Source organism: Caballeronia jiangsuensis (assembly GCF_046030135.1).
Taxonomy (GTDB): domain Bacteria; phylum Pseudomonadota; class Gammaproteobacteria; order Burkholderiales; family Burkholderiaceae; genus Caballeronia; species Caballeronia jiangsuensis.
Genome location: NZ_JAQQDB010000027.1, coordinates 1 through 100,056, shown reverse-complemented (window position 1 = coordinate 100,056; position 100,056 = coordinate 1). Strand labels below are relative to the sequence as shown.

Here is a 100,056-nt window from a genome sequence, read left to right as displayed (position 1 = left end):
CAGCAAAGAAAGTGACCCCCGCCCCGGGGAGGGGCAGTGCTAATAGACCGACACGCAAACGGGATCCGGCGAAAACCCCGCCACACCCCTACCATCACCCCGTATTCCGCAACCCCGCCGCAATCCCGTTGATCGTCAAATGAATCCCGCGCCGCAAGCGCACGTTCTGATCTCCCGCGCGATGACGCTTCAACAGTTCGACCTGCAAATGGTTAAGCGGATCGAGATACGGAAAGCGGTTCTTGATCGACCGCGCGAGCAGCGGATTATCCGCAAGACGATCGCTCTTCCCCGTGATCTCGGCAAGCACGTCCGACGTGCGCTGATGCTCCGCGACGATCTTGTCGAACACCGTCTTGCGCAGCTTCCTGTCCGTGACGAGTTGCGCATAACGCGACGCAACCGCGAGATCGGTCTTCGCGAGCACCATGTCCATGTTCGACAGCAGGTTCTTGAAGAACGGCCACGTCTTGTGCATCTTGCGCAGCGTCGCGAGGCGCTTCGCGCGTTCATCGTCGGAGCCGGACTTGTCGAGATACGCCGTCACCGCGCTGCCGAAACCATACCAGCCCGTCAGCAACAAACGGCATTGCCCCCACGAGAAGCCCCACGGAATCGCGCGCAAATCCTCGATCTTGCGTTGCTTCGGGTCCTGCAGCTTGCGCGACGCCGGCCGGCTGCCGATATTCAGCTCCGCGATCTCCGAAATCGGCGTCGACAGGAAGAAATAGTCGGTGAAGCCGGGCGTCTCGTAGACGAGCGCACGGTACGCGGCCATCGCGGAATCGGAGAGCGTCTGCATCGTCGCTTCGAATTGCGGCAACTGCGCGGGCGCATTCTCGTGCGGCAGCAGCGATGCCTCGAGCGTCGCGGCGACCACCGTCTCCAGATTGCGCCGCCCGATCTCCGCATTCGCGAACTTGCTCGCGATCACTTCGCCTTGCTCGGTCAGACGGATTTGCCCGTCGACGGTGCCCGGCGGCTGCGACAGAATCGCCTGATAGGTCGGGCCGCCGCCGCGTCCGACCGTGCCGCCACGGCCGTGAAACAGTCGCAAGGTCGTGCCGCGTTCCTTGAAGAGCGTAACCAGCGCCAGTTCCGCGCGATACAGCTCCCAGTTCGACGTGAGAAAGCCGCCGTCCTTGTTGCTGTCCGAATAACCGAGCATCACTTCCTGCTCGTTGCCCTGATTTTCGATCAGCTTGTCGATGCCCGGCAGCGCGAAGAACTCGCCCATGATGACCGGCGCATTGCGCAAGTCGGCGATAGTTTCGAAGAGCGGAATCACCATCAGGCCGTCCCGCGGTGAATCGTCTTTAGCGCCCAGATAGCCTTGCAGCACGCCGGTTTCCTTCTGCAGCAGCATCACTTCCAGCAGGTCGCTGACGGTTTCCGTGTGCGAGATGATGTAGTTGCGCACCGCGCGCGCGCCGAATTTCTGACGCGTCTCGCGCGCGGCTTCGAGCACGCCGAGCTCGCTCTTCGCGAGATCGGAATACTGCGCGTACGGCAGACGCAGCGGACGCGGTTGCGCCAGTTCCTTCAGCAGCACGTCGCGCTTCTGCTCTTCGGACAGCGACGCGTAATCCGCGACGACGCCCGCACGCGCGAGCAACTCGGTCACGACTGCTTCGTGAATATCCGAGCTCTGCCGCAGGTCGATGCTCGCGAGATGGAAGCCGAACACTTCGGCGGCGCGCGCGAGCGGCGAAAGGCGCAAGGTCGACATCGACGCGCCATGATGCTCCGCGAGCGAATCGATCAGCACGTGCAGGTCGCGCACGAATTCGGACGCGTCGGCGTAGGGCTTCGCGCGAATCTGCGGCTGGCCGGCGCCCGCGCTTCGCACCGCGACGACGCCTTCGCCGAGGCGCACGCGAGCGCTCGCCGCAAGCCGCGTGTACATGCCGATGAGTGCGCGCCGATACGGCTCGTCCGTGCGATGCGGCGACTGATCCGGCGAGGCATCGGCGAGCGCCTTCAACGCATCGCTCGAACCGGCGAGCAGGTTCGACACGGACAATTCCGCGCCGAGCTTGTGCGTCTCTTCCAGATAGTGTTCGAAGATCACGATCGCCTGACGGGTGATCGCGGTTTCGAGCGTTTCGCCTGTGACGAACGGATTGCCGTCACGGTCGCCGCCGATCCAGCTTCCCATCTGGAAGAACGGCGGCAGGCGCACGGGCAGGCCGTGCTCGGCGAGCGCGCCTTCGATATCGGCATAGAGCGCGGGAATCTCCGCGAGGAAGGTCGCGCGATAGTAGGAGAGCGCGTTGTCGATTTCGTCGGTGACGGAGAGCCGTGTTTCGCGCAGCATGCGCGTCTGCCACAACGACGTCACCCGGGCGCGCAGCACGGCTTCGTTCTGGGCGCGTTCGCGGACGGTCAGTTCCTGATCGCGCTCGGCGAGCAGGCGCGCGATGTCATGTTGCGCATCGAGAATGCTCTTGCGCGAGACTTCGGTCGGGTGCGCGGTGAGGACGGGCACGATCAGCGCATCGCCGAAAAACTTGTCCAGCAGCTTGCGCGTCGCACTGATGTTCTTGTGCTCGCGCATCCGCTCGATGGCATAAGCGATCGTGCCGGGCTGCGAAACGGAGCCCGCGAGCGCGTGAATGCGGCGGCGGCGATTGTGATGCCGGTCTTCCGCGATATTCGCCAGATGCGAGAAATAGCTGAACGCACGCACGACGGACACCGTCTGCTCCGGCGACAGCGCACGCAGCTTCTTCTCCAGCGTCTGCGCGGCTTCGCTGTCGTCTTCGCGGCGGAACTTCACGGCCGTCTGACGAATGGCTTCCACCACGTCGAACACGGCGTCGCCTTCCTGCTCGCGCAGCACTTCGCCGAGCAGACGGCCGAGGAAGCGGATGTCCTCGAAGAGCGGGCGGTCCTTGTCGTCGCGCGTGCGGCTCGCGGGTTTCGCAGCGGCCGCGCCGTTGGCGCGCGGCGCTTTCGCTTTGGTCGCGACGCGTTTGGCCGCGGCCTTGATGCCCGGCCTCGGTTTCGGCGCGATCGCCGCTTTCGATGCCTTCGCCGCCGTGGCGGCCTTCGTGACGATGGGCGACGACGCCGGGCGCGGCGCGTCGGAGGAGGAAGACTTGGGCAATGCGGCGTTGCGGCGCGCCGGGCGAGCCGATCCAGAAGACGTCACGTTGGGTTCCTCTCAGAAGCTGCGAAGCCAGGGACCACATCGACGTGATGCAACCCGGACGGGCGCCGCATCGGGCAGGAAACCGCAGGCCGTGCGAACGGCCGTGCGTCAAACCGGCGACAGCATGCCGCGGCGTTTAGCGGGCCCCGAAGCGGTCATCGCGCGCGAAGCGGCCTGCGCCGTCGTTCACCCGGATACAAACGCGCCACGGACGCCCCGAAAGGCGCATCGGACAAGGCTCTCGCGCGCTGCCCATGTGTCAGTGGACCTTGGCGTGCGTGCTACCATTGTTCGCTAATGTCTATTCATCCATCCCGTCATTCGATCGAGCATCAATGAATTCCGAGACGCATTCAACGACACCGCCCGCGAGCATCACCATCGCTTCGCGGGAAAGCCGGCTTGCGATGTGGCAGGCCGAGCATGTGCGGTGTGCGCTGCACAAATTATATCCATCTTGTGACATAAAAATCCTCGGAATGACGACGCGTGGCGATCAGATTCTGGATCGCACATTGTCGAAGGTCGGCGGCAAGGGTCTCTTCGTGAAAGAGCTCGAAGCCGCGCTCGCCGAAGGCCGCGCCGATCTCGCCGTGCATTCGCTGAAAGACGTGCCGATGGAACTGCCCGAAGGCTTCGCGCTCGGCGCCATTCTGGAGCGTGAAGATCCGCGCGATGCCTTCGTGTCGCCGCATTACGAATCGCTGGAAGCGTTGCCTGCGGGAAGCATCGTCGGCACGTCGAGTCTGCGCCGCGAAGCGATGATCCGCGCGCGTTTTCCCGCGCTCGAAGTGCGTCCGCTGCGCGGCAATCTCGACACGCGTCTTGCCAAGCTTGATCGCGGCGAATACGCGGCAATCATCCTCGCGGCCGCCGGATTGAAGCGCCTCGGTCTCGAAGCGCGCATCCGTGCGCTGCTCGATCCGTCGGAGAGCCTGCCGGCGGCGGGGCAGGGCGCGCTCGGCATCGAGATGCGCGCGGATCGCGCCGATCTCGCCGCGTGGCTCGCGCCCTTGCACGACGAACACACCGCGCTCGCGGTCGAGGCGGAACGCGCGGTGTCGCGTGCGCTCGGCGGCAGTTGCGAAGTGCCGCTCGCGGCGCATGCCGTGTGGCGCGAAGGCGCGTTGCATCTGCGCGGCGCCGTGGCGATGCCCGACGGCAAGCGTGTGCTGCGCGCCGAAGAAACCGTGCGTTCGCCCGATCTCGCCGGCGCGCTCGCGCTCGGCAAGCGCGTGTCGTCGGATCTCGAAGCACAGGGCGCAATGGATATCGTCAACGCGCTCACCACGATGAGCCGCGCCGATGCCCCCAACGCCGCGCCCTCGGGGCCGAAGTCCTGATGGCGAGCGAGCGCCGCGCCACCGTCATCGTCACGCGTCCGGGCGGACAGTCGTCCGCGTTGCTCGCGCTCCTCGCGAGCGCCGGCTTCGACACGCTGGAATTCCCGCTGATCGATATCGCGCCCGTTGCCGACGATGCACCGCTGCGCGCCGCGCTCGACGAGCTCTTTCTGCCGCCCGACGCACCGGGGCGTTACGCGCTGGTGGTGTTCGTGTCGCCGAATGCGATCGATCATGCGTTCGGCCGGCTCGGCGCGCCGTGGCCCGCCGAACTGCCCGTCGCGGTCGTGGGTCCGGGATCGGTCGCGGCGCTCGCGCGGCAGGGCGTGCACGCGCCCGCGCATCGCGTGATCAGTCCATCGACGGAAGACGCCGATCCCCGCTTCGACTCGGAAGCGCTCTACACCGCGATCGAAGCGCATTTCGGCACGAACGGTCTCGAAGGCAAGCGCGTGCTGATCGTGCGCGGCGACGGCGGCCGCGAATGGCTCGCCGAACGGCTCGCCGAGGCGGGCGCGCGGGTCGAGAAAGCCGCCGCGTATCGACGTGTGCTGCCGGAGCCGTCGATGCAAAAGTGGGAGCGCATCCACGAACTGCTCGCGGGAAAGCCGCACGCGTGGCTGCTGACGAGTTCCGAAGGCGTGCGCAATCTCGACGAACTCGCGCACGAGCACCTCACCGCCGATGAAATCGTGCTGCTCAAACGCACGCCGGTCGTCTGTCCGCACCCGCGTATCGCCGAAGCCGCGCGGGGAGCGGGTTTTGATAGGATTACGGTGTCCGGCGCGGGCGACGAACGCATCGCACACTCGCTGGAAGCGCTGTTCCCGTCCGACACCGCCGCAGCAGCCGCGCAGGCGGAGCCACAACGCAACTCACGCGATCCGGAGGCCCACGCATACGCGAGCGCTGCAGCGAGCGCATCGAGCTCGAACCATTCCTCATCCGCGCCGACGGACGCCCATCCGGCCACCGCGCCGGCCCACCAAACGGCTCAATCACGCATGACTGATTCGAACGATTCCAAAAAAGCTTCACCTCAGCCGAACGTGACACCGCCCTTGCCGCCGAACACGCCTTTCACGCCTTTCGAGCAGCAGAAGCGCCGCGGCGGCGCGGGCATCGTGTTGTTGTGGTTCGTCATCGTCATTCTGGCGGTGGCGGCGGGCGCGGGCGCGTTCGTCCTGAACCGCAAGTTCGACCGCGCCGACGCGCAACTGTCGCAACGCCTCGCCCAGTCCGACGAGCAGAACGCCGATCTGCGCGCGAAAGCCGATCAGGCCGCGAGCGCGACCACCGCGCTCAATACGCAGATCATCCAGTTGCAAGGCAAGCTCACCGATGCCGAAACGCACAGTCAGGCGTTGCAGCAGCAATATCAGGATCTCGCGAGCAATCGCGACGACTGGACCATCGCCGAAGTCGAACAGATTCTGTCGAGCGCGAGCCAGCAACTGCAACTGACCGGCAACGTGCAGCTCGCGCTCTTCGCGCTGCAAAGCGCCGACACGCGCCTCGCCGCGAGCACCGGTCCGCAGGTCGTCGCGATCCGCAAGGCGATCGCGCAGGACATCGACAAGCTGAAGGCCACGCCCACCACCGATCTCACCGGTCTCGCGATCAAGCTCGATACCGCCATCGACCAGATCGACCAGTTGCCGCTGTCGGGCGAAGCGCCGATCGCCCGCGCCCGCGCGCAGACGGCCGAGCCGGCCAACAGTGCGTCGATCGCCGCGGCGACCGGCGAGCCGCGCTGGAAGGTGCTGTGGCATCAGATCACGAACGGCATCGGCCAGCAGTTGTCGAGCCTCGTGTCGGTGCGGCGCATCGATAACGCCGACGCGATGCTCACGTCGCCCGATCAGGGTTATTTCGTGCGCGAGAACGTGAAGCTGCGTTTGCTGTCCGCGCGTCTGTCGCTCCTGTCGCGCAGCGAGCCGACGCTCAAGTCCGATCTGCACGCCGCCGATGCCGCGCTCGCGCGCTACTTCGATGCATCGTCCAGGAAGGTGCAGGCCGTGCGCGATCTCGTGAAGCAGGTCGATCAGGCGTCGCTCGCCGTCGCCGTGCCGAACCTGAACGCCAGCCTCGCCGCGGTCCATCAGTTCAAGCGAGGCGGATGATGACGATTCGTGGACTGATCTGGCTCGCGCTGCTGTTCGCGGTAGCGGTGATCGTCGCGACGGTCGGGGGTTTCAACGGCGGGCAGATCCTGCTCGTGATTCCGCCGTATCGGGTCGACATGTCGCTAAACCTGTTCGCGGTGGCGCTCGTCGTGCTGTTCATCGTGCTCTACGCGGTCATCCGCGCGGTGCGCGGCGTGTGGAAGATGCCGTCGCGCGTCGCTGCGTATCGCACGCGCAGCAAGCTCGCGAAAGCGAATGCGTCGCTGCGCGATGCGGTCGGACACCTATACGCCGGGCGCTTCTCGAAGGCCGAGAAGGCCGCGCGCGATGCGCTTTCCGTCGACGCGAACAAGGGCGCGGCCGGGCTCATCGGCGCAAACGCGGCGCATCGTCTGCACGAATACGCGCGCCGCGACGAATGGCTCGCGCAGGTTTCCGGCACGGACTGGCAGGACGCGCGGCTGATGGCGACCGCCGACATGCGCGCCGACGGCCGCGACGCCGACGGCGCGCTCGTCGCGCTCACAGAAATGCAGGCGCAGGGCGGACGGCGCATCCACGCGCAGCAGATCGCGCTGCGCGCGCAGCAGCAGTTGAAGAACTGGGGCGAAGTGTTGAAGCTCGTGCGCATGCTGGAAAAACGCGAAGCGCTGCATCCGGCGGTCGCGGTGCGGCTGCGTCAGGTGGCGGCGGAGAACCTGCTGCGCGACCGGCGGCACAATCCCGACGCGCTGCTCGAACTGTGGCAGTCGCTTTCGGTGACCGAGCGCCAGTCGCCGCGTCTCGCCGATCTCGCTGCGGAGTTGCTGATCGCGCTCGATCGCCGCGCGGAGGCGAAGAAGATCGTCGAGGATGCGCTCGCGCACAACTGGGACGCGCGGCTCTTGCGGCGCTATCCGGATTGCATCGTCGGCGGCGACGCGTTCCCGCTGATCCAGCGCGCCGAAGCGTGGCAGAAGGAACGCACCGAAGACGCCGATCTGCTCTTCACGCTCGGGCGGCTGTGTCTGCATCAGCAGTTGTGGGGCAAGGCGCAGGCGTTCCTCGAATCGGCGCTGAAACTCGCCGACAACGAACCGCTCAAGATCCGCACGCATCGCGCGCTCGCGCGTCTGCACGAGCAACTCGGCGACACCGAAAAGGCCGCGGAGCATTATCGTGCGAGCGCGCTGGCGATGAACGTCGTCTGATCCGCGAATCGTCGAACGTCCGCAAAAGCCGCATGGGAGAAACTTTCATGCGGCTTTCTGTTTTTTGTCCACGGGAACGGCGTTTGACGTTGTCTGTACGTTAGCGCACAACGGCGACGCGCCCGACGTGGTCTAGTTTGCTTCCACCAATTCGAAGAACAGGGAGGCGAACGTGAAAGGAGGGTTACACAAGCTCGTCGGCCTGGCGCTCGTCGTTTTTCTGTCATGGCCCGATACATCGCATTACTTCGCGCAGGGGGTCATCACGAGCGCACCGTGGACCGGAACGTGGTCGGCCGCGCCTGACGTCACGGCGGATCCCGGCTTCAACAACCAGACGATTCGCCACGTCGTGCATACGAGCATCGGCGGCACGGCGGCGCGCCTGACGTTTTCCAATCTGTTCGGCTCGCAGCCGGTCACGCTCGGCGACGTGCATATCGCGCGACGGGCGGGCGGGGCGCGGACGATCGCCGGCACCGATCGCGCCGCGACCTTCAACGGCCAGCCCTATGTGACGATTCCGGCGGGCGGCACGGTGCAGACCGACGCCATCCCGTTTCAGGTGCCCGCACTCGCCGATATCGCCGTGAGCTTCCATATTCCGTCGCAGACGCAGCCGGGGGCGACCGGACATATCGAGGGCTTGCAGGACAACTGGATCGCACCAGGCGATGTCAGCGCGGACCCGGCGTTCGCGGGCGGCGTCGTGAACGCGACGGGCGAGCAGTCGTACTATTTCCTCACCAATGTCGATGTGATGAACGCCGCGGCGACGGGCGCGGTGGTCACGTTCGGCGCGTCGATCACGGACGGGGTTTCATCGACGCCCAACACGAACCGGCGCTGGCCGAACCGGCTCGCGGAGCGGCTGATCCGCTCGGGCATGACGGTGGGCGTGCTGAATCAGGGCATCAGCGGAAACGACTTCTTCACCGACGGTTCGGGCCAGGCCGGACTGAAGCGCTTTGCCCGCGACGTGCTCGGGCAGCCCAACGTGAAGTGGGTGATCGTCTCCGACGATGCGGTGAACAATCTCATCAGCGGCAATCCACCGAGCGCGCAGCAGCTCATCGGCGCGTATCAGCAACTCGTCCAGCAGACGAGCGCCGCGAAAGTGGGCCTGATCTGTTCGACGCTCACACCTTTTCAGGGCCTGGACGAGTGGACGCCCGAAATCGAGAACACGCGTCAGACGGTGAATGCCTATCTGCGCACCAAGGAAAGCGGCTGCGACGCCGTGCTCGATCAGGCCGCGGCGCTGGGCAATCCGTGGGGCTCGACCGATTCCACCGCGTACGCGCGCGCCTACAACAGCGGCGACGATCTGCATCCGGACGATGCCGGCATGTTGGCGATCGCCAATGCCGTCGATCTGTCCTGGTTCGCCGCGCTGCCGCCGGTCAACGCGCCGACGGCGTGCGGACGTATCGCGATGGGCGAGGGCTTTGGCGTCGGCGGAACGGTTGCGGCGTGCGGCGCAAATGTGCAAGCGAACTTGCAGGGCGACGGTTATCTCGTCGCCGTGAGGAATGGCCAGACGATCTGGTCATCGCGCGTGAGCGGCACGCCGGGCGTCGAAGTCCGCATGCTGGAGGACGGCAATCTGGTGATGTACGACAGCAACGGCGCGATGGTCTGGCAGACGCACACGTCGGGCAATCCGGGCGCCTATGCGACTATCCTGCCGAACGGATATCTCGTCATATTCTCGGCGCGCGGCACGGCGCTGTGGTCGAGCGAGGGATGAGAAAAGCGTGCGGGCCGCGCGCGATGTGCGGCCCGAAAAGCGATCAGTACGTGGGTACCGACGGATCGACCTGACGCGACCATGCGTCGATGCCGCCGTACAGGTTGAACGTCTTCGTGAAGCCGCGCGATTCCAGGAACATCGCGACCTGCGCGCTGCGCGCGCCGTGGTGGCAGATGCAGACGATCTGCGCTTCGTCGTCGAGCTCTTCGCTGCGCGCGGGAATGTCGCGCATCGGAATCGTCACGATGTTATCCATCTTCGCCGTCTGGATTTCCCACGGCTCGCGCACGTCGAGCAGAACGGGAGCGGGGCGCGAGGCATCCGCGAGCCACGCGGCGAGTTCGGGTGCGGTGAGGTTTTGCATGAAGATCCTGACAAGACGCGCGAGGCCGGGCACGACCGGCATCGCGCTTTCAGCTTAGAACTTGAACAGCGACGGATGCACCGCGTTCTTCAGCGGCGCGACGAGCGTTTCGAACACGTCCGACACGCGGAACTGCTTTTCGTCCACGCGCGTGATGATCTGCGCCTTCATGACCGGCGCCGCGCCGACGAACGCGGCAATGCGTCCGCCGATCTTCAGCTGTTCGAGAAATTCCTGCGGCATGACCGGCAGCCCGCCCGACACGCAGATCACGTCGTAAGGCGCGCCCTGATCCCAGCCGAGCGCGCCGTCGCCGGTGATCACGTCAACGTTCGTCACGCCATTCGCGGCGAGGTTCTGCTTCGCGAAACCGGCGAGTTCGGGCGAGATTTCGACCGTCGTCACGCTGCGGCCGCGATGCGCGAGCAGCGCCGCCATGTAGCCCGAGCCGCTGCCGATTTCCAGCACGGTCTCGCCCTTGTGAACCGCGAGCTCCTGCAGGATGCGCGCCTCGACCTTGGGCGAGAGCATGCGCTCGCCGCCGGGCAGCGGAATTTCGAGGTCCGCGAAAGCGATGTTGCGGTACGCGGCGGGAACGAAGTTCTCGCGCTTGACGATCGCGAGCAAGTTCAGCACGTCCTGGTCCAGCACTTCCCACGGACGAATCTGTTGCTCGATCATGTTGAAACGCGCTTGCTCGATGTTCATGTTCTATGTGCGTGATGGCGACCGGAGCGGGCTGCATCGCGGCCGGATGCGGGGCTAGAAAACTATGCGATTGTAGCAAATGGACGCGTTTTCCCGCCCGTTTCGCGCGCGTGCCGGCGACGGACCTAATGCGGCAGACGGATATCGAACTTAAAGGTGATGAGCCGTGCGATCAGGATGAACGCCGTCGAAATCAGCACGTTGTAGATCGTGTCGACGTCGAGCCGCTCCAGCCCGAGATAGATCCAGCAGCCGGCGAACGCGCACACCGCGTAGGGGCGCGAGTCGCGCAGGATCAGCGGAATTTCGTTGCAGAGCACGTCGCGCAGCACGCCGCCGAACACGCCGGTGATGACGCCCATCATCGTCGCGGTGAAGGCGGGCATCTGCGCATCGAGCGCGATCGAGGTGCCGGACACGCTGAAAAGGCCGAGCCCGATCGCGTCGGTGATGAGCAGCGCGCGCTGGTCGAAAAGTCGCGACGTGACGCGCAGGAAGATGGGCGCGAAAATCGCCATCGCGAAGATGAGGAGCACGTAATCCTGATGCTCGACCCAGTAGAACGGCCGGCGCGAGAGCAGCACGTCGCGCACCGTGCCGCCGCCGAACGCGGTGACGAGCGCGACGAGAAACGCGCCGACCGCATCGAGCCTGCGCTTGCGCGCTTCGATGAGCCCCGAGAAGGCGTACGCGAAAATCGCGAGCGCCTCCATGATGGTGATGGCGAGGGTGAGTCTAGGATGCACTGTCCGGCCCCGGATCGCGATTCCTGCCGAGACTCTTGTCCTGCGGATGGTTGTGATGGCGCGCCGCGCCGCCCGGCTGCAGCAGCACGAGCACCGCGCCCGCGCCGCCGTCGTGCGGGCGCGCCTGACAAAACGCGATCACTTCCGACTTCTGCACGAGCCACGCGCGCACCTTGCCCTTGAGCACAGGCTCCTTGCCGATGGAGCCGAGCCCCTTGCCGTGAATCACGCGCAGGCACCGCAGCCCGCGCTTCACCGATTCGCGGATGAACTCCGCGAGCGCCTCGCGCGCTTCTTCGCGGCGCATGCCGTGCAGATCGAGCTGCGCCTGCACGATCCACGCGCCGCGCCTGAGCTTCCTCACGACTTCCTGGCTGATGCCGGGCCGGTAGAAGGACAGCGTTTCGTCGATGTCGAGCAGGCTTTCGGGATCGTATTCGTCGGAGAGCGCTTCCTGCAGCACGGCCTCTTCATCGCGACGGCTTTGCAGCGGCACCGGCGGAGGCGGCACGCGCGTGACGGTCGTGCGCGGCGGCGTCCTGAGCGGTTCGACTTCGCCGATCGCGCGACGGAACTCGTCGGCATCGGCGACGACTTCGCGTTCGGCACGCGCCGCCGCGACGCGTTGCACTTCGCGCTTCTCGGCGTCGGCTTTCAGTGCGCGCTTGAGCGTCGAAAGGCCTGACAGCCCGTCGCGCTTCACGGCGGCGGCGACGTCGCGCGCATCGACTGGCCGGGCCGGCGCGGGCGTGGCCGGTCGCGCCGCTTCTCTGCGCCGGACTTTCGGTTCGTTCGGGTGAGGGAGATTCTTCGGCATCGTTCGGCCAGCGGAAATCGACAGGAATCAGGCTCGACGCGAGGCGCGCCTCGAATCGAAAACGGGCCGACGGCGTGAACCGTGGCCCGTTTTTATCGCGAGTCAGCGCTATCGGACGCGCCAGAAGCGGACGAACTCCATTCTAGCGGTTCGCCGCGCCCGGCCGTGCCCGGATGGACGCCCGATCAGCGATCCGCTTCGTGGCTCATCGAATGCGGCGTAGGCGTTTCGTCGATGGTCTCGAGATAGCGCTGCGCGTCGAGCGCGGCCATGCAGCCCGTGCCCGCGCTCGTGATCGCCTGGCGATACACGTGATCCTGCACGTCGCCCGCCGCGAACACGCCGGGGATGCTCGTCGCGGTGGCGTCGCCGGTGGTGCCGCCCTTCGTGATGATGTAGCCGTTCTTCATCTCCAACTGGTTGACGAAGAGATCGGTGTTCGGCTTGTGGCCGATCGCGACGAACACGCCCTGCAGCGCGATGTCCGTGGTCTTGCCCGACTGCGTATCCTTGATGCGCAGGCCGGTGACGCCGGAATTGTCGCCGGTGACTTCGTCGAGCACGTGATTCCACTTGATATCGACGATGCCTTCCTTTTCCTTCGCGAGCAGCCGGTCGATGAGGATAGGCTCGGCGCGGAACTTGTCCCGGCGATGCACGACCGTCACTTTCTTCGCGATGCCCGCGAGATAGATCGCTTCCTCGACGGCCGTATTGCCGCCGCCGATCACCGCGACTTCGCCGTTGCGATAGAAGAAGCCGTCGCAGGTCGCGCAGGCCGACACGCCCTTGCCCATGAACGCTTCTTCCGACGGCACGCCGAGATATTGCGCCGATGCGCCCGTCGCGATGACGAGCGAATCGCAGGTGTACTCGCCCGAATCGCCGATCAGCCGGAAGGGGCGCTCGTTGAGCTTCGCCGTGTGGATGTGATCGAACACGATCTCGGTGTTGAAGCGGCGAGCGTGCTCTTCGAAACGCTGCATCAGTTCCGGGCCCTGCACGCCCGACGGGTCCGCCGGCCAGTTCTCGACGTCCGTGGTGGTCATCAGCTGGCCGCCTTGCGCGAGGCCGGTGATGAGCAGCGGCGACAGGTTCGCGCGCGCGGCGTACACGGCGGCGGAGTAGCCGGCGGGGCCGGAACCGAGAATCAGCACTTTGGCGTGTTTGGGCGAAGACATGATGATGGTCCGTTATTGATGGTCGGCTCGGAAGTACGCGTGGCCTGCAATGCAGCGATATCGACGCCGCTCGTGGCCGGAGAATGCGCGCGACGCTCCCGATGATCCAAATTTAGGTGCAAAAAGGGGATTATAAAGGCCGCTGGAAAAGCCTTCCCGAGTGAACCTTTCAATCGGTTTGATAGCCGTGAACAGCGAGGACCGCCGCATGACTTGCTCGTGACGAGTGTTACAGGTTGCAAGAACGCGTCCGTTTTGCGCCTTTCACCGCAACGCAGCGTTTACAATAGGCCACCGTTCCATGCGGTCCTTGCGTAGAGGCGTGAGCCGCAAAAAAGCGACACAAAGCGACACCGAATCAATGGCCAAAGCTACCTATTCCGCGAGCCCGCAGGCGTTGCCGCACCGCATGTCGCGGCTCTTCACCGAAATTCGCTGGATTCTCCAGGTCGCGCTCGGACTGTTCCTCGTGATGGCGCTCCTTTCGTACAGCCGCAAGGATCCGAGCTGGACCCACGCGGTGAGCGTCGATCACATCGGGAACTGGGCGGGGCGCGTCGGCGCGTACACGTCCGATATCCTGCTGCTCGTCTTCGGGCTGTCTTCCTACTGGCTGGTCGTGCTGCTCGCGCGGCGCATCGTCGCGAATTACCGGCGTCTCATTCAGCACACCACGCAGCCGCCCGCCGTCGATGAAGACGCGCCGCGCGACCGCACCTGGCTCGCCGAAGCGTTCGCGTTCGTGCTCGTGCTGCTCGCGAGCGACGGGATCGAGGCGCTGCGCATGTGGTCGCTCAAGGTGCAGTTGCCGCGTGCGCCGGGCGGCGTCGTCGGCGATGTCGTCGCGCGGCATGTTTCGCATGCGCTCGGCTTCACGGGCGCGACCCTGTTCTTCTTGATCGCGCTCGCGATCGGCCTGTCGCTCTATTTCCGTTTCTCGTGGCTGTCCGTGTGCGAGAAGCTCGGCGACGGCATTCTCAACGCGATCACCGGCGCGCAACTGCGCCGCGAAGCGGGACGCGACCGCAAGCTCGGCGAAGCGGCCGCGGTCAAGCGCGAAGACAAGGTCGTGCGTTCGCGCGAGAAGAGCGAGGATCACGAACCGGTGATGATCGTGCCCGCGGCGCCCGCGCCCGCGCGCTCCGAACGCGCCGAGAAGGAAAAGCAGGTGCCGCTCTTCAAGGACCTGCCGGGCGATTCCACGTTGCCGCCGCTCGCCTTGCTCGATGCGCCGCCGAAGGTCCAGGAAACCATCGCCGCCGATACGCTCGAATACACGTCGCGGCTCATCGAAAAGAAGCTCAAGGACTTCGGCGTCGAGGTGAGCGTGATCGCCGCGTATCCGGGGCCGGTCGTCACGCGCTATGAAATCGAGCCGGCGACGGGCGTGAAGGGTAGCCAGATCGTCGGTCTCGGGAAGGATCTCGCGCGCTCGCTGTCGCTCGTGTCGATTCGCGTCGTCGAGACGATTCCGGGCAAGAACTACATGGCGCTCGAATTGCCGAACCAGCGCCGTCAGACGGTCAAGCTCTCCGAGATTCTCGGCTCCGAGGTCTATGCGAACGGCGCGTCGCCGCTGACGATGGGTCTCGGCAAGGACATCGGCGGCAATCCGGTCTGCGCGGATCTCGCGAAGATGCCGCACTTGCTGGTCGCGGGCACGACGGGCTCGGGCAAGTCGGTCGGCATCAACGCAATGATCCTTTCGCTGCTCTACAAGGCGAGCGCGGATCAGGTGCGGCTTATTCTCATCGACCCGAAGATGCTCGAAATGAGCGTCTACGAAGGCATTCCTCATTTGCTGTGTCCGGTGGTGACGGACATGCGGCAGGCCGGTCACGCGCTTAACTGGGCGGTCGCCGAGATGGAGCGCCGCTACAAGCTGATGAGCAAGATGGGCGTGCGCAATCTCGCGAGCTTCAACACGAAGATCGATGAAGCGAAGAAGCGCGACGAAAAGATTCCGAATCCGTTCAGCCTCACACCCGACGATCCCGAGCCGCTCACGCGCCTGCCGAACATCGTCGTCGTGATCGACGAGCTCGCCGACCTGATGATGGTCGTCGGCAAGAAGGTCGAAGAGCTGATCGCGCGGATCGCGCAGAAGGCGCGCGCGGCGGGCATCCATTTGATCCTCGCGACGCAGCGGCCTTCCGTCGACGTGATCACCGGCCTCATCAAGGCGAACGTGCCGACGCGTATGGCGTTCCAGGTGTCGTCGAAGATCGATTCGCGCACGATTCTCGACCAGCAGGGCGCCGAATCGCTGCTCGGCATGGGCGACATGCTCTATCTGCCGCCGGGCTCCGGGCTGCCCGTGCGCGTGCACGGCGCGTTCGTGTCGGACGAGGAAGTGCATCGCGTGGTCGACAAATTGAAGGAGCACGGCGAGCCGAACTATATCGAGGGCATTCTCGAAGGCGGCCTTGCCGGCGACGGCGACGAAGGCTCGGCGGGCGCGGGCGGAACCGGCGGCGCCGACGGCGAGTCCGATCCTTTATACGATCAGGCGGTCGAGGTCGTCATCAAGAACCGGCGCGCGTCGATCTCGCTCGTGCAGCGGCATTTGCGCATCGGCTACAACCGCGCGGCGCGTCTGCTCGAACAGATGGAAAACTCGGGACTCGTGTCGGCGATGTCGTCGAACGGCAACCGCGAAATCCTGACGCCGGCGCGCGACGCGGAGTGACGCGCGCGTCCAAATGGAGAACATAACGATGAAGCAATTTACGGGGAACCCGCTCACCAAGGCATTCGGTGCGGCGATCTTTTCGGCGACGATGCTGTTCGCATCGCACGCATTTGCGAGCGGCACGGAGCAATTGAAGGCATTCGTGTCGCAAGTCCACGCGGCGCGCGGCGACTTTACGCAGCAGGAAATCAAGGCGCCCGGCAAGACCAACAACGGCGCGACCTCGAACGCCATGCCGACCAAAGGCCAGACCTCCAGCGGCACCTTCATGTTCGCGCGGCCCGGCAAGTTCATCTGGTCGTATCAGAAGCCGTATGCGCAGATCCTGCAGGCCGACGGCGACAAGCTCTACGTCTACGACAAAGATTTGAACCAGGTCACGGTGCGCACGCTCGGCGGCGCGCTCGGCGCGAGCCCGGCGGCGATCCTCTTCGGCAGCAACGATCTTGAGAAGAACTTCAACCTGCGCGATGCGGGCGAGAAGGGCGGCATCGACTGGCTGGAACTCACGCCCAAGGCGAAGGACACGCAGTTCGAGACGGTCGGCATCGGCTTCAGGGACGGCAATCTGCAAGCGATGGAACTGCACGACGTGTTCGGCAACGTCACGTTGCTCACGTTCTCGAATATCCAGAAGAACCCGCCGATCAAGAGCGATACCTTCAAGTTCACCGTGCCGAAGGGCGCGGACGTGATCAACGGCTAATCCGAAAAGGGCGCGACGAAAGCGCCCTTTTTCATGCGATGGCCGCGTGCGCCGCGGCCATGTCATCGAGAAACGCCTCCACGATCTCCCGCTTCGCGCCGCGCGCGCCGCTCACGCGTTCCGCGCGCGTGACCATCTGAAACGCGACGCGATAGCGCATCGCCTGCGGATTCAGCGCCGCGAGCACGCCTTCCTTCACATAGGGCGCGGCGAAGTGCTCGGGCAGATAACCGAGATGCCGGCCCGAGAGCACGAGCATCGCGACGGCCTCCATGTTGTCCGCCACCGCGCCGATATTGCGCGGCGTGAGCTCGCCGGCCTCGGGCAGCGGATAGCTGCGCCACGCCCAGTCGTGCTCGAACGCCTGCGCGATGCCTACTTCGCCTGCCCGCGCGAACAATGGATGCTCGCGTCCACAGTACGCGAGCTGATCTTCCGCGAAGATTTCGGTGTATTCGAGCGACGGCACCCGATGCCAGAAGTAGCCGATCGCCATCTGGATGCGCCCTGACAGCAGCATCTCCTCCAGCTCGCCCGGCGAGCGCACCAGCACCGCGAAGCGCACGGATTCGTCGCGTTGCCGGAAACGCGCGATCGCCTGACTGACGCGCGCGTTCGCGCTGACGGGCGTATTGCCGATCATCCCGAGCGTGAGCGAGCCGACGAGCTTTTTGCCGACATTGCGCGCGGTCGAGTCGAATGTGTCGATGGCGGCGAGCAGCGTCCGGCACGCCTCGACGAACTGCTCGCCGCGCGAAGTCAGCGCGAAGCCGCCGCGCCCGCGTTCGCAGAGCCGGTAGCCGAGCCGCGTTTCGAGCGTCGCGAGTTGTGTGCTGATGGTCGATTGCCCGACGTTGAGCGTCGCCTGCGCGGACGAAACGCCGCCCGCGTCGGCGATGGCGAGGAATACGCGGATGAGGCGCAGATCGAGATCGGAAAGGTGAGTGAACATGGGGCGCCGCCGATACATCGAAAAATATCGATGTTAAGTTAATTTTATCGCCATTTTATTTTTATCCAGAACTCGCTATTAATTGTCAGATGTCAACGCGAACCCATCTGACGCCATGAATACATCCTCACTTTTCGCCCCCGCCGAACACTTCGATTCGCACTTCGTCGAACAGCGCGCCGAGCGCCCGCAGCCGTTGTCGGGCAACCAGATGCCGCGTTGCGGCGGCATCACGACGATGATGCGCCTGCCGCATGTCCAGTCGGCCGAAGGGCTCGACGCGTGTTTCGTCGGCGTGCCGTTCGATCTCGGCACGTCGAACCGCACGGGCGCGCGCTTCGGTCCGCGTCAGGTGCGCAGCGAATCCGTGCTGCTGCGTCCGTACAACATGGCGACGCGCGCCGCGCCTTTCGATTCGCTGCGCGTCGCGGATATCGGCGATGTCGCGATCAATCCGTACAACCTGCTCGATTCGATCGACCGCATCGAGCGCGCTTATCGCGAGATCCTGAAGCACGACTGCAAGCCGCTCACGCTCGGCGGCGATCACACCATCGCGCTGCCGATCCTGCGTGCGATCCACGCGAAGCACGGCAAGGTCGGGCTGATTCATATCGACGCCCACGCGGACGTCAACGACACGATGTTCGGCGAAAAGATCGCGCACGGCACGCCGTTTCGGCGCGCGGTGGAAGAGGGCCTGCTCGATTGCTCGCGCGTCGTGCAGATCGGCCTGCGCGGCACGGGTTACGAAGCCGGCGATTTCGACTGGTGCCGGGAGCAGGGTTTCCGCGTCGTGCAGACGGAAGAGTGCTGGAACAAATCGCTCGCGCCGCTGATGGACGAAGTGCGCGCGCAAATGGGCGACGGCCCCGTCTACATCACGTTCGATATCGACGGCATCGATCCCGCATTCGCGCCCGGCACCGGCACGCCGGAAATCGCCGGACTGACCGTGCCGCAGGCGCTCGAAATCGTGCGCGGCGCGCGTGGGCTGAATATCGTCGGCGCGGATCTGGTGGAAGTCGCGCCGCCCTATGACCCGTTCGGGACGACCGCGCTGCTGGGCGCGAACCTCGCGTTCGAACTGCTGTGCGTGCTGCCGGGCGTCGAGTACCGCGCGGCAAAGTAAGACTCGCATCAAGACCAAAGCAATAACGGAGACATCGTTTCATGACCGCAGTAAAAAACGCGTCACGCGCGCAACCGAAGCGCGCCGCGCTCGCCTCGTTCATCGGCACCACGATCGAGTGGTACGACTTCTATAGCTATGCAACCGCCGCGGCCATCGTGTTCGGCCCGCTGTTCTTTCCCGGCGAAAGCCGTTTGCTGAGCCTGCTCGCGTCGTTCGGCACGTTCGCGATCGGCTTCTTCGCGCGGCCGCTCGGCGGCGTGCTGTTCGGGCATATCGGCGATCGCGTCGGGCGCAAACGCTCGCTGATGCTCACGTTGATGTTGATGGCGGTATCGACGGTCGCGATCGGCTGTCTGCCGACGTTCGAGAAAGCAGGCGCGATCGCGCCCGTGCTGCTGATCGTGCTGCGCCTCCTGCAGGGCGTCGCGGTCGGCGGCGAGTGGGGCGGCGCGGTGCTGCTCGCGGGCGAGCACGCGCCCGAAGGCAAGCGCACGTTCTTCGCGTCGTTCGCGCAACTCGGCAGCGCGAGCGGCCTGATTCTCTCGATTCTCGCGTTCGGCGTCGCGAGCAAGCTGCCCAACGCGGACTTCATGTCGTGGGGCTGGCGCGTGCCGTTCCTCGCGAGCATCGTGTTGCTGATCGTGGGCTTCGTGATCCGCGCGGGCGTCGATGAATCGCCGGAATTCGAGGCGCTCAAGGAAGAGCGCGAACTCGCCGAGCATCCGCTGAAGGAGACGATGAAGCAATGGCGGCTCGTGCTCGTCGTGCTCGGCGCGAACGTCTACGGCATCGCGGGCGTGTATTTCAGCAACATCTTCATGATCACGTACGCGACGCAGTATCTGTCACTCGATCGTTCGATGGTGCTCGACGCGATGTTCTATGTCGCCGTGCTGCAGTTCTTCGTGCAACTGGGCGCGGCGTTCGTCGCGCAACGCTTCGGCACCGCGCGCGTGCTGACGATGGCGGCCGTCTGGGCGATCGTCGTGCCGTTCATCATGCTGCCGCTCGTGCGGATGGGCACGTTCGGTTCGGTGACGCTCGGCGTCGGACTCGCGACGATCGCCGAGTCGGGCTATTACGCGGTCATCGCGGGCTTCGTCACCGGCATGTTCGCGGCGCGCATCCGCTATACGGCGATCTCGCTCGCGTATCAGGTGTGCGGCGCGCTCGCGGGCGGCCTCACGCCGCTTTTCGCGACCGTGCTCGCCGAACGCTACTCGCCGAGCTGGGTGCCGATGGCGCTGTTCTATTCGAGCTTCGCGCTGCTTTCGCTCGTCTGCGTGCGATGGCTTGCGCGTCGCGAGGCGGCGGGCGATTTCGAGGAGCGCGGCGAGACGCGCGCTTTGGTGCCGCAGGGCTTGAGTTCTGCAAGCTGATGTGAAAAAGCCGCCAGAAATGGCGGCTTTTTCGTTGAGCGATCACGCGTAGGCGCGGCGCCGTCCCGACACGAGCAGCAGATAGCACACCGCGCCGAGCGCGAGCGCGGGCAGCGTCGCGCCGAGATTCGGCAGCCATTGATTGATCGCGTGATACGCCGCGATCCCGATGCCCCACGCGATGAACGCGCTCACATGCCAGCCGCCGGAAAAGCCGTAACGCCCGTCGATGGACCCGAGCGCGGCCGTGTCGATGCGGCGTTTGCGCACGATGAAGTGATCGGCCAGCACGACGCCAAAGAGCGGCGCGAACACCGAGCCGATCAGCAACAGGAAGTTTTGATACTTGCCCATCTCGACGACGAGCGCGACGAGCGTGCACAGCGCGCCGAACGCGCACGAGAGCATCGGCACGCCGGCGCGCGCCCAGAACGTGCCCGTCGATACGGCCGCGGAGTGGATATCGGCGAACGCGTTGTCGATTTCATCGATCAGAATGAGGAACAGCGCGATGCCGCCGCCGGCCTGCGCGAGCGCGGTCGTGAGAAGCGCATCGCCGCCGCCCGCCGCGAGTCCGTAGATCGCGCCGAGCGCATAGAACCACAGATTCGCGATGCCATAGCCGAGCAGCGTGCCGCGAAACGCGCCGCCCGCGCTCTTGCCGAAGCGCGTGTAATCGGCGATCAGCGGCAGCCACGACAGCGGCATTGCGACGACGAGGTCGATACCCGCGCCGAACGCCAGCTCGCCCGTGCCGGGACGCGCCAGCAACGCGGCGAGATCGTGCTTCGCGAGCAGATTCCACGTGAGCCAGCCTGCGCCGCCGAGCAGCAGCCAGATGCCCCAGGTGCGCAAGAAACGCCGCACGAAGGAGAGCGGGCCGCTGATCGCGAGCAGCGTCGCGAGCGCGCCGAAGATGAGCGTCCAGACGAGCGGCATCGAGAGGTGAAAGGATTGCTTCGCGAGCGCATCGGCGGAATCGCGCATCACGATGATCTCGAACGAGCCCCAGCCGACGAGCTGGATCGCGTTGAGCACCGCCGGCACGGATGCGCCGTGCACGCCGAGCGTCGGGCGCAGCGAGGACATCGCCGCGAGCCCCGTATCCGTGCCGACGACGCCCGCCAGCGCGAGCAGCACGACGCCGATCACCGTGCCGATGGCGATCGCCATCAGCGCGTGCGGCAACGACAATCCCGGCACGAGCAGCGCGCCCGCCTGCGCAACCAGGAGCCCGATGCCGAGCGAGAACCACAGCGCGAAGGCATCGCTCGTGCCGAAGGCGCGCCGCTCGGGCGGCACCGGCGTAAGCGGCGCGTAGGTCGAAGTCTCGCCGTGCGCCGCGGCGTTCGTGGTGTGCTCTTGCCCCATCGGATTGCGTCCTTGTCGTGTGAAAGCGTGGTTTCCGGGCGCGCGGCCTGTTTCGTGCGAGACCGCCGCTGTCAGGCTGTCATAATGACCCGATTCCGCGGCCGCGCCGCGCCTTCCTGAAGGGCGAGATTATCGCCGCGATCCACCCAACCGCGTCAACCCGCATCGCACAGCACATGTTCGAAGAAAACCGTGGCAACGTTCCGCTCGCGGAGCGCCTGCGCCCCCGCACCATCGACGACGTGATCGGCCAGAAACATCTGCTCGGTCCAAACAAGCCGTTGCGCGTCGCGTTCGAATCGGGCGAGGCGCATTCGATGATTCTCTGGGGTCCGCCCGGCGTCGGCAAGACCACGCTCGCGCGCCTCATGGCCGATGCGTTCCACGCGCAGTTCATCTCGCTCTCTGCGGTGCTTTCGGGCGTGAAGGACATCCGCGAGGCGGTGGAGACCGCGCAGATCCATCGCGCGAACGGGCATCAGACGCTCGTGTTCGTCGACGAAGTGCATCGCTTCAACAAGAGTCAGCAGGACGCGTTCTTGCCGCACGTGGAGTCGGGTTTGTTCGTGTTCGTCGGCGCGACGACGGAGAATCCGTCTTTCGAGGTGAACAGCGCGCTCCTGTCGCGAGCGGCGGTCTACGTGCTGAAAAGCCTCGACGCCGAGGAACTGAAGGAACTGCTCGAACGCGCGTCGAAGGAACTCGGCGGGCTGACGTTCACCGACGAAGCCCGCGACGCGCTGATCGGTTCCGCCGACGGCGATGGCCGCAAACTGCTGAACAACCTGGAGATCGTCGCGCGCGCGGCGGCGCAGCAAAAGCAGACCGATGTCGACGGTGCGCTCTTGGGCAGTGCGCTCGCCGAGAATCTGCGCCGCTTCGACAAGGGCGGCGACGCGTTTTACGACCAGATCAGCGCGCTGCACAAATCCGTGCGCGGCAGCAATCCGGACGCCGCGCTGTACTGGTTCTGCCGCATGCTCGACGGCGGCGCGGACCCGCGCTACATGGCGCGGCGCATCGTGCGCATGGCGTGGGAGGATATCGGGCTGGCCGATCCGCGCGCCGCGCGCATCACGCTCGATGCGGCCGAGACGTACGAGCGCCTCGGATCGCCGGAAGGCGAGCTCGCGCTCGCGCAGGCGCTCATCTATCTGGCGGTCGCGCCGAAATCGAACGCGGGTTACAACGCGTACAACGAGGCGCGGCGCTTCGTGGGCAAGGACCAGTCGCGCGGCGTGCCGGTGCATCTGCGCAACGCACCGACCAAGCTGATGAAGGAACTCGGCTACGGACACGAATACCGCTACGCGCACGACGAGCCCGACGCCTATGCGGCCGGCGAAACCTATCTGCCGGACGGCATGCGCGATCCGTACTGGTATCAGCCGACGCCGCGCGGACTCGAAGGCAAGATCGGCGAAAAGCTCGCGCGTCTCGCCGAACTCGACGAAGCCTGGCGGCGCGAACATCGCGACGACAAGAAGCGATGAAATCACGGCGTTCGTTTCGCGTGCGGGCGAACCGCGTTTCGCCGGGCGGATCGCCGATCGCACCGGCGCGCAATGACCGTGCGCTAAAATCGGTGTTTCCGATTACTTAACAAAGCTGCCCCCCGCCATGCTCGACATCCAAACCCTCCGCAAAGACCTGGACGGCGTCGCGAAGCGCCTCGCCGATCGAGGCTACACGCTCGACGTCGCCGCCTTCGCCGCGCTCGAAGCCGAGCGCCGCGAGATCCAGACCCGCACCGAAGAACTGCAGGCGCGCCGCAACAGCCTGTCGAAACAGATCGGCGCGATGAAGGGCCGCGGCGAGGACACGTCCGCGGTGATGGCGGAAGTGGGCGGCATCGGCGACACGATGAAGGAATCGGCGGCGAAGCTGGACGACGTGCAGAAGCGTCTGTCGGACCTGATGCTGACCGTGCCGAACCTGCCGCACGAGAGCGTGCCGGTCGGCAACGACGAGACGCAGAACGTCGAAGTGCGGCGCTGGGGCGCGCCGCGTTCGTTCGACTTCGAGGTCAAGGATCACGTCGATGTCGGCGCGCCGCTCGGCCTCGATTTCGAAACGGGCGCGAAGCTCTCGGGCGCGCGTTTCACGTTGCTGCGCGGGCCGATTGCGCGGCTGCATCGCGCACTCGCGCAGTTCATGATCGACACGCACACGGAGCAGCACGGCTATACGGAGGCGTACACGCCGTATATCGTGAATCCGGAGATTCTCTACGGCACGGGCCAGTTGCCCAAGTTCGCCGATGACATGTTCCGCGTCGAGAAGGGCGGCGACGAAAGCACGGTCACGCAGTACCTCATCTCTACGTCGGAGATCTCGCTGACGAACACGGTGCGCGACAGCATCCTCGAAGCCAGTGCGCTGCCGGTGAAGCTCACCGCGCATTCGCCGTGCTTCCGTTCGGAAGCGGGCTCGTACGGGCGCGATACGCGCGGCCTGATTCGCCAGCATCAGTTCGACAAGGTCGAGATGGTGCAGATCGTGTCGCCGGAGCATTCCTATGCCGCGCTCGACGAGATGGTCGGGCAGGCGGAGACGATTCTCCAGAAGCTGGAACTGCCGTATCGCGTGATTACGCTGTGCACGGGCGATATGGGTTTCTCGGCCGCGAAAACGTTCGATCTCGAAGTGTGGCTGCCAGCGCAGAACACGTATCGCGAGATTTCGAGCTGCTCGAATACGGAGGCGTTCCAGGCGCGCCGGATGCAGGCGCGTTTCCGCAATGCGCAGGGCAAGCCGGAGTTCGTGCACACGCTGAACGGCTCGGGGCTGGCGGTCGGGCGCACGCTCGTCGCGGTGCTGGAGAACTTCCAGAACGCGGACGGCTCGGTGACGATTCCGGCGGTACTGCGACCGTATATGCGCGGCGCCGAAAGAATCGAAGTTTCGGCAGCAGTGTGACGTTTATTTCCAAAAAGAGGCTTGGAAAGCGCGAAAGAGTTCGATATACTTTCGTTCTTCGTTGAGCAACGACCGGTTCACGAAGACCCGAAAGGGTAGACGGAGAGGTGGCAGAGTGGTCGAATGTACCTGACTCGAAATCAGGCGTACGGTTTTCCCGTACCGTGGGTTCGAATCCCACCCTCTCCGCCAAGACACTAAAAACCCCGCAAGTCGTGAGACTTGCGGGGTTTTGCTTTTGGGTCTTCGCATGAAGCTCCGCTTCGTCGAGCGGAGCGTTCCCTCAAGTCGTACAGCGCGCGATATCGAATCGCAGTTCCGGTTCCGGGACGCCGCCATCGTCGCTCGACGACTGCTGCACCTTCACGATCGATCCATAAGCCGAAGGCGTCAGCGTCACGAGCCACGCATTCGACCCGACCAGCAACTCCGTCGTCCCCTGATCGCGCCGCGTTTGCGCGGAGGGAATCATGCGTTGCAGACAACTCGAGATATCCGACGCAGCCCGCGCCGACGAAACGTGAATCACGGGCTTCGACGCGCGCAATTCGGGATCGCTCGTCGAACTACAGGCGGCGAGGGCGGCGACGCCCGACAGCACAGCGGAAATCAGCGTCAATCGATACACGTTCATAACACTCCGGCAGGTTCGAAATCGGGCCACTAAAACACAAACGCGCGGTCATCACAAGGGCGAAAAACGATCGCGCCGCATCGCGAAAAAGCGCGCCCGAAGCTTCGAAATGCAATGCCCGTGCGGCTTTCCAAGCGGCTGCCCTGCGCGGGAGTGCTATCATCGGGCCCATTGTCCTCGCGCGCCACCCGCCTCGAACACCGGCGAAAACGCGTGCGCGAGGCGGCACGAACCCATCGCATTGCTCAATGGCCATCACGCTCAAGACACCCGCCGACATCGAAAAGTTGCGCATCTCCGGCCGCATGGCCGCCGAAGTCCTCGCGATGATCGGTGAACACGTCCGCCCGGGCGTCACCACCGACGAACTCGACGCCATCTGCAATCGCTTCATCGTCGACGAACTGAAGGCCATTCCCGCCAACGTCGGCTACATGGGCTTTCCGAAGACGGTCTGCACCTCGGTGAATCACGTCGTGTGTCACGGCATTCCCGGGCCGAAAGAACTGAAGGACGGCGACATCATCAACATCGATGTCGCGATCATCAAGGACGGCTACTACGGCGACACGAGCCGTATGTACTACGCCGGCACGCCGAGCGCCGAAGCGCGCCGCCTCACCGAAACCACCTACGAGGCGATGGTTGCCGGCATGCGCGAAGTGCGTCCGGGCGCGACGCTCGGCGATATCGGCGCAGAGATCCAGGGCGTCGCGCATCGCGAAGGCTTCTCGGTGGTGCGCGAGTATTGCGGCCACGGCATCGGCCGCGTGTATCACGAGGATCCGCAAGTGCTGCACTACGGCCAGCGCGGCGCGGGCCTGCGTCTGAAGCCGGGTCTCGTCTTCACCATCGAGCCGATGATCAACGCGGGGCGCGCCGCCACGCAGCAATCGCGCGACGGCTGGACCGTCACGACGAAAGATCGCTCGCTGTCCGCGCAATGGGAGCACATGGTCGCCGTCACCGACGACGGCTTCGAAGTGCTGACGCCGTGGCCGGACGGCACGGGAAGCTATGCGGCGCCATGAGCGCGCGTTCGTCTTGTCGTGTGCGCTGTAAAGCACTTTCCCGGATTTAGGAATTGACGGGTACGCCCGTTCGGTTGAAGCTATGTTTATGGCCCGAGCGCCGGACCGGCCAACAGAGCCGCACGCGCATGAGCCCGAGAGCCAGAGAGAAATAGCCCGCATGAGTCCCTCATTGACCGTCAGCCGGATCGCCGCGCACCACGGACCGGTTCTGCGCGAGCTTCGCACGGCAGCGCTGCGCGAAGCGCCTTACGCATTCGGCGAAACGCTCGAAGATACGCTGCTCGTCGATCCTTCGTCGTTCGGCGACACCGCGGCGCTGCACGCGAGCTCGCCCCGGCTCGCGACGTTTCTGCTCTACACGGAAGGTCATCCCTGCGGTCTCGTGCATGCGTACATCGAAGAGGCGCCGAGCGCGCGCGCGTTCGTGAGCGCGTTGTGGGTCGCGCCGGCCGTGCGGCATCTGCGCGGCGGCGAGCTGCTCGTGAACGTCGCATCGCAATGGCTCGCGCAGCAGGGCGCAGCCGAAGTGCATGCGTGGATCTCGGAAGTGAACCGCACCGCTGTGCGCTTCTACGAGCACCTCGGTTTCGGCCCAACCGGCGATCGTCGCGCCATGCCGTCGCACGAAGAAGAAGCCGAGTCGCTCTTCGTGCGCCACATGCGCGCCGGACAGCTTATCTAACATACGTTAGTCTGGGCCGCGTCGCCCGCTTCTCGCGTGCCCGTCGTGGGCACGCGCGGCCCACATTTCGCGTATTCGATCGCCGAAATCCATCCTAAAAATTATGGCCGCGTGCGGCAACGCCTGTAAAATACGCAAAATTTTTGGCCGTTCCTATGTCGCTCAACAAAACGCCCTTCTTCGAACTGCGCAGCGGCTCCGTCGACACGCTTCTCTTCGTCGTCAAGACTCCCGACCTCGATGCCCTGCGTACCGAACTCACGCGGCGCTTCGAAGCAACTCCCGAATTCTTCGCAGGCGATGTCGTCGCTATCGACGTGCGCCGTCTCGCTGATTCCGCGAAGGGCGGCGAGGGCGAACGCGTGTCGCTCGCCGAGCTCGAAACCCTGCTGAAGAGCGTGCGCATGCGTCCGATCGGTGTGGTCGCGCTTCCCGCGCAGACATGGGCGATTCGATGGGCGAACGAAGGCGGCCTGCCGATTCTCGAAGCGCGCGACCGGCGCGGCGCGCCGAAGCCGTCCGTGGACGAAGCGAAGCCGAACACCGAAGCCGCGGCCGTGATCGAAGCGGCCGTCGCGAAGGAACCAGCGCCCGCGGCGCTGCCCGCGCTCGCGACCATCATCGACCGGCCGCTGCGCTCCGGCCAGCAGGTGTATGCGAAGGGCGATCTCATCGTGCTCGGGCTCGTGTCGTACGGGGCCGAGGTGATCGCGGAAGGCAATATCCATATCTATGCGCCGTTGCGGGGCCGCGCGCTCGCGGGCGTGCATGGCAATCTCGACGCGCGAATCTTCTGCACCTGTCTCGAGCCGGAACTCATTTCCATCGCGGGTATCTATCGGACGACCGAGAACCCGCTGCCGGCCGACGTGCTCAGCAAGCCGGTGCAGATCTGGCTGAACGAAGAAAAACTCATGATCGAACCGCTGCGGCTGACCTGACGGGTTGGATCGGCTCGCGCGCCCGATGCCCTGGCGCGCGCTCGAAAGCAACGCGAGCGGACCTATTGACGAACACAAGGTACTTGTATGGCAAAAATCATTGTGGTGACTTCGGGGAAGGGCGGCGTCGGCAAGACGACCACCAGCGCGAGCTTCGCATCGGCGCTCGCATTGCGCGGCCACAAGACGGCCGTGATCGACTTCGACGTCGGTCTGCGCAATCTCGACCTCATCATGGGTTGCGAACGCCGCGTGGTGTACGACCTGATCAACGTCATTCAGGGCGAAGCCAATCTGCATCAGGCGCTCATCAAGGACAAGAAGTGCGAGAACCTCTATATCCTGCCAGCCTCGCAGACGCGCGATAAAGACGCGCTCACGCTCGAAGGCGTCGAGAAGGTCATCAACGAGCTGATCAAGATGGATTTCGAGTACATCGTCTGCGATTCGCCGGCGGGCATCGAATCCGGCGCGCTGATGGCGATGCACTTCGCCGATGAAGCGCTCATCGTGACGAATCCGGAAGTGTCCTCCGTGCGCGACTCGGACCGCATTCTCGGCATCCTGTCGTCGAAGACCAAGCGCGCGATCGAAGGCAAGGACCCCGTGAAGGAGCATCTGCTCATTACGCGTTACAACCCGAAGCGTGTGAGCGAAGGCGAAATGCTGTCGCTCTCCGACATCCAGGAAATCCTGCGTATCGAACTGATCGGCGTGATTCCGGAGTCGGAAGCGGTGCTGCATGCATCGAACCAGGGCTTGCCGGCCGTGCATCTGGATGGCACGGATGTCGCCGAATCGTACAAGGACGTGGTGTCGCGCTTCCTCGGGGAAGAAACGGCGCTGCGCTTTACCGACTATCACAAGCCCGGTCTGCTGCAACGCATCTTCGGCACCAAGTAAGGGGACGCAATGTCGATTCTTTCGTTTTTGCTGGGCGAGAAAAGAAAGTCCGCTTCGGTCGCGAAGGAACGCTTGCAGTTGATCATTGCGCACGAGCGCGCGGGTGGCAAAGCCGCCGCCGATTACCTGCCGGCGTTGCAACGGGAACTCGTTGCCGTGATTTCGAAGTACGTGAAGATTTCCGATGACGATATTCGAGTGAGTCTCGAGCGTCAGGACGACCTCGAAGTGCTGGAAGTGAAGATCGAGATTCCGCAGGCGTAACGCGTTGCGCCTGTGTGTGCGGCGTCGCGTCGGCTCTGGCCGCGCGATCGCCGCGGGAAAAATGCGAAGCCAGGATCGAGCGGTCCTGGCTTTTGTTTTTGCGCGCTATCGTTTGCGCGTGCGGTTTCTCTCGTGTGTGCGCGCCTTTCATCAACATTCGGTTGCACATCGGGTGTCCTCGTAATACGCGGTTTGTCCTCCTTCTGATGTCCTCGCGCATTGAATGCGTATCCGCGCCACGCGGCATTCAATGTCTCGAACGAAGAAGAGGTACACCATGAAAACATCCCTCCGCACACTGCTCGCCCAAACCGCGCTGGTCGTCGCCGGCGCAATCACCGTGACGGCCGCGTCCGCCGCCGAATTCGTGATCGTCGCGCCGAGCGCGCCGCCCGCGCCGCGCTACGAGGCTGCGCCGCCCGCCCGCGCGGGTTATGTCTGGGATCGCGGTCACTGGAACTGGGAGCATGGCCGCTACGTGTGGGCCGGCGGTCATTGGGAAGCCGAGCGCGTGGGTCATCGATGGGTGCCGGGCGAGTGGGTCGGACACGGCGCGCAGTATCGCTGGGTGCCGGCGCACTGGGCGTGAAGCGGGAGCGCGCGATGAAACGACTCCTGCTCGTCCTCATGGCTGTCCTGCTCGCCGATGCGCTCGCCGGTTGCATCGTCGTGCCCGAGCACGCTTACACGTATCGGCCGGCGCACGTCTACGTGTATTGACGGCCTACTTCTGTGGCGCCTCGTCCTGCGTTCCGGCGGGCGCCTTTTCTCCGCCCTCGGGCACTTCCGGCGACGGCGCGAGCTTTTCCAGCGGCGTCATGTACCGCTCCGACAGTGCCTCGTAGAGCGGCGGCGCGAACAGGCGCGACACGCGGCTCGAGACCAGCGCCGTCGCCATCAGCGAGATCACGAGCGCGTGGCCGTCGATCATCTCCATCACGATGACGAACGCGGTGATCGGCGACTGCGTGACGGCCGCGAGATAGCCGACCATCCCGAGCGCGATCAGCATCGGCAGCGACATGCGCGGGAAGAGCGTGTGCAGCACGTTGCCGAAGCCCGCGCCGATCGACAGCGACGGCGCGAAAATGCCGCCCGGAATGCCCGGCAGATACGAGCCGATCATCGAGATCATCTTCAGGAGCGGATAGAACATCGACAGTTGCTCGCGCCCTTCGAGCAGGCCGCGCGCCTCGGCGTAACCGCTGCCGAAGGTCGTGCCGCCCGCCAGCAAGCCGACGATGGCGATGATGAAGCCGCACAGCGCCGCGAACACGACCGGCCGCGACGCATGAAGGTGTCGCAGCGACACGGGAATCCACTTGCTCGTGTTGAGCAGCAGCCAGCAGAAGACGCCGCCCGCGATGCCGGTGACGATGCCTGTCACGATGATCGCCACGAGGAAGAACCGCGGGAACAGCGCGCCGGCCTGAATCGTGCCGAAGTACGTGTAATTGCCGCTGAGCCCGAGCGCGATGACGCCCGCGATGATGATGCCCGTGATGAGCACGCCGCTCGCGCGCGCTTCGAAGCTGCGCGTGAGTTCCTCGATCGCGAACACGATGCCCGCGAGCGGTGTGTTGAACGCCGCCGACAGGCCGGCCGCCGCGCCCGCGAGCACGAGTTGCCGTTCGATCAGCGAATTGGAGCGCGGGTAGAAGCGCCGCATGTTGAACATCAGCGCCGCGCCGATCTGCACGGTGGGACCTTCGCGGCCGATCGTCAGTCCGCCGACGATCGCGACGAACGAGACGGCGATCTTCGCGACGAGAATGCGCAAGGTGAGCAGCCGCGCGCCCGCCGCCGCTGTCGGCCCATGCAGTACGGCGATGACCTGAGGAATGCCGCTGCCTTCGGAGCCGCGGAAGAAACGTCGCGTGACGAAGACGCAGAGCGCGGCGGCGGCCGGCGTGATCGCGAGCGGCAGCCAGGGGTGTTCGCTGCGGGCAGCGGAGAAGAGCGCGAAGCCCCAGTCGATCAGCCTCGCATAGTACACGGCGACGAGCCCGACGAGGATCGCACCGAGCCAGAAGATGCCGTAGCGTCGCCACAGGCCGCGTGTGCGTCGCGCGGTGATGGCCGAGAGGGAACGCAGCGCGCGGATCATGCGATGTCCGTCGGCAAAACGGCGCGTGTGAGGTGTCTGGCGGGGTCTGAAAAAAAGAACAGGCGCGAGGCTTTCGCCGGGCGCCCAAGAAACGCTCCCGCCATAAGCAGGAGCGGAGAGGAGAAGAGAGCTGTCAGTTCAGCCCGCAAAACGAGCCTCACGAACAGCATTACCTGCTCAGAGCAAGCGCGCGCGGGAAAGTTCAATCGATCTGAAATTTTTTTGTAGGTCCGGTGTGCGAAACCGGGCATATCGAATCAGGCGGAAAGCACTTCGAAAGCGAGCACCGCGACGATCGCGCCCACGTTCGCGATGACCGCTTCGAAAAGCACGCCTCGCCACGTCGAAGGACGGAATTTCACCGCAAGCAGCAGTGCCGTCAAAAGCGCGATGGCGATCATCGCGACGAGATGAGCACTCTGCAGATGAATGCGCATGGCGGCCTCCATTCTCGGGTTCGCGGCATTCGTTTCCGCGAACCGTTTCTTGTCGAACTTGTTTCGAGTATAGGCAGCGGCAGATTTACTGGAAAGCGGACAAAAAAGTCATTTTGCCGCCAGCTTGCCGACTGCCATCGAGTGTTAATTTAAATACTCGTTGATTCAGGGAATTTTCTTTTCAGGCTAGGTACAAACCCCGTATGTGCGCGAGGCCGTTGTGGCGGCGCGCCGAAACCGCAAGTCCGTGGAGCATTCGCCAGATGACTTCCCCGACGACACGTTCTCTCGAAGTCGATTTCTTTCGAGGAATCGTGCTGCTCATTATCGCGGTGGACCATATAACGGGAAGTGTGCTGTCCCGCTTTACGCTGCATCAATATGCTTTCTGCGATTCCGCAGAAGTATTCGTGTTTCTTGGCGGTTATGCGTCGGCGGCGGCTTATACGGCGCTTGCGACTCGCCGTAGTGATTCAGCCGCGCGCCGACGCTTTTTCAAACGCAGTTGGGAAATCTATCGCGCCTATTTGTTCACGGCGTTCCTGATGCTGGTCGGCGGCGCGCTTCTGATGGCGCTCAAGGTCGACACGCCGATGGTCCAGTACACCGAATGGCCAAACTTCCTCACGAGACCGTTCGGCCTGACCGTCGATATCGCGTTGCTGCGTCAGCAGCCGTATCTGTCCGCGGTGCTCCCGATGTACTCGGTGTTCGCGCTCGCCGTGCCGGTGATCGTTCCGCTTGCACAGAAGAAGCCGGTTATCGCGATGTTCGGCAGCCTGCTCGTGTGGCTCGCAGCCATGCCGCTCTTGCGCTTTCTGCCGGGCACCTACGGCGAAGCGTGGTCGTTCAACCCGTTCGCCTGGCAACTGATGTTCATGACCGGCATTCTTTCGCGCGTCCAGCCGATCAGCGACGAATTTCATGCCGGCCGCGCCGCGCGCTGGCTGACGGCGGGCGCGATCGCCATCGCGCTGACCTTCGCGTTCTACAAGCTCTTCCTCGAAACCCAGGCGCCGCCGGGATACATGAAGCAGAACCTCGCGACACTGCGCATCGTGAGTTTTGCGGCGATCGCGTGGATCGTCGCGCGCGGGGTGTATGCGGGATGGATCGGCAGGCTCGCGCGCAAGCTGCCCGGCATCGTGACGATCGGCCAGCAAGGGCTCGTGTGCTTCATCGCGGGAACATGCGTATCGCTCGTACTGGACTCTGCGCTTCGCGCGATGGGCGTGCTCGGGCTGGGCCGCTATCCGTCGCACTGGATTCTGGGACTCATCGCCGATGGCATCGCCATCGTCAGTCTGCTGACGCTCGCGCGCTTCTGGGCCGACCGCAAGGCGGCGAAAGCGGCGCGCGCGAAGGGCGTCGAGCGGCCGACGCCGCGCATTCCGGTCATCAAGGGCAGGCCGGTGCCTGCCCACGTGACGAACCAGCGCGACCGCTAGCTCATTCCAGCGTGATGCTGCGAGTCTCGCGCATGCAGAGCACCGCGATGAGGCTCACCGCCGCCGCCGCCGACACATAGCCGCCCACCCACGTCAACCCGCCGCGATTGGCGAGCAGTTGCGCGATGTAAGGCGCCACCGATGCACCCAGAATCCCGCCGAGGTTGTAAGCGACGCCCGCGCCCGTGTAGCGCACGTTGGTCGGGAACAGCTCGGGCAGGAGCGCGCCCATCGGCGCGAAGGTCACGCCCATCAAAAACAGTTCGATGGTGAGGAAGAGCGCGACATGGATCGTGTCGCCGCTGCCGAGGAGCGGGGCCATCGCGAAGCCGGACAGAATCGCCAGCAGGCAGCCGACGATCAGCACGGGCTTGCGGCCGAAGCGGTCACTCGCGATCGCGGATATCGGCGTGGCGATCGCCATGAACAGCACGGCGAAGCACAAAAGTCCCAGGAACGTCTCGCGCGCGAAATGCAGCTTGGCAACGCCGTAGGACAGCGAGAACACCGTCGAGATGTAGAAGAGCGTGTAGCAGACGACCATCGCGAACGCGCCGAGCAGCGTCGGCACGAGATGGCTGGAAAGCAGCGTCGCGACCGGCACCTTCACGCGCTCTTCGCGTTCGACGGCCGCGCGGAACGCCGGCGTCTCCGCGATCTTCAGGCGCACATAGAGGCCGAGCGCGACTAGCACGGCGCTCACGATGAATGGCACGCGCCAGCCCCAGCTGCGGAACTGCTCGTCGGAGAGCGACAGTGCGAGACCGAAGAAGAGGCCGTTCGACGCAAGGAAGCCGATCGACGGTCCGAGCTGCGGAAACATGCCGAAGAGACCGCGCTTGCCTTTGGGCGCGTATTCGGTCGCGAGGAGCGCGGCGCCGCCCCATTCGCCGCCGAGACCGATGCCCTGCCCGAAGCGCAGGACGCACAGAAGGATCGGCGCGAGGCTGCCGATCGAATCGTAGCCGGGCACGAAGCCGATGAGTGTCGTCGAGACGCCCATCACGAGCAGGGACGCGACGAGCGTCGATTTGCGGCCGATCCGGTCGCCGAAGTGACCGAAGATGAACGAGCCGATGGGCCGTGCAAAGAACGCGATGCCGAACGTGACGAATGCGGAGAGCGCCTGTGCGGCGGGCGAGTCGTGCGGAAAGAACACCGGTCCGATGACGAGCGCGGCTGCAGTCGCATAGACATAGAAGTCGTAGAACTCGATCGCGGTGCCGATGAAGCTCGCGAAAATGACGCGAGAAGCGCTTTGGGATCCGTCGCCGGGCTTGGCGGCGGAAAGCGAGGGTGAGGACATATCGTCTCCGTTGTCGTGTTGCCTTGGTGCGAAGCATTGTCGCGCGCATCGCCGGGCAAGAGCGATTGAAATGACGAGCGATATCGTCGCTCGACGCGCGTCAGCTTTCTGTAGGGATTGCAGTGCGATGGCTGTAAAGCCAGGGTTGACGGCGCGCGTGAGTAGCGCGCGGTGTCGCGGCGCAGCTTGACTGCGCTCAGGCGCTTCGCGTGACGCGCGGGTGGGCGCGAGGCGAAGGCCGCGCCGGAAGCGGGCCCGGCAGGGGTCAAAAAATTATAACGAGCGTGCGGGTCGGGCGCCAATCAATCGATGGTCGTCGCCTGCGGCGAGTGCGAGGTCTGCAACTGGAACTGGCCGTTGTCGTTGAACATCCAGCCTTCGAAAAGCTCCAGCTGACCTTTGCCGTTCAGAAGACGCGCGGGCGGGGCGGGCAGCGGCGATGCACGGCGCAGCGAGGCGAGCGCGGTGGCTTCGGCTTCGTCGTCGCCATTGGTGCGATACACCGACGAGTCGACGACCCGTCCGCCGCGATCCACCGTGAACGACACGAGCACAAAAGAGCGCAGCATGGCCTGCGGCGTGCCCTTCAGCACGAGCGAAGGATTACGCTCGAAAATACGCTGGGCGATGTGTGCCTTGTATTCGTCGAGCGTCGGACCGGACACGGCGGGCGCGGCCGCGCGCGTGGCCACGACGCTGGGTGGCGGTGTGATTGTGCAGGCGCTCATCGCGAGCGCGCCGATAAGCGCAACGGCGATAGAGCAGGAACGTGACGCGGACATCGCAGGCAATGGCGAGACTGGCGTTACTTCAATGGTAGTCGCTGCGAAGGCGGGCGGCGGAACGAATACGTGCGCTACCGCTCGCTCGGGCGCGGGACTTGCTGCTGATGCTTTCATTCGAAAGCACTCCAGGAGGGCGCCATGAATAGCGAAACGAATAGTCCGGACGACGGCAAGAGCACCGAGCACAGCGACAACGAGAAAAGCAAGTTGCCGGACCGCGATGACGAGAATCGCAAGCAAGGCCCGAACGACAGGCCGGGCAAGCAGTCGGGAGAGGGCGAGGCGCCGGTCGGCTGAGCCGTCGCGCCGTTCGGCGCGTGAGCGGGATCGGCGACGCGGTGCTACTGTTGTTGGGGGATGTCCCCGGTTTTCGGGAGAGAGCCATGTCACGCAAGAACCATCCTGCACCGTCGGGCGCGCCTGCACGGCAACAGCAACCGGCCGCGGCGGCGCATTCGAAGAGTGAATCGAAACGCGCCGCGCCTAAACCGGACGCGGCCAAGGCGGAGCCGGTTCCGCACGTTCGGCCGCCCGTCAGGTCCGACGACAACTGAGGCACGCCGGTTCTCTCGTCAGTCTGTGTATGGCTTGACGAGTTCGGCGCAGCGTATCGGCGCGGCGGCACGGACTGTTCCGGTCTCCGCCCCGCGCGTTTCCACGCAGCGATAGAGGCTGTTGGTTTTCTGAAGCACGTAGGTGTCTTCAGGCAGGCCGGAGCTGCGTGCGGCGACGCTCGTCACCGCAACAATCCCATAGCCGTTTTGAATCAGGTCGAAGAGCGTTGCTTCGGTCGCGCCCCATTGCGCGTTCGGCTGAGACTGGGCATGCGCCGGCAGGCTTACGGCGGCGACGCAGCCGAAGAGGATGGGCAGGATGCGGCCTGGCTTCATGGACGGTTCTCCGCGTTTTTGATCGATGAGGCGGTTAGATGGCGTTCGAGCCGTTGTGTTCACATCGATTTTGTTCGGAACGCGAGGTTTGTTTTGTGTTGGAAGGAAAAAGGAGCCTCGCTCGAGGCGAGGCCGAAGTCTTTCCATACCCATCGAAAGTCCTCCTTCGACCGAGATGGGGAAACTCGGAAAAGGAGGCATCGCGACGATACATGGCTCTTTGTGCACCGGGTAGGCGGATTGTCTTCGTTTCAGTCTGGCGCGTCGCTGGATTAGCAGGGTTTTCCGTTAATCATAAGGATATCGAATCGAACGACTGCGACGACGGGCTTCTTCCGTCATCGGGGCAACGCTATCGCGACAGGCTCGAAAATCGGCATCGGCGACTATCCGATAGCGGAAACTTTGTTCCGCAGAAACAACAAAAGCCCCGTAAGCTTTTAACTTACGAGGCTTTCTTCATTCTCTGGCGGAGGCGGTGAGATTCGAACTCACGGAAGGATCGCTCCTTCGCCGGTTTTCAAGACCGGTGCCTTAAACCGCTCGGCCACACCTCCAGCAAGGCGCGTATTGTAGCGCAAGTCATCGTCGCGGAGAAACGCTCATCCTTCGAGCGATTTCGTCGCCTTGAGCGCGGGAAAAAGCCGCATCCACAAAAGCGCGACGACGATCGTGCCGATTCCGCCGATCAGCACCGCCGGCACCGCGCCGAACAATCCCGCCGTCATCCCCGATTCGAACTCGCCGAGCTGATTCGACGTCCCGATGAACAGCGAATTGATCGCGCCGACGCGCCCGCGCATTTCATCGGGCGTCTGCAACTGCACGAGCGACAGGCGCACCACGACGCTGATCACATCCGACGCCCCCAGCGCCGCGAGCGCAACAAGCGACACATAGATATTGCGCGACAGCCCGAACACGATGGTCGCGATCCCGAACGCGATCACGCCGCCAAACAGCGCATTGCCCGCGCGCTGCCGCAACGGAAAATGCGCGAGCCAGATCGATCCGGCGAGCGCGCCGACAGCGGGCGCCGCGCGCAGAATCCCGAGTCCCCACGGTCCGGTGTGCAGGATGTCGCGCGCGTACACCGGTAGAAGCGCGGTCGCGCCGCCGAGCAGCACCGCGAAGAGATCGAGCGACAGCGCGCCGAGAATCACCGGCTTGCTGCGGATGAAACCGATGCCCGAAAAGAGCGCCTCGATGGACAACGGCGCGCGCATGCGCACCGCTTCGTCGATTTTGATCGCGGCCACCGCGCACGCCGCGACGAGAAACGCGACCGTCACCGCGCCGTACACCGTCAACGCGCCGAGCCCGTAGAGCACGCCGCCCATCGCGGGACCGAGGATTTGCGCGGTCTGGTTCGCGGAAGTCGACCACGCGCTCGCATGCTGCAACTGATTGCGCGCGACGAGATTCGGCAGAAGCGCGGCCATCGACGGCGATTCGAACGCGCGCGCCGCGCCGGTAATGGCGGCGATCGCGTAGATCGGCGCGACATCGTGCCAGCCGTGCCACGCGCCGAGACACAGCACGAGCGCGGCGACGCCTTCGATCGACTGACATACGAACGCGATCGTGCGCCTGTCGTAACGATCCGCGACGTGCCCGACGACAAGCGTCAGCACGAACATCGGCAGGAATTGCGCAAGGCCGACGAGACCGAGCGCGTAAGCGCTATGCGTGATCGAATAGACCTGCCATCCGATCGCGACCGACATCATCTGAAACGCCACCGACGACATCACCCGCGCGGTCCAGAAAAGCGCAAACGGGCGATGCCGCATCACCGAGTCCCGCGCCATCGTCGGCGCGCTCAATTTTGCGGATCCTTCAAGAACAGCGCCTGCAGATCGTTGAGAAAGCGCTGGCCGAACTCGGTCGGCGCAATGCGCTCGATATCGCGCGTGATGAGCCCGCGTTTCTCGGCTTCGACGAGCGCGGGCTCGATCGCGGACAGCGACAAGCCCGTGCGCTCGACGAACGAATGCACCGGAAAGCCTTCGACGAGACGCAGCGTGTTCAGCATGAATTCGAACGGCAGATCGCGCGGGCCGACATCGCGCTCTTCCTGTATCGCGGTCTCGGCGGGCGAGAGCGCCTGATCCATATACGTCGCCGGATGCTTGAAGCGCGCCTGCCGCAGGATCTTCGACGGAAACGACAGCTTCGTATGCGCGCCCGCGCCGATGCCGAGATAGTCGCCGAAGCGCCAGTAATTCAGATTGTGCCGGCTCTGCCGATGCGGTTTCGCATACGCCGACACTTCGTATCGCCCGTAGCCGGCTTCACGCGTGCGTTCGTGAATCCAGTCCTGCATGTCGGCGGAAGCGTCGTCGTCGGGCAGGGCGGGCGGGTATTTGGCGAAGAGCGTGTTCGGCTCCATCGTCAGGTGATACAGCGACAGATGCGGCGGCGCGAAGGAAATAGCCGTGTCGATGTCGTGCCGGCATTCGTCGAGCGATTGCTGCGGCAGCGCGAACATCAGATCGAGATTGAAATTGTCGAAGTGCTTCGCGGCGATCTCGACGGCTTTGCGCGCCTGCGTTGCGTCGTGGATGCGGCCGAGCGCCTTCAGATGCGCTTCGTTGAAGCTCTGGATTCCGATCGACAGGCGGTTCACGCCGCTCGCGCGAAACGATGCGAATTTCGCGGCTTCGAACGTGCCGGGATTGGCTTCGAGCGTGATCTCGGCGTCGGCGTCGATGGGCAGCAACGCGCGCGCATCGGAAAGAAGCCGGTCCAGACCTTTCGCCGACAACAGCGATGGCGTGCCGCCGCCGATGAAGATCGTATGCACCTGCCGTCCCCACACGAGCGGCAACGCGCTTTCGAGATCGGCACGCAAGGCGTCGAGATAGCGTTCCTCGGGGAACGTGTCGTCCTTCGATTCATGCGAATTGAAGTCGCAATAAGGACATTTGCGCACGCACCACGGGAAATGCACGTACAGCGAGAGCGGCGGCAACGATGTCAGCCGGATGCTTCCCGGCGACGTGAAAGCCTGCACCACGTTGATGGTCTTCGGTCCGGCGCTCACGCGAGTTCCTTCAATCGTTGCAGCAAGTCACGCAGCGCGAGCGCGCGATGGCTCAGCGCGTTCTTGCGCGCCGGATCGAGCTCGGCGGCGCTCGCGTTGAGCGTCGGCAGGAAGAAGTACGGATCGTAGCCGAAGCCGTTCGCGCCGCGCGGGACGTCGATCACTTCGCCATGCCAGCGTCCTTCCGCGATGAGCGGTTCGGGATCGTCCGCGTGACGCACGAGCACGAGCACGCAGAAGTAGTACGCGCGGCGATCGGTTGTACCGGCGAGATCGGCGACGAGGCGCGCGTTGTTCGCGGCATCGCTTTTCTCGCCGCCGTTCATCGACGCATAGCGCGCCGAATACACCCCCGGCGCGCCGTTCAGCGCGCGCACGCAGAGTCCGGAATCGTCGGCGAGCGCGGGCAGTCCGGTGAGCGTCGACGCATGCCGCGCCTTCGCCAGCGCATTCTCGACGAAGGTCGCGTGCGGCTCCGGCGCCTCGGGCACGCCGAGCTCGCCTTGCGCGATCAGTTCGATGCCCGCCGCATCCAGGAGCGATGCGAATTCGCGCAGCTTGCCCGCGTTGTTCGACGCGAGCACCACGCGGCCCAGACCCAATGCGTCAGACACCATGAATCCCCAATGCTTCCTTCTGCTTCAGGATCAGCGCCTTGATGCCGCTGTCGGCGAGCGCGATCAGCTCGTTCATCTCGTCACGCGTGAAGGGCGCGCCCTCCGCCGTGCCCTGCACTTCGACGAACCCGCCCGCGCCCGTCATCACGACGTTCATGTCGGTGTCGCATTGGGAGTCTTCGTCGTAGTCGAGGTCGAGCACGGGCGAGCCTTCGAAGATGCCGACCGAGATCGCCGCGACGAATTCCTTGACCGGCGTCTTCGCGATCTTGCCCGACGCGAGCAGTTTGCCGATCGCGTCGTGCGCGGCGACGAACGCGCCCGTGATGCTCGCCGTGCGCGTGCCGCCGTCGGCCTGGATCACGTCGCAATCGATATGCAGCGTGCGCGCGCCGAGCGCGTTCAGGTCGAACACCGAACGCAGCGCGCGGCCGATCAGCCGCTGGATTTCCTGGGTCCGGCCCGTCTGTTTGCCGCGTGCGGCTTCGCGGTCGCTGCGCGTATGCGTGGCGCGCGGCAGCATGCCGTATTCGGCGGTGAGCCAGCCTTGCTCGCGTCCGCGCAAGAACTCGGGCACGCGCTCGGCGACGCTCGCCGTGCAGATCACCTTGGTATCGCCGAATTCGACGAGCACCGAGCCTTCCGCGTGCTTCGTGTAATTGCGCGTGATGCGCACGTCGCGCAACTGGTTCGCGCGGCGGCCGCTCGGGCGCGGGGGAGAAGGCTTGAGCAGGGGAGAGTCGGTCATGGGTCGTGTTCGAGAGAAGGAGACGGGAAAACCCGGCGTAACCCGGCGATTTTATCGTCATTCACCGCCGGGCGTCGGTCGCGCACCCGCCGTCCGGGCGGGCTTCGCGCCAAAAATGGGATAATGCGGATTCCTCGCCCGGCAGCCAAACGCGTGCCAATCCCAAAGCACTTTCGAGAGCGCCGGGCGTATCGTTGAATCGGCCTTCGCAATGAAGGCGCACATCGCGAGACGTACCATGATCTACAGCATGACAGGCTATGCCAGCGCGACGCGCGAAGTCGTCGCGGATGGCGCGGGACCCAATGGCGCGGGCGGTTCGGGCGTCGGCGTATCGGTGGAATTGCGCACGGTGAATTCGCGCTTTCTCGACCTGAATTTCCGCATGCCCGAAGACGTGCGCGCGACCGAGCCGCAATTGCGCGAAATGCTGATGACGAAGCTCTCGCGCGGCAAGGTCGATATCCGCATCAACCTGAATCGCGTCGAGCAGACCGCGAACGCGGGCGCGCTCAATCGCGAGGCGCTCACGCAGCTCGCCACGCTCGAACGCGCCGTGCTCGATGTCTTCGACGGCGCCGAGCGCATGCGCACCGGCGAAATCCTGCGCTGGCCCGGCGTGCTCGCGGAAAGCGCGGTATCGCAGGAAACGCTGCGCGAAGCGGTGCTCGCGTGCGGCAAGCAGGCGATCGCCGATCTCATCGAAGTGCGTGCGCGTGAAGGCGCGGCGCTCGGCCGCGTGCTGATCGACAACGTGATGGAGATGGAAGCGATCGTCGCGCGCATCACGCCGCTCGTGCCGGAACTCATCGCGAAGCATCAGCAGAAGATCGTCGAGCGGCTTCAGGACGCGCTCGGCATCGCGACCACCGAAGGCGGCGCGACGGTCACGACGAGCGTGCCGCGCGAGGAAATCGCCGAACGCATCCGTCAGGAAGTGACGATGTACGGCATCCGTATCGACATCGCGGAAGAATTGCAGCGTCTCACCGCGCACCTCGCCGAGACGCGCCACGTGCTGCAAAAGGGCGGCAAGGTCGGCAAGCGGCTCGACTTCATGATGCAGGAGCTGAACCGCGAGGCGAACACGCTTGGCTCGAAGGCGGCCGCGAAGGAACTCGCGGATGCATCGATGACGCTCAAGCTGCTCATCGAGCAGATGCGCGAGCAAGTACAGAATCTGGAGTAACGCACCATCATGCCGAATACCACGCACCGCTCGCATAGTCATTACACGGGCATCTATCCCGGCAATCTGTTCATGGTCGTCGCGCCTTCGGGCGCGGGCAAGTCGACGCTCGTGAACGCGCTGCTCGCCGAGGACCGGGACATCCTGTTGTCGGTTTCGTACACGACGCGCGAGGCGCGTTCGAAGGAAACCAACGGCGTGCAATATCACTTCGTGTCCGTCGACGAATTCATGGAGCGGCGCGAAAAGGGCGAGTTTCTCGAAAGCGCCGAAGTTCATGGCAACTACTACGCGACGTCGAAGCTGTGGATCGCGGACCAGATGAAGCAGGGCCACGACGTGCTGCTCGAAATCGACTGGCAGGGCGCGCAGCAGGTGAAGAAGCAGTTCCGCAACGCGGTGGAAATTTTCATTCTGCCGCCGTCGCTCGATGCGCTCGAAGACCGTCTCAAGAAACGCGGCCAGGATTCCGACAAAGTGATCGTGCGACGCCTGCTCGCGGCCGGCAGCGAGATGGCGCATGCGTCGGAAGCGGAGTATGTCGTCATCAACGAGAACTTCGATCGCGCGCTCAACGAACTGCGCTGTCTCGTCGCCGCGACGCGCCTGCGCTTCACGTCGCAATACGCGCGCAACACGCAGCTTTTTGTGGACCTCGGCATCCACTCGACGCCGCAAGCATGACGCACTGCAGTGGCCGGGTCGTTCGGTCACATAAGGTAGAATAAAACCCATATTGAGAAGGAAACAAACATGGCCCGCATCACCGTCGAAGACTGCCTGAAACAAATCCCGAATCGCTTCGAGCTCGCGCTTGCGGCAACGTATCGCGCGCGCCAGCTCGCGCAGGGCCACACGCCGAAAATCGAGAGCCGCGACAAGCCGACCGTCGTCGCGCTTCGCGAGATCGCCGCCGGCCAGGTTGGCATCGAAATGTTGAAGAAGGTGCCCGTCTAAGGGCCGCCGTTCCGCCCGGTTTTTTGCAACCGACAACCCAGCGCGTCACACCACCACGGAGGGGAAGATGAGTCAGACACCGTTGCCCATCTCCGCCGCCGTGGACCCCGACCTCGAAATCGATCAGGATTCCCTGCTCGATGCCGACAAGCCGCATGCGGCGCGCAAGTACATCGACGCGGTCCTCGAACAGTCCTTCCGCCATCTGTTCGGCCCGACCGCCACGCCGGAGCAGCCGCGCAAGCACGACGTCGTTTCCATCGCGAAACTGACGAACGGGCTCGCGAGCTACATCACTCCGGAAGAGATAAAGGAAGTCAAGGCGGCTTTCCACTTCAGCGACGAAGCGCACCTCGGGCAGTATCGTCAGAGCGGCGAGCCGTACATCACGCATCCGGTCGCGGTCGCGGAAATCTGCGCGGGCTGGAAGCTCGACGCGCAATCGATCATGGCGGCCTTGCTGCACGACGTGATCGAAGACCAGGGCGTGACCAAGACCGAGATCGCGGAGCGCTTCGGCGCGAAGGTCGCGGAACTGGTCGATGGCTTGTCCAAACTGGACAAGATGGAATTCCGCAATCGCGAGGAAGCGCAGGCGGAAAACTTCCGCAAGATGCTGCTCGCGATGGCGCGCGACGTGCGCGTCATTCTCGTCAAGCTCGCCGACCGGCTGCACAACATGCGCACGCTCGGCGCGGTGCCGCCGGAGAAGCGCCGGCGCGTGGCGCGCGAGACGCTGGATATCTACGCGCCCATCGCGCATCGGCTCGGGCTGAACAATACGTATCGCGAGCTGCAGGACCTGTCCTTCGCGAACTTCAATCCGAACCGGTACGCCACGCTCGAAAAAGCGGTGAAGGCCGCGCGCGGGAATCGGCGCGAAGTGGTCGGCAAGATTCTCGAAGCGGTGCAGCGCACCATCGCGGATGCCAAGATCAACGCGGAAGTCACCGGCCGCGAGAAAACGATCTACAGCATCTACAAGAAGATGCGCGACAAGCAGTTGTCGTTCTCGCAGGTGCTCGATGTCTACGGCTTTCGCGTGGTCGTCGAAAGCGCGCTGGAATGCTATACGTGCATCGGCGCGCTGCATGCGCTCTACAAGCCCGTGCCGGGCAAGTTCAAGGACTACATCGCCATTCCGAAGGTGAACGGCTATCAGTCCCTGCATACCACGCTGGTCGGTCCGTTCGGCGCGCCGATCGAGTTCCAGATCCGCACGCGCAAGATGCACGAGATCGCCGAGGCGGGCGTCGCGGCGCACTGGCTATACAAGAACGGCGGCGCGGATCTGAACGACGTCCAGAAGCGCGCGCATCAATGGCTCAAATCGCTGCTCGATATCCAAAGTGAAGCAGGCGATTCGAGCGAATTCCTCGAACACGTCAAGATCGACCTGTTCCCGGACGCGGTCTATGTATTCACGCCGAAGTCGAAGATCATGCCGCTGCCGCGCGGCGCGACCGCGCTCGACTTCGCGTATTCGATCCACAGCGACCTCGGCAATCAATGCGTCGCGGTGAAGATCAACAACGAGCTTCTGCCGCTGCGCACGGAGCTGAAGAGCGGCGATATCGTCGAAGTGATCACCGCGCCGTATTCGAAGCCGAATCCCGCGTGGCTCGGTTTCGTGCGCACCGGCAAGGCGCGCTCGGCGATCCGCCATTACCTGAAGACGATGCGCCTGAACGAGTCCGTCCAGTTGGGTGAGCGGCTCGTCGATCAGAGTCTCAAGGGCTACGGGCTCGCGCTGTCCGACGTCACGCCGGAAGTGTGGGAAAGGCTCGTGCAGTGGACCGGCAACAAGACGCGGCAGGAAATCTTCGCGGATATCGGTCTCGGCCGTCGCGTGGCAGCGGTGATGGCCAAGCGCATCGAAGTGTTGATGAACGGCATCGCAGATGATGACGAGCATCCGCGCGAGCATCACAACACCAATACCGCGCCGCCGGTGGTCATCACAGGCACGGAAGGTATGTCGGTGCAATTGTCGCCGTGCTGCCGGCCGATCCCCGGCGACGACATCATGGGCTATATCGGCATCGGTCTCGGCATGGCGATTCACACGACCGAATGCCGCGTCGCGCAGCGGATTCATCGGCGCGATCCGGGCCGCTGGATCGATGTCGCATGGGCGCCGCAGCCGGGACGGCTCTTCGATGTCGCCGTGAAGGTGCTCGTGAAAAACACGAAGGGCGTCTTCGCACGCGTCGCGGCGGATATCACGTCGGCGGACGCGAACATCGTGCATATCGCCATGGACGAAGACGTGTCGCAGGAAGCGAAGCTCTTGCGCTTCGTGATCCAGGTGAGCGATCGCGTGCACCTGGCGAATGTCATGCGCCGCGTGCGCACCAATCCGGACGTGATGCGCATCGCGCGCGAGCGTCCGAGCGACGAACCGCATCACCGCAATCAGGACGGCGGCATGCGCATCGACCGCGAGCGCGCCGACTACTGACGCGGCGTGGTATGCGGCGTGCATGCCTGTCGTCGATCGACGAACAGGAGAACGCGCCGCAATGAACACTTCCGATCTCGAAGGCGCCACGCTCGACTACTGGGTCGCGCGCGGACTGCACGAATTCATCCGAGAGATTCACTTCACCGACAGCGGAGAGACGCTCTCCATACGCGGCAACGACCGCGGCAAGCCGTGGGACGGACGTTTCCTGCCGTCGACCTCCTGGGAGGCGGCGGCCGTCGTTCTGGAGCGTGCCTGCAAGCTGGAGATGCACGATCACGGGCGCGGCGAGGTAGTCTGCACCGTGAGCTTCGGCAAGGACGGCGAGCCGATGGAAGGGCGGGGGGCGTCGCTGCGGATCGCATTGCTGCGCGCCTTCGTGCGGCACACATTCGGCGATAACGTCGATGATGAGTTCCCGCGCCGGTCGCAGACCTTGCTCGGCGCGCGGGCGGAGGCGATCGGGGAGTCGAGCGCGGTGGCGTCGGTGGAGGACGTGCCGAGGCCGGAGTTGCATATCGGCGATATCGGCTCGGTGCCGCGTCAATAGGCGACGCTTCAAGCTCGCCAGAAACAAAAAGGGCCTTCCGTATGGAAGGCCCTTCGAAAGATGGCGCGGCTGGCAGGATTCGAACCCACGACCCCTTGGTTCGTAGCCAAGTACTCTATCCAACTGAGCTACAGCCGCACGCAAAACGGTACTGCTTATACTGCACGGCGCTTTTGGTTAAGCGCTTGATCTTTTCATCGAGCGGCGCGACCGCCGGGCGTGAAAACATCAGAATAGGTGGCGCGGCTGGCAGGATTCGAACCCACGACCCCTTGGTTCGTAGCCAAGTACTCTATCCAACTGAGCTACAGCCGCACGCAGAAGCGGAATTATAGCCAAGTCCATTCCGAAAAGGAAGGGGTTTTGCCCAGACTATCGAATTTTCTATCAGAAAGCGTTCGACGAAAGGGACTTCCGGCGTGGTAAGTTGGTATCTGGAACGCAAGTACCCCACGCAATCGGACTTCACTCGGCTTCGACCGCATCATGAACAAGGCATTTGTCAAAGAGTCGGATGACACCGACGACGACCTCGAGCTCGGCCATCCCGATGTCCCGGCGGGCACGAAGAATTACATCACGCCAGCGGGCCACAAGCGGCTGCGTGACGAGCTTCTGCAGCTTCTGGATACGGAGCGCCCGGAAGTGGTCAAGCTCGTCTCGTGGGCCGCTTCCAACGGGGATCGCTCGGAGAACGGCGACTATATCTACGGCAAGCGGCGGCTGCGCGAAATCGACCGCCGCATTCGCTTCCTGACGAAGCGCCTGGATCTCGCGGAAGTGGTGGACAGCAGCAAGCAAGAGAACGTCGATCAGGTCTTCTTTGGCGCGACGGTGGACTACGCGGGCGAAGACGGCGATACGAAGACGGTGACCATCGTCGGCGTGGATGAAGTCAATCTGGACATCGGCTACGTGAGCTGGATCTCGCCGGTCGCGCGGGCCCTGTTGAAGGCGAAGACCGGCGACACGGTCGCGCTGCACACGCCGGCGGGCGTGCAGCAGATCGACATTCTGGATGTGCGCTATCCGGACTGATCGAACCTCGCCGTACAGACGAAAAAAAGCCGCTCCGAAGAGCGGCTTTTCTACAACAAGACTGCCTGTGAAGCTTAGAAGCGGTGACGCATGCCGACCGTCGCCGAAACCTGGTTGCCGTTCGACGACATGCCCACACCATTGATCACCGCACCGAACGGCAGGCCTTCCTGGTCGGTCATGTGCTGGTATTCGCCTTGCAGGTACACGTCGGTACGCTTCGACAGCGCGTACGCCGTTTGCAGGCTGAACTGGTGGAACTTCGGCTTTTCGCCGTCGATACGGCTGTCGGTGTAGGTGTAGGCACCCGCGAGCGACAGAGCCGGCGTCAGGTTGTAACGGCCGTTGACTTCGTAGTTGGTGAAGCGAACGTGACCGTCGGTCAGGTTGATCGAGCCAGCGCCTTGCGAGCCGACGTTGGTGATCGACGAAGCGTTGTCCAGCATCGTTTGCGTGAACACGAAGCCGACGGTTGCCGCGCCGAACGCATAGTTCACGCCGCCGCCGAAGATGCGCTGACGGCCAGCGACGAACGGCGTGTTGTCGGTCGTGATCGCGCCGTTGACGTTGTTCGTCGGCGAACCGACGTTGTTCAGTTGCATGTACGCGGCCGCAACGTTCAACGGGCCGTAGTTGTACGAAGCGCCGACGCTGTAAGCGCGGTTATCCGCAAAGCCGCCTGCCTCGTTCGAGAAGCCGTACATCGCGCCCAGCTTGAAGCCGGCGTAGTTCGCGCTCGTGTACTTGACCGAGTTGTTGACGCGGAACGTGTTGTCGAGGTTGTCGTTATCGAACGGGTGGGCGAACTGCGTGCCGCCGTATTGCGTGCCCGTCAGAGCGAGAGGCCCGAGGAAGTCGACCACGGAGTCATATTGACGGCCGAGGGTCACGGCGCCGAACTGGTTGCTCGACAGACCGACGAATGCCTGACGGCCGAATTCGCGACCACCTTGGCCATTCGTGCCGTTCATGATGTTGAAGCCGTTCTCCAACGTGAAGATAGCCTTCAGGCCGCCGCCGAGGTCTTCGGAACCACGCAGGCCCCAACGGCTGCCGTTGACGGAACCGCTCGTCGCCTTCCAGTTGCTATGGCCTTGCTGGTTGTTCGTGTAGGTGATGCCGGCGTCGATCAGGCCGTACAGCGTGACGCTGCTTTGCGCATGAGCGGCGGTAGCAAAAACGCCCGACAGGGCGGCGACCACGAGAGTCTTTTTCATCTTTGTAACTCCGAGAGCAGATTGGGCCGGGGACCCAGGCTTTGAGGAAACCTCGCTCCGGCGCGCTGCGAGAGGCGCGGGCGGAGGAGCAATGCATCGACGATGCGACACATTTGTTTCCGGACCAGACGAAGTGTAAAGACGGTGTTACAGGCGGGACGTTCCAATTTCCACAATAAACCATTGTTGATGCCACAATGATCGTTGCAGCGTATATTTTTCTTTATATACAATGATTTATCTGGGAATAAAGTCGTAAGGACAGAGGTGTCAACCAAATGACGTTGCGCATGCGCGACATGATTCGCGTGAAAAAATGACGGGAAATTTCTCAAGTTCGATTGTTGAGATATCTGAAACAGAAGTTTGCGGCTTTTGCAGGTAATTAATGCGGACCGTATCGCTATACTGTCATTTCTGCTTTCCGAAGCAGACTTTTTCGTTGACGGAAAAAGATCTCCAAACTTTGTCAGCGCGACTTCCCGGTCGCGCTTTTTTTTTGCCCATTGCGTTACCGCGCCTGGGTGCCTTCGGCTGCCACGAGGTCGCCGTCGAGCGGCGTAGCCCAGTCCTCCATCACGTAGTGCCTGGCATCGATAGGCGATGAGAGCAGGTTCTGCCAGTGGTCGCCATGCCAGACGGGATCGAAATCGAGAGATGAAGCGCTCTCTGTCGCTGGCGTGATCGATGGCGCGGCGAACGATTTCAACCAATGCACGAATCGATTAAGTGGAATCATCGTCGGTTGCCCTCCATTACATTTAAGTCGTAGCTTAGTTTCCATGTTGCTTAATGCTGGAGGATCGGGCAAGAGGAGTAAACACTTACGATTCGAATAATCTAGTTTCAGTTTGAATGAATATGCTTCGTGTGCGTCGATATATTGTTCGGGGTTTATTCGAACGTGACCCTGACTGTAGATGTTTCCAGTAGTTCGGACCAGATTTGCCTTTGAAAGTCGGGCGATAAGGTCGATTATCTTTTAGCGAAAATTAAACGTGATATTCGCGTCCGTAGATGGGCGCAACGCGCCATCCCGCGAGACAACGCCGGCCGTTCGCCGCGTAGAGCCTGCGGTCGCGGGCCTACGCCGTCGCCACCTTCGATGCAGATTTGCCCGGACATGATCGAGCTACCGACGCACGTGACCTAAGACTCTGGTAATCCGGGAATGCTATTACGGGTTATCCGCCATTGCGTGAATTACAAATCAGCAAAAGCTGAATAATAAAGAAACAAAAAATCATATTCAGCACGGTTCATTCGAGCCGAATTCGTTCGGCACTTGGAGATAATCCAAACCAGCCGCCATCCGCGACTTCCGTGACCAAAGCCCTCGATCCGACGCTGCGTTAGAATGGGCAATCCAGCCAACGTCCACACCGGCGCCCGCCGCGCCGCCTTCGCCGTCCACGATGCATCCCGATCTGTCCGCAAACCTTGTCTTTCCATCCAAGCCCATCGTATTCGTCGATCTCGAAACGACCGGCGCCACGTTCGGCGTGGACCGCATCACCGAGATCGGCATCGTGGAGGCAGGGCCGTCGGGCATCTCGCAATGGTCATCGCTCGTCAACCCGCAAAAGCCGATTCCCGCGTTCGTCCAGCAGCTGACCGGCATCACCGACGCGATGGTGCGCGACGCCCCGACGTTCGAACAACTCGCATCCGGTCTGCTCGAGCGGTTGAACGGGCGGCTCTTCGTCGCGCATAACGCGCACTTCGATCACGGTTTCCTCAAAGGCGAATTCAGGCGCATGGGTCTTCGCTTCGCGCCGGACGTGCTGTGCACCGTGCAGCTTTCCCGCGCGATCTATCCGGCGGAAAGCCGTCACGGGCTCGATGCACTCGTCGAGCGCCACGCGCTCGTACCTTCGGCGCGGCACCGGGCGCTGGCAGACGCCGACCTGCTCTGGCAGTTCTGGCAACACCTGCATCGCGCAAACACGCAGGATGTCATGCGTGCGCACCTCGAACGCGTGACGCGCCGGTTTCAGCTTGCGGCGCACATCGACGAAGACACGATCGAGCAGATCGTCGCGGGCTGTGGCGTCTATATGTTCTATGGCGACGACGACACGCCGCTCTACGCAGGCCGAAGCGTGCGCTTGCGTCAGCGCGTGCGCTCGCATCTCGTCGGCCCGCGACGTTCGGCGAAAGATCTTCGTCTGTCGGCGCTCGTGCGCCGCCTCGAATGGAGGGCGACGGGCGGCGAGATCGGCGCGCTGTTGGCCGAGGCGCAATGGATAGCGAGCGCGCGTCCGGCGCACAATCGCGCGCCGAAGTCGCGTCCGGGCGATGCCCGCGGCGCGCCGTGGCCTTACGCGGGCGCGATCGCGATCGAGGAGCGCGACGAGGCATCGGGGCAACGCGCGTGGCATGTCATCGACAACTGGTGCTATCTCGGCACCGCCAGCGCACTGGGGCAGGCCGGCGCGCTGCACGCGAGCGCCGATTCACCCGCGTTCGAGCTGTCGACCTATCGCATCCTGAGCGAGCGCCTCGCACGCGGGCTTGTCGTGACACCGATCGCCTGCGGAACAGTTGCGTCCACAGTCTGAGAGCGATCAGCCGACCGCGCCCACGCCGCCCGACGCGCAAACGTGCGAGAGCGCGCGCATGAGCGGCGCGTTCATCGACGAGTTGTAGCGTGTCAAATGCTTCCAGCGCGCGACGCTTTCGGCGAGCCGCACCGGACAGTCCTCCGCATGACGAATCGGCTCGACATGCGCAAGCGCCGACACGAGCGACTGCGTGAGCCGATCGAGCTTCGGCCGCGTGTCCTTCGCGAGATCGGGCGGCGATCCTTCCGGCACCGCTTTCAGCGCACGCCAGTTGGCAAAGAGCGCGTTCTGCACATCCTTGCTGGCGTCGATCTGATCGCGGAAGAACTGCCGCGCGAATTCAGGATCGACTTGCGCGGCCGACGCCTTTTCTTCGACATGCTTGAGCAATGCCTCTTCGCGCGGCGCGTCGGTGATCGGCTCTTGGTGAGCCCACTTCCAGCGCGCGACCGGTTCCGCGAGCGCGAGCCGTTGCGACACGAGTGCAATGAGGTTAGTGAACGGAGTATCGTCGCCGTCCGCGTGCACGGATGAGGGCGCGGCGAGCGCGAGCACGCAGGCGAAAGCGGCGGAGGCGAGGAGGGATGAGTTCGATCGGCGGCGCATCGGTGTCCCGGCAAAAGCGCCAGAATAGCGCACCGCCCTCAAATCTGAACGACAGCAGCCAATTGATGGAAAACGATTCGACGAGGCGAGCCGCACTGCACGACTCGCCCGAATGCGGTCATGAACAAGGGGCGCGACGCGTCCTGGCCTGAGCCATATCCGGACCGGACGGTCCAAGTGCGCCGCGCGCAGCGGGCGTCGTTCTCACGACGACGGCGTGATCCAGTATGTCCGCCTATTTGGACTGCGCCGAGTTGCGCTGTTCGTCGAAGAACGCGCGCACATGCTCGGGCAGCTCGGTCGCGAGAAACTCGACGCCAACCGGTTCCGGATCCGGACAGTGCACTGTGTCGGGCGTCGGGATTTTGGTCGGTTTTGCGTCCATGATTTCTCTCCTCAATGACTACAACAATTGCGCCAACTTGGCCGATGCAGCTTTTGCGCCGCCACATGCAGCCGAAATACCCAATACGGTTCTCTCTATAGATGCGTTATCGGATCGCGAAAGCTTCGGCTTGAGTCCATTCGCGCGATTCGATGTTTCAACGCATGATCGTTCGTGTTGCGGACTGGTCGATATCGGTAATTGCTTGCCGTATCTACTCAATTGCTGCAAAAAGTACAGTTTTTACGGCAGCCCCGAGAGCCGTACCCAGCATGGCTCTGCGCGAAGTACACCCGTTGCGTACTTAAACTGTAGCTTTTCCTCTATGGATATAACGATACCGGGAAACCAGCGTTGACGCTTGATGGTGCGGAGCGGAAAATGGCTCGTTGTTGTACGAAAGCGCACATATAAGGCGAATCAGGTGCGCGGAGCGGCGGCTCGTGAAATTGGTGAAGCCGATTTTGGCTGGCATCGCAATCCCGTGTACGAACTCGATGTCCGTTGCAAAAAACGCGAAACCGTTGCTCGCGTTCCACAGGATCGACCCAAAAGCAAAAACCCGCGATCACTTGCGTAATCGCGGGTTTTTGATGCTGCCTGAATCTTTGTGGTGCCGGAAAGAGGAATCGAACCCCCGACCTTCGCATTACGAATGCGCTGCTCTACCGTCTGAGCTATTCCGGCATCAGAGAAACAAGATTATAGCGACCACATTCTCGTTTTGGCAATAGCTCGAATCAATTTTTCTTTTCGAGGTGGTAGCGGGTCACGCGATCGACTTCGCTCTTCGATCCGAGGAACACGGCCACGCGCTGATGCAGGCTCGTCGGAACGATATCGAGGATGCGTTGCTCGCCGTTGGTCGCGGCGCCGCCGGCCTGCTCGACGATGAACGACATCGGGTTCGCTTCGTACATCAGGCGCAGCTTGCCGGGCTTCGATGGATCACGCTTATCGGCCGGGTACATGAAGATGCCGCCGCGATTTAGGATCCGATGCACGTCCGCGACCATCGACGCGATCCAGCGCATGTTGAAGTCTTCCTTGCGCGCGCCGTCCTTGCCGGCGTTCAGCTCGTCGACATAGCGCTGCACCGGCTCGTACCAGTGGCGCACGTTCGACGCGTTGATCGCGTATTCGCGCGTTTCGTCCGGGATCGTCATGTCGCGCTGCGTGAGCACCCACGAGCCGAGTTCGCGGTCGAGCGTGAAGCAGTTCACGCCGTGGCCTGTCGTCAGCACGAGCACCGTCTGCGGGCCATAGACGGCGTAGCCCGCCGCGACCTGCTGCGATCCCGGTTGCATGAACGCGGCTTCGCTCGGCTCGACGCCGTCCGGGCAACTCAGCACCGAAAAGATCGTGCCGATCGACACGTTGACGTCGATGTTCGACGAGCCGTCGAGCGGATCGAACGTCAGCAGATAGTTGCCCTTCGGATAGCGATTCGGAATCGGGAAGATCTTTTCCATTTCTTCCGATGCCATCGCGGCCAGGTTGCCGCCCCATTCATTGGCTTCGAGCAGGATTTCGTTCGAGAGCACGTCGAGCTTTTTCTGCACTTCGCCCTGAACGTTCTCGCTACCGGCCGAGCCGAGCGCTTCGCCGAGTGCGCCCTTGCTCACGTGATAGCTGATCTGCTTGCACGCGCGCGCAACGACTTCGATGAGCAGACGGAGATCGGCCGGCAGGTTCTGGTGTTCACGCTGCTGTTCGATGAGGTACTTCGACAGCGTGGTGCGGCTGGAGATGGAGGACATGCTAGGGCTCCGTGAGCGTTAGACGAATATTCACGATTCTAACCGCTCGACCCGGCCACCCCATGTGACAGCGACCGCCGCGCCAAAACTTCACGCGGCGGTCGCAAAACAGCCTTCAGGCCGCGAGCGCTTTTTCGACGACCTCGCGCACGTCGCGCGATTTCGCCTTCGATGCGACTTCGCTCAGCGCCGCGTGCATCTTCTCGCGCAAGCGCGGCGTAAAGCGGCGCCACAGTTCGAGCCCGCGCGCGAGACGCGCCGCGACTTGCGGATTAAGCGAATCGAGCGCGATCACCTGTTCGGCCCAGAACGCATAGCCCGAACCGTCGTCGGCGTGGAACTGCGCCGGGTTGCCGCTGCAGAAGCTGAAGATCAGCGAGCGCGCCCGATTCGGGTTCTTGATGTTGAACGCCTGATGCTGCATCAGCTTGCGCACGATCTCGATCACCTTGCGATCCGGGCCGCCGCGCTGGGTCGCCTGAAGCGCGAACCATTTGTCGATGACGAGCGCCTCGTTCTCGAAACGCCTGTAGAAGTCCGCGAGCGCCGCGTCCGCGACGGTCGCATCCGCGCCCCTCGTCGCGCTCGCGAGCAAGAGCGCGGAAAGCGCCGCCGAGCGGTCCGTCATGTTGTCGGCGGCATCGTATTGCGCCTGCGCGAGCCCGACGGCCTCGCGCGGATCGTCGAGCTGGCTCAGATAGGCGAGCGAGAGATTCTTCAGGCCGCGCTTGCCCGCATCTTCCGGCAGCGGACGATATTCACCCGGCGTGCGGTTCGCTTCATACGTCGCGAGCCACTTGTCGCGCAATTGCGACGCGAGACGGCGGGTCATGAAGACGCGCGCCGCGTGCACGGCGGCCGGATCGGACACGGCCATCTGCTCGGCGAGATAGCTTTCCGACGGCAGCATCAGCGCAAGTTCGCGGAACGCGGGCGTGAGCGTGGTGTCGTCGAGCACGCGGGCGAACGCGGCGATCACCTGTTCGTCGATGGCGAGCGCTTCGCCGTTGGCCGCGCGTCCGGCCAGCGCGAGCAGCTCGCGCGTGGCGAGACGCTGGCCGGCTTCCCAGCGGTTGAACGGATCGCTGTCGTGCGCGAGCAGGAACGCGAGCTCGTCGTTCGTATAGTCGTATTCGACGATCACCGGCGCCGAGAAATTGCGCAGGAGCGACGGCAGCGGCGCTTCGTTCACATCGACGAACGTGAAGGACTGCTCGCGCTCCGTGAATTCGAGCACGCGCGTCGTTCCGTTCGGCTCCTTCTCGCCTTCGAGACGCAGCGGAAGATCCGCGCCGTTCCGGCCGATCAGGCCGACCGAGAACGGAATCAGCAGCGGACCTTCCTGCGTGTCGCGCGCGGCTTCGGACCCGTCGCCGTAACCCTGCGTGAGCGTCAGCGTGTAGCGCCCGTTCGCGGCGTCATGGTGCGCACGGACCGCCACGCGCGGCGTGCCCGCCTGGCTGTACCAGCGCTCGAACTGCGCGAGATCGCGATGATTCGCGTCGGCGAGCGCGTGACGGAAGTCGTCGCAGGTCACGGCCTGGCCGTCGAAGCGCTGAAAATAGAGATCCATGCCGCGCCGGAAGCCGTCGCGGCCGAAGAGCGTCTGATACATCCGCACGACTTCCGAGCCTTTTTCGTAGACGGTCATCGTGTAGAAGTTGTTGATCTCGACGTAGCTTTCCGGGCGCACCGGATGCGCCATCGGGCCGGCGTCCTCGGCGAACTGCATCTGGCGCAGCACGCGCACGTCCTCGATGCGCTTGGTCGCGCGCGCCGCCGCGCTCGCGGCGCCTTCGGCATCGCCCGCGGCCATGTCGGCGGAGAATTCCTGATCGCGGAACACCGTCAGGCCTTCCTTCAGGCTGAGCTGGAACCAGTCGCGGCAGGTCACGCGGTTGCCTGTCCAGTTATGGAAGTACTCGTGGCCGACCACGGCCTCGATATTCGAGAAATCCGTGTCCGTCGCGGTTTCGGGATTCGCGAGCACATACTTCGTGTTGAAGATATTGAGGCCCTTGTTCTCCATCGCGCCCATGTTGAAGTCGCTCACCGCGACGATCATGAAGCGGTCCAGATCCAGCTCCAGTCCGAAGCGCTTTTCATCCCAGCGGATCGAATGGATGAGCGAGTCCATCGCGTGGCGGGTCTTGTCGAGATCGTGCGGCTCGACCCACACCTGCAGCAGCTTCTCCTTGCCCGATCCGGACCGGATGCGCTCCTCGATGCACACGAGCTTGCCCGCGACGAGCGCGAACAGATAGCTCGGCTTCTTGAACGGGTCTTCCCATTTCGCGAAGTGGCGGCCGCCGGGCAGATCGCCTTCCTCGATCAGATTGCCATTCGACAGCAGCACCGGATACGCGCTCTTGTCGGCGCGCAGCGTGACGACGTAAGTGGCCATCACGTCGGGGCGATCGAGGAAGTAGGTGATGCGGCGAAAGCCTTCCGCTTCGCACTGCGTGAAGAAGTTGCCGCTGGAGACATAAAGTCCGGAGAGCGTCGTGTTCTCCGCCGGATTGCAGATGCTCTCGATGCTAAGCTCGAAAACATCGGCCGGAATATTGCCGATGGACAGTCCGTTTTCATGAACACGGACATCCGCGTGCGCGACGCCGTCGATCGCCGCGCTCACGAATTCGAGCTGTTCGCCCATCAATTCGAGGCGCGACGCATCGCCCCGGGCGTCCGGGTTGCGGCGCAGCTTCATCGTGTTCTTCACGACCGTGCGCGCCGGCACGAGATCGAACTCGAGCGCGACGGAGTCGATCAGGAAAGCGGGCGGCGTGTAGTCCTGGCGGCGAATCACAACGGATGCGGTCGTGGTAGACATGGCAAGATCTTCATGTTTGGATTGAACGGCGGCGGCGTCTCGCGTGCGCGGGTCGAGCGCACCAACGCATGCGCGCCTGGTCGAACCATTGTACAAGCCGTCCGGAGATCGTGAATCGGGCGGCGCAGCGCGTCGTGGAACCCACAAAACAGGACGCCGCCGTGCGGGTCACGGCGGTGCTGTCTATAACTGAGAAGGGTGCTCAACGAAGTGAGGATGACCATGAATTTCCCGATCAAGGCGCTCGCCAGATGGGCCGCGCTGATCCTGGCGGCGATGTGGCTCACGGGCTGCACCACCTATGTCCAGACGCAGGTCACCGCGTTCTCGGACTGGAGCGGCAGCGACACGACGCGCACGTATGCGTTCGCGCGCAAGGGCGAGCAGCAGAACAGCATCGAGCAGACGACCTACGAGACGCTCGTCGCGAACGAGCTGTCGAAATACAACTTCCGGCAGGTCCCCGAGGCGAGCGCGAATTATCAGATCGCGCTCGCCTATTCGATTCGCGGCGACACGGTGACCGTGCGTCAGCCGGTCTACTATGATCCGTGGCCGATGTACGGTCCGTGGGGCGCGGGTCCGTACTGGGGCGGACCGTGGGGCGGCTGGGGACCGTACGGTCCGTGGGGGGCGACGGGTTACGTCGACCAGAGCTATCCGGTCTATATCCACGCGCTGCAGATCCGCATGAACGACCGCAAGACCGGTCGCGAGACGTACAAGGTGACGGCAGTCAACTCGACCGGCGACGCGTCGCTCTATCAGGCGATGCCTTACCTCGTGCGCAGCGCGCTCGCGGATTTCCCGCTCGGCAACGGCACGGTGCGCACGGTGACGCTGCCCGTCGACAAGAACGGCGGCATCTCCAACGAAACGGCTGCGGCCGGTTCGACCGGCGGCGCGGCGCCCGCGCCCGCGGCCAAAACCGTCGATTGATCGCGGGACGGATGCGACGGCCGCGCGCCGTCGCATCGTCGTGAAATCGTGTCGGAAATTATTGCCGCGGCGTGCCGGGCCTGATTCTGCTCACGGCTCCAGCGAAAGTTTAAAAAACGCCCGCTGGCCTTGACTAAACAGGGAATTATCGACGCGACGGCGGGCCGCAATATATGCAGCTTCGGCGAATTAGCGATATATTTCCGAGATGACAAAATCGTGTCCGCCCCGTCCTGAAGCCGTTCCCGAGCCCACCACATGGGATGCGCGGCTCGCACGCCGCCTCGTCACGCCGCTCGTCGGCACGCCGGTAACGCCCAACCATCTGACCACGCTGCGCCTCGCCATCGGTCTGGCCGGGGCGTATTATTTGTCGCTCGGTCAGTTCTGGATGTGCACGCTCGGCGCGCTGCTGATCGCGCTGTCGAACCTCGTCGATCACACCGACGGCGAGCTCGCCCGCATCAGCGGACAGTCGAGCAAGATCGGCCATCTCTATGACCTCGCGTGCGACGCGCTCGTGACCGTGCTGCTCTTTCTCGGCATCGGGTTTTACGTCGCCGTACATCACCCGTCGATGCTCCTGCCCGCGCAATGGCTCGGCGGCATCGCGGGCGTGGCGGTCGCGCTGATCTTCTTTCTGCGCATGCGTATCGAGTCGATGGTCGGCAAGTCCGGCACGAAGCAGGCGTCGATGGCCGGATTCGAAACGGAAGACGTGCTGTACCTGCTGCCGGTCGTGACGCTTCTGAACGGCATGACGCCGTTTCTGATCGCGGCGGCGATCGGCGCGCCGCTCTTCGCCATCTATGTGGCGGTGGACTATCAGCGCGTGAGCTCGCAGTTGAAACGCCGCGCGCAGGCATCCCCTGCAAAAGACGGCAACGATTTCCAGGCGGTGAGATGAGCGATACGGCAACTCCGGACAACACGCTGACGCAGCCCGCGCATGCGGCGGCGGTGACTCGCCCGTCGAAGCGCGACATCGATTCGACCATGAACGCGCGGCTTGCCACGCTGCCCACGCCGAAGCTGCGCGACGAATACGGCCAGCAAGGCTCGTTTCTCTACATCGAAGATTTCCTGCCGCGCGATTTCACCGAGCGCCTGATCGCCGCCGTGCATGACGTGATGCCGTCGGTGAACCGCAACTATCTGCCGGGGCACAAGGCGGGCGGGAGCGTCAGCCGCCATACGCTCGACAAGCTCGCGCCGTTCATCGCGGATCTGTATCGTTCGGACGCGCTCATCAAATGGCTGGAGTCGATCACCGGCGACAAGCTGCAACTCTCGCCGCAAGACGATCCGCACGCCTACGCGCTCTATTTCTACACGCGTCCGGGCGACCATATCGGCTGGCATTACGACACCTCGTACTACGACGGCCGCCGCTACACGCTCCTGCTCGGCGTGATCGACGATTCCTCCTGCAAGCTCGACTACGAACTGCACACGAAGACGCCCGGCATTCCGGATCAGCCGGGCTCGGTGCAATATCCGCCCGGCGCGTTCGTGTTCTTCGATGGCGACAAGCTCCGCCATCGCGTGACGCCGCTCGGCGAGAACGAAATGCGCGTGTCGCTCACGTTCGAGTACGTGACGAACCCCAACATGCGTCCGTTCCAGCGCTTCATTTCGAACATGAAGGACTCGATCGCGTATTTCGGGTTCAGGCAGGTCTTTCGCCGCAAGGGCGGCAAGAACGGACTGGCATGAGCCGCGCGGGCACATTCCTGCTGTCGGTCGGCGTGGTGCTGTTCGTCGCGCTGCTCGGCTGGCAAGGCTTCGGATCGGTCGCATCGACGCTGGCCGCGGCGGGCTGGGGGCTGCTCGCGGTCGCGGCGTTTCACTTCGTGCCGCTCATCATCGATGCCGGCGCGATCAGCGTGCTCTTCGCCGACCGTCAGCGCGACGTGTCCCTGCTCGACGCGTTGCTCGCGCGCTGGGCCGGCGAATCGGTGAACAGCCTGATGCCCGCGGGCCAGATCGGCGGACCGATGCTGATGGTCCGCTATCTCGCGCAACGCGGCATGCGCGCGCGCGACGCGGCCGCGGTCATCACCGTCAGCACGACGATGCAAACCGTCGCGCAACTGCTCTTCGCGCTGATCGGCGTCGTGCTGCTGACGGGTTACGCGTCGGGCGGCTCGTCGTCAACGGTGACGATCGCGGTGCTGGCGGTGATCGGCGTGATCGGCCTCATGATCTTCGGTTTCTATCTCGCGCAGCGGCGCGGTCTCTTCGGCCGCGCGATGCGCTTCGCGTCGGGCATCGCCGCGAAATTCTCGGCCAAGCGCGACTGGTCGTCGCTCGTTACGCGCGCCGAAGCCGTCGATGCCGCCGTGCACGAGATGTATCGCGAGCGAGGCAAGGTGGCGTCGAGCTTCGGCTTGAGTCTCGTCGGCTGGATCGTCGGCACGGGCGAAGTGTGGCTCGCGCTGCATCTGCTCGGTCATCCGGTCGGCTGGGCGGAAGCGCTGCTGCTCGAAAGTCTCGGCCAGGCGATTCGCGGCGCGGCCTTCGCCATTCCCGGCTCGCTCGGCGTGCAGGAGGGCGGCTATCTGCTGCTCGCGCGTCTGGTCGGCCTGCCGCCCGAGGCCGCGCTCGCGCTGTCGCTCGCCAAGCGCGCGCGCGAATTGCTGCTCGGCGTGCCGGGCATCGTCTATCTGCATTTCGTTGAAAAAGGCTGGCAGCGCCGCCGTCTCGCGCGCGTGCCGGATATCGACTGACCCACCCAGAAGGGAACACAAGCATGCGCGCAATTATTCTTGCGGCCGGGATGGGCTTGCGCCTCGTTCAGCCCGAAGGCCAGCAAAAGCCGAAATGTCTGCTTCGCTTTGGCGATGCTTCGCTGTTGGAGCGTCATCTGCACTTTTTGAAGTCGGCGAATGTCGATGAAGTCGTCTTCGTGACCGGCTTCAAGAGCGAGCAGATCGAAGCCGAGCTGGCCTCCATCGACTGGAAGCCGAAGACCGAAATCGTCGTCAACGAAGCATTCACGCTCGGCAGCGTGCTGTCCGTGCATACCGCGCGCGACGCGATGACGCGCGGCGGCGATGTCCTTCTGATGGACGCCGACGTGCTGTACGACGAACGCATCTTCGAGCCACTCGTCGCGGGCGGTTCGGTGAATCGCCTGTTGATCGACCGCGATTTCGAAGCCGGCGACGAACCGGTGAAGCTGTGCGTCGAGAACGGCGTGCCGGTCGAACTGCGCAAACAGGTTGCGGCGGGCCTCAAGTACGACACCATCGGTGAATCGGTGGGCTTCTTCCGTTTCGATCACGCGACGGCCACGCGCCTCGCCGACATCTGCGCCGATTACGCGGCGACGGGCCGCGCGAAGATGCCGCATGAAGAAGCGGTGCGCGACCTGTTGCTGGAAAAGTCCCACGTGTTCGATATCGCCGATGTGACCGGCGCACCGTGGATCGAAATCGATTTTCAGAACGACGTGAAGCGCGCGGCCGATGAAGTGCTGCCGCAATTGAACGCGCTGCGTCAGTTTGCAGGAGCATCCCAACAATGAACGCACCCGAAAACATTCCCGTCGGCTACTCGCGCACCATGCGCCTGCGCGAGATGCTGCAAAGCAATCGCCTCGAATTCCTGATGGAGGCGCACAACGGCATTTCGGCGCGCATCGCGCGGGAAGCTGGCTTCAAGGCGATCTGGGGCTCGGGCCTGTCGATCTCCGCGCAATTCGGCGTGCGCGACAACAACGAGGCGAGCTGGACGCAGGTCGTCGACAACCTCGAATTCATGGCCGATGCGAGCGATCTGCCGATCCTGCTCGACGGCGACACCGGCTACGGCAACTTCAACAACGTGCGCCGTCTCGTGAAGAAGCTGGAGCAGCGCGGCATCGCGGGCGTGTGCATCGAGGACAAGCAGTTTCCGAAGACCAACAGCTTCATCAACGGCGAAGCGCAGCCGCTCGCCGACATCGACGAGTTCTGCGGCAAGATCAAGGCGGGCAAGGATTCGCAGAGCGATCCGAACTTTTCGATCGTCGCGCGCGTGGAAGCGCTGATCGCCGGCTGGGGCATGGAAGAAGCGCTCAAGCGCGCCGAGGCGTACCGCCAGGCGGGCGCGGACGCGATCCTGATCCACAGCAAATTGTCGAAGCCCGACGAGATCCTGACGTTCGCGCGCGAGTGGGCCGGCCGCGGTCCGCTCGTCATCGTGCCGACGAAGTACTACAGCACGCCGACCGACGCGTTCCGTCAGGCCGGCATCAGTTGCGTGATCTGGGCGAACCATCTGATTCGCGGCGCCGTGTCCGCGATGCAGGCCATCGCGAAGGAAATCCACGACAGCGAGACGCTCGTGAACGTGGAAGACCGCATCGCGTCGGTGAACGAGATCTTCCGTCTGCAGGACGCGGACGAGTACTCGGCTGCCGAAAACATCTATCTGAGCGCGGCCAATGAGAAGCGCAGCGCGATCGTGCTGGCAGCGAGCCGTGGCGCGGGTCTCGAAGCGCTGACCGAAGCGCGTCCGAAAGTGATGCTGCCGGTCGCGGGCAAGCCGCTTCTGCGTCACCTCGTCGAGGCGTTCAAGAAGGAAAGCATCAACGACATCACCGTGGTCGGCGGATATCGCGCCGATGCGATCGAGAAGGGCGGCATCCGTCTCGTCGTCAACGAGCGGCACGACACGACGGGCGAGCTTGCATCGCTCGCATGCGCGGTCGGGCACATGAACGGCGATACCGTGATCTCCTACGGCGACTTGCTGTTCCGCAGCTACATCCTGCGCGATCTGACCGAGTCGGACAGCGACTTCTGCGTGGTCGTCGATTCGTCGCAGGCGCCGGAAGCAGGCGCTGCGGCGACCGATTTCGCGTACTGCTCGACCGCCGACGACCGTGCGCTGTTCGGCCAGAAAGTGTGGCTCGACAGCGTGGTCGGCGCGGGCCAGGCGCTGACGGACGGCCGCGCGCCGCAAGGCCGCTGGATGGGCCTCATCAAGGTGCGCGCCGGTGCGCGCGAACGCCTGCTCGCGACGCTCGACACGCTGCAACAGCGCGCCGATTTCGACAAGCTCGACATGGCCGCGCTGCTCAACGCGCTGATCGCCGCGGGGCAGAAGATCGAAGTGCAGTACGTGCACGGCCACTGGCGCGGCGTGAACGATCTCGACGATTTCCGTCGCGCAGGCGATTTCGCGCACGGTCAGACGCCCATCGGTTCCGAAGGGACGGAGAACGCGCGTGATTGAGGCCGCCGAGTTCGTCGAGGCCGCGCGCGAGCGTGGCTTCGACTGGTACGCGGGCGTGCCTTGCTCGTTTCTCACGCCATTCATCAATTACGTGTTGCAGGACGAATCGCTGCATTACGTGTCGGCGGCGAACGAAGGCGATGCGGTCGCGCTGATCGCTGGAGTCGAACTCGGCGCGGGTCGCAAGCGCCGCGGCATCGCGATGATGCAGAACTCCGGTCTCGGCAACGCGGTGAGCCCGCTGACGTCGCTGACATGGACGTTCCGTCTGCCGCAATTGCTGATCGTCACCTGGCGCGGCCAGCCGGGCGTTCACGACGAGCCGCAGCACGCGCTGATGGGTCCGATCACGCCGCAGATGCTCGAAACGATGGAGATTCCGTGGGAGCTGTTCCCGACGGAAGCCGACGAGATCGGCCCGGCGCTCGATCGCGCGACGGAGTACATGGACAGCACCGGCCGTCCGTATGCGCTCGTCATGCAAAAGGGCAGCGTCGCGCCTTACGAGTTGAAGAAGACGGGGCTGTCGGGCGTGCGCGCCAATGCGCATCCCGCGACCGTTGAGCGCTTCGAAGGCGAGCGCGTGACGCGCCACGACGCGCTGCAAAAAGTCATCGGGAACACGCCGAAGGACACGACTGTCGTGCTCGCGTCGACCGGTTTCTGCGGCCGCGAGCTCTACGCGATCGACGACCGCGAGAACCAGCTCTATCTCGTCGGCTCGATGGGCTGCGTGACGCCGATGGCGCTCGGCCTTGCGCTCTCGCGTCCCGACCTGCGCGTGGTTGCGCTCGACGGCGACGGCGCGGCGCTCATGCGCATGGGCGTTTTCGCGACGCTCGGCGCGTACGGACCGTCGAATCTGATTCACTTGCTGCTCGATAACGGCGCGCACGAATCGACGGGCGGCCAGGCGACGGTGTCGCGAGAAGTCGATTTCGCGTCGATCGCGTCGGCATGCGGTTACGCGCTCGCGCTCGACGGCGACGATATCGGCGTAATCGATCGTCTCTTCGACGCGAAAGACGTGAACGGCGCACGTTTCGCGCGCCTGTCGATCAGGACCGGCACGCCGGGCGACCTGCCGCGCCCGAAGATCACGCCCGAGGACGTGCGCGCACGTTTGCAACAACACATTGGAGACCGTTGATGCTGCTGCTCAATCCGGGTCCTGTCACGCTGAGCGAACGCGTGCGCAAGAGCCTGCTGCAAACCGACTTGTGCCATCGCGAACCGGAGTTTTTCGATTTGCAGGATGAGGCGCGCAAGCGTCTCGTCGCCGCTTACGAACTCGATCCGGCCGTGTGGAGCGCCGTGCTGATGACGGGTTCGGGCACCGCCGCGGTCGAAAGCATGATCGCCGGTCTCGTGCCCGAAGGCGGGCGCCTGCTCGTCGTGGAGAACGGCGTGTATGGCGATCGCATCGCGCAGATCGCGAAGCAATATGGCATCGAGTACGAAGTCGCCAAATACGAGTGGATGCAGGCGCCGGACATCGACGCGATCATCGCGCTGCTCGACAGCAAGCCGTTCACGAACGTCGCGATCATCCATCACGAAACGACGACGGGCCGTCTGAACGCGATCGATCAGTTGTCCCGCGCGTGCAAGGAGCGCGGCATCGGTCTGCTGCTCGATGCGGTGAGCAGCTTCGGCGCCGAAGCGATCGATTTCGACGGCGGCGGCATCGCCGCTATCGCCGCGACCGCGAACAAATGCCTGCACGGCGTGCCGGGCGCGGCGTTCGTCATCGCGCGCCGCGATACGCTGGCGAAAGCGGCGAGCCGCAATTACTACCTCGGCATCGCGCGACTCGCGAAGTTGCAGGACGAGCGCAACACGCCGTTCACGCCGTCCGTGCACGCGTATTACGCGCTCGTCGAAGCGTTGCGCGAGTTCGAAGAGGAAGGCGGCTGGCGCGCGCGTCACGCGCGTTACGCGAAGCTCGCGGAACAGGTGCGCGCGGGGCTGGCTGCGCTCGGCATCGAGAGCGCGTTGTCGCCGGAGGAGTCGTCGGTGGTGTTGCGGGCGTATCGGCTGCCTGCCGGCGTCACGTATGAAACGCTGCACGACTCGCTCAAGGCGAAGGGCTTCGTGATTTACGCGGGGCAGGGCGGTTTGTCGAAGGAGCTGTTCCGCATTTCGACGATGGGCGCGCTCGATGCGAACGATATGGACCGGTTGATTTCGTCGTTCGTGGCGTTGCTGCGCTGATCACTGCTTGCAAAAAATCGCCGTAATGAAGGGCGCGACGTGGTGCACATCCGCGTCGCTGCCCGCGGCGCGCACCTGCTGTTCGACCTCCTTGTCGCCGCCCCACACGACCACGCCGTAGGCCGAATCGGCGATCGGCTCGCCCTTGCCGAGTTTGAAGATCGGGTCATCCTTCTGGTAAGCGACGACCACATAAACCTTGAAGCCGTAAGCCGTCAGCGTCGCGCCTTTCACCGGCTTGAACGCGTTGACGGAGTTCGGCTCCACGCGCATCGGCTTCGTTTCGAGCAGTCCGTCCTGCTGCAACGGCGCGACGAAATCGTGCGCGGTCGATTTGCAGTCGAGTTGCGCATCGATCGGTTTCGCATGCGCGAGCGCGCCGAGTGACGCGAGCGTCACGGCGAGGGCGATTCGACAGGTTCGGACGACGTGCATCATGTTGACGCGATGTTCAGGACAGCTTGCACTTTAGCGAGATTGCAGTAAATCTGCACGAATCGTCGCGGGGCGCGTGGCCGCGCCAACAAAAAAGCGGCCCGCGGGCCGCTTGTCGGATGAATCGACTACAGCGCCTCAGGCCGCCAGTTCCAGCCTCGCCGTGTTGCGCTTGTCGCGCGAATGCACGCGTTTGCCGGCTGCGTACGTTTCGAACACCGCGCGATCGTCGCCGAGCAGCGCGAACGCGAACAGCAGTTCTTCCAGCGATTCCGTGCGCGAAGTGCGGCGCGCGAGCAGCGGCGTCGCGTTCGGATCGAGCACGACGAAATCCGCTTCGCTGCCGGGGCTGAGTGTGCCGATCTTGTCGTCGAGTTCGAGCACCTGCGCGGCGCCCGTGGTGGCGAGCCAGAACATGCGCGTCGCGGTCAGATGATGCCCGGTCAGGCGCGCGATCTTGTGCGCCTCGTTCATCGTCTGAAGCATGGAGAACGACGTGCCGCCGCCGACATCCGTCGCGAGCGCCACGGGCATGTTCGACTCGCCCGCCTTCTCGAAGTCGAACAGGCCGCTGCCGAGGAACAGATTCGAAGTCGGGCAGTGCGATGCCACCGCGCCCGTTTCCGCCATGCGCTCGCGATCGCGCTCATCGAGATAAATGCAGTGGCCGTACACCGCGCGGCGACGCAGCAGACCGTAGTGATCGTAAATGTCGAGATAGCTGCGATGCCCCGGAAAGAGGCTCTCGACCCACTTGATCTCGTCTGTGTTCTCCGCGACGTGACTCTGGATGAACACGTCCTGATGCTTTTGTGCGAGCACGCCGCACGCTTCGAGCTGCGCTTCCGTCGATGTCGGCGCGAAACGCGGCGTCAGCGCGTAATGCTGACGTCCGCGGCCGTGCCAGCGTGCGATGAGTTCCGCGCTGTCGTCGTAGCCGGATTGCGCCGTGTCGCGCAGAAACTCGGGGCAGTTGCGGTCCATCAGCACCTTGCCCGCGACCATGCGCAGATTGCGCGCCTCGCTTTCGGTGAAGAACGCATCGGCGGATTGCTTGTGCACCGTGCAGTACACGAACGCTGTCGTCGTGCCGCAGGCGAGCAGTTCGTCGATGAAAAAGCTCGCCGTTTCGCGCGCCACCGCCGGATTCTCGAAGCCGCGCTCGGTCGGGAACGTGTACGTGTTGAGCCACGGCAGCAGGCCCGGCGCGGGCGACGCGATCATGTCCGTCTGCGGATAGTGAATGTGCGAGTCGATGAAACCCGGCACGATCAGCTTGTCGCGCATGGTGTGGACGGTCGCGTCGGCGGCTATCTTGTCGCGCAGCGACGCATACGCGCCTGCCGCGACCACCTTGCCGTCCTCGACGAGCAGAAGGCCATCGGCCTCGTAGACCGCGCCGTCAGCGGCATGCGCGGGATCTTCCCGGAAGGTCAGCAACTGGGCGCGGTAGGCGGTTTGAGTCATGATGCAACGTCTCCGTTTCTGGGTTTAAAGCTGTGAAAGCAGCACGAGTGAGAAGGCAGCGATGATCCACATCGCCGGCTTGATTTCCTTCGCGCGCCCCGTCGCCGATTTCAGCACGACGAACGCGAGAAAGCCGTACGCGACGCCATCGGTGATCGAGTAGGTCAGCGGGATCAGGATCATCGCGAGGAACGCGGGAATGGCTTCGTCGAAGCGATGCCATTCGATCTGCGTGATCGCTTCCATCATGAACACGCCGACGAGCACGAGCGCGGGCGCGGTCGCGATCGCCGGAACGAGCGACAGCAGCGGCGAAAGAAACAGGAAGGGCAGGAAGCACAGGCCCGCGACCACGGCGACGAGGCCCGTGCGCCCGCCCGCCGAAATGCCCGCCGCGGATTCGATATACGCGTTAGCCGGGCTCGTGCCGAGCGGCGCGGAGATGAGCGCGGAGAATGAATCGACCATCATCGACTGGCGGATGTTGCGCGGATTGCCGTCCTTGTCATAGAGCTTGCCGGCTTCGGAAATCGCCATGAACGTGGAGAGCGCGTCGAAGAACGACGTGAACAGCATCACGAAGATGAACGGCCAGTAAATGACCTTCAGCGAGCCGACGAGGTCGAGCTGTCCGACCGCCGAAAAGTCCGGCGCGGAGACGAGGCCGTTCCAGTTCACGAGCGTCTTGGTGGCGATCGCGGCCGGCCAGTACGCGGTGCCGTCGCCCCAGAAGCGGCCGATCGGAATCGCGATGATCGTCGTGAACACGATGCCGAGCATCAGCGCGCCGGTGACCTTGCGCGCGACGAGGATCGTCGTGACGGCGAGGCCGATCAGGAACGTGATGACGACGGGATTCAGCGACGCCGAATGCACGATCGTCACCGGATCGCCGACGACGAACTTCGCGTTCACGAGGCCGATCAGGCTGATGAACAAGCCGATGCCGCACGACACCGCGTGCCGCAGATTCGCGGGAATCGCATCGACGACGAGCTTGCGCGCGTTGAACGCCGCGAGCACCGCGAAGATCACGCCGGACCAGAACACGCAGCCGAGCGCGGTCTGCCACGGCATCTTGCCGCCGTGAACCATGACGAACGCGAAGAGCGCGTTCATGCCCATGCCCGGCGCGACGAGCACCGGATTGCGCGCGTAAAGGCCCATCGCGCAACTGCCGAGAAAGCTGACGATGACGGTCGCCGTCAGCGCGGCCGGGAACGGCACGCCCGCTTGCGAAAGAATGCCCGGATTGACGACGATGATGTACATCGCCGTGAGGAACGTCGTGATGCCCGCGACGATTTCCGTCTTCGTGCGTGAGCCCGCCGCGCGAATGCCGAAGAAGCGTTCGAGCGCGGTCGAGTCCTGTTGTGGTGTTGTTGCTGTGGTTTCCATGCGCTTTACTGCTTCCAGTGCTGATCCAGGCGCGCGACCATTGCGTCGCGTTCTTCTTCGGTGACGAACGAGGCTTCGAGGCTGTTCTTAAGCAGCGTGTAGACCTCGTGATCCGTGAGCTTCAGCGCATCGACGATCGCGAAGTAATTCGCGTTGACGTAGCCGCCGAAGTACGCGGGATCGTCGGAGTTGATCATCACCGCGACGCCCTGATCCAGCAGGTCTTTCAGCGTGTGCTTGGTCATGTCGTCGAACACGCAGAGCTTGAGGTTCGAGAGCGGGCACACGGTCAGCGCGATGCGCGCATCCGCGAGACGCGCGACGAGCGCCGCGTCCTCGATGCTGCGCACGCCGTGATCGACGCGATCCACCTTCAGCAAATCGAGCGCTTCATACACATACGACGGCGGGCCTTCCTCGCCCGCATGCGCGACGAGCTTCAGACCGCGCTCGCGCGCCTTGGCGAACACGCGCTCGAATTTCGACGGCGGATGGCCGCGCTCCGACGAATCCAGCCCGACACCGATCAGCCGATGCGCGTACTTGTCGAAGAGCGGCAATGCGCTCTCATAAGTCGCGAGCGCGTCTTCTTCGGAAAGATGGCGCAGGAAACAGAGAATCAGCCTGCTCGAAAGACCGCGCTTCTCACCTTCGGCGAGCGCGGCATCGATGCCCGCGACGACCGTTTCGATCGATACGCCGCGTTCCGTATGCGTCTGCGGATCGAAGAAGATTTCCGTGTGCGCGACGTGGTCCGCGAGCGCGCGCTCGACGTAGGCCATCGTCATGTCGTAGAAGTCCTGCTCGGTGAGCAGCACGCTCGCGCCCGCGTAATAGATGTCGAGGAACGATTGCAGGTCGGTGAACGCGTAAGCGGCGCGCAGCGCATCGATCGAGTCGTACGCGAGCTTCACGTTGTTGCGTTTTGCGAGCGCGAAAATCAGCTCCGGTTCGAGCGACCCTTCGATATGGATATGCAGCTCGGCTTTTGGCGCGCGCGCAATCTTGTCGGCGAGTGTGGGATTCATGTGGGCTTGGTTGTGTTGGGGCTACGGTTGCGCCTGTGGGTCAGGCGGTCTGTTGCGACGACGCGTGGCTCGAAGCGTTGGCTTCGACCGCCTGCAGCAGTTGGGCGGCCGCTGCAACGGCGATCACTTCGGGCGCCTTGTCGACGATGCCGTCGATGCCGATCGGACACACCATGCGCGCGATGAGCGCCGGGTCGATGCCGCGCGCCGCGAGCCGGTGCTCGAACTGCTTCTTCTTCGTGAACGAGCCGATCATGCCGAAGAACGCGAAGTCGCCGCGTCTCAGGATGCATTCCGCCAGCGCGAGATCCACCGTGTGGTTGTGCGTCATCACGATGTAGTACGTGTGGGGGGGCGCGCGGTCGACGGCTTCGTCGGGCGCATCGTTCGGCTCGATCGTCACGTTCTCCGGCACGAACTGCGGCGCCGGGAACGCGGCGTCGCGCTCGTCGACCCAGGTCACGTGGCAGGGCAGCGTCGCGAGCACGCGCACGAGCGCTGCGCCCACATGACCCGCGCCGAACAGCACGACCTGGAAGTCGCGCGGCGCGATGGTTTCGGTCAGCAGCGCGCCGCTCTCGTCGAAACCGGCGCCGTCCCACAGGAGGCAGTCGGCGTCGGTCGCGCCCGGTTCGGGATCGGAGAGCATGACGGCGTCGGGCATCGGCGCGAACGAGACGCTGCGCACGGTCGACAACCCCTGCGCGGTGCGTTTCGAAAGCGTCGTCACCCAGTTCAGATCCGCTACGTCGAGCCGCTCGAACGCGAGTACGACCGCGCCGCCGCAGCACTGGCCGAGGCTCGGGCCGAGAGCGAAACGCTCCAGCCTCCTCATGCGCGGGCTGCGCATGCCGTCCTTCAGCACTTGCCGTGCGGTCTCGATGGCCTTCCATTCCAGATGGCCGCCGCCGATCGTATAGCGCGCTTCCTCGCGCGTGACGATCATCTTCGTGCCCGGCTCGCGCGGCGCGGAGCCTTCGACACGCGCGACCGTCACGAGCACGACGGCGTCGCCGTGCGCGAGCAGGTGTTGCAGGTCGTTCAGCCAAACTTGCATCGAGTGAGCTCCAAAAATGTCGTTGTGCGTCGTCGCAGGCGCTAGTTTACCGGGGCGGCTTCTTCGGCCCCGACAGTCAGCGCGTCAAGAATTGCCTCTGGCGTCGCCGGTGCGCGCAGTTTCGGCGCATCGGTCGAATCGGGCGCCACCGATGCGATCGCCGCGCGAATCGCCAGCAGCACCGAAAACGCCAGCAACAGCGGCGGCTCGCCGACCGCTTTCGAGCGGAAAACGGTCGGCTCGGCGTTGTCGTTTCCGGCGTCACGAAAGAGGGCGACGTTGAAGATCGCGGGCGCGTCGCTGACGGCCGGAATCTTGTAGGTCGATGGCGCGTGCGTCATCAGGCGGCCGTCGCGATTCCACCACAGTTCTTCGGTCGTGAGCCAGCCCATGCCCTGGATGTAGCCGCCTTCCACCTGGCCGATGTCGATCGCCGGATTGATCGAGCGTCCCGCGTCGTGCAGCAGATCGGCGCGCAAAAGTTTCCACTCGCCGGTGAGCGTATCGACGACGACTTCCGATACCGCCGCCCCATACGCGAAGTAGTAAAACGGATGGCCTTGCAGCGTCTTCGCGTCCCAGTGAACCTTCGGCGTCGAATAGAAACCGTCCGACCACAATTGCACGCGCGCGAGATACGCGGCCGCGACGAGCTGATCGAACGGCATCTGTCCGCCGTTCACGTCCACGACGCCGCCATGAAAACGCACATCGGCCGCATTGCCGCCGAGCTGCTTCACGACGAGTTCGGCGAGACGCGCGCGGATCGTGAGCGCCGCGGCTTCGGCGGCCTTGCCGTTCAGGTCGCTACCCGTCGATGCCGCCGTCGCCGACGTATTCGCGACCTTCGATGTATCCGTCGCCGTCACGCGCACGCGCTGCAAGCCGATGCCGAGCACGCTCGCGACGACCTGCGCGACTTTCGTGTTCAGCCCCTGACCCATTTCCGTGCCGCCGTGATTGACGAGCACGGAGCCGTCCTTGTAGACGTGCACGAGCGCGCCCGCCTGATTCAGGAACGGCACGTTGAACGAAATGCCGAACTTGACCGGCGTGAACGCGATGCCGCGCCGGAGCACGCCGCCTTTCGCGTTGAACGCGGCGATATCGGCGCGGCGCGTCTGGTACTCGCTCGACGCGACGAGTTCGTCGGTCAATGCCGCGATCACGTTGTCCTCGACCGGCTGACCGTAAGGCGTCACATCGCGATCGCCGATGCCGTAATAATTCGCGCGCCGCACGTCGAGCGGATCGCGTTTCAGCCGGTGCGCGATCTCGTCGAGCATCACTTCCATCACGAGCGCGCCCTGCGGGCCGCCGAAGCCGCGAAACGCGGTGTTCGACTGCGTGTTGGTCTTGCAGCACAGCGCGCGGATGTCGACATCGCTCAGGTAGTACGCGTTGTCGAAATGGCACACGGCGCGCGTGGCGACCGCGCCCGACAGATCCGCCGAATAGCCCGCCCGCAACGCGATCTCGACGCGCGCGCCGGCGATGCGGCCGTCGTCATCGAAGCCGCATTCGTATTCGTAGACCGCGTCGTGACGCTTGCCGGTGATCATGAAGTCGTCGTCGCGATCGGCGCGCAGCTTCACGGGGCGCTTCAGCAGATGCGCCGCGAGCGACGCCACGCACGCAAACAGCGCCGACTGCGACTCCTTGCCGCCGAAACCGCCGCCCATGCGCCGGCATTCGCAGAGCACGGCGTGGGTCGGCCAGCCGAGCATGTGCGCGACGACCTGCTGCATCTCGCTCGGATGCTGCGTCGAGCTATGGACGAGCATGCCGTCCTGCTCTTTCGGCAGCGCGTAGGCGACCTGTCCTTCGAGATAGAACTGCTCCTGGCCGCCCACTTCGAACTCGCCTGCGAGCCGATGTTTCGCCGCCGCGATGCGCCCGTCCGGGTCGCCGCGGCGCAGATGGAGCGGCGGCAGCACGAACTGGTTGCGCGCCTTCGCTTCGCGCGGCGTGAGCACGGCTTCGAGCGGCTCGTAACGTACGACATCCTCGCTTTTTGCGAGCGCGGCGGCGCGGCGCGCCAGATCGTGACTCTCGGCGATGACGGCGAATACCGGCTGACCGAGGTACTGCACTTCATCGGTGGCGAGAATCGGATCGTCGTGCAGCACCGGACCGCAATTGTTCTCGCCGGGAATATCCGCGGCCGTCAGCACCGCGACGACGCCGGGCGCGGCGCGCACCGCATCCAGATCGAGCGACACGATGCGCGCATGCGCGTGCCTCGACAGACCGAGCGCCGCGTGCAGCGTGCCGCGCGACTCGGGGATGTCGTCGGTGTAGATCGCTTCGCCGCTCACGTGCAGCGCCGCCGATTCGTGCGGCAGCGCGGCCCCGGCGGCGTCGAGGACCATCGGTTCGGTCAGTCGGTTCATGGGGCATCCTCCACGTGCGCGCCGTACGCGAAGGCGTTCACTTCGGCAAGCGCGAGCGGAGCGTCCGGACGCGTTTCCAGATAGAACCGCCAAAGCACGTTGCGCGCGACTTTCGCGCGATAGGCGCTCGATGCGCGCATGTCGGTGAGCGGCTGGAAATCGGCGTCGAGCGCGGCCATCGCGGTGCGTGCCGTCGCTTCGTTCCATTCGTGGCCGATGAGCGCCGCTTCGGCCTGCGCCGCGCGCTTGGGCGTCGCAGCCATGCCGCCGAACGCGATCCGCGCATCCGTCACGCGATGGCTTTCGTCGAGCCTGATCGCGAACGCCGCGCACACCGCCGAAATGTCCTGGTCGTATCGCTTCGAGACCTTGTAGGTCCGAAAGCGCAGCGCCGCGACCGGACGCGGCACGCGTATCGCCGCGACGAATTCGCCGGCATCGAGCGCGGTCTTCTGATAGCCGAGATAGAACGCGTCGAGGCGCATCGTGCGGGTTTTATCTGCCTTCTGCAGCACGAGTTCCGCATTCAGCGCGATGAGCGCCGGCATCGAATCGCCGATCGGCGAGCCGTTCGCCACATTGCCGCCGAGCGTGCCCGCGTTGCGGATCGGCCGCGACGCGAAGCGCGTCCACAGTTCGGCAAGCTCGGGATAGTCGGCGGCGAGGGCGGCATACGCATCTTCGAGCGAGGCCGCCGCGCCGATCGTCAGCGTTTGCGCGTCGCGTTCGATCGTCTTCAGCTCGTCGACGTTGCCGATATACAGCACATCGCCGAGATCGCGAAACTGCTTCGTGACCCACAGGCCGACATCGGTGCTGCCCGCGAGCAGGCGCGCGTTCGGATGCGCGGCGCGCAATCGGGCGAATTCGGCGCGCGTGACGGGCGCGTGGAACGTGTGCGGACCGGAAGAATCGGACGCGTGGTATTCGAAGGTCTGCGCGCGCTTCAGCGCGGTCAATTGTTGCGTGATGGCGTCGGCATCGAAGGGCGGACGCGGATACTCGAACATGCGCTGCCCGGCATCGACGATCGGCCGATAACCCGTGCAGCGGCACAGATTGCCCGAGAGCGCGGCGGCGATTTCATCGCGCGACGGCGGGCCTGCATCGCGCGGATGCTGGTGATAGAGCGCCCACAGCGACATCACGAAGCCCGGCGTGCAAAACCCGCATTGCGAGCCGTGACAGTCGACGAGCGCCTGCTGCACCGGATGCAGCGCGCCATCCGCGCCGCGCAGATCTTCGACGGTGAAAAGGGCGCGGGAATCGAGCGTCGGCAGAAACTGGATGCACGCGTTGACGGCCTTGAGCGCGAGCGCGCCGGAAGCGTCGAGTTCGCCGATCACGGCGGTGCATGCGCCGCAATCGCCCTCGGCGCAGCCTTCCTTCGTGCCGGTGCAAAGCGCGTCCTCGCGCAGATGCTGAAGCACCGTGCGCGTGGCGGGCGCGTCGCCGATCTCGCGCACGGCGCCGCGTTGAAGGAAGCGGATGGTTTGCGTTGTCATGATTCAGGAAGACATTGCGGACCGGGCGCGCGTTACGCGGTTTCCGATCGCTTCATGGGTTGCGGTGAGAAAAAACTCAGGCTGCCTTTGAGCGAAACGGACTGCGCGCACGTAGATCGCCATCCAGACACGACCTTAACACCCCAATATCCCAAAAATATTGCCGGGTACGTATCAAGATTATGCGGATGCGCTGATGCGGGAAAGGAGGAAGCGCGTAGAGCGCGGCGAAGCGGGGAAAACGGGCGGCGCGCTGAGGTCGCCGCCCGGAATAATTTACCGGACCGTCGTGCGCAGTTTGCGCTTCAGCCGAACGCTTGCCGCGACCAGCACGAAAATCAGCGCAAACGCGATGAGCGACCATTGCGGCAGCGACAGACCGAGGATCGGCGGATACGGCGTTTCGCACAGCCCCGCGACCTTGAACACCTGCGGCAGCCAGCTTGCGGGCGGCAGACCATCGACGATCGGCTGGAGGGCATCGAAACCGCAACTGAAGCCGGGATGCGATTGCACGTACACGTGGCGCACGGCGGTGGCGAGTCCGCCGAGCGCGGAAATCGCGACGAGCGTTTCCAGCAGCGCGATGCCGCGCCAGTTACGGAACGCCGCCCCGAGGAACGCGAAGATCGCGATCAGCACGAAAAAATAGCGCTGAATGATGCACAGCGGGCAGGGATCTTCGCCATGAAAGAATTGCAGATACAGCGCGCCGCCGACGAGACCGAGACTGACGAAGCCGAGCAACACGAGCAGGCGGCGCTCGCGGCGCAGCACCCGGTCGTCCTGATGCATCGTGAAGTGATTTAAAGAGTTGTTCATTATTTCGCAACGATTCGAGAAGGAAGCACCTGAGTTGCGCGGGTATCGCGGTGAATTCTAGCGCGAACGCCCGATGCGCAAAATCAGCCGCGATATTCAGACGGTTTTCGGGCCGCTCAGCGCGTCGTCGCCAGCACGGCTTCGACCGCGCGCCCGATCGACAGCAGGGTGTCGTCGGCGTTCGGCGCGCCCGCGAGCATCAGGCCGGCGGGCGCCTCGCCGCGTGGATGGCAGGGCAGCGACAGCGCGCACGCATCGAGGAAATTGAAGGCGGTCGGATTGCGCAGGATCAGCGCATTGGTGCGCGTGAAGGCGTCGTCGTCGGTTTCCAGATCGGCGATGCGCGGCGGCAGCACCGGCACCGTCGGGCAGACGATCGCGTCGAACCGCTGCCAGAGCGTCGTGCGGGCTGCCTCGATCATCGCGTCGCGCGCTTCGCACAAGTCGATGTAGTCGGCCGCGCTCGCCGCTTCCGCGCGCTTCAGACGCGCGAGCACGCGCGGATCGTATTCGTCGCCGCGCTCGGCCATCAGCTTCCGGTGCCACGCATACGCCTCGATTGCCACGAGCGGATAGCGGCTGATTTCCGGCAGTCGATCCAGCGGCGCGAAGCGCACGTCTTCCACCAGCGCGCCCGCGGCGGCCAGATGATTGATCGCCGCAGCGACCGCGCTCGCGACGGGAGATTCGACGCCATCGGTCACGTAGTTCGTGAGCACGCCGAGGCGCACACCGTCGAGCGGGCGCGTCGCGGGCACGCCGGGGTCGCGTCCGGCGAGAATGCGGTCGACGAGCGCGCAGCACGCGACCGACATGCCGATCGGCCCGAACGAATCGAGCGTCTTCGAGAGCGGCACGCCGCCTTGCTTCGGAATGCGGCTCGCGGTCGGCTTGAAGCCCGTGAGGCCGCACAGCGCGGCGGGAATGCGGATGGAACCGCCGGTGTCGGTGCCGAGCGCGACGGCGGCCATGCCGTCCGCGACCGACGCCGCCGCACCCGACGACGACCCACCCGCGATGCGCGCGTCGCCCGGCACGTCGGCATGCCACGGGGAACGCGGCGTGCCGTAATGCGGGTTCAGTCCGAGACCGGAGAAGGCGAACTCGCTCATGTTGGTGCGCCCGACGATCACCGCGCCCGCGCGGCGCAGGCGTGCGACAGCGATGGCGTCGGCCTTGGCGGGAGGCGCATCGCGCAGCGCTTTCGAGCCGGCGCGCGTCACTTCGCCTTCGATATCGAAGAGATCCTTGATCGACACCGGAATGCCCGCGAGCGGCGAAAGCACGGTGCCGGCGCGGCGCAGCGCGTCGTGGGCATCGGCGGCGGCGCGGGCGTGTTCGGCATCGACATGGAGGAAGACGGTCGAGCCCTGGCCGGCAGGATCGGCGATACGTTCGAGCGCCGCCTCGACGAGCGCGCGGCTCGTCGTGCGGCCGCTTTTCAGATCGGCGGCGAGTTGGGCAAGCGGGGCGAACTGCGGCGAAGTGGTGGGCATGGCGTCGGGCAGTGGCGTTGCCTCATGCGAGAAGGCCGGGCACGCCCGGCGCTTCGCATCGGCAGTGAGTGGATGGGCGCGCCGTGTCGCAAACTTGGGGCGTCCAAGGTGGCTGTCATTCTAAGCCACCGACGCCGATCGAACACCGCTCAGATCGTGCGCGAGAAACGGCGCAGGCTCGCCTGTCCCAGATAACGGTCGAATACCGACGCGACGTTGCGCACCAGCATGCGTCCGGCGGGCAGAACGCGGATCGCGTCGTGCGAGAGGTCGATGAGGCCGTCGTTCGCCATCGGCGCGAGGCGCGCGAGTTCATCGGCGAAAGCGGTTGGGAATTCGATGCCGTGCGTCCTCGCGACATCGTCGAAACGCAGCTCGCCGCCGCACATGAGACGCATGATGACGTCGCGGCGGAGTTCGTCGTCGGCGCAAAGGCGCACGCCGCGCGTGATGGCGAGTTCGCCCGCATCGATCGCGGCGGTGTAATCGGCGAGCTCGCGCGCGTTTTGCGCGTAAACATCGCCAATCTTGCCGATCGACGACGCGCCGATGCCGATCAGATCGCAATCCGCGCGCGTGCTGTAGCCCTGAAAGTTGCGCTGCAGCGTGCCGGCTTCGAACGCGCGCGCGAGCTCGTCGCCGGGCAGCGCGAAATGATCCATGCCGATGTACACGTAACCTGCATCGCACATGCGCGCGATCACGCGTTCGAGAATCGCGAGGCGCACGGCGGGCGAGGGCAGCGCGCTTTCGTCGATCTGCCGCTGCATCTTGAAGAGCGACGGCATGTGCGCATAGCCGAACACGGACACGCGATCGGGTTTCAGATCGATGATCGCGTCGAGCGTGCGCGAAAAGCTCTCGACGCTCTGATGCGGCAGCCCGTAGATCAGATCGACGCTCACGGACTTGAAACCGTTCCTGCGCGCGGCGTCGAGCACCGTCTCCGTCATTTCACGCGGCTGGATGCGATTGACGGCGCGCTGCACGCGCTCGTCGAAGTCCTGCACGCCGAGGCTCAATCGGTTGAAGCCAAGCTCGCGCAGCAACGCGATGGTCGCCGGCGATGCCTCGCGCGGATCGACCTCGATCGAATATTCGGCGCGCTGGTCGGCGACGAGATTGAAATGCTCGCGCGTCGCGGACATCAGTTCGGCCATCTCGTCGTGCGAGAGGAAGGTCGGCGTGCCGCCGCCCCAGTGAAGCTGCGTGACCGGACGCGAGGTGTCGAAGAGCGCGTCCTGCAAGGCGAGTTCGCGCTTCATCCGGTCGAGATAGGGGCGTGCGTGCGCGCGATTTTTCGTCGCGATCTTGTTGCAGCCGCAGTAGAAGCAGACGGTGTCGCAGAACGGGATGTGGAAGTACAGCGAGAGATCGGCGTTCGCTTTCGCCTTGCGCGCGGCTTCGCGATAATGCGCGGGGTCGAACGCTTCGGTGAACTGGACGGCGGTTGGATAGGACGTGTAGCGCGGGCCGTGCGCATCGTAACGCGCGAGCAGATCGGGACGAAAGAACGGAGCGGCGGCAGTCATGACGGATCTCTGGGAATCGTCCGAGTGTAGTTGGCCGATGAGCGCAACAATCGCGTGATACGGTCGCAGCGATTTGACGAAGCGCAAGGATGAGGCGTGGGACAATATCGCTTCTTTTTGCGCGGTAAGTGTCGCCATGTCGATCGATTCTTCGTCTCATGCCTGCCGGGAAGCGTGCGGTGCGTGCTGCATCGCGCCTTCGATTTCGAGCCCGATTCCGGGGATGCCGCATGGCAAGCGCGCGGGCGAGCGTTGCGTTCAACTGGGCGATGATCTGCGCTGCAGGATTTTCGGCGATCCGCGCAGGCCGGCGTGTTGTTCCGGTTTGCAGCCGTCCGGCGAGATGTGCGGCGAGACGCGCGAATACGCGTTGACGTGGATCGAACGACTGGAAGCGCAGACGCGGCCCACGCAACTGTCTTGACGATCGGCAGTCGAAGTTCCGAACCGCGCCACGCGGCGCAGACTTGAATAATGCTTTGGAGGATTACGCATGACGGAACCCGTCGCGCCGCTGCGGCGCCGGTTCGTGCTCGCAGGACTGTTGTCCCTGTCGGCACTCGCATTCACATCGGAGGCTCGATCCGCCTCGAACTCGATATTCCCCTTCATTCCGGATCACTACACATTTTCGACGCAGCAGGTGCAGGAAGCGGTCGCGCGCAAGTTCCCGCTGCAACGCACGGCTTCCCAGATATTCGATGTCGTCCTGAGCAATCCGGTCGTCGGCATGGCGCCGGATCGCAATCGCGTGACGGTGCGGGTCGATGCGCGTCTGTCCACGCCCTTCATGCCGAATCCGGTGATCGGTGCGTTCACGCTCTCGACGCAACTCGCCTACGACGTGCCGAGCCGTTCGGTCATTCTCGTTTCACCATCCGTTGACAATGCGCAGTTCAGTGGTGACGCCGCGCAGTACAACCAACAGATTGCGTCGGTCGGCGCGCAACTCGCGGCGCAGCTGCTCGACCGCTATCCGATTCACACGTTCAAGCCCGAGGAACTCCAGTTCGCCGGCGTGTCTTACGAACCCGGTACAATCACAGTCCTTACAAACGGCATACGTGTGCAGATTGTTGAGAAGTGAGTCGAAATCTCTGCGCAATGTGCTCCACAAGCAACGGCGATAACGGCGACAAGGGCTGAACGGATGGACTGGATATTGATGGTGAAGGCGCTCATTCTGGGCGTCGTGGAGGGCTTGACCGAATTTTTGCCGGTTTCGAGCACGGGGCATCTGATCGTGGCGGGCAGCTTGCTGAATTTCACCGACGCCCAATCGAAAACCTTCGATGTCGTCATCCAGTTCGGCGCCATTCTCGCCATCTGCTGGGAATATCGCGCGAAGATCGGCTCCGTGGTCACGGGCCTGCCCGTGCGCGCCGACGCGCGGCGCTTCACGCTGAACGTGATCATCGCGACGATTCCGGCCATCGTCCTCGGTCTGCTTTTCGAGAAGGGCATCAAGTCGGTGCTGTTCTCGCCGGTGCCGGTGTCGGTGGCGCTGATCGTCGGCGGCATCGTGATTTTGTGGGCGGAGTCGCGCCAGCGCGAACGCGCCGTCGCCCCGCGCGTACATTCCGTCGATGATCTTTCCTACTCCGATGCCTTCAAGGTCGGTCTCGCGCAATGCTTCGCGCTGATTCCGGGCACTTCGCGTTCCGGCGCGACGATCATCGGCGGGATGCTGTTCGGACTCGAACGACGCGTCGCCACGGAGTTTTCGTTTTTCCTCGCCATTCCGATCATCTTCGGCGCGACGCTCTACGAAATGGCCAAGTACTGGCGCACGCTGACCGTGGACGATTTCGGGCTGTTCGCGATCGGTCTCGTCGCGGCCTTCGTCAGCGCCTTCGTCTGCGTGCGCTGGCTGCTGCGCTACGTCGCGTCGCACGATTTCACCGCGTTCGCGTGGTATCGCATCGGCTTCGGCCTGCTGATCCTGATCGTCGGATATAGCGGCGGCCTGAGCTGGGCCGACTGACCGCGCTTTCGCCGCGCACCATGCAAAACGCCACGGCTTGCCGTGGCGTTGTCCTTTGTGCGCGGCGCTTTAGCGGCGGCGGAACATCAGGTCCCACACGCCGTGCCCGAGCCGCAGGCCGCGTCGCTCGAACTTCGTGACCGGACGGAACTCGGGACGCGGCGCGTAGCCGTCCGCGGTGTTTTCCAGCGCAGGCTCGGCGGACAGGACTTCGAGCATCTGCTCGGCATAGTTCTGCCAGTCGGTCGCCAGATGGATATAGCCGCCCGGCTTCATGCGCGACACGAGCAGCGCGACGAACTTCGGCTGGATCAGGCGGCGCTTGTGATGACGCGCCTTGTGCCACGGATCGGGGAAATAGATGTGCACGCCGTCGAGACTGTCGGGCGCGATCATGTGTTCGAGCACTTCCACGGCGTCGTGCTGAAGAATGCGGATATTGCCGAGCCCTTGCTCGCCGATCAGCTTGAGCAGCGCGCCGACGCCAGGCTCATGCACTTCCACGCCGATGAAGTCATCGCCGGGACGCGCGGCCGCGATCTCCGCCGTGGTCGCGCCCATGCCGAAGCCGATCTCCAGCACGCGCGGCGCCTGCCGGCCGAAGAGTGCATCCCAGTCGCCGGGCTGCGGCGTGTAGGGCACGACGTAGCGCGGACCGAGATCGTCGATTGCGCGCTGCTGGCCCGGCGATACACGGCCCGCGCGCGTGACGAAACTGCGGATGCGGCGATGGCGCAGCGTGGCATTCTCGGCGATGTTGACGTGGGGCTGATCGTTGCCGTCGGCGCCGGCGTCGTCCTGTGGATCGTGGTTCATGAGGCGATGCTGGAAACAGATGCGCGAAACTAAAAAGCCGCCCAAACGTGACTCGGGGCGGCTTTCGCTGGATTTCTGGAGCGGGCGATGGGAATCGAACCCACGTCTGTAGCTTGGGAAGCTACGGTAATGGCCATTATACGACGCCCGCATGAGGCGGCTATTGTAAGCGCAACGCGCCGCGAGGCGCAATTGCGCCGGCGGCTCAGATCCCGAACAGCGTCATCGATACGGCGACGCGCGTCACGACCATCAACAGCACCTGCACGATCACGAACAGCAGGATCGGCGAAAGATCGATGCCGCCGAGCCGCGGCAGAATGCGCCGCAGCGGATCGAGGAACGGCGCGGTGATCTGATAGAGCAGCGGCATCGCCGGCGATTGCGGATTGAGCCATGAAAGCAGCGCCATCAGGATCGTCACCCAGATGATCAGATTCAGCGCCCACTTGACGACGGTCAGCAGCGCGACGAGCAGGAGGATCGGCACCATGAGCGTCGGATCGACGCCCGCGAGCACGACCATCAGCGTCACGTACACAGCCGATGCGATGAACGCCGCGACAATGCTTGCCCAGTCGATCTTTCCGCCAGGCAGGATCTTGCGCAGCGGCAGGACGATCCAGTTGGTCGCCTGCATCACGGCGTTCGAAACGGGGTTGTAGGGCGGCATGCGCACGACCTGAATCCACGCGCGCAGCAGGAGCGCCGCGCCGAACAGGGTGAACAGGGTGTTGAGCAGAAAACGGGCGATATCGCCGAACATCTCGGGTCCTCTAGGATGCGTGCGCAGTGTCGCGACTTGCGCCGGGTCGTATTGACGAAAAGTGAAGGGAAGCGGAGGCGCTAGCGGGCGAAGATCCGCCTGATGGTGGTCTCGGAGCGGCGGCCGCCTGTGCGGCGCGAATCGGGAATGCTGACCTTGATCATTGTTCGTTCTCTGGACTTGAATATCGTGCCGAAGCCAACGCGGTGCGCGGCGCATCGTGCGCGATCCGCGCGAATGCACCCGTGCCGTTCGATGAAGCTTCGCGATTCACTGCATGCGGCGACTCGAATTCCCCGCCCAGCAGGCGTGCCTGATGGGGTGCCGGACGTCACCATAACATGGCTTTAATGCGGCTTGGGGACGTTGTCGCACGTGGCGGAAGCGATTCTCCGGACAATCACATGAAAGGCAAGTGAAAGTCGTTGACGCGGTCGGTTTGGGCACCCGACGCCAGCATCTGAAAACCCTAGTGTTGCCAATTTGAGACGATCGCGAAAAGGCGCATTTCACGCAAAACTGGCAGGATATAAATACGGATAGCGAAAGAGCGAATCGTCGTGCAGCGCGCTATTGTTTCTATTGGCAGCTTTTCCCCGGCCCCAAAGGGCATATTTTCTGCTGTGTGTGGTTAGACGCACATCGACGTGAAAGATTGGTTTCTTTGCGAACATCGAGGAACGGACAGGCGCTCAATACTAAACAGAACACGGATTCAGCGGGAGACGGCATGCGGCCTGAGGCCGTCGCTCTCCCTTCAGGTTTCATTCGCTACGTTCGGAGGTCGCCATGAGCATTTTCTCTTATCGAAAGCATCTGCGATTCTTGAGCCAGGCCCAGCGGCGTCGCTGGTGGGACCAGAAAAAGCGCCTGACGCCCCGGGTTGTGATCGGTGGGGCGTATGTTCCGCCAAACGTCACGCGTGAATTCGCTTATGTGAAAGTCGGCTAAAACTCGCGTCGTTTTAAGACTTTCGCGCAATACATTAAGAGCCCCGCCGGATGCATTGTCCGGCGGGGCTTTTTCGTTCATTTGTAAATATAAGTTACGCGGTTTTAAGCGCTCGAACCGCGCAACGTCGCGAACAGGGCGCAGACCTCCGCCGAACGGCCGATCCGGACGCACTTGCGGGCGACGCCGGCCTTTCAAATCCACGCCGGCGTTAAGGAACTTGCAATTTGCAACAAATGGCTCCTGCGACCGACCGTGTTTTTCGATAAATTGATCTCATACCGTCGCTCGTGAGCCGTGGGAATCGGCCAACACGCGAAGCGGCGAGGAGAACGAAAGTGAAAAAGCTCGGTGGTTTGTTGGTTGCTGGTGCGCTCGGTGCCGGTTTCGTCGGTGCCGCGCAGGCGCACGTTTCAATTGGCGTGGGCATCGGGGTGCCGGCCTATCCGGTCTATGCCGCGCCGCCTGCACCTGTCTATGTGGTTCCGCCGCAGCCGGTATATGTCGCGCCGCCGCCGCCCGTGGTGTACGCGCCGCCGCCCGCCGTGGTCGTGGGTGGCTACGGCGGTGGCTATGGCTACTACGGCCGTCCATACTACCGGCATCACGGCTATTACCGTCACGGTCCGGGCTGGCGCTACTGATCCGTCCGAGCGACGAATCCAAAAAGGCGATGCGAGTTGGCATCGCCTTTTTTGTTTGAAGGGCGCTTTTGAATTCCGCTGATGGAACTGGGAGAATGGTGATCCTTTCACGTCGCGCTCTCACGCCAATGTCCTCTCTTCCCGCCCCGACTTTCGATGACGTCGCCGATGCCGCCCGGCGCATCGAAGGCGTCGCCCATCGTACGCCCGTCCTGACTTCCCGCACCGCCGATGCCATCGCGGGCGCGTCGCTGTTTTTCAAGTGCGAAAACTTCCAGCGCATGGGTGCGTTCAAGTTTCGCGGCGCGTACAACGCGCTCTCGCATTTCGACGATCGGCAGCGCGCCGCGGGCGTGATCACCTATTCGTCGGGCAATCATGCGCAGGCGATTGCGCTGTCCGCGAAGCTCGCCGGCATCCGCGCGACGATCGTGATGCCCGAGGACGCGCCCGCCGCGAAGATGGAAGCGACGCGCGGTTACGGCGGCGAAGTGATCACGTACGACCGCTACACGCAGAACCGCGAGGAAATCGGCCGCAAGCTCGCCGAGGAGCGCGGCATGACGCTGATTCCGCCCTACGATCATCCGCATGTGATCGCGGGGCAGGGCACGTCGGCGAAGGAACTGATCGAGGAAACCGGTCCGCTCGATTATCTGTTCGTGTGCCTGGGCGGCGGCGGACTTATCGGCGGATGCGCGCTCGCGGCGGCGGCGCTGTCGCCGGACTGCAAGGTGATCGGCGTCGAGCCGGAAGCGGGCAACGACGCGCAGCAATCGCTCGCGCGCGGCGAGATCGTGCATATCGACGTGCCGCGCACGATCGCCGATGGCGCCGCGTCCACGCATGTCGGCGAATACAACTTCCCGATCATCCAGCGTCACGTCGACCGGATCGTCACCGTGAGCGACGCGCAGTTGATCGAGACGCTGCGCTTCTTCGCGCAACGCATGAAGATGGTCGTCGAACCGACCGGCTGTCTCGCGGCGGCGGCCGTGCTGCAGAAGGTCGTGCCGGTCGAAGGCAAGCGGGTGGGCGTGATCGTGTCGGGCGGCAACGTCGATCTCGCGAAGCTCGCTCAGTTCGTCGCGTGACGCCGCATCGTCATGAAGTCGCGTTGACGATCAGATCGCGGTAGCCGTTGACGATCACGCTGTACGCGAAGTACGCGAAGAGCACGGCGGACATCACGTGGCACGCGCGCAGGAGCCGGGTTCCGGCGCGCTTTCTGCCGTGGCTCGCGAGCGTGCAGATGAAGATCGTCCAGCCGAGTCCGCCGCAGAAGAAACCGATCAGAAACACGGACGCGGAGACGGGGCTCGTCGCGCCGGACTTGGCGATGAGCGCGCCGCCGACCGCCGCGAACCACAGGATCGCGCTCGGCGACGACACCGCGAGCAGGCATCCCCGCAAGAAGCTTTTCAAGTGGCCGGGACGCGGCACGGTGAGATCCGCTTCGCCTTCGACGGGCGGCGCGGACGCGGGATTGAGCGCCTCACGCGCCATCTTCCACGTCAGGAAGAGCAGCACGATCGCGCCGCCGATCCACACGACCCAGCGCACCGCGGAAAACTGCAGCAGCGCCGACATGCCCGCGAGCGCGAGCATCGCGTAGACGAGATCGCCGAAACACGTTCCCAGGCCGAGCACGAGCCCCGGTTTGAAGCCGTGCGACAGCGCGAGCGAAATGATCGCGACATTCGCGATCCCGATATCCAGACACAGCGACAGCGACAGAAAAAAACCGTCCGACAGCAACGACCACGAGTGCATATTTTTATTGATGGTTGTGAAGCGGGAAGCTCACGTCGAGACGGCCGGTCGGCACGTTCATCGTGTTGCGCGTGGGCGGATTGCGGAAGGCGGCGAGCGCGTCGCGCTGCTGTTGCGTGCCGATGCCGAGCGTATCGAGCACATGGACGACGACCGCGTTGAGCACCGACGTGTTGCCGTCCTCGACCTTCACCGCGATGCCGATCGGACCTTCATCGCGGCGCACGCCGATCGCATAGCTCGCATCCGCGCCCGTCTTGCCGACGAGCGCTCCGCCGAACGCCTGCATCAACAGCGTACAGAAGCGTCCTTCGCCCGCGACGAGTTCCGGATGCGACGTCATCGCGCGATGGATGCGCGCGAGCGGCGAGCCTTCGGGCGCGGCGGCGATCTTCACGTAGAGTCGCGCGAGACGTTCGAGCGGGAACGCGGGCGTCGGCAGATTGCAGCCATCGATGGCCCATTGCACGTCGTCGTCGGCGAGATCGACCGCGCGCGCGACGGTGTGCTTCACGCGCGCCTGCAGCGGATGATCGGGCAAGTGGTAATCAGCGAGCGGCGCGTTCATCGCCCGGGCGCCCGCGAGCATGCCGGCGTGCTTGCCGGAACAGTTGCTGCACGCGGCGGTCGGCGTGAAGTCGCGCCTGATCCAGTCCTTGAACACGGCGTCCGATATTGGCGGATGGCCGCCGCAGCGCAGATCGCTTTCGCTCGCGTTCGATTTGCCGAGCATCGCGAGCGCGCGCTCGATATGACGCGGCTCGCTGCTATGCGATCCGCACATCAGCGCGAGGTCTTCGTCGGTGAAGCCGAAGCGCTCGAGCGCGCCCGTTTCGATGACCGCGAGCGCCTGCGCGGGCTTCGCCGCCGAGCGCGGCAACGTCACGCGATGAGGATCGCCGAAGGAATGCACGAGGCGCCCGTTCGCATCGACGACGGCGACGTGCGCCGCGTGCGTGTTCTCGATGACATCGCCTCGATAAAGCGTGGCCGCGATCATGATTTATCCAGTCCGATTTCAGCCCACAGCGCATCGACGCGACGCTTCACCGCTTCATCCATGACGATCGGGCGGCCCCACTCGCGATTCGTTTCGCCGGGCCATTTATTGGTCGCATCGAGTCCCATCTTCGAGCCGAGGCCCGCCACCGGCGACGCGAAATCGAGATAGTCGATCGGCGTGTTGTCGACCATCACGGTGTCGCGCGTCGGATCGACTCGCGTCGTGATGGCCCAGATGACTTCTTTCCAGTCGCGCACGTTCACGTCTTCATCCACCACGACGATGAACTTCGTATACATGAACTGCCGCAGGAAGCTCCACACGCCGAACATCACGCGCTTCGCGTGGCCGGGGTAGCTCTTCTTCATCTGCACGATGGCCATCCGATAGCTGCAGCCTTCGGGCGGCAGATAGAAATCGGTGATCTCGGTGAACTGCTTCTGCAGGAGCGGCACGAACACTTCGTTCAGCGCGACGCCGAGCACTGCGGGCTCGTCGGGCGGCTTGCCGGTGTAGGTGGAATGGAACAGCGCGTCGCGGCGCATCGTGATCTTTTCGACGGTGAAGACCGGAAACCACTCCTGCTCGTTGTAGTAGCCGGTGTGATCGCCGTACGGCCCTTCGAGCGCGTGTTCGTATTTCGCCGCCGCGGACGCCGATGGACGCGGCGGCGCGCCTTCGGGCGCGGGCGGCGGCGTGCCGTCCTGCGGATAGATGAAGCCTTCGAGCACGATCTCGGCGCGCGCCGGCACCTGAAGCGTATCGACGCCCGGCGTCAGGCACTTCGCGAGCTCGGTGCGCGAGCCGCGCAAGAGGCCCGCGAACTGATATTCGGACAACGAATCGGGTACGGGCGTCACGGCGCCGAGGATCGTCGCGGGATCGGCGCCGAGCACGACCGCCACCGGATACGGCTTGCCGGGATTCGCAAGCGCGAATTCGCGGAAGTCGAGCGCGCCGCCGCGATGCGCGAGCCAGCGCATGATGAGCTTGTTGCGCCCGATGAGCTGCTGCCGATAGATGCCGAGATTCTGGCGCGGCTTGTTCGGTCCGCGCGTGACGGTGAGGCCCCAGGTGAGCAGCGGTCCGGCGTCGCCGGGCCAGCATGTCTGGATCGGCAACCGGTTGAGATCGACGTCCTGGCCTTCCCACACCACTTCCTGGCAAGGCGGCGCGCTGACCGACTTCGGCGCCATGTCCCACACGGCCTTCGCGAGCGAGAGCAGCTTGCCCGCGTCCTTCAGGCCTCTCGGCGGCTCGGGTTCCTTGAGCGCGGAAAGCAGCCTGCCGACGTCGCGCAGCGAACTCAGCGCGGCGACATCGCTGCCGAGGCTGACATCGGCGCCGCTCTGCGCTTCGGTTTCGATGCCCATGCCGAGCGCGACGCGCCGCGTCGTGCCGAAGAGGTTGGCGAGCACGGGCATCGTGTGGCCCGTGGGAGCTTCGAAAAGCAGAGCGGGTCCGCCCGCGCGTAGCACGCGATCCGAGACTTCGGTGATTTCGAGAACGGGGGAAACGGGCTGCCGAATGCGGCGGAGTTCACCGATCGCCTCGAGGCGGGCAGTGAAGTCGCGCAGATCTTTGTATTTCATCGATGGTCGAAATTGGACTCGAAGGCGCCGGAGCACGAGGCTCGACGGGCGGGACGGCTGCGCGCAAGGCGATTGTCGATTTTACCTGCGACAGCGTCGGTGCGTTGGGCGACATTCAGCAAATTCCGCTGGGAATCGCCCGCGAGACGTGGTTTTCGGGCTCTGAACGCTGTTCAATATAACTGTAAGTAATTGAAACACAAGTCTTTAGCATTGACGGATAATTAAACCCTGATAGAATCAGCTCGCATCTCTTGCAGGTTTTGAAACTTTTTACCTTCGCCTCAGGTCTTTCTTGACGCAACATGCGTCGCCTGCGCCGCTCCTGCCCGGCGATTCATGGTGTTTGGTTGTCATGCCGGCGTTTCTCGCGCCGGTTTTTCGCGTGGAGAGCCACCCGCGCATTGAGGGCACGCAGTTCGTGCCGCGCAACCCGGCAGTTTTTTGCCGGATCGGCTTTCCAGACGGCGCATGCCGTATCCCCGATGCCGCTTACGCTTGCCGAGAGCGAGTGGTGTCTGATTTGCGCTCCGAATACGCGCTTTATTCGTATTCATCTGCGCAAATCATGCAACATTGGGAGTATCGATGAACACTTCGGTTTGGTGGGGTTCCGACACCCGCGCCGCGCAGATCATGCGCATAGCGCTCCGTCGCGGACGCCGTTTGAGTCACCATGTCTTCGCGATGGTCGGTTGTGCCGCCGTCGTCAGCGCGCTCGCACTGTGGTTGCTGCCTTCGTGGCGCACGAACTTTGCCGCAAAGATCATGCCTTTCGTGTCGGCCGCCGTTCAGGCGGGACCGGCTCGCCTGCTCGCGGGCCAGCCGCTGCCGCCGTTCTCGGCGGTGCATCATCCGTCTGGAGACGCCTCGCTGCCCGTGAACGTCGCCGCGAACACCGCGCCGTCGGACAGCCTCAAGGCGCCGTCGACGGGGCCATCGCTCGGCGCCGCCGCCAGCGACGACGCAAGCACGCATCAGCTCACCGGCGGCATCAGCCTCGCCGTGTCGCCCAACGGGCTCGACCCGCGCACCATGCCGTCCGTCGGCATGCTGGCGAGCATGATTCCCGCGCAACGCGTGGTCGCCGACGCACGCGACGACCGGGTGCTCGTTTCCACGCGCGAGCAGAAGCTCGTCTCGAACTTCATCGCGCGGCGTTATCGCGTGGCGGAAGAGCCGGTTGCCGAGCTCGTGCGCGCCGCGTTCGACACGGGCCGCGAAGTCGGTCTTGATCCGCTGCTGCTGCTGTCCGTCATGGCTATCGAATCGGGCTTCAATCCGTACGCTGAAAGCGGCGTCGGCGCTCAGGGCCTGATGCAGGTGATGTCGAAGGTTCATTCCGACAAGTTCGAATACTTCGGCGGCTCGCACGCAGCGCTCGATCCGCTCGCGAATATCAAGGTCGGCGCGCTCGTGCTGAAGGATTGCATCGCGCGCGGCGGTTCGGTTGCGGGCGGCCTGCGCTACTACGTCGGCTCCTCGACGCAGGACGACGGCGGTTACGGCGCGAAGGTGCTGGCCGAGCGTACGCGTCTGCGCGATGTCGCACGCGGCCGCAACGTGCCGATCAACGCGCCGCAGGCGCCGGTTCAGGCCGCGCCCAAGCAGGTTCTGGCCTCGACCGCCGCGGACAAGCGCGTGCACGTGACCATCGATTCGAAGAAGTCGGTCTCGCAGGACGAAGGCGACGCGGAAACGAAGCACGTCGCATCGGCGGAGTTCGGCGCTTAAACGTTTCGTCGGACGCAAAGAAAAAGGGCACCTTTCACGGTGCCCTTTTTTCGTTCTTGCGATGCGGTTTTATCGGCGGAATAGCGTGCCCAGCCGCTCGACCGCTTCCTCAAGCTTCGAGTACGCCGTCGCATACGAAAGACGGATGTAGCGCTCCGGCGCATGAAAGCCGAAATCCACGCCCGGCACGAGCACGACGCCCGCGTCGTGGAGCATCGAATGCGTGAGCGCGTCGCTGTCGCCGGCGGCGGGGTGATGAACCGTCGTCGTATCGGCGTAGACGTAGAACGCGCCGTCGGGCACCACCGGCACGCCGAAGCCGAGCGAACGAAGCGCCGGCACGATGTAATCGCGCCGCCGCTTGAATTCGAGGCGACGCGATTCGTAGATCGCGATCGTCTGCGGCTCGAAACACGCGAGCGCCGCGTGCTGGGCCAGCGCCGACGCGCAGATGAACAGGTTCTGCGACAGCTTTTCGACCGCGCTCACCATCGCGTGCGGCACGACGAGCCAGCCGAGCCGCCAGCCGGTCATGTTGAAGTACTTGGAGAAGCTGTTCACGGTGACGACATCGTCGCCGAAGGAGAGGGCGGACACGGGCTTCGCGTCGTAGCTCAAACCCTGATAGATCTCGTCGACGATCGTGAAGCCGCCATGCGCACGCACTTTTTCGACGATACGCCGGAGCTCGTCCGGCTCGATCGACGTGCCCGTCGGATTCGACGGCGACGCGAGCAGCACGCCGCGCGTGGCCGGTCCCCAGTTTTCTTCGACATGCTCGGCCGTCAGCTGAAAGCGCTCGGCCGGACCGCTCGCGATGAGCACCGGCTTGCCATCCGCCGCCGACACGAAATGCCGGTTGCACGGATAGCACGGATCGGGCATCAGCACTTCGTCGCCGTTATCGACGAGCGCCATGCACGCGAGCAGCAGCGCCGCCGACGCGCCCGCCGTCACGACGATGCGCTCCGGATCGACCGTGAGGCCGAACGTATCGCGATAATGCCGCGCGATCGCCTCGCGCAGCGGCGTGATGCCGAGCGCGTTGGTGTATTGCGTGACGCCGCGCTTCAATGCATCGGCGGCGGCGTTGATCACGGGCTCGGGCGCGGTGAAGTCCGGCTCGCCGATGCTCATGTGGATGATGTCGCGGCCCGCGCGCTCGAGCGCCTGAGCCTCTTTCATCAGCTCCATCACGTAGAACGGCTCGATCGCATCGACACGCGACGCAAGCCGGACGAGCGGTTCCGCACCCTGGTTCATTTATGCTCCGCGTCCGCGCGCCTGCGCCTCGGTGGGACGCATTACGACGGCGAGCTTGTCGAGCACGCCGTTCACATACTTGTAGCCGTCCGAGCCGCCGAAGGTTTTCGTCAGCTCGACCGCCTCGTTGATGACGACGCGATACGGCACGTCGATGTGGTGCTTGAACTCGAACGCGGCCACCAGCAGCACCGCGCGCTCGACCGGCGACAACTGCTCGATCGGGCGGTCGAGGCACGGCTGCAACTGCTCGGACAGCGCGGCGGATTCCTTGATCACGCCATGCAGGATCGCATCGAGATGCGCCTGATCGGCCTTGTCGAAGCCTTGCGCGTTGCGCAGTTGCGCGTCGATTTCGCCGGCGGGCGCGCCCGACAGCAACCATTGATAAAGCCCTTGCGTCGCGAGTTCGCGCGAACGGCGTCGAGCGCTCTTCATGCGCGGTCCTCGTCTTCTTCGTCTTCGTCTTCATCGTCGCCGTCGAGCTGTTCGAGCGCGACGGAGAGATTCGCCATTTCGACTGCCACGCGTGCTGCGTCGCGGCCCTTTTCGGTCATGCGGGCGACGGCCTGCTCGTCGTTCTCGGTCGTCAGCACGGCGTTCGCCACCGGAATGCCGAAATCGAGCGCGATGCGCGAGATGCCCGAGCCGCTTTCGTTCGACACGAGCTCGAAGTGATACGTCTCGCCGCGCACGACGGCGCCGAGCGCGATCAGCGCGTCGAACTGGCCGGATTCCGCGAGCTTCTGCAGCGCGAGCGGAATTTCGAGCGCGCCCGGCACGGTGACGAGCAGCACGTCCTGGCCGATCACGCCGAGGCGCTCCAGCTCCTCGATGCACGCGTCGGCGAGGCCGTTGCACACCGGTTCGTTGAAGCGCGACTGCACGATGCCGATGCGCAGGCCGTCGCCGTCGATATTCGGCTGGTACTGTCCGATTTCCATGAATGGTCCTTCCCTTGGAATTGTGTGGAATAAGGGTGTGCGGCCGGCGGTCTCAGACCGAGCGCAACTGGGTGATGGCGGTTTCCGTCGGCGCGGCGGTGGCGGGGCAGCCGGGCATCGGCACGAAGCCCGTCACTTCGAGCCCGTAGCCCGACATGCTGCCGAGTTTGCGCGGCGTCGCGAGCACTTCCATCTTGCCGACGCCGATATCGCGCAGAATCTGCGCGCCGATGCCGTAGGTCTTGAAGTCGATCGGGCGGCGCTTGAGTTCGGCCGCCTTGTCCTTCTGGTCGAAGGCGCGGAACACGTCGACGAGATGCTCCTTCGTGTCGCCGCAATTGAGCATGACGATCGCGCCGAGATCGCGCGCGGCGATTTCCTTCATCGCGGCGTCGATGGTCCACGAGTGCGTCGACGAATCGATTTCGAGCAGATCGAGCACCGAGAGCGGCTCGTGCACGCGCACCGGCGTGTCGCGGTCGGGATGCGGCGTGCCGCGCACGAGCGCGATATGCGGCGAGTGCGTCGGCTCGTCGCGATACAGCACCGCGCGGAACGGGCCGTGCGCGGTCTGCATCGTGCGTTCGCAGACTTTCTCGATGATCGATTCGGTACGGCTGCGGTAATGGATCAGATCGGCGATCGTACCGATCTTGATGCCGTGCTGCTGGCCGAATTCGATGAGATCCGGCAGGCGCGCCATCTCGCCGTCGTCCTTGATGATCTCGCAGATGACCGCGGCCGGCGTGAGGCCCGCGAGCGCGGTCAGATCGCAGCCGGCTTCCGTGTGGCCCGCGCGCACGAGCACGCCGCCCGGCTGCGCCATGATCGGGAACACGTGGCCCGGCTGGACGATATGCTCGGCGCGCGCGTCGTGCGCGACCGCCGCGGCGATCGTCTTCGCCCGGTCCGAGGCGGAAATGCCGGTCGTCACGCCTTCGGCCGCTTCGATGCTGACCGTGAAGGCCGTGCCGTACTGCGTCCCGTTGCGGTGCGTCATGAGCGGCAGATTCAGTTGCTTGCAACGCTCCTGCGTGAGCGTGAGGCAGATGAGGCCGCGGCCGTGCTTCGCCATGAAGTTGATGGCTTCGGGCGTGACGAATTCGGCGGCGACGACGAGATCGCCTTCATTTTCGCGGTCTTCTTCGTCGACGAGGATCACCATCCGGCCGGCTTTCAGTTCAGCGATGATCTCAGGAGTGGAGGCGAGCGACATGATGACGTCCCGTGCGGGGTCCGGTTTGGGGAAAGCGCGTATTTTACGCCACGGCCGATGGACAGTCGCTGAAATCGGCGGGCAGTCGGGCGGGAGGGCCTCGTTGCAAAACGAGCAGCCCCGGCGCCCGGCAAAAGAGGCTCAGATCACTGCGCGCTCATCATCCGTTCGACATAGCGCGCGATCAGATCGATTTCCAGATTGACCTTCACGTCTTTGGCGAGCGCCTTGAGCGTCGTGACTTCGACGGTATGCGGAATCAGGTTGATGGAAAACTCGCAGCCATCGGCGCGGTCGCTGACGGAGTTCACGGTGAGACTCACGCCGTTCACCGTCACGGAACCTTTGTAAGCCAGATATTTGCCGATGTCCTTCGGCGCGACGATGCGCAATTCATGCGATTCGCCGACAGGCTCGAATTTCGACACGACGCCCAGTCCATCGACGTGGCCGGATACGAGATGCCCGCCGAGCCGGTCGTGCGCGCGCAATGCCTTCTCCAGATTCACTTCGATGCCCGCATCGCCGAGCCCGACCGTCTTGTCGAGACTTTCGCGCGACACGTCGACATCGAACGCATCGGCCGACTTCTTGATCACCGTCATGCACGCGCCCTGGATCGCGATGCTGTCGCCGAGTTCGACATCGGCGAGATCGAGATCGCCCGCGGCGACCGTCAGACGAACGCCCGCTTCCGGCTCCGAGCCGAGCGGCGTGACTTTCTCGATGCGGCCCACCGCCGCGACAATTCCTGTAAACATCGCTTCGTTCCTTGAATCGGTGTGCAATCAGCTCGCAGCGATCGACTCGACGAAGCGCGCGAGTATGCGCAGATCGTCGCCGAGCCGGTCGATGCGATGAAATTTCAGATGCGGCCGCGCATCGAGCGTTGCGGGCGGCGCGAAGTCGAACATGCCGGGCGCGTTGCCCAGCAGGCTCGGTGCGAGATACACCAGCAACTCGTCGACGCAGCCCTCGCGCAGCAGCGAGCCGTTCAGTTTGTGACCCGCTTCCACGTGCAGCTCGTTGATGCCGCGATCGGCGAGCGCGGTGAGCATCGCGGGCAGATCGACCTTGCCGTGCTCGTTCGACAGCTCGATCAGGTCCGCGCCTTTCTCACGCAGCGCGTCGATGCGCGCCGGATCGGCGTCGGCGGAATGGAAGATCCACGGCGGCGCGCCTTCGAGAATGCGCGCTTCCTTGGGCACGTCGAGACGGCTGTCGATCAAGACGCGTTGCGGCTGGCGCGGCGTGTCCACCGCGCGCACGGTCAGTTGCGGATCGTCCTCGCGCACCGTGCCGATGCCCGTCAGGATCGCGCAGGCGCGGGCGCGCCACGCGTGGCCGTCGGCGCGCGCGTCCTCGCCGGTGATCCACTGGCTTTCGCCCGTCGGCAGGCCGGTGCGGCCGTCGAGCGTGGCCGCGACTTTCATGCGCACCCACGGACGGCGGCGCGTCATGCGCGACACGAAGCCGATGTTCATCTCCTGCGCCTCGTTCGCGAGCAGCCCGCAGCGCACGTCGATGCCCGCATCGCGCAGCATCGTGAGGCCGCGACCGGACACCGACGGATTCGGGTCTTCCATCGCGGCGATCACTTTCTCGACGCGCGCATCGATGAGCGCGTGCGCGCACGGCGGCGTGCGCCCGAAATGGCTGCACGGTTCGAGCGACACATACGCCGTCGCGCCGCGCGGATCCTTGCCGCGCGAACGGGCGTCCTTGAGCGCCTGCACTTCGGCGTGATCCTGGCCGGCCGGCTGCGTGTAGCCCATGCCGATCACTTCGCCGTTCTTGACGAGCACGCAGCCCACACGCGGATTCGGCGTGGTTGTATACATGCCCTTCGAGGCGAGCGCGAGCGCGCGCTCCATGTGGGTGAAGTCGGTTTGCGAGAACATCGGCGCGGCCCGCGAGCGTCAGGCGGCGAGCGACGCGAACGCGCCGCGCGCGGCGTCGATGGTCGCGTCGATCACGGCGTCGTCGTGCGCGCTCGACACGAAGCCCGCTTCGAACGCCGACGGCGCGAAGTACACGCCCGCATCGAGCATCGCGTGGAAGAACGCGTTGAAGCGCCTGGTGTCGCCCTGCTGGATCTGCGCGAAGCTGCCCGGCACCGAGTCCATGAAGTACAGGCCGAACATGCCGCCGATCGAATCCGCGGAAAAGGGCACTTTCGCATCGCGGGCGGCGGCGGTCAGGCCGTCGACCAGCTTGCGCGTCTGCTTCGCGAGATCGTCGTAGAAACCGCGGCGCTGGATCAGTTGCAGCGTCTTGAGGCCCGCGGCCACGGCGATCGGATTGCCCGACAGCGTGCCTGCCTGATACACGCCGCCCAAAGGCGCGAGATGGGCCATGATGTCGCGGCGTCCGCCGAACGCCGCCGCCGGCATGCCGCCGCCGATGACCTTGCCGAGACACGTTAGGTCCGGCTTGATGCCGTAGACCTCCTGCGCGCCGCCGAGCGCGACACGGAAACCGCACATCACTTCGTCGAAGATCAGCACCGCGCCGTACTCGCTGCAGCGCTCGCGCAGCGCGTTGAGGAACTCGGGCGTTGCGCGCACGAGATTCATGTTGCCCGCGACCGGCTCAACGATCACCGACGCGATCTCCGACCCGAACGCCCTGAACGCCTCGTCGAGTTGCTCGACGTTGTTGTACTCGAGCACGGTCGTGTGCTTTGCGATATCGGCGGGCACGCCCGCGGAAGTCGGATTGCCGAACGTCAGCAGGCCGGAACCGGCCTTCACGAGCAGGCTGTCCGCGTGACCGTGATAGCAGCCCTCGAACTTGATGATGCGGCTGCGGTTCGTGAAGCCGCGCGCGAGGCGCAGCGCGCTCATCGTCGCTTCGGTGCCGGAGGAGACCATGCGCACCTGTTCGATCGACGGCACGAGCTTGCAGATTTCCTCGGCGATCTCGATTTCGGCTTCCGTCGGCGCGCCGAAGGAAAAGCCGTTCGCGAGCACGCGCTGCACGGCGTCGAGCACTTCGGGATGGACGTGACCCAGGATCATCGGGCCCCACGAGCCGATGTAGTCGATATAGCGCTTGCCGTCCGCATCCCAGAAATACGCGCCTTCTGCGCGCTCGATGAAGCGCGGCGTGCCGCCGACCGAGCGGAACGCGCGCACCGGCGAGTTCACGCCGCCGGGAATGGTTCGCTGGGCGCGTTCGAAGAGAACTTGATTCTTGGACATGGATGAAGGCCTGCGCTGAAAGTGGAAGCGGGAGTCGCGAAGGGCGGACCGGGCTCGAGCGGCGACGAGCGCGGCGTGCGAGACGCGCGGTCCGGCGCGAAAAATCGATGCTGAAATTGTACCGGAGTCGTTGCGAACGGGCGGTGTCGCGCCTATGACGATGGCGTACGTTTCGCGGGCGCGGACGGCGCGGGAGGCTGCGAGCGCCGGCCGGTTCGCGCAGTCCAGAGCTTTTCCAGCGCGCCCTCGGCAATCGGCTTGATGAGCGTGCCGGACATCTGCGCGTCCCACGTCTGCACGGAGAACGGATGCGCCCGCAATTCGTCGCGCGTGACGACGACTTCCTCGTGCGCATCGACGAGCCAGTCGTACACGAAGTCGATGCACAGCCGATAGCCGCGTTTGCTTCCGGCGTCGGCCACTTCGTAAGGCGCGCGCGTCACCCAGCCCGATGCGAATACGCCCTTCGGCTCCTGCGACACGCGATGCACGAACACGCGATCGCCCGGCAGGAGCCCGCGCGCGGTTCCGCAGCCCCATACATCGGCGACGGCATCGCCCGCGGCCACGCGCCGCGCGATGTCGGGCAACTCGGGCCACGGCCACTTTTTGGGGCTCCAGATCAGCAGAAAGGCGGTCATCGCGTCGATGAAACGGGAAGGAAAACGAGAGAAGAGCTTAGCGCAACGCGGCGATCAGGGCCGGATCACGGCGGGGCGTCGCGTACAATGACCGATCGCTTGCGCGGCACGAGGCCGTGTCGCATCCACTCATCCCCGTCTTGCGAACTCCATGTCCGACACCACCCGTCGCCGGCCCGATGGCCGGCTGATTCTGTTGCTCGGCGCGCTGGCCGCGTGCGGCCCGCTGTCGATCGACATGTATCTGCCGAGCCTGCCTTCGCTCGCCGCCTCGTTCGGCACGAGCCCGGCCGCCGCGCAGAGCACGCTCACGAGCTTCATGTTCGGCTTCTCGTTCGGCATGCTGCTCTATGGCCCGATGTCCGACGCCTACGGCCGCCGGCCCGTCCTGCTCGGCGGCATCGCGCTGTACGCGCTCGCGAGCATCGGCTGCGCGGTGGCGTTTTCGATCGATGCGCTCGTCCTCGTGCGCTTTCTGCAGGCGCTCGGTGCGGGCGCGGCGTCGGTGCTCGCGCGCGCCATCGCCCGCGATGCCCACGAACCGGGCGACGCCGCCCGCGTGCTGTCGATGCTTTCCATCGTCACGTCGATCGGACCGTTGCTCGCGCCGCTGATCGGCGGGCAATTGCTGCTGCTCGGCGGCTGGCGGATCGTGTTCGTCGCGCTGACGCTCTTCGGCCTGACCTGCGCGGTGACCGCCTTTCTGCGCGTGCCCGAAACCTGGCCGAAAGAGAAGCGCGCGAGCGCGGCGGTCGGCAAGTCGTTCGCCGCGTATGGGCATCTGCTGACCGATCCCGTCACCTGGGGCCACATGATGTGCGGCGGCATGGCGTTCGCGTCGATGTTCGCGTACATCACCGCGACGCCGTTCGTCTATATCGACTACTTCCACGTAAAGCCGCAGTACTACGGGCTGCTGTTCGGGCTGAACATCATCGGGATCATCGCGGGGAATGTGCTCAACACGAAGTTCGTCGGCCGCGTCGGCGCGATGAAGATGATCTCGGCCGCGTCGTTCGTGAGCGTCGCGGCGGCGCTCGCGGTCGCCCTCGTGTCGCTGACGGGCTGGGGCGGCTTGTGGTCGATCGTGGCGACGCTGTTTTTCGTCGTCGGGGTGGTCGGCTTGCTGTCGGCCAATTGCACGACCGAACTGATGCACCGGTATCCGCGCAACGCGGGCGCGGCCGCCGCCGTGTTCGGCGCGATGCAACTCGCGCTCGGCGCGCTCGCGAGTCTCGCGGTCGGGCTCTTTCACGACGTGTCGCCGCACGGCATGGGCATTGTGATCGGCGTATGCGGCGTGCTGACCTTTGCCGGGCGCACGCTGGTGCTGCGCTCGCATGCGGTGCCGGTAAAGGTTTGAATCAGGCGAGCGGCCCGATCGTCGATGCGAGGAACGTGAACGCGGCCGCTTCCGCCTGCGCGATCGCTTCCGGCTCGACGCCCGCGCCGTGTCCGCCGTCGCCGGTCTCCTGATACCAGACGTTCGCGTGACCCTGCGCCTGCATCTTCGCGGCCATCTTGCGCGCGTGGCCGGGATGCACGCGATCGTCGCTCGTCGATGACGTGAAAAGCACCGGCGGATACGCGACATCCGCCTTCACGTTCTGATACGGCGAGTACGCCATCAGATGACGCAGATCGGCGGCGTCGTCGGGGTCGCCGTATTCGTCGATCCACGATGCGCCTTGCAGCAGCAAGTGAAAGCGCGCCATGTCGAGCAGCGGCACTTCCGACAGCACCGCGCCGAACAGCTCGGGCCGCTGGACCATGCACACGCCCGTGAGCAGGCCGCCGTTGCTGCCGCCGCGAATCGCCAGTTGCTTTGCAGTGGTGACGCCCGTATCGATGAGCGCCTCGGCCACCGCGTTGAAATCGTCGAAGGAAATCTGGCGATTCTCACGCAACGCCGCCTGATGCCACGCCGGACCGAATTCGCCGCCACCGCGAATGTTCGCGACCGCGTAAAGCCCGCCGCGCTCGAGCCACGCGATGCCGGTCGTCGCGTCGTAGCCGGGATCGAGCGCGACTTCGAAGCCGCCGTAACCGTAGAGCAGGCAAGGGCGCGCGTCCGTGCGCGTGTCGACATCACGTCCGATCAGCCAGTAGGGAATGCGCTCGCCGTCCGGCGCGATGGCGTGGCGGCGCACGGCCGAGAGGCCGGTCGCATCGAACTGTGCGGGAAGGCGCGCGAGCAGTTGCCACGGCGCGTCGTTCGCGAGATCGGCGTGGTACAGCGATGGCGGCATCAGAAAGTGCTCGACGTGGATGAGCACGGTGTCGTCACGCTCGCTGTCGATCGAATCGACCCAGGACTGGCTCGCTTCCGGCAGCGCGAAGTCGCGCGCCTGCCATTCGCCTTCGAACGTCGCGGGCGGGCGCAGCAGCGTGACGCGCGGCGTGCCGTCGTCCATCTGCGAGACGATCAGCCAGTGCTTCGTGAAGTCGATGCCGGCAAGCACGAGCCGATCGGATGGCGTGAACAACGCGGTGAAATGACGCGAGCCATCGAGAAACGCGTCGCGCCGGATCACGGTCAGCGTGCCGGGCGCGTAGCGATGGCCGCCCGCGTTCCAGAACTTGCGCGGCGTCACGAACAGCCAGCCGTTCCAGTGCTCGATTTCCGCGTGCGCCGGCAGGTCGTATTGACGCCATTCGTTCGATGTCTCGTCGAGCCAATAGTTGAGCGTGTCATAAAACGACACCGCGCGCGATGCGAGATGCAGCTTTTCGATGGGATCGTAGTCCACGCCCGCCGATACATCGCGCCGGTTGCCGTCGAACACGACGGGCGCGTCCGCGAGCGGCGTGCCGCGCTTCCAGCGGCGCGCTTCGCGCGGAAAGCCGGACGTCGTGAGGGCAGGGCGCGGGTTTGTCTTGCTGTCGTCCCAGCCGACGTAGACCGTGTCGCGATCGATCCACGAGATATCGTGCTTGCCGACATCGGGCAGCACGAAGCCATCCGCGACGAAGCTTTTCGACGGGATGTCGAACTCGCGCACCATGCACGCGTCCGAGCCGCCCGGCGACAGGCTCACGAGCGCGCGATCGTAGTCGGGGTAGCGCATGTCGAAGTCGGCGAGCGCCCAGCGGGTGTCGTCGTTATCTTGCGTGTTGAGGTCGAGGGCGTCGACGTCGAGGATCGTTTCCCACACGGGTTTGCCTTCCAGCCACGAAGGCCACGGCGTGCGGCGCACGATGCCGAGCGGATGCGCGTCGTCCTGCCAGGTGTTGTAGGCCCAGTCGCCATAGCGCGAGCACGACACGATGCGGTCTTGCGACGTGTAGGCTTTTTCGAGCCTTGCGGCGAGTGTGCGCGCTTGCGGCGTGTTGCCGAATGCGGCTTCGGTGCGGCGGTTCTGGCTATCGACCCAGGCTTGCACGCGGGCGTCGTCCAGCGCTTCGAGGCCGATGAAGGGGTCGGGGGCGTCGGACGGGGTCCAGGCGAGGTCGGGATGCGAAGTGAGAAGAGTCATGCGGCAAGGGCACTTTGAAATGCAAAACGACGATTGTGCCTGCAATGGGGCGAAGGGGGTATCGTGGCGGTCTGGGATGCGTCGGGCTTCTATGGATGGCCTGATTTCGTGTCGGTCTATTGGCGGTGCCCCTGTGCGGGGCGGCACCTACTTTCTTTGCTGCTGCAAAGAAAGTAGGCAAAGAAAGCAGCTCGTTCAAGCCCGCGGTCACACGCACGTTGGCCATGCTTGCCAGCCGTCGATGGCACTCGCCTAAGTGTCGCCCTCGAAGGACTTACCGGGCTTGGATCGCGCACGGTCTGTCGCCCGAGACGTTTCAGCGCGCTGGTTCAGCACGAAAAGGTTCCGGCACAGCGCTACGCGCTGCCGTTGGGTGTGCGAAGGAAACCGACGATAGGCACGCGCAAACCCGATTGACCCATCGGCCGCGAAGCGGGCCGGAGCTCTTTCGTGCTGAACCAGTCTGTTGCGTGGTGCGATGTGTCGGACCGTGCGCGGTCCAAGCCCTTATCTGCTTGTGGGGGCACTCGCTATTGCCGGGCCATTAGGCCAATCGCCTGTGCCGCGGCCGGTGTGAAGTGCTTAGGCTGGGGATAGCTG

At 64.3% G+C, this 100,056-nt stretch carries 90 protein-coding genes and 6 tRNA genes; 43 read left to right on the top strand and 53 right to left on the bottom strand.

Annotated features, from left to right (window positions below):
• Nucleotides 1-94: 94 nt before the first annotated feature.
• Nucleotides 95-3,154, bottom strand: coding sequence for a phosphoenolpyruvate carboxylase (gene ppc, locus PQR08_RS25850; RefSeq protein ID WP_408162805.1), 3,060 nt, complete (start codon nucleotides 3,152-3,154; stop codon nucleotides 95-97).
• 335 nt (nucleotides 3,155-3,489) lie between these two features.
• Here ppc and hemC point away from each other — a divergent pair, with 335 nt between their 5' ends.
• The 4 genes from hemC to PQR08_RS25830 all read left to right on the top strand — a co-directional run bounded on the left by hemC (nucleotide 3,490) and on the right by PQR08_RS25830 (nucleotide 9,563).
• Complete coding sequence (gene hemC / locus PQR08_RS25845) at nucleotides 3,490-4,497, top strand: hydroxymethylbilane synthase (protein WP_238210017.1); 1,008 nt, start codon at nucleotides 3,490-3,492, stop codon at nucleotides 4,495-4,497.
• Nucleotides 4,497-6,620 carry a fused uroporphyrinogen-III synthase HemD/membrane protein HemX gene (gene hemDX / locus PQR08_RS25840; RefSeq protein ID WP_408162802.1) on the top strand — a complete coding sequence of 708 codons (2,124 nt, stop codon included), beginning with the start codon at nucleotides 4,497-4,499 and terminating at the stop codon, nucleotides 6,618-6,620. Before hemC ends, hemDX begins: the two co-directional genes overlap by 1 nt.
• Nucleotides 6,620-7,813 (top strand): heme biosynthesis protein HemY, encoded by a 1,194-nt coding sequence (locus tag PQR08_RS25835; RefSeq protein WP_187607387.1) that lies wholly within the window; start codon nucleotides 6,620-6,622, stop codon nucleotides 7,811-7,813. Before hemDX ends, PQR08_RS25835 begins: the two co-directional genes overlap by 1 nt.
• A 172-nt stretch (nucleotides 7,814-7,985) precedes the next feature.
• Entirely contained in the window at nucleotides 7,986-9,563 is a 1,578-nt protein-coding gene (locus PQR08_RS25830; RefSeq protein ID WP_408162800.1) for a GDSL-type esterase/lipase family protein, read from the top strand.
• 43 nt (nucleotides 9,564-9,606) lie between these two features.
• Here the strand turns inward: PQR08_RS25830 and PQR08_RS25825 are convergent, their stop codons facing one another.
• The 5 genes from PQR08_RS25825 to trxB form a co-directional block, all read right to left on the bottom strand.
• A complete protein-coding gene (locus tag PQR08_RS25825; RefSeq protein ID WP_035505448.1) occupies nucleotides 9,607-9,930 on the bottom strand; it encodes a rhodanese-like domain-containing protein in 324 nt (107 codons plus the stop codon).
• A 54-nt stretch (nucleotides 9,931-9,984) separates the two neighbouring features.
• The gene (locus tag PQR08_RS25820; protein WP_187607255.1) at nucleotides 9,985-10,638 is read right to left on the bottom strand and encodes a protein-L-isoaspartate O-methyltransferase family protein; all 654 of its coding nucleotides are present in this window, start codon (nucleotides 10,636-10,638) and stop codon (nucleotides 9,985-9,987) included.
• 125 nt (nucleotides 10,639-10,763) lie between these two features.
• Nucleotides 10,764-11,351: a trimeric intracellular cation channel family protein gene (locus PQR08_RS25815; protein ID WP_187607386.1), complete on the bottom strand. Its 588-nt coding sequence runs from the start codon at nucleotides 11,349-11,351 to the stop codon at nucleotides 10,764-10,766.
• A gap of 22 nt (nucleotides 11,352-11,373) precedes the next feature.
• Nucleotides 11,374-12,201: a Smr/MutS family protein gene (locus PQR08_RS25810; protein ID WP_187607254.1), complete on the bottom strand. Its 828-nt coding sequence runs from the start codon at nucleotides 12,199-12,201 to the stop codon at nucleotides 11,374-11,376.
• A 185-nt stretch (nucleotides 12,202-12,386) separates the two neighbouring features.
• Complete coding sequence (gene trxB, locus PQR08_RS25805; protein ID WP_035505263.1) at nucleotides 12,387-13,382, bottom strand: thioredoxin-disulfide reductase; 996 nt, start codon at nucleotides 13,380-13,382, stop codon at nucleotides 12,387-12,389.
• A 361-nt stretch (nucleotides 13,383-13,743) separates the two neighbouring features.
• On the opposite strand from trxB, the gene PQR08_RS25800 reads away from it, so the two are divergent.
• Together PQR08_RS25800 and lolA are read left to right on the top strand one after the other, a co-directional pair.
• A complete protein-coding gene (locus PQR08_RS25800) occupies nucleotides 13,744-16,071 on the top strand; it encodes a DNA translocase FtsK (RefSeq protein ID WP_187607253.1) in 2,328 nt (775 codons plus the stop codon).
• 28 nt (nucleotides 16,072-16,099) lie between these two features.
• Nucleotides 16,100-16,780 (top strand): outer membrane lipoprotein chaperone LolA, encoded by a 681-nt coding sequence (gene lolA, locus PQR08_RS25795; RefSeq protein WP_238210025.1) that lies wholly within the window; start codon nucleotides 16,100-16,102, stop codon nucleotides 16,778-16,780.
• A gap of 31 nt (nucleotides 16,781-16,811) precedes the next feature.
• On the opposite strand, the gene PQR08_RS25790 is transcribed toward lolA, so the two are convergent.
• Complete coding sequence (locus PQR08_RS25790; RefSeq protein WP_408162796.1) at nucleotides 16,812-17,732, bottom strand: LysR family transcriptional regulator; 921 nt, start codon at nucleotides 17,730-17,732, stop codon at nucleotides 16,812-16,814.
• A 115-nt stretch (nucleotides 17,733-17,847) separates the two neighbouring features.
• Between PQR08_RS25790 and speB the strand changes: the two genes are divergently transcribed.
• Entirely contained in the window at nucleotides 17,848-18,864 is a 1,017-nt protein-coding gene (gene speB / locus PQR08_RS25785) for an agmatinase (protein ID WP_238288218.1), read from the top strand.
• 41 nt (nucleotides 18,865-18,905) lie between these two features.
• Nucleotides 18,906-20,246 carry an MFS transporter gene (locus tag PQR08_RS25780; protein ID WP_408162793.1) on the top strand — a complete coding sequence of 447 codons (1,341 nt, stop codon included), beginning with the start codon at nucleotides 18,906-18,908 and terminating at the stop codon, nucleotides 20,244-20,246.
• Between the two features lie 42 nt (nucleotides 20,247-20,288).
• Here the strand turns inward: PQR08_RS25780 and cytX are convergent, their stop codons facing one another.
• The gene (cytX, locus tag PQR08_RS25775) at nucleotides 20,289-21,617 is read right to left on the bottom strand and encodes a putative hydroxymethylpyrimidine transporter CytX (protein ID WP_408162791.1); all 1,329 of its coding nucleotides are present in this window, start codon (nucleotides 21,615-21,617) and stop codon (nucleotides 20,289-20,291) included.
• 176 nt (nucleotides 21,618-21,793) lie between these two features.
• Between cytX and PQR08_RS25770 the strand changes: the two genes are divergently transcribed.
• The 3 genes from PQR08_RS25770 (at nucleotide 21,794) to PQR08_RS25760 (ending at nucleotide 24,728) form a co-directional block, all read left to right on the top strand.
• Nucleotides 21,794-23,110, top strand: coding sequence for a replication-associated recombination protein A (locus tag PQR08_RS25770; protein ID WP_238210031.1), 1,317 nt, complete (start codon nucleotides 21,794-21,796; stop codon nucleotides 23,108-23,110).
• Nucleotides 23,111-23,237: 127 nt separating this feature from the next.
• Nucleotides 23,238-24,536 (top strand): serine--tRNA ligase, encoded by a 1,299-nt coding sequence (gene serS / locus PQR08_RS25765; protein WP_187607248.1) that lies wholly within the window; start codon nucleotides 23,238-23,240, stop codon nucleotides 24,534-24,536.
• A gap of 101 nt (nucleotides 24,537-24,637) precedes the next feature.
• Nucleotides 24,638-24,728: transfer RNA gene (locus PQR08_RS25760), tRNA-Ser, on the top strand.
• A gap of 91 nt (nucleotides 24,729-24,819) precedes the next feature.
• On the opposite strand, the gene PQR08_RS25755 is transcribed toward PQR08_RS25760, so the two are convergent.
• Nucleotides 24,820-25,170 carry a hypothetical protein gene (locus PQR08_RS25755; protein WP_250483213.1) on the bottom strand — a complete coding sequence of 117 codons (351 nt, stop codon included), beginning with the start codon at nucleotides 25,168-25,170 and terminating at the stop codon, nucleotides 24,820-24,822.
• A gap of 248 nt (nucleotides 25,171-25,418) precedes the next feature.
• Here PQR08_RS25755 and map point away from each other — a divergent pair, with 248 nt between their 5' ends.
• From map to PQR08_RS25725, 6 genes are all read left to right on the top strand, one after another.
• Nucleotides 25,419-26,201 carry a type I methionyl aminopeptidase gene (gene map, locus PQR08_RS25750; RefSeq protein ID WP_408162788.1) on the top strand — a complete coding sequence of 261 codons (783 nt, stop codon included), beginning with the start codon at nucleotides 25,419-25,421 and terminating at the stop codon, nucleotides 26,199-26,201.
• A gap of 160 nt (nucleotides 26,202-26,361) precedes the next feature.
• Nucleotides 26,362-26,886, top strand: a complete 525-nt coding sequence (locus tag PQR08_RS25745; RefSeq protein ID WP_187607245.1) for a GNAT family N-acetyltransferase — start codon at nucleotides 26,362-26,364, stop codon at nucleotides 26,884-26,886.
• Nucleotides 26,887-27,041: 155 nt separating this feature from the next.
• On the top strand, nucleotides 27,042-27,827 hold the full coding sequence (minC, locus tag PQR08_RS25740; RefSeq protein ID WP_035505286.1) for a septum site-determining protein MinC: 786 nt from the start codon (nucleotides 27,042-27,044) through the stop codon (nucleotides 27,825-27,827).
• Nucleotides 27,828-27,914: 87 nt separating this feature from the next.
• On the top strand, nucleotides 27,915-28,730 hold the full coding sequence (gene minD, locus PQR08_RS25735) for a septum site-determining protein MinD (protein WP_187607244.1): 816 nt from the start codon (nucleotides 27,915-27,917) through the stop codon (nucleotides 28,728-28,730).
• Between the two features lie 9 nt (nucleotides 28,731-28,739).
• Nucleotides 28,740-28,994 (top strand): cell division topological specificity factor MinE, encoded by a 255-nt coding sequence (minE, locus tag PQR08_RS25730; protein ID WP_006999197.1) that lies wholly within the window; start codon nucleotides 28,740-28,742, stop codon nucleotides 28,992-28,994.
• A gap of 277 nt (nucleotides 28,995-29,271) precedes the next feature.
• On the top strand, nucleotides 29,272-29,583 hold the full coding sequence (locus PQR08_RS25725; protein WP_187607243.1) for a YXWGXW repeat-containing protein: 312 nt from the start codon (nucleotides 29,272-29,274) through the stop codon (nucleotides 29,581-29,583).
• A 135-nt stretch (nucleotides 29,584-29,718) separates the two neighbouring features.
• Here PQR08_RS25725 and PQR08_RS25720 read toward each other — a convergent pair whose 3' ends face one another.
• Nucleotides 29,719-31,101: a chloride channel protein gene (locus tag PQR08_RS25720; protein WP_238288211.1), complete on the bottom strand. Its 1,383-nt coding sequence runs from the start codon at nucleotides 31,099-31,101 to the stop codon at nucleotides 29,719-29,721.
• Nucleotides 31,102-31,358: 257 nt separating this feature from the next.
• Nucleotides 31,359-31,538 (bottom strand): hypothetical protein, encoded by a 180-nt coding sequence (locus PQR08_RS25715; protein WP_187607241.1) that lies wholly within the window; start codon nucleotides 31,536-31,538, stop codon nucleotides 31,359-31,361.
• A 263-nt stretch (nucleotides 31,539-31,801) separates the two neighbouring features.
• Between PQR08_RS25715 and PQR08_RS25710 the strand changes: the two genes are divergently transcribed.
• On the top strand, nucleotides 31,802-32,986 hold the full coding sequence (locus tag PQR08_RS25710; protein WP_408162785.1) for an OpgC domain-containing protein: 1,185 nt from the start codon (nucleotides 31,802-31,804) through the stop codon (nucleotides 32,984-32,986).
• 1 nt (nucleotide 32,987) lies between these two features.
• Here PQR08_RS25710 and PQR08_RS25705 read toward each other — a convergent pair whose 3' ends face one another.
• Together PQR08_RS25705 and PQR08_RS25700 are read right to left on the bottom strand one after the other, a co-directional pair.
• Nucleotides 32,988-34,292, bottom strand: a complete 1,305-nt coding sequence (locus PQR08_RS25705; protein WP_238210041.1) for an MFS transporter — start codon at nucleotides 34,290-34,292, stop codon at nucleotides 32,988-32,990.
• A gap of 302 nt (nucleotides 34,293-34,594) precedes the next feature.
• On the bottom strand, nucleotides 34,595-35,074 hold the full coding sequence (locus PQR08_RS25700) for a TonB family protein (RefSeq protein ID WP_309879816.1): 480 nt from the start codon (nucleotides 35,072-35,074) through the stop codon (nucleotides 34,595-34,597).
• A 141-nt stretch (nucleotides 35,075-35,215) separates the two neighbouring features.
• On the opposite strand from PQR08_RS25700, the gene PQR08_RS25695 reads away from it, so the two are divergent.
• Nucleotides 35,216-35,374 (top strand): hypothetical protein, encoded by a 159-nt coding sequence (locus PQR08_RS25695; RefSeq protein WP_238288208.1) that lies wholly within the window; start codon nucleotides 35,216-35,218, stop codon nucleotides 35,372-35,374.
• 275 nt (nucleotides 35,375-35,649) lie between these two features.
• Here PQR08_RS25695 and PQR08_RS25690 read toward each other — a convergent pair whose 3' ends face one another.
• From PQR08_RS25690 to rph, 6 genes are all read right to left on the bottom strand, one after another.
• Nucleotides 35,650-35,967: a hypothetical protein gene (locus tag PQR08_RS25690; protein WP_408162782.1), complete on the bottom strand. Its 318-nt coding sequence runs from the start codon at nucleotides 35,965-35,967 to the stop codon at nucleotides 35,650-35,652.
• A gap of 467 nt (nucleotides 35,968-36,434) precedes the next feature.
• A tRNA-Ser gene (locus PQR08_RS25685) sits at nucleotides 36,435-36,524 on the bottom strand.
• 45 nt (nucleotides 36,525-36,569) lie between these two features.
• Complete coding sequence (locus PQR08_RS25680) at nucleotides 36,570-37,778, bottom strand: MFS transporter (RefSeq protein WP_408162807.1); 1,209 nt, start codon at nucleotides 37,776-37,778, stop codon at nucleotides 36,570-36,572.
• A gap of 11 nt (nucleotides 37,779-37,789) precedes the next feature.
• A complete protein-coding gene (gene hemW / locus PQR08_RS25675; protein ID WP_408162780.1) occupies nucleotides 37,790-39,013 on the bottom strand; it encodes a radical SAM family heme chaperone HemW in 1,224 nt (407 codons plus the stop codon).
• Nucleotides 39,010-39,630, bottom strand: coding sequence for an RdgB/HAM1 family non-canonical purine NTP pyrophosphatase (gene rdgB, locus PQR08_RS25670; RefSeq protein ID WP_408162778.1), 621 nt, complete (start codon nucleotides 39,628-39,630; stop codon nucleotides 39,010-39,012). Before rdgB ends, hemW begins: the two co-directional genes overlap by 4 nt.
• Nucleotides 39,620-40,378, bottom strand: a complete 759-nt coding sequence (gene rph / locus PQR08_RS25665) for a ribonuclease PH (RefSeq protein ID WP_187607230.1) — start codon at nucleotides 40,376-40,378, stop codon at nucleotides 39,620-39,622. Before rph ends, rdgB begins: the two co-directional genes overlap by 11 nt.
• 238 nt (nucleotides 40,379-40,616) lie before the next feature.
• Between rph and PQR08_RS25660 the strand changes: the two genes are divergently transcribed.
• From PQR08_RS25660 to PQR08_RS25640, 5 genes are all read left to right on the top strand, one after another.
• On the top strand, nucleotides 40,617-41,567 hold the full coding sequence (locus PQR08_RS25660; protein ID WP_408162776.1) for a YicC/YloC family endoribonuclease: 951 nt from the start codon (nucleotides 40,617-40,619) through the stop codon (nucleotides 41,565-41,567).
• Nucleotides 41,568-41,576: 9 nt separating this feature from the next.
• Nucleotides 41,577-42,251, top strand: coding sequence for a guanylate kinase (gene gmk / locus PQR08_RS25655; protein ID WP_187607228.1), 675 nt, complete (start codon nucleotides 41,577-41,579; stop codon nucleotides 42,249-42,251).
• Nucleotides 42,252-42,320: 69 nt separating this feature from the next.
• The gene (gene rpoZ / locus PQR08_RS25650; protein ID WP_006999799.1) at nucleotides 42,321-42,524 is read left to right on the top strand and encodes a DNA-directed RNA polymerase subunit omega; all 204 of its coding nucleotides are present in this window, start codon (nucleotides 42,321-42,323) and stop codon (nucleotides 42,522-42,524) included.
• 67 nt (nucleotides 42,525-42,591) lie between these two features.
• Nucleotides 42,592-44,985 carry a RelA/SpoT family protein gene (locus tag PQR08_RS25645; RefSeq protein WP_035505310.1) on the top strand — a complete coding sequence of 798 codons (2,394 nt, stop codon included), beginning with the start codon at nucleotides 42,592-42,594 and terminating at the stop codon, nucleotides 44,983-44,985.
• A gap of 61 nt (nucleotides 44,986-45,046) precedes the next feature.
• Nucleotides 45,047-45,538, top strand: coding sequence for a phage protein NinX family protein (locus PQR08_RS25640; protein ID WP_408162773.1), 492 nt, complete (start codon nucleotides 45,047-45,049; stop codon nucleotides 45,536-45,538).
• Nucleotides 45,539-45,599: 61 nt separating this feature from the next.
• Here PQR08_RS25640 and PQR08_RS25635 read toward each other — a convergent pair.
• Together PQR08_RS25635 and PQR08_RS25630 are read right to left on the bottom strand one after the other, a co-directional pair.
• A tRNA-Arg gene (locus PQR08_RS25635) sits at nucleotides 45,600-45,676 on the bottom strand.
• A 100-nt stretch (nucleotides 45,677-45,776) separates the two neighbouring features.
• A tRNA-Arg gene (locus PQR08_RS25630) sits at nucleotides 45,777-45,853 on the bottom strand.
• 171 nt (nucleotides 45,854-46,024) lie between these two features.
• Between PQR08_RS25630 and greB the strand changes: the two genes are divergently transcribed.
• Nucleotides 46,025-46,576, top strand: coding sequence for a transcription elongation factor GreB (gene greB / locus PQR08_RS25625; protein WP_035505314.1), 552 nt, complete (start codon nucleotides 46,025-46,027; stop codon nucleotides 46,574-46,576).
• A 74-nt stretch (nucleotides 46,577-46,650) separates the two neighbouring features.
• On the opposite strand, the gene PQR08_RS25620 is transcribed toward greB, so the two are convergent.
• Entirely contained in the window at nucleotides 46,651-47,793 is a 1,143-nt protein-coding gene (locus PQR08_RS25620) for a porin (protein ID WP_035505317.1), read from the bottom strand.
• Between the two features lie 511 nt (nucleotides 47,794-48,304).
• The gene (locus PQR08_RS25615; RefSeq protein ID WP_408162771.1) at nucleotides 48,305-48,532 is read right to left on the bottom strand and encodes a hypothetical protein; all 228 of its coding nucleotides are present in this window, start codon (nucleotides 48,530-48,532) and stop codon (nucleotides 48,305-48,307) included.
• Nucleotides 48,533-49,208: 676 nt separating this feature from the next.
• Here PQR08_RS25615 and PQR08_RS25610 point away from each other — a divergent pair.
• Nucleotides 49,209-50,354: an exonuclease domain-containing protein gene (locus PQR08_RS25610; protein ID WP_408162769.1), complete on the top strand. Its 1,146-nt coding sequence runs from the start codon at nucleotides 49,209-49,211 to the stop codon at nucleotides 50,352-50,354.
• A gap of 6 nt (nucleotides 50,355-50,360) precedes the next feature.
• Here PQR08_RS25610 and PQR08_RS25605 read toward each other — a convergent pair whose 3' ends face one another.
• The 5 genes from PQR08_RS25605 to pepN form a co-directional block, all read right to left on the bottom strand.
• Nucleotides 50,361-50,963 carry a chorismate mutase gene (locus tag PQR08_RS25605; protein ID WP_238210062.1) on the bottom strand — a complete coding sequence of 201 codons (603 nt, stop codon included), beginning with the start codon at nucleotides 50,961-50,963 and terminating at the stop codon, nucleotides 50,361-50,363.
• Between the two features lie 235 nt (nucleotides 50,964-51,198).
• Nucleotides 51,199-51,348 carry a hypothetical protein gene (locus PQR08_RS25600; RefSeq protein ID WP_035505326.1) on the bottom strand — a complete coding sequence of 50 codons (150 nt, stop codon included), beginning with the start codon at nucleotides 51,346-51,348 and terminating at the stop codon, nucleotides 51,199-51,201.
• Between the two features lie 611 nt (nucleotides 51,349-51,959).
• Nucleotides 51,960-52,035 (bottom strand) — tRNA-Thr (locus PQR08_RS25595).
• 53 nt (nucleotides 52,036-52,088) lie between these two features.
• The gene (locus PQR08_RS25590; protein WP_187607225.1) at nucleotides 52,089-53,108 is read right to left on the bottom strand and encodes a class 1 fructose-bisphosphatase; all 1,020 of its coding nucleotides are present in this window, start codon (nucleotides 53,106-53,108) and stop codon (nucleotides 52,089-52,091) included.
• Nucleotides 53,109-53,223: 115 nt separating this feature from the next.
• The gene (pepN, locus tag PQR08_RS25585) at nucleotides 53,224-55,941 is read right to left on the bottom strand and encodes an aminopeptidase N (RefSeq protein WP_408162766.1); all 2,718 of its coding nucleotides are present in this window, start codon (nucleotides 55,939-55,941) and stop codon (nucleotides 53,224-53,226) included.
• A gap of 222 nt (nucleotides 55,942-56,163) precedes the next feature.
• On the opposite strand from pepN, the gene PQR08_RS25580 reads away from it, so the two are divergent.
• The 8 genes from PQR08_RS25580 (at nucleotide 56,164) to PQR08_RS25545 (ending at nucleotide 64,317) form a co-directional block, all read left to right on the top strand.
• Nucleotides 56,164-56,880: a DUF4136 domain-containing protein gene (locus PQR08_RS25580; protein ID WP_250483397.1), complete on the top strand. Its 717-nt coding sequence runs from the start codon at nucleotides 56,164-56,166 to the stop codon at nucleotides 56,878-56,880.
• 208 nt (nucleotides 56,881-57,088) lie between these two features.
• The gene (locus tag PQR08_RS25575) at nucleotides 57,089-57,787 is read left to right on the top strand and encodes a CDP-alcohol phosphatidyltransferase family protein (protein ID WP_238210080.1); all 699 of its coding nucleotides are present in this window, start codon (nucleotides 57,089-57,091) and stop codon (nucleotides 57,785-57,787) included.
• The gene (locus tag PQR08_RS25570) at nucleotides 57,784-58,596 is read left to right on the top strand and encodes a HalD/BesD family halogenase (RefSeq protein ID WP_250483229.1); all 813 of its coding nucleotides are present in this window, start codon (nucleotides 57,784-57,786) and stop codon (nucleotides 58,594-58,596) included. Before PQR08_RS25575 ends, PQR08_RS25570 begins: the two co-directional genes overlap by 4 nt.
• The gene (locus PQR08_RS25565) at nucleotides 58,593-59,609 is read left to right on the top strand and encodes a flippase-like domain-containing protein (protein ID WP_250483230.1); all 1,017 of its coding nucleotides are present in this window, start codon (nucleotides 58,593-58,595) and stop codon (nucleotides 59,607-59,609) included. The genes PQR08_RS25570 and PQR08_RS25565 overlap by 4 nt, the downstream gene beginning before the upstream one ends.
• Nucleotides 59,610-59,632: 23 nt before the next feature.
• Entirely contained in the window at nucleotides 59,633-60,409 is a 777-nt protein-coding gene (locus PQR08_RS25560) for a phosphocholine cytidylyltransferase family protein (protein ID WP_250483231.1), read from the top strand.
• A complete protein-coding gene (gene aepX, locus PQR08_RS25555; protein WP_250483232.1) occupies nucleotides 60,406-62,103 on the top strand; it encodes a phosphoenolpyruvate mutase in 1,698 nt (565 codons plus the stop codon). Before PQR08_RS25560 ends, aepX begins: the two co-directional genes overlap by 4 nt.
• Entirely contained in the window at nucleotides 62,096-63,253 is a 1,158-nt protein-coding gene (aepY, locus tag PQR08_RS25550; protein WP_250483233.1) for a phosphonopyruvate decarboxylase, read from the top strand. The genes aepX and aepY overlap by 8 nt, the downstream gene beginning before the upstream one ends.
• Nucleotides 63,253-64,317: a 2-aminoethylphosphonate aminotransferase gene (locus tag PQR08_RS25545; protein ID WP_250483234.1), complete on the top strand. Its 1,065-nt coding sequence runs from the start codon at nucleotides 63,253-63,255 to the stop codon at nucleotides 64,315-64,317. Before aepY ends, PQR08_RS25545 begins: the two co-directional genes overlap by 1 nt.
• On the opposite strand, the gene PQR08_RS25540 is transcribed toward PQR08_RS25545, so the two are convergent.
• The 10 genes from PQR08_RS25540 to hemN all read right to left on the bottom strand — a co-directional run bounded on the left by PQR08_RS25540 (nucleotide 64,318) and on the right by hemN (nucleotide 77,450).
• On the bottom strand, nucleotides 64,318-64,755 hold the full coding sequence (locus PQR08_RS25540; RefSeq protein WP_313761165.1) for a hypothetical protein: 438 nt from the start codon (nucleotides 64,753-64,755) through the stop codon (nucleotides 64,318-64,320).
• Between the two features lie 135 nt (nucleotides 64,756-64,890).
• Nucleotides 64,891-66,219 (bottom strand): guanine deaminase, encoded by a 1,329-nt coding sequence (gene guaD, locus PQR08_RS25535; protein WP_238288181.1) that lies wholly within the window; start codon nucleotides 66,217-66,219, stop codon nucleotides 64,891-64,893.
• A gap of 24 nt (nucleotides 66,220-66,243) precedes the next feature.
• Entirely contained in the window at nucleotides 66,244-67,617 is a 1,374-nt protein-coding gene (locus PQR08_RS25530; RefSeq protein WP_187607214.1) for an NCS2 family permease, read from the bottom strand.
• Nucleotides 67,618-67,622: 5 nt separating this feature from the next.
• Nucleotides 67,623-68,645, bottom strand: a complete 1,023-nt coding sequence (locus PQR08_RS25525) for an adenosine deaminase (RefSeq protein ID WP_250483235.1) — start codon at nucleotides 68,643-68,645, stop codon at nucleotides 67,623-67,625.
• Nucleotides 68,646-68,685: 40 nt separating this feature from the next.
• Nucleotides 68,686-69,702 (bottom strand): xanthine dehydrogenase accessory protein XdhC, encoded by a 1,017-nt coding sequence (gene xdhC / locus PQR08_RS25520; RefSeq protein ID WP_238210094.1) that lies wholly within the window; start codon nucleotides 69,700-69,702, stop codon nucleotides 68,686-68,688.
• A gap of 41 nt (nucleotides 69,703-69,743) precedes the next feature.
• Nucleotides 69,744-72,095, bottom strand: a complete 2,352-nt coding sequence (gene xdhB, locus PQR08_RS25515) for a xanthine dehydrogenase molybdopterin binding subunit (RefSeq protein WP_408162761.1) — start codon at nucleotides 72,093-72,095, stop codon at nucleotides 69,744-69,746.
• Nucleotides 72,092-73,600 carry a xanthine dehydrogenase small subunit gene (gene xdhA, locus PQR08_RS25510; RefSeq protein ID WP_250483237.1) on the bottom strand — a complete coding sequence of 503 codons (1,509 nt, stop codon included), beginning with the start codon at nucleotides 73,598-73,600 and terminating at the stop codon, nucleotides 72,092-72,094. Before xdhA ends, xdhB begins: the two co-directional genes overlap by 4 nt.
• A 276-nt stretch (nucleotides 73,601-73,876) precedes the next feature.
• Entirely contained in the window at nucleotides 73,877-74,395 is a 519-nt protein-coding gene (locus PQR08_RS25505) for a disulfide bond formation protein B (protein WP_250483399.1), read from the bottom strand.
• A gap of 143 nt (nucleotides 74,396-74,538) precedes the next feature.
• The gene (locus PQR08_RS25500) at nucleotides 74,539-75,918 is read right to left on the bottom strand and encodes an amidase (protein WP_250483238.1); all 1,380 of its coding nucleotides are present in this window, start codon (nucleotides 75,916-75,918) and stop codon (nucleotides 74,539-74,541) included.
• Between the two features lie 149 nt (nucleotides 75,919-76,067).
• Nucleotides 76,068-77,450 (bottom strand): oxygen-independent coproporphyrinogen III oxidase, encoded by a 1,383-nt coding sequence (gene hemN / locus PQR08_RS25495; protein WP_250483239.1) that lies wholly within the window; start codon nucleotides 77,448-77,450, stop codon nucleotides 76,068-76,070.
• Nucleotides 77,451-77,586: 136 nt separating this feature from the next.
• Between hemN and PQR08_RS25490 the strand changes: the two genes are divergently transcribed.
• The 3 genes from PQR08_RS25490 (at nucleotide 77,587) to PQR08_RS25480 (ending at nucleotide 79,434) form a co-directional block, all read left to right on the top strand.
• Entirely contained in the window at nucleotides 77,587-77,874 is a 288-nt protein-coding gene (locus PQR08_RS25490; protein ID WP_035505380.1) for a YkgJ family cysteine cluster protein, read from the top strand.
• Between the two features lie 69 nt (nucleotides 77,875-77,943).
• Nucleotides 77,944-78,537, top strand: a complete 594-nt coding sequence (locus tag PQR08_RS25485) for a DUF1439 domain-containing protein (protein WP_250483240.1) — start codon at nucleotides 77,944-77,946, stop codon at nucleotides 78,535-78,537.
• Between the two features lie 63 nt (nucleotides 78,538-78,600).
• Nucleotides 78,601-79,434, top strand: a complete 834-nt coding sequence (locus tag PQR08_RS25480) for an undecaprenyl-diphosphate phosphatase (RefSeq protein ID WP_187607207.1) — start codon at nucleotides 78,601-78,603, stop codon at nucleotides 79,432-79,434.
• Nucleotides 79,435-79,503: 69 nt separating this feature from the next.
• On the opposite strand, the gene trmB is transcribed toward PQR08_RS25480, so the two are convergent.
• From trmB to PQR08_RS25465, 3 genes are all read right to left on the bottom strand, one after another.
• Nucleotides 79,504-80,250 carry a tRNA (guanosine(46)-N7)-methyltransferase TrmB gene (gene trmB / locus PQR08_RS25475; protein WP_250483241.1) on the bottom strand — a complete coding sequence of 249 codons (747 nt, stop codon included), beginning with the start codon at nucleotides 80,248-80,250 and terminating at the stop codon, nucleotides 79,504-79,506.
• 76 nt (nucleotides 80,251-80,326) lie between these two features.
• A tRNA-Gly gene (locus PQR08_RS25470) sits at nucleotides 80,327-80,401 on the bottom strand.
• A 54-nt stretch (nucleotides 80,402-80,455) separates the two neighbouring features.
• A complete protein-coding gene (locus PQR08_RS25465) occupies nucleotides 80,456-81,016 on the bottom strand; it encodes a YggT family protein (protein WP_035505394.1) in 561 nt (186 codons plus the stop codon).
• Nucleotides 81,017-81,805: 789 nt separating this feature from the next.
• On the opposite strand from PQR08_RS25465, the gene PQR08_RS25460 reads away from it, so the two are divergent.
• The 3 genes from PQR08_RS25460 to PQR08_RS25450 all read left to right on the top strand — a co-directional run bounded on the left by PQR08_RS25460 (nucleotide 81,806) and on the right by PQR08_RS25450 (nucleotide 83,705).
• Complete coding sequence (locus tag PQR08_RS25460) at nucleotides 81,806-81,967, top strand: hypothetical protein (protein WP_016344705.1); 162 nt, start codon at nucleotides 81,806-81,808, stop codon at nucleotides 81,965-81,967.
• A gap of 338 nt (nucleotides 81,968-82,305) precedes the next feature.
• On the top strand, nucleotides 82,306-82,611 hold the full coding sequence (locus tag PQR08_RS25455; RefSeq protein WP_250483242.1) for a hypothetical protein: 306 nt from the start codon (nucleotides 82,306-82,308) through the stop codon (nucleotides 82,609-82,611).
• A 128-nt stretch (nucleotides 82,612-82,739) separates the two neighbouring features.
• On the top strand, nucleotides 82,740-83,705 hold the full coding sequence (locus tag PQR08_RS25450) for a threo-3-hydroxy-L-aspartate ammonia-lyase (RefSeq protein WP_238288165.1): 966 nt from the start codon (nucleotides 82,740-82,742) through the stop codon (nucleotides 83,703-83,705).
• Between the two features lie 10 nt (nucleotides 83,706-83,715).
• Here PQR08_RS25450 and PQR08_RS25445 read toward each other — a convergent pair whose 3' ends face one another.
• From PQR08_RS25445 to PQR08_RS25435, 3 genes are read right to left on the bottom strand one after another with little or no spacing between them, the layout of a single operon-like run.
• On the bottom strand, nucleotides 83,716-84,384 hold the full coding sequence (locus PQR08_RS25445; RefSeq protein ID WP_238210106.1) for a LysE family translocator: 669 nt from the start codon (nucleotides 84,382-84,384) through the stop codon (nucleotides 83,716-83,718).
• A 4-nt stretch (nucleotides 84,385-84,388) separates the two neighbouring features.
• Complete coding sequence (locus PQR08_RS25440) at nucleotides 84,389-85,384, bottom strand: asparaginase (protein ID WP_250483243.1); 996 nt, start codon at nucleotides 85,382-85,384, stop codon at nucleotides 84,389-84,391.
• Nucleotides 85,381-86,979, bottom strand: coding sequence for a UbiD family decarboxylase (locus PQR08_RS25435; protein ID WP_250483244.1), 1,599 nt, complete (start codon nucleotides 86,977-86,979; stop codon nucleotides 85,381-85,383). Before PQR08_RS25435 ends, PQR08_RS25440 begins: the two co-directional genes overlap by 4 nt.
• Nucleotides 86,980-87,334: 355 nt before the next feature.
• On the opposite strand from PQR08_RS25435, the gene PQR08_RS25430 reads away from it, so the two are divergent.
• Nucleotides 87,335-87,571 (top strand): hypothetical protein, encoded by a 237-nt coding sequence (locus PQR08_RS25430; protein ID WP_187607201.1) that lies wholly within the window; start codon nucleotides 87,335-87,337, stop codon nucleotides 87,569-87,571.
• Nucleotides 87,568-88,713 carry a transglycosylase SLT domain-containing protein gene (locus PQR08_RS25425; RefSeq protein WP_238288162.1) on the top strand — a complete coding sequence of 382 codons (1,146 nt, stop codon included), beginning with the start codon at nucleotides 87,568-87,570 and terminating at the stop codon, nucleotides 88,711-88,713. The genes PQR08_RS25430 and PQR08_RS25425 overlap by 4 nt, the downstream gene beginning before the upstream one ends.
• 69 nt (nucleotides 88,714-88,782) lie before the next feature.
• Here the strand turns inward: PQR08_RS25425 and PQR08_RS25420 are convergent, their stop codons facing one another.
• From PQR08_RS25420 to PQR08_RS25385, 8 genes are all read right to left on the bottom strand, one after another.
• Nucleotides 88,783-89,976, bottom strand: coding sequence for a pyridoxal phosphate-dependent aminotransferase (locus PQR08_RS25420; protein ID WP_250483245.1), 1,194 nt, complete (start codon nucleotides 89,974-89,976; stop codon nucleotides 88,783-88,785).
• Entirely contained in the window at nucleotides 89,977-90,414 is a 438-nt protein-coding gene (nusB, locus tag PQR08_RS25415; RefSeq protein ID WP_061118886.1) for a transcription antitermination factor NusB, read from the bottom strand.
• Nucleotides 90,411-90,920 carry a 6,7-dimethyl-8-ribityllumazine synthase gene (gene ribH / locus PQR08_RS25410; protein ID WP_035505424.1) on the bottom strand — a complete coding sequence of 170 codons (510 nt, stop codon included), beginning with the start codon at nucleotides 90,918-90,920 and terminating at the stop codon, nucleotides 90,411-90,413. The genes nusB and ribH overlap by 4 nt, the downstream gene beginning before the upstream one ends.
• Nucleotides 90,921-90,972: 52 nt before the next feature.
• The gene (ribBA, locus tag PQR08_RS25405) at nucleotides 90,973-92,136 is read right to left on the bottom strand and encodes a bifunctional 3,4-dihydroxy-2-butanone-4-phosphate synthase/GTP cyclohydrolase II (RefSeq protein ID WP_250483246.1); all 1,164 of its coding nucleotides are present in this window, start codon (nucleotides 92,134-92,136) and stop codon (nucleotides 90,973-90,975) included.
• 146 nt (nucleotides 92,137-92,282) lie between these two features.
• Nucleotides 92,283-92,897, bottom strand: coding sequence for a riboflavin synthase (locus PQR08_RS25400; protein WP_238288160.1), 615 nt, complete (start codon nucleotides 92,895-92,897; stop codon nucleotides 92,283-92,285).
• A gap of 27 nt (nucleotides 92,898-92,924) precedes the next feature.
• Nucleotides 92,925-94,037: a bifunctional diaminohydroxyphosphoribosylaminopyrimidine deaminase/5-amino-6-(5-phosphoribosylamino)uracil reductase RibD gene (gene ribD / locus PQR08_RS25395; RefSeq protein WP_250483247.1), complete on the bottom strand. Its 1,113-nt coding sequence runs from the start codon at nucleotides 94,035-94,037 to the stop codon at nucleotides 92,925-92,927.
• 18 nt (nucleotides 94,038-94,055) lie between these two features.
• Nucleotides 94,056-95,339: a glutamate-1-semialdehyde 2,1-aminomutase gene (gene hemL / locus PQR08_RS25390; protein WP_250483248.1), complete on the bottom strand. Its 1,284-nt coding sequence runs from the start codon at nucleotides 95,337-95,339 to the stop codon at nucleotides 94,056-94,058.
• Nucleotides 95,340-95,491: 152 nt separating this feature from the next.
• A complete protein-coding gene (locus tag PQR08_RS25385; protein WP_250483249.1) occupies nucleotides 95,492-95,980 on the bottom strand; it encodes a hypothetical protein in 489 nt (162 codons plus the stop codon).
• Nucleotides 95,981-96,131: 151 nt separating this feature from the next.
• Between PQR08_RS25385 and PQR08_RS25380 the strand changes: the two genes are divergently transcribed.
• Nucleotides 96,132-97,343 (top strand): Bcr/CflA family multidrug efflux MFS transporter, encoded by a 1,212-nt coding sequence (locus tag PQR08_RS25380; protein WP_250483250.1) that lies wholly within the window; start codon nucleotides 96,132-96,134, stop codon nucleotides 97,341-97,343.
• 1 nt (nucleotide 97,344) lies between these two features.
• Here the strand turns inward: PQR08_RS25380 and PQR08_RS25375 are convergent, their stop codons facing one another.
• Entirely contained in the window at nucleotides 97,345-99,456 is a 2,112-nt protein-coding gene (locus tag PQR08_RS25375; protein WP_250483251.1) for a prolyl oligopeptidase family serine peptidase, read from the bottom strand.
• Nucleotides 99,457-100,056: the final 600 nt, after the last annotated feature.

Bases quoted from the DNA above. Each gene is read 5' to 3' on its own strand.
- hemC (WP_238210017.1), top strand. From the start codon at position 3,490: ATGAATTCCGAGACGCATTCAACGACACCGCCCGCGAGCATCACCATC.
- hemDX (WP_408162802.1), top strand. From the start codon at position 4,497: ATGGCGAGCGAGCGCCGCGCCACCGTCATCGTCACGCGTCCGGGCGGA.
- PQR08_RS25835 (WP_187607387.1), top strand. From the start codon at position 6,620: ATGACGATTCGTGGACTGATCTGGCTCGCGCTGCTGTTCGCGGTAGCG.
- PQR08_RS25825 (WP_035505448.1), bottom strand. From the start codon at position 9,930: ATGCAAAACCTCACCGCACCCGAACTCGCCGCGTGGCTCGCGGATGCC.
- PQR08_RS25820 (WP_187607255.1), bottom strand. From the start codon at position 10,638: ATGAACATCGAGCAAGCGCGTTTCAACATGATCGAGCAACAGATTCGT.
- PQR08_RS25815 (WP_187607386.1), bottom strand. From the start codon at position 11,351: ATGGAGGCGCTCGCGATTTTCGCGTACGCCTTCTCGGGGCTCATCGAA.
- PQR08_RS25810 (WP_187607254.1), bottom strand. From the start codon at position 12,201: ATGCCGAAGAATCTCCCTCACCCGAACGAACCGAAAGTCCGGCGCAGA.
- trxB (WP_035505263.1), bottom strand. From the start codon at position 13,382: ATGTCTTCGCCCAAACACGCCAAAGTGCTGATTCTCGGTTCCGGCCCC.
- PQR08_RS25800 (WP_187607253.1), top strand. From the start codon at position 13,744: ATGGCCAAAGCTACCTATTCCGCGAGCCCGCAGGCGTTGCCGCACCGC.
- lolA (WP_238210025.1), top strand. From the start codon at position 16,100: ATGAAGCAATTTACGGGGAACCCGCTCACCAAGGCATTCGGTGCGGCG.
- PQR08_RS25790 (WP_408162796.1), bottom strand. From the start codon at position 17,732: ATGTTCACTCACCTTTCCGATCTCGATCTGCGCCTCATCCGCGTATTC.
- speB (WP_238288218.1), top strand. From the start codon at position 17,848: ATGAATACATCCTCACTTTTCGCCCCCGCCGAACACTTCGATTCGCAC.
- PQR08_RS25780 (WP_408162793.1), top strand. From the start codon at position 18,906: ATGACCGCAGTAAAAAACGCGTCACGCGCGCAACCGAAGCGCGCCGCG.
- cytX (WP_408162791.1), bottom strand. From the start codon at position 21,617: ATGGGGCAAGAGCACACCACGAACGCCGCGGCGCACGGCGAGACTTCG.
- PQR08_RS25770 (WP_238210031.1), top strand. From the start codon at position 21,794: ATGTTCGAAGAAAACCGTGGCAACGTTCCGCTCGCGGAGCGCCTGCGC.
- serS (WP_187607248.1), top strand. From the start codon at position 23,238: ATGCTCGACATCCAAACCCTCCGCAAAGACCTGGACGGCGTCGCGAAG.
- PQR08_RS25755 (WP_250483213.1), bottom strand. From the start codon at position 25,170: ATGAACGTGTATCGATTGACGCTGATTTCCGCTGTGCTGTCGGGCGTC.
- map (WP_408162788.1), top strand. From the start codon at position 25,419: ATGGCCATCACGCTCAAGACACCCGCCGACATCGAAAAGTTGCGCATC.
- PQR08_RS25745 (WP_187607245.1), top strand. From the start codon at position 26,362: ATGAGTCCCTCATTGACCGTCAGCCGGATCGCCGCGCACCACGGACCG.
- minC (WP_035505286.1), top strand. From the start codon at position 27,042: ATGTCGCTCAACAAAACGCCCTTCTTCGAACTGCGCAGCGGCTCCGTC.
- minD (WP_187607244.1), top strand. From the start codon at position 27,915: ATGGCAAAAATCATTGTGGTGACTTCGGGGAAGGGCGGCGTCGGCAAG.
- minE (WP_006999197.1), top strand. From the start codon at position 28,740: ATGTCGATTCTTTCGTTTTTGCTGGGCGAGAAAAGAAAGTCCGCTTCG.
- PQR08_RS25725 (WP_187607243.1), top strand. From the start codon at position 29,272: ATGAAAACATCCCTCCGCACACTGCTCGCCCAAACCGCGCTGGTCGTC.
- PQR08_RS25720 (WP_238288211.1), bottom strand. From the start codon at position 31,101: ATGATCCGCGCGCTGCGTTCCCTCTCGGCCATCACCGCGCGACGCACA.
- PQR08_RS25715 (WP_187607241.1), bottom strand. From the start codon at position 31,538: ATGCGCATTCATCTGCAGAGTGCTCATCTCGTCGCGATGATCGCCATC.
- PQR08_RS25710 (WP_408162785.1), top strand. From the start codon at position 31,802: ATGACTTCCCCGACGACACGTTCTCTCGAAGTCGATTTCTTTCGAGGA.
- PQR08_RS25705 (WP_238210041.1), bottom strand. From the start codon at position 34,292: ATGTCCTCACCCTCGCTTTCCGCCGCCAAGCCCGGCGACGGATCCCAA.
- PQR08_RS25700 (WP_309879816.1), bottom strand. From the start codon at position 35,074: ATGTCCGCGTCACGTTCCTGCTCTATCGCCGTTGCGCTTATCGGCGCG.
- PQR08_RS25695 (WP_238288208.1), top strand. From the start codon at position 35,216: ATGAATAGCGAAACGAATAGTCCGGACGACGGCAAGAGCACCGAGCAC.
- PQR08_RS25690 (WP_408162782.1), bottom strand. From the start codon at position 35,967: ATGAAGCCAGGCCGCATCCTGCCCATCCTCTTCGGCTGCGTCGCCGCC.
- PQR08_RS25680 (WP_408162807.1), bottom strand. From the start codon at position 37,778: ATGGCGCGGGACTCGGTGATGCGGCATCGCCCGTTTGCGCTTTTCTGG.
- rdgB (WP_408162778.1), bottom strand. From the start codon at position 39,630: ATGGTGTCTGACGCATTGGGTCTGGGCCGCGTGGTGCTCGCGTCGAAC.
- rph (WP_187607230.1), bottom strand. From the start codon at position 40,378: ATGACCGACTCTCCCCTGCTCAAGCCTTCTCCCCCGCGCCCGAGCGGC.
- PQR08_RS25660 (WP_408162776.1), top strand. From the start codon at position 40,617: ATGATCTACAGCATGACAGGCTATGCCAGCGCGACGCGCGAAGTCGTC.
- gmk (WP_187607228.1), top strand. From the start codon at position 41,577: ATGCCGAATACCACGCACCGCTCGCATAGTCATTACACGGGCATCTAT.
- rpoZ (WP_006999799.1), top strand. From the start codon at position 42,321: ATGGCCCGCATCACCGTCGAAGACTGCCTGAAACAAATCCCGAATCGC.
- PQR08_RS25645 (WP_035505310.1), top strand. From the start codon at position 42,592: ATGAGTCAGACACCGTTGCCCATCTCCGCCGCCGTGGACCCCGACCTC.
- PQR08_RS25640 (WP_408162773.1), top strand. From the start codon at position 45,047: ATGAACACTTCCGATCTCGAAGGCGCCACGCTCGACTACTGGGTCGCG.
- greB (WP_035505314.1), top strand. From the start codon at position 46,025: ATGAACAAGGCATTTGTCAAAGAGTCGGATGACACCGACGACGACCTC.
- PQR08_RS25620 (WP_035505317.1), bottom strand. From the start codon at position 47,793: ATGAAAAAGACTCTCGTGGTCGCCGCCCTGTCGGGCGTTTTTGCTACC.
- PQR08_RS25615 (WP_408162771.1), bottom strand. From the start codon at position 48,532: ATGATTCCACTTAATCGATTCGTGCATTGGTTGAAATCGTTCGCCGCG.
- PQR08_RS25610 (WP_408162769.1), top strand. From the start codon at position 49,209: ATGCATCCCGATCTGTCCGCAAACCTTGTCTTTCCATCCAAGCCCATC.
- PQR08_RS25605 (WP_238210062.1), bottom strand. From the start codon at position 50,963: ATGCGCCGCCGATCGAACTCATCCCTCCTCGCCTCCGCCGCTTTCGCC.
- PQR08_RS25600 (WP_035505326.1), bottom strand. From the start codon at position 51,348: ATGGACGCAAAACCGACCAAAATCCCGACGCCCGACACAGTGCACTGT.
- PQR08_RS25590 (WP_187607225.1), bottom strand. From the start codon at position 53,108: ATGTCCTCCATCTCCAGCCGCACCACGCTGTCGAAGTACCTCATCGAA.
- pepN (WP_408162766.1), bottom strand. From the start codon at position 55,941: ATGTCTACCACGACCGCATCCGTTGTGATTCGCCGCCAGGACTACACG.
- PQR08_RS25580 (WP_250483397.1), top strand. From the start codon at position 56,164: ATGAATTTCCCGATCAAGGCGCTCGCCAGATGGGCCGCGCTGATCCTG.
- PQR08_RS25575 (WP_238210080.1), top strand. From the start codon at position 57,089: ATGACAAAATCGTGTCCGCCCCGTCCTGAAGCCGTTCCCGAGCCCACC.
- PQR08_RS25570 (WP_250483229.1), top strand. From the start codon at position 57,784: ATGAGCGATACGGCAACTCCGGACAACACGCTGACGCAGCCCGCGCAT.
- PQR08_RS25565 (WP_250483230.1), top strand. From the start codon at position 58,593: ATGAGCCGCGCGGGCACATTCCTGCTGTCGGTCGGCGTGGTGCTGTTC.
- PQR08_RS25560 (WP_250483231.1), top strand. From the start codon at position 59,633: ATGCGCGCAATTATTCTTGCGGCCGGGATGGGCTTGCGCCTCGTTCAG.
- aepX (WP_250483232.1), top strand. From the start codon at position 60,406: ATGAACGCACCCGAAAACATTCCCGTCGGCTACTCGCGCACCATGCGC.
- PQR08_RS25545 (WP_250483234.1), top strand. From the start codon at position 63,253: ATGCTGCTGCTCAATCCGGGTCCTGTCACGCTGAGCGAACGCGTGCGC.
- PQR08_RS25540 (WP_313761165.1), bottom strand. From the start codon at position 64,755: ATGATGCACGTCGTCCGAACCTGTCGAATCGCCCTCGCCGTGACGCTC.
- guaD (WP_238288181.1), bottom strand. From the start codon at position 66,219: ATGACTCAAACCGCCTACCGCGCCCAGTTGCTGACCTTCCGGGAAGAT.
- PQR08_RS25530 (WP_187607214.1), bottom strand. From the start codon at position 67,617: ATGGAAACCACAGCAACAACACCACAACAGGACTCGACCGCGCTCGAA.
- PQR08_RS25525 (WP_250483235.1), bottom strand. From the start codon at position 68,645: ATGAATCCCACACTCGCCGACAAGATTGCGCGCGCGCCAAAAGCCGAG.
- xdhC (WP_238210094.1), bottom strand. From the start codon at position 69,702: ATGCAAGTTTGGCTGAACGACCTGCAACACCTGCTCGCGCACGGCGAC.
- xdhB (WP_408162761.1), bottom strand. From the start codon at position 72,095: ATGAACCGACTGACCGAACCGATGGTCCTCGACGCCGCCGGGGCCGCG.
- xdhA (WP_250483237.1), bottom strand. From the start codon at position 73,600: ATGACAACGCAAACCATCCGCTTCCTTCAACGCGGCGCCGTGCGCGAG.
- PQR08_RS25505 (WP_250483399.1), bottom strand. From the start codon at position 74,395: ATGCATCAGGACGACCGGGTGCTGCGCCGCGAGCGCCGCCTGCTCGTG.
- PQR08_RS25500 (WP_250483238.1), bottom strand. From the start codon at position 75,918: ATGCCCACCACTTCGCCGCAGTTCGCCCCGCTTGCCCAACTCGCCGCC.
- hemN (WP_250483239.1), bottom strand. From the start codon at position 77,450: ATGACTGCCGCCGCTCCGTTCTTTCGTCCCGATCTGCTCGCGCGTTAC.
- PQR08_RS25490 (WP_035505380.1), top strand. From the start codon at position 77,587: ATGTCGATCGATTCTTCGTCTCATGCCTGCCGGGAAGCGTGCGGTGCG.
- PQR08_RS25485 (WP_250483240.1), top strand. From the start codon at position 77,944: ATGACGGAACCCGTCGCGCCGCTGCGGCGCCGGTTCGTGCTCGCAGGA.
- PQR08_RS25480 (WP_187607207.1), top strand. From the start codon at position 78,601: ATGGACTGGATATTGATGGTGAAGGCGCTCATTCTGGGCGTCGTGGAG.
- trmB (WP_250483241.1), bottom strand. From the start codon at position 80,250: ATGAACCACGATCCACAGGACGACGCCGGCGCCGACGGCAACGATCAG.
- PQR08_RS25465 (WP_035505394.1), bottom strand. From the start codon at position 81,016: ATGTTCGGCGATATCGCCCGTTTTCTGCTCAACACCCTGTTCACCCTG.
- PQR08_RS25460 (WP_016344705.1), top strand. From the start codon at position 81,806: ATGAGCATTTTCTCTTATCGAAAGCATCTGCGATTCTTGAGCCAGGCC.
- PQR08_RS25450 (WP_238288165.1), top strand. From the start codon at position 82,740: ATGTCCTCTCTTCCCGCCCCGACTTTCGATGACGTCGCCGATGCCGCC.
- PQR08_RS25445 (WP_238210106.1), bottom strand. From the start codon at position 84,384: ATGCACTCGTGGTCGTTGCTGTCGGACGGTTTTTTTCTGTCGCTGTCG.
- PQR08_RS25440 (WP_250483243.1), bottom strand. From the start codon at position 85,384: ATGATCGCGGCCACGCTTTATCGAGGCGATGTCATCGAGAACACGCAC.
- PQR08_RS25435 (WP_250483244.1), bottom strand. From the start codon at position 86,979: ATGAAATACAAAGATCTGCGCGACTTCACTGCCCGCCTCGAGGCGATC.
- PQR08_RS25430 (WP_187607201.1), top strand. From the start codon at position 87,335: ATGCCGGCGTTTCTCGCGCCGGTTTTTCGCGTGGAGAGCCACCCGCGC.
- PQR08_RS25425 (WP_238288162.1), top strand. From the start codon at position 87,568: ATGAACACTTCGGTTTGGTGGGGTTCCGACACCCGCGCCGCGCAGATC.
- PQR08_RS25420 (WP_250483245.1), bottom strand. From the start codon at position 89,976: ATGAACCAGGGTGCGGAACCGCTCGTCCGGCTTGCGTCGCGTGTCGAT.
- nusB (WP_061118886.1), bottom strand. From the start codon at position 90,414: ATGAAGAGCGCTCGACGCCGTTCGCGCGAACTCGCGACGCAAGGGCTT.
- ribH (WP_035505424.1), bottom strand. From the start codon at position 90,920: ATGGAAATCGGACAGTACCAGCCGAATATCGACGGCGACGGCCTGCGC.
- ribBA (WP_250483246.1), bottom strand. From the start codon at position 92,136: ATGTCGCTCGCCTCCACTCCTGAGATCATCGCTGAACTGAAAGCCGGC.
- PQR08_RS25400 (WP_238288160.1), bottom strand. From the start codon at position 92,897: ATGTTTACAGGAATTGTCGCGGCGGTGGGCCGCATCGAGAAAGTCACG.
- ribD (WP_250483247.1), bottom strand. From the start codon at position 94,037: ATGTTCTCGCAAACCGACTTCACCCACATGGAGCGCGCGCTCGCGCTC.
- hemL (WP_250483248.1), bottom strand. From the start codon at position 95,339: ATGTCCAAGAATCAAGTTCTCTTCGAACGCGCCCAGCGAACCATTCCC.
- PQR08_RS25385 (WP_250483249.1), bottom strand. From the start codon at position 95,980: ATGACCGCCTTTCTGCTGATCTGGAGCCCCAAAAAGTGGCCGTGGCCC.
- PQR08_RS25380 (WP_250483250.1), top strand. From the start codon at position 96,132: ATGTCCGACACCACCCGTCGCCGGCCCGATGGCCGGCTGATTCTGTTG.
- PQR08_RS25375 (WP_250483251.1), bottom strand. From the start codon at position 99,456: ATGACTCTTCTCACTTCGCATCCCGACCTCGCCTGGACCCCGTCCGAC.